The sequence below is a fragment of the Ewingella sp. AOP8-B2-18 genome (genome assembly GCF_052376015.1).
In the GTDB taxonomy this organism is placed as follows: Bacteria; Pseudomonadota; Gammaproteobacteria; order Enterobacterales; family Enterobacteriaceae; genus Ewingella; species Ewingella allii.
Map to the genome: position 1 here is coordinate 1 of NZ_JBQSVB010000014.1, position 81,255 is coordinate 81,255.

The following is an 81,255-nucleotide window of genomic DNA, read 5'->3' on the forward strand; positions in this document are numbered from 1 at the left end:
CAAACGTGCGGGAGAAATACGGCTCAATCGGCTGGCCCTCCTTGGCCATCCCCTCCGCCCAGGCCAGCACCGTGTCGGCCGTGAAGGTGACAAAGTTGCTTTTCAGGTCGTCCGGGGTTTCCTGCCCCTGCTCGATGGCGATATCCACCAAATCCAGGGCGGCGTCAAAGTCGCCCACGTCAAAGAGCCAAATCACGCACCAGGCTAAAACCTGGTTGCGCTGTACCTCGCCGCTGGCCAGGTACTTTTCAACCGTTGGCATCCAGCGCGGCAAATACTGATCGCGCTTGATGGCCACCTTTTGGGCCAGCGTCAGCCCGTGCAACGCCTCAACATCCTTTTGTAAGGCGGCCGCCATAACGTGCATGCTTTCGGAGCCATCCAGCGCCCGATGCTGCTTAAGCTTGGCCTCTGCGGCAATCCGTGCCGTATGGCGTTGCGCGGGTGACATCATGGTTATTCCCCTACTTTTTCGGCTGGCTCTACTACGGTGCCAATCGTCACCGCGCTTTCATCGATTGCCGCGTACAAATCCAGGTACTCAACCGCGTAACCTTCGTTACGGAGATACTTGTTTTCGTACTGCTTGCGGTCTTCGACAAACTCCGCCTTACGCTGGCGGGTGTTGCGCTGGGTGTAGATGTGCAAGTTATCCAGCGTGGTGACAACCATGCGCTTACCCGGCATAAATGGCGGGATAATGGCGCGGCGGCCCGCAATGGTGTCTTGCAACATTTGCGCGGCGATTTTTTCCGTTGGGCGGTCAGCTGCCTGATACAAGCGGTACTGTTCCGCCGCCACCAGGTCAGCACCGACCAACACCACCAGGCGCGGGTCATTGCGGAACTGCTGCGGAATCTTGGCATTAATCAAATCTGACGCCATGGCGTCCAGTGACTTGTAATCACCCTGCTGATCCAGCGTGACCGCATCGGTCATGATTTGCTTGCCGTCTTCCCACTTACGCACGATTTCATGCCAACCGATGTTTACATCTTCGCCGTTCGGGTTTTTCACGTAATCGGTGTTGTCCGCCACTTCCTTACCGTTGAACCCGATACGCAACATATCCAGCGCAAAAGCCTGGGTAGTGAAAGCCTGTACGCGTTGGAAGAATTCATCTTCATTGCCAGCGTTCGCCCAGATAGACAGCAAATCCCAACGCAGCGCGGCGCAAGAGTCGGTTTCTACCAGCTTGTAATCGTTACCGGATACGCCGACTTTGCGACGGAAACGCCCTTCGGCGATACGGCCGGTATGCAGACCGGAAGAACCTACGCTGACAACTTGGCCAGACAACTGATCAACGTCAGCAACGGTGATCCAATTCAGGAATTCAGAGCTTTCCAGCAGCGCATCGCGCAGCTGGGTTTCTTTCGGGTCAGACAGGGAGAAATAATTTTTCACCTCGTCTGCCTCAAGACCGTTGGCTTTAGCCAGGCCCGCCGCGAATTGCTTTAAATAAGCCCGCGCCTTTGCATTTAAAATCATTGGTTATTTGTCCTTAATCGCCATCGGCGGTTAATAATTTCCCTGGTCAAATTCTTATAAGAATTTAAATTCCGTTTTCGTGCCTTTCGGATTTTTTTCAGGCAAGCGCGTTGACTGTTTGCTAAAGTTTTTAACGATAGCCGGAAGGTTATCGCGCAGACGGGCAAACTCTTCCGTATCAACAACCTCTTTCACGGTTTCAACGTCGCTTTGAATATCATCAACGGTTGAATCTGTTTCATCCGTTTTAGTTTCAAGAGCAGACACGCGAGTTTCCAAAGCGGCTAATGCTTCTGCTAACGCCTGTAATTTATCGTCAGCTGGCGGCGTCTCTTCCTGCGGCTGTTCGTCTTCAATGCTGAAAAGACTGCGCCATTTAGGCTTTTTATTTAATTTCCCTGCCATGTTTATTTCCTTGATTTCGTTAATTAGCATCGGAGAACTATTACCAATAAAGTAATTACTTTTCCGCTTATTAAATCGCATTCGCGTTGTGCTAACGCTTGCGGGTTCATCTGTTACGCCTAACCCTTCGAGATAATACCGCCCAGTTCCGCGAAAGTTGCCATCAGGGGTTAATTCCACTGAAGAAAACAAAAGCTTTCCATTTCGGTTGGCATTAATTAAATCAGTCGATGGACAAAGGCGGGCATACAGCTTCACTAACCCATCCTCATCCTCAGCGTAATCTACCTCCAGAACTTCCCCCGCATTACCGGCGTAGCGCTCATGCTCTGGCCACAGTAATGCAGGATATAAATTCGTGTCATAGGTTTCCGCTGCGTCTATTAACATTTCCCTGGTTAATTCACGTTTATCAACTGTTGCCCCTTCGGTCGCGATACAGATCCAATTAGTCATTAATTGAGAGCCAGACATATCGGAATCTATCTCCTTGTTTCCGTGGAATGCAGTATCGCTAATTATTTTCACTCCCGCAGCAAGATAAATTCGGATATAGCCATTAGACGAACCACAGCCGATATTAAGTTAACGAAATAAAGAGTTACCCACCGCATAATTGACCTCAGTAGACACCAGACGATGCCAGTAGACATTAAGGGACTAATAAAAGTGGCTTATTACTCAGAGGATTTAATCGGCGTTGCGCGTTCGCTTTATTTAAAACGTGCCACGCCAAAAGAGATCGCCAAAGATTTAAACTTGCCAAATGCGCGCATCATTTACTATTGGGCGACAAAATGGAACTGGGCTGATTTACTTAGCCATGAATCCACAGAAGAAGCGATTGAGCGCCGCTATCAACTCCTAGTTGGGCGTGATGCCAAAACCGAGCTAGAAATAAAGGAAATGGATACCCTTATTTCCCATGCCGTAAAGCTGCGGGCGCAATCGAACAAACACAAAGAGAAATTGGCCGCTTCAAAATCTGATAATCAGAGTGAGCACCACGAACAAAACGACAACGGCGAACCTAAAAAGAAACGCAAGAATAAGAAAAACGATATCTCTGGCCTAACGAGAGATGATTTTGACGCTTTTGCAGAGGAGCATTTATTCGGGTATCAGAAACATTTACGCCTAAATATTGCCAAGCAGATCCGCAACATCCTCAAAAGCCGCCAGATTGGGGCCACCTGGTATTTTGCGTTTGAAGCCTTTGAAGATGCCGTGTTAACCGGCAAGCCTCAGATTTTCTTGTCTGCATCTAAAGCCCAGGCCGAAGTTTTCCGCTCTTATATCGTGAATATCGCCGAGCAGTATTTCGGCGTAGCGCTGACCGGGAACCCGATCCGCTTAAGCAACGGCGCGGAGCTGCGTTTTCTGTCTACCAACAAAAACACCGCTCAATCCTATAGCGGGCATTTGTACTGCGACGAATATTTTTGGGTGCCGAACTTCGCCGCATTAAACGAGGTGGCCAGCGCAATGGCCACACACGACCACTGGCGCACAACGTACTTTTCAACACCGAGCGCCAAAACACACCAGGCTTACCCGTTCTGGACTGGGGAAGAATGGAAGCGCGGCGACAAAAACAGGACGGCCGTTCAGTTCCCTACCTTTGATGAAATGCGCGACGGCGGCCGCAGCTGTCCAGACGGGCAATGGCGTTACGTCATTACGTTAGAGGACGCCGTAGCGGGCGGCTTTAACCTGGCCAGCATCGAGAAGCTGCGCAACCGCTATAACCGCGACACGTTCAACATGCTTTACATGTGCGTGTTCGTGGACAGCCAGGACAGCGTTTTTAGCTTTAGCGAGCTGGAGCGCTGCGGCGTCGATGTTGAGGATTGGGACGATCACGACGAAACGGCAGAGCGGCCATTCGGTGGCCGTGAAGTGTGGGGAGGCTTCGACCCGGCCCGCTCCGGGGACACATCAACTTTCGTCATTGTGGCGCCGCCCATTCACGCCGTAGAAGTATTTCGCGTGCTGCGCGTTCTGCACTGGAAAGGCATGAATTTCAGCTATCAGGCAGCGCAGATCAAAAAGCTGTTTGGCCAATACAACATGAGTTACATCGGCGTGGACGTTACCGGCATCGGGCGCGGCGTGTTTGAACTGATTGAACATTTTGCGCTACGTGAAGCGGTGGCCATTCACTACGGCATGGAAACCAAAACGCGCCTGGTACTGAAAATGATTGATGTGATTGGAGCCAAACGCCTGCAATGGAACAAAGACAACAAGGAAATCCCTGCGTCGTTCCTAGCCATCCGGCGAACGGCGACGGCCAGCGGCAACGCCATGACATTTAAAGCAGACCGCAGCGCGGAGACTGGCCACGCCGATGCCTTTTGGGCTATCGCGCACGCCGTCATCAACGAGCCGATCAACTTTGAGCACAAACGTAAATCTAATTGGAAAGTAAGGAAACAGGCAGCATGAGCAAGCGCAAAAAACAACACCAGCCCGCAAAGGTGCAAGCCGCATCGCCAGGAAGCGAAGCCAGCAGTAAGAAAATGAGCATTATCACGCTGGGCAAACCTGAGCCGATTTTAACCACCGGCACGAACTATAAAGACATTTGGTATGACAATGAATTTGACCATTACACCCAGCCTATTGACCGCCTAGCTCTGGCGCAGTTGAGCAACTTAAACAGCCAGCACGGCGGCGTGATTTACGCCCGCCATAATATGGTTGCCGCCGACTATTTAGGGGGCGGCCTAACCCATGAGCAGCTGCGCGGCGGCGCGTTTGATTACCTTTCTTTTGGTGACCTGGCCATTCTCAAGCTGCGCAACTGGTACGATCAAGTCATTGGCCTTGTTCCGCTGCCTTCGCTTTATTTGCGGGTGCGTAAAACAGGGGAATTTGTGGTGCTCCAGGATGGTGAACCACTGGTATACGAACCGGAAGACGTAATTTTTTTAAAGCAGTATGACCCGCAGCAGCAGGTTTATGGCTTGCCGGATTATATCAGCGGCATCCACTCCGCTTTATTAAACAGCGAGGCAACCATTTTCCGCCGCCGCTATTACCATAACGGGGCGCATACGGGCGGCATTATTTACACTAATGACCCCAATATGAGCGACGAAGTGGAGGAAGAAATTTCCGACCAACTGGAAAGCTCAAAGGGGATCGGTAATTTCTCTACTATTTTTGTGAATATTCCGGGCGGCACCGAAAAGGCCATTCAGTTTATTCCGGTGGGGGATATTGGCGCGAATGATGAATTTAACAACGTGAAAAACATCAGCGCCCAGGACGTTCTTAACGCGCATCGCTTCCCGGCTGGCCTGGCGGGAATTATCCCGGTCAACACTGGTGGTCTTCCAGACCCTGAGAAGTCCCGCGCCACATACCGAAAAGATGAGGTTATCCCGCTACAACGCATGATTATGAATGCCGTAAATAGCGATCCAGATATCCCACAACATTTACATTTGAATTTCGCGTTTGAAGATGAAAGCGGTGATGATAAATGAGGCGCAAAAAGCTAAACTATCCGGGTTATTATTCCCCCGGAGCAATCAATATGCGCGTAATGAAAGTGATATGCCCTGAATGCGGCGCTAATTCTGTGATCAAGAAGACAGCCCGCAAGCATCGCGAAATATCGGATATCTATTGCGCCTGTTCTGATTATGAGTGCGGCCATACCTTTGTTATGAATATGACCTTTTCGCACACCATCAGCCCCAGCGCTAAATCCCAGGGCAGTTTATTGAAAGGATTGGTTAACTCGCTAAAAGGCGATGACAAACAAATGCTTTTGTCCTTACTGCAACAAGCCTGAACCATTGCCCCCGTCTTGGGGGTTTTGTTTATCGTACTCATCTAACCTTTTGAGCAAATCAGCAGACAATTCCGCCACCCAATCTACGGCCCGCTTTTCATCCCCAGCGGCACACTTTCCCACTGATACGAGTCTGGTGATCATTTCAATTCGTTCTAAAGCCAAAGTTTCAAAAAACAAATCACGCATAGGTTTCCCCTCCCTTAGTGCAAATGACTGTATGCATGTACAGTACTAGATTGTTAGCAATTATGAAAGTGAAATGAAGATGCATTTACAAGTTCATGTTTCCTTTAAATACCTAACACACTGAAAGCATTATTTAATTCAAACTCGGAAGCGCGAGTTTTACGCACTTCCTGTTCATCACAGGCAGAGCAAAGCCCTTCATTATCAAAAGAAGATGTTTCAGGCGTCATTAAGTCCCCGCAGGAACGGCAATAGCGCCGCCGCGGCCGCAATCTCACTTCCCCATTACGCAAAATCATCTCGGTTTCATCATCCAGGCGCACGATATTGCCCCTCAGCAGCGCTTTGGCCATCTGATCGCCATCCTGGTGTTGGATACCAATGCCCTTTTTCAACTCGGTGATCGTACTTTGAGTACAGTTATTGACAGAACTCCAAGGGGCGGCGGGGCCGCCAGAAACAGCAGCAGCCGCTTCGCTGGCTGCCAACTTAGGAACAATCGCCCACTTAACCAAGCGGGTTTCTACTTCGGAACCACTACCAACGAGCGGGGAATAAATTCCCTGTACGCGCTGCACGTCTTCGGCGTACTCGTTACCGCACTCGGTGATTTCATACATAAGACGCACCACCAGATCGCAACGCTTCACCAGCGCGCCACCCTGTGCCTGAGTATATGCAGCCCAATCCCCCACATCCGCACTGGCCAGCACGGCATCCATCAGAGTGTTTTCTAATGTCTTGTCACCCATGCGGCGCAGCTCACGCCACACCGTCACCGGGGCACCGCCAATTTGCTGAAATTGACGGATACGCCAACGGCTGGCCCAAGCTGAAACTGACTTGGCCATGTCCTTCAGGTTTTCGCCGGTTTCGTCGTCGGCCTCTCCATCCAGTGCAAAGCCGTCGATGTTTTTAGAAATGTATTTGGCGATGTAGCCCGTTGCGCTGCCCTTCTCCGGGTCGATTGGCTCAACGTGAAAACGCGCCTTAAGCGCGTATGCAGATTGCAGTTCCTCGGAGTCTTCACGGCGGGAGTAATAACAGAGAATGTCACGCACCTGCTCTACGTCTGACGGCGGCATAAATAAAAGCATATGCCAGTGCGGCGTCCCATCGTGGTGCGGCTCTACGACACGAAAACCAAACACGCTGATACCCGCACGCGAAAACGCAGCGCGGGCCTTAGCCCATACGCCGCAGAGGTATTTTTGTGTTTGGCGCGGGCTGGCGCCGTTCCACTGAGAGACAAACCCGCCCTTGCTATGCACGGCGTGATACTTAGACGGGGCAGTAATGGTGTAGAACTCCCCCGCCATGCCCATTTCTGTGGCTAGGTCTTCAAATCCGCGCATACGCACCATCAGTTCACACCGGCGCTTTGCCGGGTTGGCATTGCTGGCGTCCACCATTTCGGCAAGGGATAGGCGTTCGCCGGTTTCCTCGTTTTGCAAATCATAGGATTTGAAGAATTCGCGGTTACGTTTCTTTTGCTCAATCCATTCGCCCTTAGTCGAACGGCTAACATAGGCAGATGCCGCCTTTTGAACCTGACCAACGGCGATGGCCATGTGCTCACGCTGTAGATCACGGCTGCGTTTCAGCTTCCCGCGCCACCACTCCGGGGCCATCATGCGCAGCAAGCCCGATTCGGCATGGCGCGGCGTGAAGGAATACCCCGCAGTGAATTGCTGCCAGTATGGTGGGTTGATGCCAGCCTGTTTAGTGAGTTTTCCCAAGTGCGTAAACGTCGCCAAGGTGCGGCGCTTCATGTCTTTTTCGCTTGCGGCTTCATTTGGGAAAGCCAGATTAATAAAGTCTGCGAAGGATTCGCCCATAAAATTGGCGATGCTATGAGCGAGGTTGCGCAATTCGTCACGGCCAAAGGTTGGCAGTTTTTCGAGATCGGCAACAAACGGGAAAGGCGTAACACCGGCCGTCTGAAATGAGGTTGCATATTGAGCGCAGACTTTGCGCAGACGTGGCAATACGCTCTTACCCACCGTGGTGCGTAAAAACGTATTGGCACGGCGGCGGCCCGTTGGGCCAGCCTCCAACAACTTGGAATAACGGTCGCCAAAATAGCGCGCCAAGAAATCTGGCATTCCTGCCAGATACTCAGCACGCCAATCATGATCAAGGCTATTTTGGTGCCATAGCTGACGTTCTGTGAGGCTAATATCATCCGGGGCACCAGGGGCAAACTGCTCTTTTTGCCACTGACGCACCGCATGATGCTGCCCATTCTGATGAACCTTAGTCACCCTAAAGCCTCATCAAACGCCGCTATAAACTCCGTTGCCGCTTGAGGAACGATGGCGTTTCCGTAGGCGCGCAATCGTCCCACTCTATTGGTAATCCCATTAGCCAACGGGAATGTGCCGGGTTCAACTGGCCGCCACTTTCCATCTCGGCAAAGGAGCCAATCAGCATCTCTCCAGATGAAGTTATTCTTACTGCCTGATGGGGTTGCAGATGCTCCCGAAATCCCACTGAATTCACCACCACGGTTGTTAAACTTTCCTGCGACCCCTTCTTGCCGTTGCTTCGATTCTGATACCCCAGCCTCGCTTCGTGTGCCATCGTCGTTGGCCAGCCCGCCAAGCAAGCAAAATCCTGTAGGTTCGATTGCCGCCCCGCAGCTTTCCTTTCCATTACTTTTTGCCAATCCTGATAGGCGTTTTTCACATTGCTGGCGTTCGGTGTCGGCCAGCTTGCTAACTTGCTTGACCCCGCCAATGTTTGAAGCCCCCGCGCTGTCTCCGGCTGAGGACTCACATTGCAGGTTGGTGTTGGCCAGCACGCCATTTTCGCCAGCTGCGGAAGACTGCTCCCTGTCATGTTGTTCGTTATTCCCACTCCACCCCTCTTTCCGTCCGACGCTGCGGGAGTGTTCCAAAAGCTGGGCGCCAAACCAGACTCGATCTCTTTTGTGCGGGGCACCGACGCTGCAAGCTGGCAATACTGCCGCCCCGCAGGCGTAACCTTGGTTTTCCAGCTCTGTGAATAAATCATCGAGCCAGTGTTTTCCAATCGCTGCCGCAACTTGCTCTCCAAAGAGAGTTGCAGGTTGGTGCTCTTTGATAAGCTTGAGCCAAACAGGGGCAAGGTGCCTTTCATCAAGTTGGCCGAGCTGCTTTCCAGCTGCGCTGAATGGCTGGCATGGACAGCTTCCTGTCCAAACAGGCTTATCGTCTGGCCATCCAGCTTTGCGGAGGGCAAGTGACCAAACTCCGACACCAGCGAAGAAATGACACTGAGTGAATCCTTTGAGGTCTTCTGGGCTAACATCAACAATGCTCCTTTCATCAACAATTCCCGGCGCGATATGCCCGGCTTTAATTAGGTTTCGCAGCCATTGGGCAGCGTAGGGGTCAAATTCGTTGTAATAGGCGGCCACTAGATCACCTCCTCTTCACGGTCGGGCATCCCTTCAACCAAAGGCCCATCAGCGTTAGGCGCTGGCGGTAAATACTCCGGGTTGGCCGGCACCAGCTTGGCGATGATTTCAGGCGCGGATTTTATGCTGTCTGCCGCTGCGCCAATTGAGCGCGGGGCGGTAATGCTGGTTAGATTGAACTCACAGAAAAGAGCGCGGGATTTGGGGGTGTCGCTGTTTGAAATAACAACCGGATAACTTCTATCGGCCAAACGACGCAGAATGACCTTAAGGTGCAGATGTTCATCCATTCCGAAATGGCCGGAGTGGTATGAAGAAAAATCTGCACTTTGACTTGCTGGCAGGTACGGCGGATCGCAATACACAACATCACCAGGACGAACCATTGCCAGTGCTTCGGCGAAGGAACAGCAAACAAACGTTGCTTTTTTGGCTTTCTCGGCGAAAGCGCGGATCTCAGCCTCTGGAAAATACGGCGCTTTATACTTCCCAAAAGGCACGTTAAAGCCGCCAGTTTGGTTGTAACGGCACAGGCCGTTATAGCAGTGGCGATTTAAATATAAGAACAGCACGCCGCGCCAATACCAGTCAGCACAAACGTTAAAATCTGCGCGGAGGTTGTAGTATTTTTCCGCGCTGTTACCCACTTCAAAATAACGCTTCGCATCCTCAATAAACTGGTCAACGTCCAGCGCTATGGCTTTATAGAGATAAATCAGATCGGGATTAATATCTGCAATGAGATACTTGTCATAATCGGTGTTCATCATCACAGCGCAAGAACCGGCGAACGGCTCAACCAGGCGTTGGCCAGCGGGCAGGTGACGCTTCAGCGTTTCAATAATGCGAACCTTCGAACCGGCCCATTTCAGAACAGTTCTCATATTGCAGCCCCACGGCCAGCGCGGCCCAATTGCTCAGACCCCTGGCGCATAAGCTCCACAATCTCGGCGGCGCTCAATCCTTCATTGGCAACATGCGTGGCAAGGCGATCTAGGTGGCCGGAATATTTCACCGCTGCATCGGCCATTGCCTCAGCGCGTGCGCCTTTAATCAATGTGACGGTTTGGTCACAACCAGGGGCGGTGGCATCAAAACCACTCCAAAGGGCTGGCATTTGGTTGCGGTCACAACGTTTCATTTGCATGGCAAAACTCCAAATTTAGGCAGCAAGAAACCCCGGCCACCTAGGGGGAGCCGTGGGAATTCTTAGCTGTGGGTTACTTAGTGAATGTGAGTAAGTGCAGTTTTTTGACGGGCAACAGGCGAGACATTCAACGAATGCAGCCCATGCAAAGGTTTGGCAGCATCCCACCAACGCGTGATCAATACAGTGATAGAGCCTTGTCCAAGAGAGTTGGCCATGTAGTACGTTGCCCGGATGGAGGCAAGAGCCTCATTCTGTTCTTTGCTGCTTTCAGCCTCGCGATAAACGCGACACCAGAAAGCGCAATTGACCGCAAACAACTGGTGCGGGTTATCAAGGTGCATCGAATCGTTAAACATGTAAGGCGATAGCGCCACCATTCCGTCAACGTCTTGGCACTTTTCCAAGAACATAGAGGCATAACTAGGTGCAACGTTCCAGGCGATGAAGTCTTCCTTAAGCCCTGCTTTCTCAACCATAATCATTTTCATACTGTCCTCAGTGCATTGAATTATTAACGTCTTGTTCAGCTTCTCGCGGTGCCACTCTGCAAGCCCCCGCGCCTTTGAAATCTTCCGGGGTAAAGAAGCGCGTATCTTGCTGCAACTGCCTTACCTTTAAGACCGCCCCCCACAAGGAAACCTTTTCCCCTTCACTCAAATCAGGCCAATCACATTCGATATGGCGTTGCTTAAGTCCGGCGAGGAAGCAGAGATAACGCCGCCCCTCTTCATCTAAATTGTTCCAGTAGTGCTGTACTCGGCTATCACAGCCAGAAATCATCTTGCGGGCCTGTGCTATCCATTTAGGTGTTGGTGTTTCCACGCTAACCCCCTTAATCCCATCAGGCGAAACCACCATGGGCGACGCTTTGGTTTTACAGCTGGCTTATTGCGGCCACTTAGAAACTGCACTTTGCTGGCGGCGGGTTGCCAGCGCTGACCGTTTGGCAACTCTAACCAGCCATGGCCATGGCTTGGCAGCTGGAGAGTCGGCGACTGCTTAACTAAAAATCGTGTGAATACTTGCATCGGATCACCTCAGTTCAGACCAGGCATCACACCAAACGCACCTAATACATCCATTGCGCTGGTTAATGCTGGGGCGGTGTGGAAACGCGATTCAACTGACACAACGAGCAAAGACAGATCGCGGATTGCCTGATTGGCTCGGTCTAAAATGGCGTTTCTACGTGTCTGCGTCATAGGCGCAGCTGATAGGGCTTCACCGGCGATAGCGCCGATTGCGGCCGTTGCACTGAGTGCATGAGTGGGTAAGTTGTCAGGCTTTGCTTCGTTCACCGGAACGGCTGGCAAACAATTAAGTTGGGCCAACAAGCCATCAAGCAGCGTTGAATCATCGGTGTAATCCGTGATGGTGATCAGCTCCACAATGGTTAAACGATGTGGCTGCATTGGATTCAGCTTGTTCCGTAATACCTGCGCAGTGATGCCCACAACACCGGCAATCTCAGTCAGATTGTGCGCCAAGGAGAAACGGCGGCACGCAGTATCAAAGCAGGGATGTATGGAGGTCTGATAATCAAACATTGTTCTAGCCCCTTCACGAACACACAATGTGCACTACGTTCACGTTAAGTTATTAAATTATCCGTGATTCCAAGAAAGCCAATCCACGTACACGCGTTCACCTGGCTTTTCTTTTGGTTTAATTCTTATTTTACCGACACTTACATAATAGCGACCGCGTCTTAGGGGGATTCCGGCGCGTTCACAAAAAGTTTTCAGTGGTAGCCAGCGCGACTCACTGGCGTTTGTATTAGCCTGCTGCATAGTGCAAAATCCTTCTTTTCGTGTAGTGGTTGCGCACTACTGTTAACTATTGTCTTTTATTGCCCCTCTTTGATTAACCAAAGGAGAACATGGCGAATAGTATGTTCTCGTTTGTAGATTGTCAACGGTGCATGTTCTACAAAGGTGAATTCAATGAATTTGGAAACAGGTGCACGCCCTGCGATTGAGAGAATTTGCGAGGCTTACGGGTTCACTTCCCGTCTTCAGCTTGCAAATCATTTGGGGATTAGTAACGGCTCATTAGGCAACAGGATCATTAGGGATAATTTCCCTGCTGATATTGTTCTCCGCTGCGCTCTTGAAACTGGTGCATCTATCCAATGGCTTTCATTTGGCGAGGGGAATAGCTTCAACCATGTAGAAAGTGACACAGTCAGACTCCCCGCCTTAAAGCTAGAAGCTGGCCTAATGGTCAAAATTTCTTCAATAATTTTCGACAAGGTGATGATTCCACGCTCCCCTGAATCAGTGAATGTAGTCAAAGATGGTTCTGTGATGTACCTGGTTGATTCCAGCATCAAAGATGTTAAAGACGGGAAATGGCTTATTGAGTTTAACGGAACCCATAGCGTCAGGGATTTAACACAACTCCCAGGCGACAAAATTCGCATTGATGCGGGTAAATACCCAATTGATAGCGACAAGAAAGACGTCAATATTTTGGGTAAGGTTGTAGCTACATTCTTGGTTAATGAGTAATGACGGTAAGAAAATTAGACACATTAGAATGGCTTTGTGACCTCCGCCCTAACGGGGTTGAGGGGAAGCGCATACGTAAGAAATTCGCCACCAAAGGGGAAGCACTTGCGTATGAAAAACATATTCTTGGAGAGATGGCAGATAAGCCGTGGCTTGGAGAAAAGGAAGATAATCGCAGGCTATCTGAGCTTATCGAACTTTGGTACAACCTTTACGGCAGAACACTGAATTCTTCTAAGCGCCTAAAAGCTAAATTGGATGCTATCTGTATTGGCCTAAACGATCCAATCGCAACAAATCTTACGGTGTCTGATTTCAGCACTTACCGCGAACAGCGACTCAAGGGTGAATTAGCTGATATTAACGGCCGCAAAATGGCAGTTAAGCCGCGCACTGTTAATCTTGAGCAAAGCAACCTTTCAGCAGTTTTCGGAAAATTAAAAGAACTTGGCCACTGGAATCACCCCCATCCATTAGACGGCATCAACCGATTTAAGATTGATGAGCAAGAATTAGCGTTCCTTTACCCAATCGAAATTAGACGGTTGCTTGATATATGCTCAAAATCACGTAACCCTTATTTAGAAATTATCGTTAAAATTTGCCTATCTACCGGCGCCCGCTGGGGTGAAGCCGAGTCTCTAAAGGGAAGCCAGGTAACGCCCAACCGTATAACATTCATAAAAACCAAGGGCAGGAAAAACCGGACGATCCCAATCTCACAAGAACTTTATGACGAGATACCTAAAAAGCGGGGGCCATTATTTAGTCCATGTCGAAAATCATTTGAAGGCGCAGTCAAGAGGGCTGGGATTGAACTTCCTGAGGGGCAATGCTCCCACGTTCTACGCCATACTTTTGCAAGCCAATTTATGATGAGCGGCGGGAGCATTATTGTATTACGCGACATCCTCGGTCACGTCGATATCAAGCAAACGATGGTTTACGCACACTTTGCGCCAAGCCATTTAGAAGACGCGATTACCAAGAACCCACTGACATTACTTAACGCAGACCGTGATCCACAAAATGTCCACCCAGAGCAATAACCAGTGTTAAACACTGTCACCGACTGCTACCCCGCGCCCAGTGTTTACGTGTATCTCACTGTTTTAAAAGGGTGGCGGTTATAGTGTAGTAATTTCGGACGGGGGTTCAAATCCCCCCAGCTCCACCAAAATTCTCCATCGGTGATTACCAGAGTCATCCGATGAAGTCCTAAGAGCCCGCACGGCGCAAGCCCTGCGGGCTTTTTTGTGCCCTCAATTTGTCCCACGAAGTCCGAAGCCAACTAATTAAATCCGAACCTTTTAGGCCCATTGATAGGCCTAACGAAAAGCTCTATTGTTTTCGTTGGGCCTAAACGCATGGAGACTCCCCATGGCTAGAAAAACCAAGCCGTTAACCGATACGGAAATCAAAGCCGCCAAACCTAAAGATGCCGATTACCAGCTATATGATGGTGACGGGCTTACTCTGTTAATCAAATCCAGTGGTAGTCAGCTCTGGCAATTCCGTTACTATCAACCTCTGACAAAACAGCGAACCAAGCAAAGCTTCGGAGCCTACGCTGCTGTCTCACTTTCCGATGCAGATACACTCTCCCCCGGAAACTGGTCATTTTTGCGCGCTGAGCAATAAACTGGCAATCCAACACAAGGGGCCGCATCAGCCTCAAGCGGTGTCTCTATAAGTTTGCTTGGGTAACGTCACCAGACCCAACTCGCTGTGCCACGCTGCCAAGCGAGAAGGTTGCTGCAATGCTAGAGCCAAAGTCTGATGCACTTCATGATGAGGTTCGCTATGCACCAGATCTGCCTGCCATTGCTGTACGTAGGACTGAATATCGGCCACGCTATGCCGCACTTGTGCATTTTGGAGCCGTCGCTGTTCTCTACGCCTAAGTACATCCTGATGCTTGGCATATTCAGCTTTAAACTCCCGCGTCCACCGAGTGCTCAGGTTGAGCAGCTCGTCGAGTTTGGTTGATTTGGACTGATCTGCAGGGGTAACGGAAGAACACTTCACAGCCAAATCCGCCAGCACATACTCTAGGTGTATCGCGCCATTGCCTGGGCGCAAGTATGGGTGAAACCAATCGGCAAAGCTGCCGTTGGAATGAACTGGCTTTTTACCCTTGTTTGGAGCCTCGTTGCAGGTGCTGCAAATTAAACAGAGATTGTCTGCACAAACGCTCAGTAGCGGAAATTTGCTCTCGAGGACCCAATGATCAACCTGAGGAGTGTCACCTAGCGGGCCTCCGCATAGCACACAAACCTCGCGCGCATCAGGATCTGGATTAAGGCGATGGGTATTGCGGAAGGCGAGCACGTAGTCAGCGTAATTCACACCACCAGCAGCCGTGGGGGTACCATTGGGCAGGTAAGACAAGCCACTCTCCAATCCCTTTTTATAAAAGGATTCAAATAGCTTTTTGAATGCGACCCAGTCCGACTCGTTTGCAAACGGGCGATTGTTCGGCCACGGCATTGGTAAAGGTTGAAATTGGGTTGCAAGCGCAGCGACTGTCTGTATCCAGGTGCTCAAATCCGTCTTCTGTGCAGGAGGCATTGCAGCAACGGTTTGTGCACGGCTCAAAAGTGTTTGACCTGCTTCTATACGCTGAAGAAAGTCCCACAACCAATTTGCCTCAATACTGCTGGCCAACACTGGTGGCTGCAAGCCTTGCAGGTTAATGTGGGCATCTGTGGTATCTGGATCACATAACCAAAGCGCAAAACGCTGCATCAACTGCTGACAGGCAACAAGCGCTGGCGAACAGGCAACTCGATGGATAGGTTTAAGCATTGCCACCCCGCCATATATTCAGCAAAGTACGCAATTCACTGCGATAAAATCCCGATCCCATTCTGGCGATCAGGCTTTCCAGATCGGCGATTTCTGCTGGTGTGCCGTTGGCTTGCCGCAGCTTTTCTTCAATGAACTCCTGGGCGCGTTTGCCAATGCTATCGTCAGCACCAAACACCGTCATCATCAGCGAGCTGGGATCAGTGGCGAACGTCGGTTCGTCCACGTTGCGTACGGTGGAGCCATCCGCCGTTTTTTGTACCATCACGATCTCGTTGTTGAACACATCCGAGAGCACGATGGCGGAGTGAGTGGAAATCAACACATCGTTACTGGTCTTGCCAATCGCATCGTCGATGATGTCAACAATCTCACGCTTCCATTTGTCATTGAAATGGGTTTCGGGCTCATCGAGTAGTAGTAAGGCGTCCTGCTGGCCTTCCAGCAGGTGGAACAGCGCCATGCGACCCAACACCATTTGCTCACCGTCTGAAAGCTCCTCGTAGCGCAGTATGCCAATGTCAACCGAGTTGGAGTCGGTACCTTCGTCAGGTGCGGGTGTTCGGCGCAAGCGCAACAGCACATCATCAAACATGCCTGCCTGATTCAGCTCCAACAAACGGGTGAAAAGCTCAAAGCTGCTCACGTCCTTGGCGCCGCCGAGTAACGCCCAAAGCGCTTCGCCCTGGCTGGTGCAGGTTTGCAACTCATCGCGGGCGGGTGACAAAAACGAGATGCCTTGTGCGTTGAAGGGGCCTTTGAAATCGAACCACAGGATACGACGAGGTTCCGCAGGATGCGGCTCTGCGATAACTTCACTGGCACACAACCACCAATCATGGGCAGTTTCACACAGTTTCTGATCCCATTGAGTCGCTTGTAAACGCGAACGGAATGCGATAGAAACCAAGTGGTGCCACCCCCCCCGCTCCAGCAGCTTTTGCAAAGAATTTTTGTTATCAGCTCGCCCTGACTGGTCTTTTGTTTCAACCAAGGCCTGTGGCAAAGCCACAGCCAGCAGCGCACATTTCAGCAATGTGGCGTCAAGCAAAACCGGGCGGCGGAAGCTATCCATCTCGCCAAGGTTTGCATTCTGTGGCTGCCGTTGGGTATTCCCCCCCGACTGCTGCACTGCTTGAAAGGCATTTTCCTGAGCGACGGTCCAGCCTGCGGGGCGTTCGTCACTTTGGGCATTATCATTGCTATCAAGTATACCTTCTGCGCGCTGATTGCGATTCCACACAGAACGCCAAGGGCGCAAATCTCCGGTGGTGTAGGCCAGAACGGCGGAAGGTAAGGCAATGCTGTGTGGTGTCACCGAACCTGTGGGCCATTCACCTTTGTGCACAAGAGGTCGAAATTCCGAAGGAATATCGCTGGATTCGGCTGAAAAATGCGCAAGCATTTGCTCAAATTGATCCGCTGTCAGGTTGTCTGAGAAGGAAAATTTGTCGGCAATCCACAGACTCGCGGACTGACGATCTCCGAGCCAATCCACGATCAATGTTCGCGCGTTAGGTGCGCCGCGTCTCCCAAGTTCATATACCAATTGCACAGGGAAAAGGGTTCGCTGTCCATCTGCTAATGCCAAGAAAACCTCGGCGACAGCCCGCAGAAGGTTGGACTTACCACTGCCATTCACACCGACGACAAAACGAATGGCACACTCGCGCGCCAGCGGCGAGCCGCTGGCGAAACACACCTTGATGTCAGAGATGGGCGGGTAGTTTTGCAGACGTAAGTAACGAAGACGCATTAGACAGACTCCAAATCAACTTGCCGCGCCTCTACCTTAAGCGCGCTGGCGATGTCTTCTTTCAGCTCATCGAGCGAGGCGTAATGCTTGCCCAAGTCCACCAGGTGAGTGAAGTCTTGTCCGTCTTCATCTTCAACGGCGAAAACTTGGAACATTCCGCTTGCTCCAGCGTGTGCAGAGGTCTCGTAGTCCAGCTGGACTTCAAAATGGTAGTGCTGCTGGTCAACACCGGACGTCAACGTTTTACGCAGAGTCTGCACATCTGCCATACGTGTGAACTCTTCCGGGCGTAAGGGGCGGAAGGCTTTAAGGTAATCCAGCTCACCGCTTTCCAGGTCTTGCTTGGGCAAGGTAATTTTGGCAATCAAGCCCAGTGAAGCCAATTGGCTCAAGGAGCGGCGGATGCGATTGCCGTGCGACTGGCCAAAGGCTTGTAAACGTTCCGTCACCGTTGAGTCATCGAAAAATCGAGATAAGACCTCCGGGTCTTCTATCAACAAGGGTTGGCCACTATCCTGGCAATAATCTGTGAATGCCGCCAACACTTGGCGCTGAAACTCACTGAGCTCGCTGAGCAACCAATGGCGCTCGGTGTGGGTGGTGGAATCGGTTTGCACCGAGGAAGTAACGACTACATTGGTACTTAACGTGATCTTAGTGCCTCGTTCGCGAAGCACGGTATCGCGCACATGAGAGGCCTCAGCGATTTCATCGGCATGATTCCCTCTCCAATCTGTGGTCAACTCGCCAGACATTGCTGCAATGCTTAATACATCACGCATTTCGGCTGCTATGTTTTCCGATTTGGAAATGAGTCTGCGAAGCTCCCGAACTTGTAACCAGATATCACGGAAACGGGCCTGTTCTTCAATGGAAGGTATCGGCAGCTGAATCTTTGTCAAATTCTCGCCGTTCAGGTTACTCTGACCAGCGGTTGTACGGATAGCGTTTCGCATCGCTGCACGGCCATAAGCGCTGTTTAAAAATGCACTTAGATATTCCGGCAACAAACGCGTTATGTCTGTTCGCAAGCGAATCAAGTACGACGCATAGACCATATCATATTTGGCAACATCTGCGGTGATGGGAGCCGATCTTCCAACATAGTCAGGATTGCCGTTAGAGCGAACAATCAATACATCCGAGGACGTTAAGCTCAGACGCTTTAGCTCAGCTTGCGTCAGATTGACATACTTCAAGTCGCCGGTATCAACTTCACCTCCCATGACATTCGGGATTCGAAGAACTGCCACTCCTGAGTCAGCCGTTGCGTCAGCTGAAATCGACGTACCATATCGGGTTTCAACGAAACGTCCAAGTTGTAACCACTCCGACTTGTCACGAGCGAGCACCAAGCGGTCAAGAGCCGACTTGATCATCAAATCAAGGTGCCGACTTCGCGATTGATAATCGTACGCTGCCTCCGCCTGTTGCAGTACATCGACAATGCGCTGTTGTTCGGGAAGTGTGGGAAGTGGGATTTTTACTCGTGAGAGAAAATCAGCTGGAACCCGTTGCAAGCCTCCTGTACCCACAAACGCGGATGCAGCCCGCTCTCGAAAAGCCTCCTGCCGGATAAAGCTGAAAATGTATTCGGGAAGAACAAAATTGTTCGAACGCAATACATGGAATTCTGTGGAACCAAAACCAAGACCATTATTCAGGTTCCGAGCTATGGCAGCTTTTCCGTTTTCCATGCAAGGCGTGACTTTAGCGAAAAGCACATCATGTTCACGAAAACTTGTGTAGCCTTTTGCCACCTCTGCGAACATGCGAGTTTCTGCTTTGTCTATTACGCCGCGATATTCATCAACAGCGGACATCGGTACAAAAGTTACGGTTGTATCATCCTCTGGTCTCTGATCTGCAAGGAGTCGAGGATTCAGTTCGCAAACATCGATTAGCCGAGCTTGCACCCAAGTTTCTGGCAACTTCATTCCCTCCCCTCCACCATCGCCAGCAATTTGTCCAAGCCCTTGATAATCTCCTGCTCGGTAGTTTTAAGCGCGCCGATCAATTCGGCCACGCTCTTGTCGCTCTTGAGTTGAGTGAAGTCGAATGGCTTGTACTGGCCCGCGGAGAGGTTCCAGTCCCGTGCCTCAATACAATCCGAGTCTAGCAAGCCATCTTTCAGTACACCTTTTTCGGCATAGAGCCCATCGGCCAGCATCGCCTCTACATAAGAAGGCCGCACTAATCCATCTGCATCGTGTGAGCCTACTAGCTGGCCATCTGCACTTTGCCACTCATCGTTGCACGCCCAAGCCCGCACGGGGACTACCCAATGCTTGGAAGCTTTGAGCTCAGTAGCTTGATCAATAGCTAGGCTACGTAGGGTTACGTCGAAACCATCAAGTTTGGCCACTTCGCGAGCGATACCTTCCATTGCAGCGTTCAGGTCGGCCACCGGCTCATGGGTGCTGAACTGCACAGTGGGCACTTGCATGACCGCCTGCTGGTAATAGGTCAAGCCGGCATTTAGCGCATCCTTGACCATACCTTTCCACAACAGTAGCGCTGGCCCATCTTCCGCTTCAAAAAAGCGTTGCACATCGCGTGTGGCGCGGTTGAATTCTTGCTGCGGTACTTTGATAGCTTTTTGCCATTCCACCAGCGCCTTGTCGCTGTCCATTGGTTTAGCAGCAGTGACCTTATCTTTCCATTTGGTCCACACAGGCTGGGTGGGAGCTGCGAAGAACTGGATCACCAAATCGTAGAGTGTCCGGCTGGCTTCGTTGCGCACCTGGTTTTCTGCTTCTTTAGGGTCAGCAGGGAGCTCGGGAAACAACTCATGTATGCCCCAAACCTGACCGTCCCACATACTGGTGTCGGGCAAGGCCGAGAAAGCTTCACCTGCGGGTGTGAGTTTGTCGGCAGTATCACGCAGTAGGGCCTGGCGCCAGCGTTCGGTGTGAAAACTAGGTTGCAGCAAGGTCTTTTCATGGTCTTGCGCGCCACTGCGACCGTGCTCGATCCAGGCTTTGAACTTGATGAGCGCATCCCATAGGTCGTTTTGTTGGCCCGGGCGTGGATTGCGCTTGGCATCTTTTGAGTAGCCGTCTTCCTCCACCTCATAGAACCAAACGTGTTCGGTCAGTGGCGCAGCATTGCTGGGCAGGCTTTGCTTATTGTCGCGCCGAGTGACTTTTCTGAAGATCAGGATCGAGGTCTTGACGCCGGTGTAGGGTTGAAAAACGCCGCCGGGAAGGGAAATTACCCCTTCCACCATATGCTCGACCAGCAGTTCTCGGCGTATACGCACGTGGGCATCGGTATTGCCGAACAAAACACCCTCGGGGATGATCACCGCACAGCGCCCGCCAATATCGAGTAAGTCGAGCATCAACCACAGAAAGAGCAGTTCACTTTTGTTGGTGATTGATTCATCCTTTTTCTTACCGCCACCGCCCACGCGCGGGAATAGTACGGTGTCAGGCTCCAGATCGCCGCTGTCGACTGTTCCGGTAAAGGGTGGGTTTGCCAGCACGAATTGGTAGCTGCCGGGCTCAAGCAGTTCTTTAAGCCGGGCTTTTCCTTCGCGTTTGCTAAGGGAGTCGCCCTGCAGCAAGTGCGGGTCGATCACATCATGCAGCACCAGGTTCATCCAGCCGATGCGGGCCATGGTACGGTCGTTATCGAGGCCGACAAAATAGGCGCCGTTGTGGATGGCGGCATATTGCTCTGGTGTAGCGGCGGCGCCATCGGTGCGATGCGGGGTGCCGTCCCATTCCAACACGAGATTGTCTTGCGCGGAGAATTTACGCATTAAGTACTGCTGAGTGCTAAACAGAAAACCACCTGTGCCGGCGGCGGGATCTATGACGCTTTGACCTGGCTTAGGGTCGAGTAGCTCAACCATGAAACGGATCAAATGTCGCGGTGTACGGAACTGGCCGTTCTTACCTGCCGTGGCTACTTCGCTAAGCAGGTACTCAAAGGTGTCGCCCATGATGTCTTGGGCGGCTGAGCCTTCACCCGCTCTGGCGAAGAGTTGATCGATGGCATCAATCGCGTCGCTCAGCACCTTGCCTTTGTTGGGGTCTAGCTGGAAGTAGGCATCAGCCATGCGGTTATTGAGGCTGGATAGCTCTGTACCGTCGGCGCTGGCGCTGCTGAAGTGTTTATCGAGCTCCCTTAACCACGGGAAAACCACGTCAATCAAATGGCCTGGATTGGTCTTTTCTTGACGGATGTAACTCCACTTACAGGATTCGTAACCTACATAAATGGAGGAAAAGCCTCGTTGTTGGCGCTTGAGATCGATGTCTTCCAAGCGTTTAAGGAAAAGCAGATAGGTGATTTGCTCAACTGCCACCAAGGGGTTGGTGAGGCCAGCTGCCCAAAAGCGGTTCCAAAGTTCGTCAACTTTTTTCTTGATATGAGGTGCAAGCATTCAGGGTGTCCTTGATAAATCAGGCTACGTCGTCCAACAGTTGGTTGGCGAGGTTAATAAGTTTGTCGATGTCCTGTGGCGGAAATAGCGTTTCCACTCGGCCCACGCGCGAGAGCGGTGGTTCGCCGAGTGCTGCACGGGTAATGCACCCGTGGCGCAGCACGGCGGCCTTTACAGCGCGTAGGAAGCTAAGTTGATTGGCACGCAAATAGCCGTGAGCGGCAATGAATGCTTCAAAAGCGGCATTGATGCGCTGCTCGCGGTTAGGCAGATGCGCACCTTCACAAAGTATGTGGCGTAAAAAATCAGCCAGCGATGCAGCTGGGGCTTCAAAAGCTTTGCGCAAGGTGTCTTCGGTAACGAACAGATCAGCTTGGTTCAATGTTTTGCTGACTTGGTCCATTTCCTCGTCATCCAGATGCTCGCCTTGTTTGAGTTTGGCTAATTCTGGCAGCTGGCCCGCCAGCCGGCGTACCAACGCTTCCACTTGCTCACGATAGCTTTCCGCGAAAGCTCCTTCTCCGGTAGGGCCATAAATTATCCAGCTACGTTGCGTAATGCTGTCCGGTAGATTGATTTCGACCGTGCGGCTTGGTATGGATGTGCGATAGCGCATCAAAGGTGAGAACACGGATTGCAGCGTCCCCAGACGTGCCGCATTTAGGTGCAGCCAAAAACCAGCAGATTGCACCCAAACTCGTTGTTCAGCCACACGCTGCACTTCGGGGATGTTGTCGGCTAAGCTGCTCACAGCCTCTTGGATGCGTTCCTGCACTTTGGTTTGTTCGAGAGCATCGCCCTTAAGACAGGCCACAGTAAGATGCTCACACCAGATGCGGAACTGCAATTCTTCCAAGCATACCAACAGTGCAAAGCGCATCAATGGCGCGATGGTCCTGGATAGATGCTCCAGTGCGCTTTGGCTTGGCTCTGGCCATTGCCGCGCCAGCATGTCGAGATCATCCCAATGCGGCCGCACGTTGATGCTGTGCCGAGGTAAAGCATCCAGCATGGCCAGCAAAGAGGCGATAGTTGTTTGTGTATCTTGCTGCTGGGAGTGCAGAAGCAGCCACTTTTCCAACCGCAGGCGGAACAGACGCACTGGCAGCGGCTCACTCGGATACTCCACTTCGCCATCGGGTTTGAGCTTGAAGTAGGCGAAGTTTTTCCAGTGATCAATGATCAGAAAATCCTTCTTGATTTCGCCTGTTGCCTTGTCGATATGTAGTCGTGTGCCACGCCCGATCATCTGCCAGAACTTGACCTTACTAAATACAGGCTTGGCAAAGACCAAATTTTGAATAGCTGGAACGTCCACTCCGGTATCAAGCATATCCACTGAGATGACCACACGCGGCATGGTACGGTATTTGAAATCGTCCAACGTGGCGTCAGCACGCTCCATGTGGCTGTCGATGATTTCGGCCATGCCCTGGCGTTGCAGCTCTGGATATAGGCGATTAAAGCCTTCGTAAAGCCTTTTGGCATGAGCGTGACTGACGGCGAAGATGATAGACTTGTGCGGCAGGCCGCGAACATCTTTGCGGCTTTTGTCCATAAACTCTTTCACCATGGCATCGTTGGTTCCTTGATTGATGATGCCTTTTTCGATGTCGCTGCCATCGAAATTGAGCTCATCAAGATCTACGCCTTGATCACGTGCCATTTGCTTCAAGGGCCCGGGTAGTGCGTCCCCCTGAATACCTTGAAGCTGAAAGTTGGTTTGTGCGTCAAGCACACGGTAATTCACTAGGTTTTGATCAGCGATGGCCTGTTCGTAACTGTAGTAATAGCTGGGAACACCGTCGCCACAATCGAATAGTTCAAATGTGTTATGGTCGATGTAATCGGTTGGGGTTGCGGTTAGCCCGAGCTGTATCGCATCAAAATGATCAAAAATAGTCTTGTACCGCTGGTAGATGGAGCGGTGACTTTCATCGGCTACGATCAGGTCGTAATAACCGACTGACAGGCGCGAATACACCTGCATCATGCTTGGGTAGGTGGAAAACTGGATGCGAGCCCCAGAGGTTTCGCCAGATTCGATGCGAGCCAAGCTTTCATTGGGCAAATATGATTTGAACTCCGACATAGCCTGACGCACCAATTCCCGTCGGTCTGCCAGGAACAACACTCGCTGCACGCGCTTGGAGCGCAGCAAGGTATCAACCAGGGCAATGGTCGTTCGCGTTTTGCCCGTACCAGTGGCCATCACCAATAGGAACTTGCGCTTGGCGGCATCTACGCCTTCAGTGACGCGACGAATAGCCTCGTTTTGATAGTCGCGTCCGGCTATGTCAGCATTGATAGTTACATTGCTCACGGGCTCGGCGAACTGATGCTGATGTCGTAGGCGCTCCAAATCATCTCGAGTATAAAAACCGGAGATCTTGCGAGGGGCGTAACGAGCACGATCCCAAAATTGAATTTCTTTGCCATTGGTGAGAAAAATAAACGGGTCGCTGCCAAATTGGGTTTTGATCGCATCCGCGTAATCTGCAGCCTGGCGCTTTCCTGCGAGTTCATCGCGAGATGATCGTTTAGCCTCGACTACAGCAATTGGTTTACCGTCTGAGCCGAGCAAAATGTAATCCGCATATTGGTAGTCCTTGTCGGTAATCTCGGGCTCCGCCGTTTTGAGCAGAAATTCCTCTATAAGGGTACGCCGACTTCGTGACCAGCCAGAACGAGAGAGCTGCGAATCAATAATCTCGGTGCGAGTCTGTGCTTCATCACGGTTTGAAGTCATTCTGTGCTACCTCCCTCAGCAGGCTCACCCGCCCCACCAGCCCGCACCCATTCGTCCACTTCAGAGAGCTGAAACTTCCACAGCCGGCCAATTTTATGGGCGGGCAGTCCCTGGCGTTCACGCCAGCGGTAGACAGTATCTTTGACAACACCCAAGTGTTGGGCAACGTCGAGGGCGGTGACCCAAGGTTCGGCGGTCATAACAGTGGCACCCTTCAAAAAAGACTTAGAGTCGTTTAAAGTAATTAATAGTCTACCCAATCAACCATTAAATAACTATGCAAAATTAGCGGGTAGCTGACGGCTCCCACTTCACTGGTGCGAACTGCGAACTCGAATTCTCGGCCTGTCGTTCGAGCAGCACGATGATCTAACCCATTCTCGATGGACACCTCGTAAGTTAGTAAAATCACTGACAGTGGTGGAGCATTAGCAAAGCCACTACAGGCCGACCTTTTTGTACCGCCGTCCGCTCAATCGGATGCGTTGATGGCAGTGATAGACTAGATCCAAACCAAGGAATTAGGCGCATAGGCTTTGCCAGTCAAGGCACGGGTTCACCTAATTGGATGATGCGACAAGAGCATTTGTGCCCCTGTTACACGACCCGCAGGGAGGACCTGCTGATTGCGAGGTAAAAGCCACAGAGGGTTGAGCTGTCGATTCAAAGCTCTCTGAAAAGGTAAATTTTGGTCGGGGAATTCTTTTCCAAACGAGGAACTAAAGCATCAGAGAGCATCATCTCTAGCAAGGAGCGATGACCTTCGGCCTTCTGGAAAGGAGGTGTGGCCCCTCCCCCACGACACCTAATCACTTCGTGCCATTCCAGCCCAAAACTCTCCATCCGTGATTACCAGAGACCGATGAAGTCCTAAGAACCCGTATGGCGCAAGCCCTGCGGGCTTTTTTGTGCCCTCATTTGTTCCGCGAAGTCCGAACTCAACTAATTAAATCCGAACCTTTTAGGCCCATTGATAGGCCAAACGAAAGGTTCTATTGTTTTCATTAGACCTAAACGCATGGAGACTCCCCATGGCAAGAAAAACCAAGCCGTTAACCGATACGGAAATCAAAGCCGCCAAACCTAAAGATGCCGATTACCAACTGTATGATGGTGATGGGCTTACTCTGCTAATCAAATCCAGCGGTAGTAAGCTCTGGCAATTCCGTTACTATCGGCCTCTGACCAAGCAGCGAACCAAACAGAGCTTCGGTGCCTACCCTGCCGTCTCGCTTTCTGATGCACGTAAACTTAGAGCCGAATCTAAAGTTTTATTGGCGAAAGACATTGATCCTCAGGAACATCAGAAAGAACTGGTGAGAAATTATCAAGAGACCAAAACCAACACTTTCCTGTTAGTTGCTGAGCGTTGGTGGAATGTGAAGAAAGCCAGCGTAACAGAGGACTATGCCGACGATATATGGCGCTCACTTGAGAGAGATGTTTTCCCAGCAATCGGTGATATCAGTGTCACTGAGATTAAGGCTCATACTCTGGTTAAAGCCCTTCAGCCGGTTCAGGCCAGAGGTGCATTAGAGACTGTTCGCCGTCTTTGTCAGCGTATTAACGAAGTCATGATTTATGCACAGAACACGGGCTTGATTGATGCGGTTCCCAGCGTAAACATCGGGAAAGCCTTCGAGAAACCGCAAAAGAAAAACATGCCAAGCATCCACCCAGATCAATTTCCACAGCTAATGCAGACTATGCGTACGGCAAGTATCAGCTTGTCCACAAGGTGCCTGCTCATGTGGCAACTCCTCACCATTACCCGCCCTGCTGAGGCTCGATGGGATGAGATCGATTTTGATGCCAACGAATGGAAAATTCCTGCAGCTCGAATGAAGATGAACCGGGACCATACGGTTCCACTATCCGATGAGGCTCTCTCTATTCTGGAAATGATGAAGTCACTCAGTGGTGGCCGAGAATTTATCTTTCCCAGTCGCATCAAACCAACCCAACCAATGAACAGCCAAACAGTGAATGCAGCACTCAAGCGTGCTGGTTTAGGAGGCGTACTCGTTTCTCACGGATTGCGTTCTATCGCCAGTACAGCACTCAATGAGGAAGGATTTCCGCCTGATGTTATTGAAGCAGCATTAGCCCATGTGGATAAGAATGAGGTACGTCTTGCTTACAACCGTACCGATTATCTTGAGCAGAGACGACCAATGATGCAGTGGTGGGCTGACTTTATTATGGCAGCAGATCGTGGGAGCATTATTAATGGGGGAATGAAAGGAATGCGGTTGATCGGATGACTTATATGAACTCAGATGAGCCTAGACTTTTGGGCTGATCTGGAGAATTATTATATTTCCATCCGGTATGTGTTTTGGTTTCAATGAGTCGATGCAGTGCAAAGCCAGAAGCGGGTCTCGTCGTTGAACTGACCCAGCACCTGCTGCGTGTTGCGCGATAAAAAGCACATCTCTGTTGAAGCCTTTCCACTTACATAACGGGGATACGATCACGTGCACTAGGATAAGCTGGAGTTATCGAGCTAAAAAAATGATATTTTCAATTTCAACATATAAAACTCCCCGGTTATGCAACTTTACTCGTATCGCATTGATCGTGCTTGATATAGTAATGGAAAGTTCTAATAGATTTGATCTATTCATTTAAAACCAGATTAGTCAAGGAAAATCTAATGACACTTTTATGCGATAAAGAATATCCCAATGGCATGTTAACGGATAACTTTATTAAAAAAGCATTGTCGCAATTATTTTGTGAAAATGCAGATGAGACCAAAGCTAAATATTCAACATATGAGTTATCTTTAGATGCTGGTTTTGAGCTCATCAAATATGACGACAAAGGTAATATTCAACGAAATGAAAAAGAAGAGTCGACTGGGAAAGTTTGCGCTAACCCGGGCGATACCATACTAGTCTACTCCAAAGAAGTTTTTTCTTTACCTAAAAATGTTTATGCTCGAGTAAATACTGTCGGGCAGATTTTTATGGCTGGATTTTCAGCTGAAAATACTTATGTTGATCCGGGATTTACAGGTCAGATATCTATCACGTTAATCAATAACTCCAACCGAACTTTAACAATGGATGAAGGGATTCCCCTTGCCAGGGTTGAGTTTATAAAATTATCAGATGAACCATCAATAACTCATAAAGGAAGGAGTGGTGTACGAGCGACAAAAGTTAAGCAAAGTATTGATAGGGAGTTAACCTCTGCTTTCGAAAAAGTTGAGTTAAAAGAATTATTCGATGAAATTAAAAATTCTATAGCAATTGATGCTATACAAAAAAAATCCGTTCGGACAGATATTGCATTGTCAAGGGCATATATGAAGCTGCTTTCTGATATTGATTCAATTAATAGCTTATTAAGAAAACAAGAAAAAAAGATCAAATATTGGTCTTGGCTGGCATCATTAGGCTTGGGCACTGCATCTGCGTTTTGGATAGATAAATTTGGATTAACGACTATTGTGGCTGGCTGGGTTAATAGCGACTCAAATCAACCTATGTGGTTGGTAGTAATTATCAACATTGTTTGTTCTATAATTGCTACTTACCTATATGAGAAAGTTTTGAGAAGATTTATTAAATGATTAAAATTACCCGCAAAAAACTCAGGGAATATTATCAACCTAGTAAAATAATGCTAGGCATTTTTTCCGATCTTGAATTAAATAGATTTAATATTATTACGTTATGCTTTACAACTACGTGCTCTTATAATCCACCGATGATATCGATATCAATAGAAGATAGGAATTATTCTTATCACTTAGCTGAGCAATCTAAGGAAGTGGTTTTAACTATTCCAGGAAAGTCGTTAGCCAATGAAGCCATGCAGTGCGGGTTTTATAGCGGTCGAGATGTCGATAAATTTTCGACGTGTGGATTTACAAAATTAGAGTTGCCTAATGTTGAGATACCTGGCATAGCTGAAGCCATTGCCAATATCGAAGTTAAAGTCATTAGTCGTATCAAAACAGGTGATCATATAACCTTGTTTTGTGAAGTGTTAGGTTATCACTTAAATAAGACAATAGTTGAAAAAAATTTAATATCTATCGGTCCAAATACGCTTGGATATGATTTATTAGTTAAGAAAGGAATGCATAGAATCGGTGTCGTAAATGGTGAGGATGATAAATACATCGATTTTTTTAACAATAAAACATGAATTTTAGTAGGTATATTTTGGGCATTAAAAAATGCCCAAAATATAACATCTTGTATTAAGTAACTTCGTAATTTTCAAACCAAGTAAAATTATCTCTACAGTAAATATCTAATCCAATCTTTTTTTAGCGTGGAAAAATTCGTTTTTACAACAATTTTTCTTGCATTCCCCAAACTATCCCAAAACCCACCCTTGCTCGATATAAGTCCCATCATTGATGAGTGGTGAGTTCGCTATGTAAGTATCCCTAATATCTACTATTCGTCAGTATCCCGCTTGACCATCGGATCTCAGATCGAGCATCTTGCTAGACTTTGTTAAGGAAGAAATCCAAACCATATACTTTGATCCAAGAACAAAAGCAGTAGGTGGAAATACTAGATCGTGCTACCAATCAAGGAATAGAGTGACCATTATTAACTTTCTGTTTGGCCGCTATAATTTTAAACTCCTTAGGATAACGCTTACCTCGCATGGGCACCTCTCTTTAAACCACTTTAAATGACTATTAGGTGTCTGTTGAACCAGCGGCGATTCAGTTGGTATCATTGAGAGTCAAAGAAGACAGCACTAAAAGTGCATTTTCCCTGATTTCAACTTTTCACTTATCCATAACTTAAACCGGACTTGTCAAATAGTTTCATAAATATAATAGGGAGCCGTAGCCCCCTATTATACTTCTATCTAGTTGTTTTTATTACGGACTCACTGTACTCGTTATAAAAATCATGTACACTTAACTTATGCGGTATAATAAACTCATGAATTTTCTCATCAGACAATTGATGAATATCAAACCCACGAAACTCTTTGAAAAAACTCCTCACATTGTTTTTTAATGTTCTCAAACTATTTTTCTTTATTATTCTTACTTCATGAGTAAAGTCCGCATGATAAGAAAGATGACGAGTATTAATTATCATAAACTTAAGACACTTCTCCCCTGGATAGAAATCATCGAACCACCCACAGTGGTTGTTCATTTGTCCCGCTTCATCTTTGTTTATTTCTTTTCTATCCTCATCAACTTCATTTTTGCATTCAAACATAATGTACTGATTATCAACATCAGCCCAAAGGTTATCAGGTCCTTTGCGTATTTCTTTATCTGGACGCTGGCATACGAAACCAATCATACCGCCTAAATCATCTAAAGCCTTCTCAAACTTCTCGGAATGGACTCCATAACTAAGATTTTCAAGGACACCATCAATATCAATCATCAAAGACTGATAGTCATCGTACGATGCCATCCATTCTTTGATTCTTTGAGTTCTGCTAGTGTTTATTTTTCCGATTTTTTTATATTCAATACCATCTCTTGGCTTGAGAAGTGAGTTGTTGTTTTGAAACGCAGATTTTTGATACTTGTTAGATTCAGCCTTACTTAAAGAATACATATATCTAGCTAAAAGTTGTAGGTACCACCCTTTTTCTCTAGGATCCTGAGCATGATGATCACAGATATCCTGTATTGTCCTGCAAGCTCTATCCACATCCCCTTTAACAAAGAGTTTTTCAGCTTTATTTTCAAGCAGAATTAGATCATACAACCCTTTATTATCGGCACTTTTTTTAATCTCACCCATTCTTTCAACATAAAATTGCTTCCATCCGTCATCACGAGTAGTACACTTATTTAATATATCAACAAGTATTTGAGAAGAGCTCAGATTTAGTCCAGCCAACTCTTCTTTTGCAAAAGAAACTATCTCATTCCCAATTTCAATTTGTTGTTTTGTTTGCTCTGAAAAATACTTTTTTGTTAACGGACTTTTAATAAATTGAACCAAATCACCGCCAACAAGAACAATAACACTATAGTCCTTCTGCCCTCTAACACTCCTTCCGAGACCTTGCTCCACTTTTTGAGCAATCTTAATATTGATTATGTCACTACTAGGCCTTACTTCTTCCTCATACCTTTCAGTCAATGTTTCAGAAAATGGTTTTGAATCGATTATTAATACCCGACAGGAATCATCAGGAAGATCGATTCCATCATATCTATTGGCGAAAACAATAGCCTCAGAATAGACCCCATTTTTTAACTTCTCGACATTACTAAACATGGTATCAGTAGTAGATACTACTGCACCAATCTTTTCAAATTGCTCGTTATTGTTAAAGCTCGGCGTTAGACAAACAGTTCCAAAAATTCTCTTATCGTAGGGCTTCAACAACCAATTTAGAATACGATCCCTTGTAAAATCATCATTAATCAATGACGGAATCAAAATCATTTTCTCGCCTGACCAAAGAAGAGTATCACTTTTCATAGGGTTCTTAACTGCATCGATATCAAAACCTAGCCCCTTGATAAAGAACGAGTCATCTTGAGTTGTAGCAGACATTAAAAATCTAAATTTTGCGTTACTAAAACTTCCAAATTTTTCGATTACAGATGTAAATGGTGATATCTCTAAATATTCACCAGAAAAGAAAGCCTGGCAACACTGTAATGAATCCTTAATAAGCGGCCATGCATATTTTACTTTTTTATCATCTACATAATCCAGTAGGATTTTTGCAACAGCATCTTTCTTTTCTATCCAAGTCCAGTAAGGCACTGCTAAAATGGTGCTCTGAGAAACACCATTTTCAATTTCTAAAAAAGAACCTTCTCCTTGATCGCGTAATTCATCAGAAAATAACCCAAGTATTTTTTTAAAAAGCGAATGATTCTTTCTTACCTTTATCATCATTGAGCTTTTTATTGAATCAATACAAGCCTGAGAATCATCTAAAATGATTGACCCAACATCTACGGATTTTGCACCAAGTCCAAATACAGTTCTTCCATTGAATAATTTTTGCACATATGTAATTAATATCTTTCTGCCAGAAAGAAAATCATCAGGTAATGCTCTCGTTTCATCAATAGAACAGTAGGGAATGCCAAATTTCCTAGCATCATCCATAACTTGATCTGCAAGATAAATGTTAGGGCAAACATAAACACAGGGCTGATTATATTCATTCAATTTTGACTGTAGAAGAAGTAATCCTATAAGAGTTTTTCCTTCGCCTGTATGTAACTTTATAATATTATCTTTTTTATCCTTATACATCCCCCACCATTTATTTAATATTTCCAACTGTGAGGGTCTTAAAGGTCCAGCAACGCTGCGCCTATCTAAAGATTCATAAATCTCGAGTGGGTTAATAACTGTGTTTCGTTCTTTTCTTTTTAGTCGCTGTGTGAAATCAATCATATCTACGTCCCTAAACTTTAAATTAGTCTTTTAAAATTAGTACTGAGATATGAGAGTCATAACTCAGCATATACAATGATAGACTAACCCATTAATTAAAATATAATCAAGGAACATAAAATAGAAGAGTGATCTAGAACCAAAATCCATCATACATTCAAAATATATAGTTACGTTAGGTTAGGTTATAATTTCAATGATTCTCAAAAAGTTATAACAAACCTGATGATATAACTTAAGCCAAATTGCAAGTCTTAAATTCTGTGAGCGATCCGCTAAGCTGGCTTGTTAAAAACTAACTTGCTAAAAGACCTGAAAACAGGCGAGATTTAAGAAAGGCAAAATGCTAATCTCACAGACGATGAGGCTCCTGCTGTAACCTCCACTCCCCTGCAAAAAACCTGACATTTTCTTTTAGGACCAACAATGGGACCAAAATGAAAATTGAACTGAAGATTATAAGCTATTAAACAACAAGTTACACAACCAATTCAGACTCCCCCACCCAAGGTATCGGTTATCACCAGATAAGGCCGTCACCGCAAAGAAAGCCGCAACCTGAAAGGGTTTGCGGCTTTTTTGTTATTTGCAGAACACCTTCGCCATACTCGCTACTCCGGCTGCATTTTCCTGTTCCATCCAAAAGTGTCGGCGCAGGGTGCTAACCATTGACGGATTTTGGGATTGCACGATAGTGCCTCGGGTTCGAGCAAGCGCGCTCCGAAATTGGCATGCCGCAGGAAGCGCACGTCCAGACATTGCTCCAGTTGCCCAGCCAGCAGGGGAAAATCCATAAGGCTGGATAGTCGGGGCCATTTGATCAATTTTCGGTAGCGCAGTTGCTCCGACTCTATGCGCAGGTCATCATTCGGGCGCCACTGAATATTGAACAGCTTGTCATGACGCGATAGGTCGACCAACCAGTTCCCGTTAGATGGGATGCGTAACTCAAGTTTCAGGCTTTCAGGCCGCAACTTGTTGCGCTTGTAAAACCAATGCTCAGGCGGTTCGTTGGTTAGGTCGATGGAACACCCGCTATATGGCACCTCGGCGACACCGAAGCTGGCAAACCATTCTGCGACTTCGGGGGGAGTAGAATGGTCGAACATATTTTGCATGCTCCTCAGAAAGCGTCATATAGCACAACAGCTTATGCTCATAGCAGCCGTAATACCCGTAAAAAACATCAAAATTTCCAGTGAGTTCTATATCAATGAACTGAGTCTCAATGAAGATTTTACAAATGGCGGCTCTTTAGTTTATAAAGCCTCCAACCAACGTCCGGGAATGCTATCCCACATGGGTCTATTAATTGCTCTAACCTTGGGTGAGGGGTGTGCCGAAACAACGATTTTAACGGGAAGGTGCTCTAATAGCGGTGAGGCCTTCTCGGCTTTACGGCCAACTAATACGACGGTTGAGAGATTGGGTAAAAGAGTTAAAAGATGAGCAAGCTCGGAAAGACCATTTTTGTTTTCGAGGGATGTCATCCTAATTGTACCGTTCCAGCCTGGGATTGTGTTCCACAGGACAGTACGTTGCCGTGGAATGCCGGCCTTGTTCATAAAATTAAATAAAGCCTCGGCTGTTGAATCATTATTATCTCGGGAAATAAAACCTGAACCACCAAACTTTGGTGAGGTTTTTGGACCAGGTTTTTCTAGCAAAAATAGAATATCCGCTAACTGCCCACCATCATGTGGGTCGAAATATGGGAACTCCCATCCCGGATATTTAATCTTTAGCCCTTCAACATACTTTGTGAGCTGTTCAATATGAGGCGCAAACAGCAATGATCTTTTGGCCTCAATAGCCTCGATAGAACGCAAGGAGCGTGGCGAGGAAAAGTTATCAAATCCCATATCACCCTAACCGTTAGTGCAAAGATATCGTCAAATAATACTGTAGCCAGTCATTTCAAAATAGCGATCCTCTGCGACCGCATCCAGTTTGAAAGTTTTTACTAACACTAAAATGCCGGCTCCATTGCCACCCCTATTGCTCCCATCCCCAACGCTATGTCATCCCCCTCCCCCACATCTCCCTAAGCAAATCCCTCTAAACTAACTGCACAGATAAATACTTCTGGGTTACGGCACACAACTTGCTTTAAATTCAATCAGTAGGTTTTACGTTCTACTACTTGTCTTATTCCAGGGGAAATATCGTGAAAAAATACAGTGCAGTGATGTTGGCGTTACTGGGTTCATTTAGTGCGATGAGCCACGCGGAAACCGTGCTTAAGTTTGGGGTGGACCCTTCTTTCCCGCCTTTTGAATCCAAAGCGGCTGACGGCACCTTGGTGGGTTTTGATATCGATTTGGGCAATGCCATCTGTAAGCAGGCCAACGCCAAGTGCGAATGGGTGGAAACAGCCTATGACAGCATCATTCCGGCGCTAAACGCCAAGAAGTTCGATGCCGTGCTGTCGGCCATGGCGATCACGCCAAAACGTAAGGCGCAGGTGAATTTCACCGACGTGCTGTACAACATTCCTAGCGTGTTAGTCGCCAAAAAAGGCAGCACGCTGGATGCCACCGCCGAAGCCTTGAAAGGCAAAATTATCGGCGTATCTCAGGGCACCACGCAGGAAACCTACGCCATGGCGGTATGGCAGGCGAAAGGCGTGCAGGTGGTCTCTTACCAGAATCAGGACGCGGTGAATTTGGATTTAGAATCCGGCCGCATTGACGCCACCTTCACCAACGCCGCGGCGGCGGAAACCGGCTTTTTGAAAACCAAGGCCGGAGCTGATTTTGCCTTTGTGGGTAAAACGGTATTAGACCCGCAGTACCTCGGTGAAGGGGCGGCCATTGCGCTGCGCAAAGACGATCAGGCGCATATGGATATCATCAACAAGGCGCTGGCCGGGATCCATGCCAACGGCGTTTATAAGCAGTTAGAGAAGAAATATTTCACCTTCGACGTGTTCAAAAACAACAAACCTTCTGCTTAACCCCTGCCCCCTGATCTCCTCCGCTGGCAGCGAAATTAAACGCGCTGTCAGCAGGTGGCAGATAAGTCAGTTATAACAGTTTTAACCGCGCCGGCGGCTTGAAGGAGAGCCATGCTTCTGCTGTTATAGGCGCAGGTTTTACTACTTACTGACGAAATGGAATGAGACATGACCCAGCTGAACCACTTTGGACAACCCGTCGGCGATGAACTGCCGGGCTGGCAGCCTCGCGAACTCCCGCAACGTATTCAACTGGATGGCCGTTTTTGCCATTTAGAGCCGCTGAGCGTGGAGCGCCACAGCAAAGAGCTATTTGAGGCCTGGCATGCCATCGACGATGGCCGCGACTGGACCTATCTCGCCGTTGAGCGCCCGGCGACGCAGGCCGAGTGCGACACTTTTATCGCCGCCAACGCCGCCAGTAAAGATCCGTTGTTTTACGCAGTGGTGGATAACGCCACGCAGCGCACCATTGGCAGCGTCGCGCTGATGCGCATCGACCCGGTCAACGGCGTGATTGAGATTGGCTGGGTGAACTGGTCGCCGCTGATGAAGCGCAGCAGCCACAGCACCGAAGCCATTTATCTGCTGCTGAAATACGTGTTTGACGGCCTGAATTATCGCCGCTGCGAGTGGAAATGCCATAGCCTGAACGCGCCCTCCAGCGCCGCCGCCAAGCGATTTGGTTTTGAATACGAAGGCACTTTCCGCCAGGCAGTCGTTACCAAGGGCCGCAACCGCGACACCCAGTGGTTCTCGATTTTGGACAGCGAATGGCCAGCGCGTAAGGCCGAATTAGAGCAGTGGCTGAGCGCCGACAACTACGACGCCGACGGCCAGCAGAAACAGCGTTTAGAAGCCTTCAGAAAATAGTCGTTTTAGCGTGAAGGCAGCAGCTGATCGATGTCTTGCCACGCATAAATCAGATTGTCGGAAAGCCACAGAGGGCCGGAATCGGTATAGCGTCCGGCCTCTTGGCCCCCTAGCGCCGTGTAGAAGTTAATGGCGGGTTGATTCCCCACCACCACGCCCAATCCGGCGGCGATAAAGCCATGTTTTTTCAGGCGCTGGGCGATTTCAGTTAACAAACAGCGGCCAATCCCCTGCCGTGCATACTGGGTATCGACATACAGCAGCTTAATCTCGGCCATCTCGCCAAACTGCGGATTGCTCGACTCAGACGCCAGTGTGAACCCCACCAGTCGCCCGTCAATCTCAGCCAGCAAAGCAAACTGCCTTGGGGCCGGGTTGGCGAATTTGTCCTGCCAGAAAGCCAGACGGCGGGCTTCATCCAGTGCGTCAAACGCCTCGGCCGGTGCTAATTCACGATAAGTTTCGCGCCATACGGCCACGTGCAGGCGAGCCAGTGCGGCCGCGTCGGATGCTCGTGCATCCCTGATAGCCAGAGTCGTCACAGGAAGATATCCTTTAGTTATTATTGGGTTTGGCTTTCGTCATCGAAAAGTCATCGCGCCAGTATAGACTGAGTCCCTCACTCAAGGAGACAACAATGCTCACCGGTTTCAATCATTTGACCCTCTCTTGCCGCGATCTTGAGAGAAGCGTGCCGTTTTACCGCGATCTGTTGGGCTTTAAGCTGGACGCCATCTGGGACAACGGCGCGTATCTGTCGCTACCCGGCCTGTGGCTCTGCCTGAGCAAGGAGCAGGTCAAACCGCCGACGCCGCACGAGGAATATACTCACTACGCGTTCAGCATTAGCAGTGAGCATATGGCTGCGTTCAGACAGAAGTTGCAGGAGGCTGGCGTGATTGAGTGGAAGCAGAACCGCAGTCAGGGCGACTCCTGCTATTTTCTTGACCCGGACGGCCATAAGCTGGAAGCCCACGACGGCAGCCTGCACCATCGGCTGGCCGCCTGTAGAAACCAGCCTTATGCCGGAATGACTATTTTCGACTAGCCGCGTGGCTTTTATGCTCTTGATCGAGCAAGGCTTTTTTGCGCTCAACGCCCCAACGGTAACCCGAAAGCTGGCCGTCGTTTTTCACCACCCGGTGACAAGGGATAGCCACCGCCAGCCAGTTAGCGGCGCAGGCTCCCGCCACCGCGCGAACGGCCTTCGGCGCGCCAATCTTCTCGGCGATTTGCGAATAGCTCGCCGTGCTGCCGAGCGGAATGTCGCGCAGCGCCTGCCAGACGCGCTGCTGGAAAGCCGTCCCACGGATATCCAGCGGCAGGTTCAGCCCGGTTTCCGGCGCATCGACAAAGCCGACGATGGTCGCGATCCGCTGTTCAAACTTAGCATCCGCCCCCTGTAGCACGGCGTGCGGGAAACGCTGCTGAAGCGACTGCACCAGCGCGTCCGGGTCATCCCCCAGCAAAATAGCGCAAATCCCCCGCGCGCTTTCAGCCACCAGAATATGGCCCAGAGAGCACTGGCCGACGGCGAACCACACTTCGACATTTCGCCCGCCGTCTTTGAAAGCTTTTGGCGTCATGCCTAAGGTCGCCGTGGCATTCTCATAAAACCGGCCATCGGAAGCATAGCCAGACTGGTAAATCGCATCCGTCACCCGCCCATCCTGCGACAGGTTCTGTTGCAGGCGTTTGCCGCGCAGGGCCTGCGCATACTCTTTGGGAGTCACGCCAGTATGGGCTTTAAACAGGCGATGGAAGTGGTAAGCGCTGATGCCGACGTCGCTCGCCAGCTGCTTCAGCGGATAAGGCTCGCTGGCCTGCTCTATCAGGCGACAGGCTTGGGCAATGCGCTCGGCGTGGAACTGCGCTAGCGAGATCATACCTTGGCGGCAGCGTTTGCAAGGACGATACCCGGCCTGCTCGGCGCTGGCGGCGTCGCCAAAGAATTGCACATTTTCAGGGTTTGGCTGGCGTGAGGCGCAAGACGGCGCGCAGTAGATGCCGGTGGTTTTCACCGCATAGACAAACTGGCCGTCGGCGGCGGCATCGCAGCTCACCACCGCCTGCCAGCGCGGATCGTTTTGCACATCATGTTTCGGATTGGCTGACATAACAGACCTCTCTTGTTAGGCGGAGTGAAGCGCATTCAGTGAGGCCAGTCTAGCGCCACGCGCTTTCTCCTCCCCTCCGACTCTTGCTTTTTCATTCTGCACGGGTCGAGGCTGCTCGTCATTATGTCTGTCATCCGACAGCCCTGATATCAGGGCTGTTGGGGTGAAGCTTACTGGCCTGCCGGGCGTTTTACCGCCATTTCTAAATTGCCAAAGTAGTGCGTTTTGATTTTCTCCCAGGTGCCGTCGGCGATGATTTTCGCCAGCCCTTGGTTGAGCAGGGCTTTTACCTTGTCATCGCCTTTGCGCAGGCCGTAGGCGGAGCCGATGCTGAACAGCTTGTCGTCACGCACTTCCGGGCCGGTCAGGGCGAAGTCTTTGCCTTCCGGCTTGTTGAGGAAGCCAAAGGTCACCGCCACGCCGGGGCTGAGCGAGGCATCAAGGCGGCCAGCAATCAGGTCCTGATAGATGGTGTCCTGATCGGCGTAAGCCACCACGTCTACCCCTTTCGGCAGCCAGAAAGTATTGGCATACATCTCCTGAATCGACCCTTGCTGCACCGCCACGCGCTTGCCTTTGAGAGACTCCGGCGTTGGCAGCAGCGGGCTGCCTTTTGGGGCCACCAGTTTGGTCGGGATGTGGAACACGAAGTCGCTGAAATCAATCACTTTACGGCGCTTTTCGGTCGCGCCCTGTGGCGAGATGAAATCGACCTTTTTCGCCATCAGCGAGGGGATCTCGGCATCGAAGCTGCTCACCACGTATTCGCATTTGACGTTAACCGCCTTGCAAATGGCGTTGGTGACGTCAATTTCAAAGCCGCTCGGGTTGCCGCTGGCATCACGGAACTGAAAAGGCGGGAAAGCCAGATCCGCGCCGACGCGCAGCGTCTCACCTTCGGCGTGCGCCATGCTGCTCATCATCAGGCCGAAAGCCGCCAAAACCAGTGTTTTTCTCATCATTATGTTCTCTCTTTCCCAAGGTTATCGCTGTGAATGCCACTGTGAAAACTCTTCGCGCACCGCGCTGAGCATCGCCGGGTCCTGATACAGGTCGACCGCGGTCATCGCCAGCGCCTTGGCGGCCTGTAGCATGGTTTGCAGCCCGGCCGGAGAGCCCGCGGCTTCGGCAAATTCCGGGGTATGCGGCAGCACATCGCCAATGCGCAGATAAGGGTGGATGGCCGCTGTGATCTGGCTAACGTTGCCGATATCAGAGGAACCAATGCCGCCGCTGAGTGGCGGTGGCACCACTTCCACACCCAGTATCTCCAGGTTCTGTTGGAAGAAACCGGCCAGCGTCTGATTGTTATTGCGCTCGGCGTAGGTCAGTCCTTCTTCGATTTCCAGCCGCGCGCCGCTCATGTCGGCCGCCCCTTGCGCGGCGGCAAACGCTTTCTGTTTGACGATAGCCAGCCCTTTGACGGTGTTGGCGCGCATCAGGAATTTCGCCTCGGCATAGGCCGGAACGATGTTGGTGGCGCTGCCGCCGTTGGTGATGATGCCGTGGACGCGGACGTCATCGGTGAACAGCTGGCGCAGGGCGTTAATGCCGACGAAAGTGTGAATCACCGCGTCCAGCGCGCTGATACCGTTTTGCGGCGCCGACGCCGCGTGGGCCGCCTTGCCGTAAAATTTAAAGGTGGCATCGACACAGGCCAAACCGCCGCGCGTCACCATGGTTTTATCTCGCGGGTGGAACATCATCGCGGCGTCCACGTGGTCGAAATAGCCCAGGTTTGCCAGAATAATTTTGCCGCCGCCCTCTTCTTCTGCGGGTGTACCAATCACTTCCAGCTTGCCGGTCAGGGCGTCGCCGCAGGCTTTTAAGGCCAGTGCGGCGGTGATTGACGCCGTGCCAATCAGGTTGTGGCCGCAGGCGTGGCCCAGACCTTCCAGCGCGTCATATTCGGCTAAAAGTGCAAGGGTCGGGCCGGGCCTGCCGCTGTCGAAAGTGGCGCGAAACGCCGTCGGCAGGTCGCCAATGCCCTCTTCAATGCTAAAACCAGCGGCGCGCAGCGGCGCAATCAGCGCGGCGGCGGACTTCACCTCTTCAAAGCTCAATTCAGGATTGGCATGCAGGTTTAGCGCCAGCAGCGTTACCTCATCCGAAAGCTGGTCAACCGCGCCAATCACGCGATTTTTATGTTCTGTTATGGTGCAAAAAGCCATGTTGTTTTCCCTGCCGTGGTGCAAAAAACCAAAAATTATTTTCGCCCGCCGCCATGGACATGCTTCTCAGAGCAGGACGAACACCCTCAGAAATAGGGCTTTTTGCCGAAAGCGTCCAATTGAGCCTTTTTATCTGTTGCGCTTATTAGCCAAAAATTATTTTATGGCTTAGGCATTTCATCAACAAACGGGGAACGGGGCGGCAATGAATGAAAAAGATTGGCTGATTCTTAGGGCGGTCTATCAACATAAAAATATCACCCGCGCCGCCGAGCAGCTTTACACCTCGCAGCCCGCGCTGAGTTATCGCCTGCGGCAAATTGAGCGCAAGTTGGCGATTCGGCTGTTCGCCGACGGGCAAAAGGGGCTGGTGTTTACCGCGCAGGGGGAGTATCTCGCCCAGCACGCCCTGAAGGTGCTGGCGGATTTGCAGCAGTTGAAAATCACCCTGCACAGCATGGAGCGCGGCCAGCAGGGGGAGATCACCCTCGGCGTCTCCAGCAACTACGCGGCTTATCGCCTGCCCGCCCTGCTCAAACAGTTTCAGCAAACCCATCCCGGCATTCGCGTTCACGTGATGAGTGGCTTTAGCGAACAGATCTTCCAAAAGCTGCTGCGAAACGAAATTGACATGGCGCTGGTGAAGGACGACTTTAGCTGGAAAGAGGGCAAACATTTGGTGGAGGAGGACGACTATTTTTTAGTGAACCGACAGGATTTCGACTTCTCTTTATTGCCGCAAATGCCGCAGATAAAAATCCACCACGGCGCGCACGTCACCCAACTGATTGAGCGTTGGTGGAATGCCAATTTCTCCCATGCGCCGAACATTGCGATGGAGGTCGATAAACTGGAGGTTTGTCTGGCGATGGTCGAGCACGGGCTGGGTTATGCCATTGTCGCCAGCTACTTACCTCTGGCCGAGCACCTTTATCGCCGCCCGATCACGGTCGATGGCAAAACGGTGAAGAACCGAACCTGGCTGCTTCACCGCCATAATTTGGACACCTCGCCGGTGATGCAGCCGTTTATCCATTTGATGCAAATGGCGCTGCACGACGAGGCGAGAAATTGAATCGCAGCAACTAAAATTTAGAGGGTGACGGTACCGTCAATCAGCGTGCAGGTATTGCCGCCAATCCAAGGTTCACCGTCGATGTACTCCACCGCCACGCAGCCTTCGCGCTGGCGAATGGTGCCCTGACGCACCTGATAGCGTTCGCCGGTTTGCGCTCCGTCCGGGAAGCCCTGAGACTTCAGCACCCGTGCCAGACAGGCGTTGGCGCTGCCAGTCACCGGGTCTTCAATCAGCACGCCCTGCTCGATAATCAAAGCACGCAGCTCATAATCCGCCGGGCCGTCCTGGTCATGCAGGCCGAAGATCGCCAAACCGTGCATCCCTGACTTATGTACGATCTCTTGCAAGGCCTCCGCGTCAAACTGCGCGGCGAGACAGGCTTTGGCACTCTCCATGCGCACCACCAGCCAACCCAACCCCATGCTGACCGCCACCGGCACGGCATCCTGCTGGCGTTTCGCCCCTTTTAAGGCTTTATCCAGCAGCGGCAGGTGCTCTGCCGCCAGTGCTGACAGGCTGGCAGGCGGCGCGCGGAAGGCCAAACCGCCCTCTTCCAGCATCTTGACCGGCACCAGCCCGACGCCGCACTCCTGAATCAAATGACCCGCGTTTTTTGGCTTCAATCCCGCCTCCAGCAGCGAGTGCGCCGTGCCCAAGGTCGGGTGGCCCGCGAACTGGAACTCCGTGTCCGGGGTGAAAATACGCACCCGATAATCCGCCGCCGGGTCGGTCGGTTTAAGCACAAAAGTGGTTTCCGAAAGATTGGTCCAGCGCGCCATGGCGCTCATTTGTTCATCACTCAGGTCGTCGGCGTCGAAGATAACAGCCAGCGGGTTGCCTTTGAGTGGAACAGCAGTAAATACATCGACTTGCTTAAAACGGCGTGTGCGGGTCATGAGAGATCCTGTCTAATTTCAGCGATTAAAAATCCACATTCAAAGCAGTGTTCTATGATTACTGCATCCGAAAGTCAAAAGAGACTTGTATGTCCACCATGCCATTTATGTCTAAAAACAGTGAAAAGAGTACAGCAGTTGACCTGATAGGGGTCGGGATTGGGCCTTTCAACCTGAGTCTGGCGGCGCTGGCAAAAGATTCCGGCAAAGTGACCAGCCATTTTTTCGATGCCAATGACGCCTTCCGCTGGCACCCCGGCATGTTACTGCCGACGGCCACCATGCAGACCTACGTGTTGCAGGATCTGGTGACCACCGTCGCGCCGCGCAGCGAATTCTCATTTATCAATTATCTGGTGGAGCAGAAGAAAATTTATCGCTTCCTCGCCACCGAGCAGCTGATCATCAGCCGCGATGAGTTCTCAGACTACCTTCAGTGGGCCTGCGATCGCATCGACAATCTGCATTTCTCCCAGCCAGTGGACGCCATCGACTTTGACGACGACGCCGAAGAGTTTGTGGTGCACACCCCGCAGGGCGATCATCGGGCGCGCAACATCTGTCTGGGCACCGGCCACGCGCCCTGGGTGCCGAAAAGCGCCCGCGCGGCGCTGGGCAAACAGTGTTTCCACGCCGCCGAGATTGAGCTGCGCGAGCATGATTTTACCGGCAAAAGAGTGATGATTGTTGGCGGCGGCCAGAGCGGCGCTGACATCGTGCTCAACGCCCTCGACGGCCACTGGGGCGAGTTCGCCGAGCTGAGCTGGCTGTCGCGCCGCCCGAACTTCCAGCCGCTGGATGAGTCGATTTTCACCAATGAGTATTTCACACCGGAATACGTGGATTACTTCTACACCCTGCCGGAAGAGATCCGCGAGCGGGAGATTCAAACCCAGAAACTGCCTTCCGACGGCATCAGCTACCACACGCTGGAAGCCATCTATAAGCAGCTTTACCACAAGTTTGACGTGCTGCATCAGCCGCGCAATGTGCGCCTGTTCCCACACCGCGCGCTGGACGCTATCCGCCAGCAGGCCGACGGCAGCTATCGCCTCCAGGCCTTGCACGGGCTGGAAAATGTCGAGGAGCATTTCGACGCTGACGTGGTGATTCTGGCTACTGGCTACCGCCCGGCCCTGCCGGACTACCTCGCGCCGCTGCTGGATCGCATTCCCTATGACCGCGAGCAGCACCTGCCGCTGCGGCCTAATTTCAACCTGCAATGGGAAGGCCCGGCCAACAACCGCATTTACGCGGTAAACGCCGGGATCCATAGCCACGGCAGCGCCGAAGGCCAGCTAACCCTCACCGCGTGGCGCTCGGCGAAGATCCTCAACCACCTGCTGGGCGAGGCGCATTACGACCTCAGCCCCGGCCCGTCGCTGGTGCAGTGGTGGAGCGGCAGCTAGTGCTGGCCTTTGGCTTTCAGCAAATCCACATAGGCCTGATCGATTAACTCCTGACGGTCTATGTGCAGCTTTTCCAGCAGATCTTCGGCAATGGCCACGCCCTGCTCTTGAGTCTCGTGGTCAGCCAACACCACTTCAAACTCCAGATAGTCGCCGAGATGCTTGACGCGATCCAAATGCAGCCGCGTCTGACCAATCATAAATAAAGTGCGCTGTTTGATAACCCGCCCGGCAGCGCCGTAGGCTAGCGTCAGGGTATGGCGCAGCCCGTCGGGATCGGCGGTTTCGGTCAGGGTGTAGAAACTGGTTTTTGGTCCGGCCTGATCCGGCCGCTGGTAGAAGATCAGCTCACCGCGATCCGCTGAGAAGGTGCGCAGCTTGAGGCGACCGTGCGGGCAAACAAAGAAAGTATCATCTTGATCAATCAGCGTCGGCAATCCCTCAGCCAGTAGGGCGAGCTTTTCATACATCGCTGAAAAATCATCAATTCTGGCTTTTATTTCAACATTTCTGGCCATGCCCTCTCCTTAAAAACAGTCCATAAAAGTTAGCTGTTTTACCCTATCATGATGAAACCACCGTGACATCCGCAGGGTTAATCGACGCAGCGCAAATTCTTGGTTTTCTCCTTAAGCTTTTCAGGTAATAACCAGATAAACTCGCACTATCGGGTGTCGCGCACCTTTCTCATTACGTCAGTCAAAGGCCGGAGGCCAGCGTCCAGAATGATATGGATTATGTTAGCTGCAGTTGTTGTCGTGTTTATCGTTGGCTATTGGTTCATGACCGCAGATACCCGTAAGGCGAATGACTCCCTTGCCAGCCTGCTAAAAATTAAGCCGGTTTATATCGATTCCATGCTGTTAGAAATGGGCAAGCGCCAGAGCCAAATGTTTACCCGCTCCATCAGCGGCGGCTATGCCGAAGAGATCCGCAAGGCGGCCTATGTGGTGTTTATCTACCACACCTTTATTAAAGACGCTTCGGAAGAAAACGTGATCAAATGGCGCGAAATTCTGATCCGCGCGCACCTGCCGCCGCAGCTCTCCAGCGAGCATGCCGAGCTGGCGCTGTTCTACTTCTCCGAGCTGGATATCGAACCGTTCGAGTTGGCGCAGTTCCGCCGTCAGTACAATGAAACCTATAATCAGATTCACTTAGTCTGAAGCCTGACGCTTGGTTAGTGCAGCGCGAAACGGCCCTTTGGGCCGTTTTTGTTTCCGACACCTAAAAGAGCAATCTCAGTCAGGATGACTCCTCCCGCCGCTGGCAAAGTGGTGTCTTGAAGAGAGGGAAAATGAATAACGATAAATTTGATGATTACGCCCGGCGCTTCGAGCAGGTAATTGATTTTATTGAACAGCATCTGGACAGCGCGCTGACGGTTGAACAGCTCAGCGAAGTGGCCTGCTTCTCACGGTTCCACTTTCACCGCCAGTTCAGTCAGTTCTGCGGGGTGAGCGTCAGCCGCTATATCACGCTGATGCGCCTCAAGCGCGCCTCGTACCGGCTGGTTCAGCAGTCGCCGGACAAGATTATTGATATTGCGTTAGATGCCGGTTTTGAAAATCCGGAGTCCTTTTCCCGCGCCTTCAAGCATACCTTTGGCCTGACCCCCAGCGAGTTCCGCAAGGCACCCGTATGGATGGACTGGCATAAACATTTTCAGTTTCCCGGCATGGAAACCCAGAAGAGGATGGAGAAGATGGACGTCAAAATTATTGAAGTTGAGCCGATACCGGTGGCGGCGCTGGAGCACCACGGCGATCCAATGCGGGTCAGCAACTCGGTGGCGACCTTTATTGAATGGCGCAAAGCCTCGGGGTTGTCGGATTACACGACGCAAGGCACCTACGGCGTGCCTTATAACGACCCGCTGGTCACGCCGGGCGAGGAGTTTCGCTTTGACATTTGTGGCGAACTCAACCCGCAGGCGCAGGGCAAAGTCCCGGCTAATTCTCAGGGAGTTATCAGTAAAACCCTGCCCGGCGGCCGCTGTGCCGTGGTGCGCCACGTGGGTTCTTACGATCGCATCAGTGAAACGGTCTACAATTTGTATCGCCAGTGGCTGCCGCAAAGTGGTGAAGAGCTGCGCGATTTCCCGGTTTATTTCCGCTATTTGCAGCTTGACCAAGAGTTGCCGGAGCACGCCCAGCAAACTGACATTCTGCTGCCGCTGAAATAGCCGTTCGCCCAATCATAGGCAAAAAAATAGCGCTGAATTTTCAGCGCTATTTTCTTTTCGACCGCCTTAGCGGAAGACGTTTTCGAGATAACTCGCCAAAATTTGGCGTGAGCTGAAACCGTGGCAGATGCCGTAATAGGCTTCGTTTTCACTGGCGACGTCCAGCGGGAAACGGGTGTAAACCTGACTACTGCGAAAAGAGGCCGTTGGCTCGGCGAAACGTTCACTGCGCTCTTTCAGCGCCGGATGTATCACCAGGGCAGTCCGACCAAACCGCGCTTCCCGGTTCACATACACGTAGTGCTCACCCCGGTGGTAACCGTAGGCTTTATCATCAACAAAATCGCGCTCAAAACCTGAATTTTCTAAAACGCGCGCCACTTCATCTGGCCGTAAATACATGGTTGCTCCTCGCTTCTTTAACCGCAGAGCGACCTTACCGTATTCATCCGCCTGAATAACCACTTTATCCCGAGATTTGGCCTCTTTAGGATTTATCTAAAGCCAATAAAGATAAATTCTCGGGGTTTAACGCTATGGTTTTTCGCCCTCAGACCGAAGGCGGAGCCGCTTTGGCATTGGCCCACAGCCGCAAGGTCATTAACCATGCCAATACCACCATGATTGCCGCCGCCAGATAGATAGACGAGGTGCCCGCGTGCGCGATCAGCAGGCCAGCAATCGGCCCGGTCAGCCCCAAGCCGAGGTCGAGAAACGCCGAATATGTCCCCAGCGCGGTGCCCTGATTCTGTGGCGGCACCTGCTTCACCGCCTCGACGCCGAGGGCCGGGAAGATAAGCGAGAAGCCGCAGCCGGTCAGCAATGCGCCCAGTTGCACGGTGATAGGGTCAGTGCCGAGCCAGATCATCAGCAGGCCCAAAGCTTCGAACAAGAAAGAGGCCAGCGCCACCCGCAGGCCGCCAAAACGGTTAATGGTGTTTGCAAGGATCAGGCGAATGCCCACAAAGCCCAAGCTGAACAGGGTCAGGGTGAAAGCCGCGCCGCTCCAGTTCTTCTCCGCATAGTAGAGAGTGATGAAGGTGGCGATCACCCCGAAGCCCACGGTACCGAAGCCGAGGCCCAAACCGTGCAACCACATGCGCCCCAGCACGGCTTTGAACGCAATCCTCTTACCCGTCGTAACAGAAATATCCTGCTTACGGCTCGCCAGCCAGAGGGCCAGCAGCACGGACAACACCAGCAGCACCGCGACGCCGGTCAGGCCAAAATGCGCATTGAGCATCACGCCCAGCGGCGCGCCCACCGCCATCGCGCCGTAGGTGGCGACGCCGTTCCATGAAATCACCCGCGCCGTGTGCATAGCTCCTACCGCGCCAATACCCCACAGGGTGGTGCCGGTGCTGGCAAAGCTTTCGCCCACGCCCAAGAACAGGCGGCCGACGCACAGCATCAGCAGGCTGACCAGCGGATATCCCGCCAGCAGCACCGCCAACATGTAGAACACGCCGCTGATACCACAGCAAGTCAGGCCAAACAGCACCACCTTTTTCGGCCCGAGCTGGTCGGCATAGCGCCCGGCGTGCGGGCGGCTGATGAGCGTTGCGAAGTACTGCACGCTGATAATTAGCCCAGCCAATACCGAGTTAAAACCCAGCGTGTTATGCACAAAGCCCGGCAGCACCGCCAGCGGCAAGCCGATGGTCAGATAGCAAACAAAGGTGAATGTCATGAATGACAAAATGCGTTTATTTAATTGCAGATTGGTGCGCAGCGTACTTACTGACATGGGAGAACCCGAACGGAGATCACAGATTGAATATTTATAGGATAAACAGGTTTGGCAGAAGTAGAAATCTAATTGCCGGGGAAAAATGTTATCTGCTGTAAAACCTTTCTCCACTTACAGAAAAGTCTGAGCCACGTCACGCTAAGCCGCGTGGGGACTGGTGCCGCTTCATAGTCAGAACCGCTAATATCGCCGAAAATCGCGGGTGATTCCCCTATGGATCCTTCCATCGCAGCATTTTGGACTATGCTTAAAGTACAGTTCAAACAAGGAGAGCCAAATGTTTAAGAAATCAGAAAAAGTAGAACGAGACATTAATGAGGATGTAACTCTGCTGGCCGATACCCTTGACGAGGTGCTGCAATCTTCGGGCGCTAAATCGAAAGATGAGCTGGAAAAAATTCGCGGCAAAGCCGAAGGCGTTTTACGCGATGCTCGTGCCCGCTTTAACGGCAACAGCAACATTAAGCAGCACGCGATTGACGCGGCTAACCAGGCGACCAACTACGTGAAAGATAATCCGTGGCACGGCGTCGGTGTCGGTGCCGCCGTAGGTATCGTGCTCGGTGTTTTACTGGGTCGCCGCTAAACGCCTCGGTAAGCAGAAGTAACCTGAGTAGTAAGTAGGACAGGTGCTAATTCCTGTGTCGGGTACCAGCACCTGAGCGGAAGTTGACCCCCTCATTATTCCGCTTAGAAGCGGGGCTAATTTAATATTGGCCCCGTTTTCTATTTCCCCGTCATACTTCAAATGGCTGATGCGTGGCTTCACTCAATCACCCGAATCACTGACACATGTCAGCTCATCGGGATTCCTTCGTTTGCCGCCTTCCATCCATTCGAATTATTTAGGGGAACCTCTCCGCGCTCTCAATCAAAATCGCCGCTAATTTATCGACCAGCTTGTCGGCCTGCTGTTGATTGAGAATATTGGGAAAGCCCATCAGTAAGCCATTTGGCCTTTGCGCATCGCCCTTCTTCCTCGGCTCCACTTGCCAATCTGACAGCGCCTGAATGGCCAGCCCCTGCGAGCGGGCGTGGCGCGCAATGGCAGCATCGTCGAAGCTGGCGGCCAAATTGGCGCACAGCTGGATCCCCCCGGCCTGTGGATTAACCCACAGCTGGTCGCGTGGAAAACGCGCCGCCAGCGCCTGAGTCAAAAAGGCCCGGCGCTCGACGTACAGCTGGCGCATACGCTTGAGATGGCGATAAAAATGGCCCTGCGCGATAAACTCAGCCACGCCGGTTTGCATCAGCCTCGGGCTGGCACAGCCGCGCAAATGGCAATAATCACTGACCTTATCCACCAGCTTTTCCGGCACCACCACATAGCCGAGGCGCAACGCGGGGAACATCACCTTGCTAAAGGTCCCGGCGTAAATCACCCGCCCCCGAGCATCGAGGCTTTTCAGCGACGGCAGCGGCTGGCCCTGATAGCGAAACTCACTGTCATAGTCGTCTTCGATTATCCACGCCTCACGGCTGGCGGCCCAGTCGAGCAGCGCCATGCGCCGCGACAGGCTGAGTGATACGCCCATTGGGCTTTGGTGCGCGGGGGTGACCACGGCAAATTTCGCCTGCGGGAAGTGCTGAACGGCGTGGTCGATGTCCATCCCCTCGCCGTCCACCGGGATGCCCATCGGCGTGGCACCCGCCGCGCGGAAAAAGGCCTGCGTCACCGGATAGCCGGGGTCCTCCAGCCAAACGCCGTCCTGCGGCTGCATTAGGCTACCTATGACTAAATCCAGCACCGCCGCGTAGCCCGAGCAGATGAAAACCTGCTCCGGTCGGCAAGAGAAGCCGCGCGACAACTGCAAGTAGGCCGCTACTTCATGGCGCAGAGCGGCATCGCCGTTGAGCGGCGCGTGGCCGAGATCCTCGATTCGCGTATGGCGAATTTGCCGCGCCACGATGCGCGACCAGATAGCGCGCGGGAAAGCGTCAAGCGCCGGCAGGCCAAGTTCCAGAGGAAAAGACCGGCTGTTGGGCAACATCGGGTTAACCGTAAAGCGCGGCGGCTCGGGGACGCGCTCCGGTAAGGAGGAAAGGGTCGGCAGCGACAGGCTGACGCGCGTCCCCGCCTGTCCGCGGCTCTGCAAAAAGCCTTCCGCCATCAGCAGGCCGTAGGCGTTATCCACCGTGGCGCGGGCGACGCCCAGCTCGCTCGCCAGGCTGCGCGCCGAGGGCACGCGCTCTCCGGCCTGTAGCTGATTCTGCATAATGGCCTGCTTAAAGCGCTGATAAATCTGCCGATAGAGTGGCGCGGAGAGCTGGGGATCGAGCTGGAAGGAAGCCGAAAACGCGGACATTCATGGCCCTATCAAAAAGTGATTTTATGGCTCTGTAGTATAGTCCATGCAGCGGCTAAAGTATCTCTTATCAACCCAAGAGGAGATCAACATGACCCAGCTTCGCCTGCCTTACTACCAACTGTCCGCCAGCGTGATGGAACCGATGAAAGCCGCCCTCGGCGCGCTGGAGAGAGGCCCGTTGGACAACATCATCATTGAGCTGGTGTTCCTGCGCGTATCGCAAATCAACGGCTGTGCCTACTGTCTGGATATGCACGCGAAGGCGCTGCGCAAGGCGGAATACCCACAGGGAAAATTGGATCAACTGGCGGGATGGCGTGTCAGCCACGCCTATTCCGAACAGGAGCGCGCGGCGCTGGCATGGGCAGAGAGCCTGACGCTGATTGCTACCACCGGCGCAGCGGATAGCGATTATGAGCCATTAAAGGCGCAATTTAGCGACGTTGAAATCTCTGAATTGACTTTTGCTATTGGTCTGATGAATGCGTTTAACCGTCTTGCGGTGGGGATGCGTCAATAAATGACCCGTTAATCTCTGCTTAAAAAATAATCTCACCCTCTTCAGCCCGCACCCAGCGGGCTTTGTCATTTTTGCAATAAGCAAAATTAAAATATCTACATATTGTATGGTTGATAATTTAAATCACCACATCTAGTATTCAATTCGTCGGGACGCGACTAAAGCACCGACACCCGCGCCCCCTAACTGCTGAAGCCATCGCCACAGCGACCGGGCAAAAATTGTCTCTGATTTCATTATGGATGGGAATACGAATCATGAGCATTATTATTTACAGCAAGCCAGACTGTGTCCAATGCAACGCCACCTACCGCGCTTTAGATAAGCAAGGCATTGCCTACCAAGTCATCGACTTAACGCAGGATGCGCAAGCACTGGGTCAGGTTCGCGCCATGGGTTATCAGCAAGTGCCGGTGATCGTGGCCGGTGACGATCACTGGTCTGGCTTCCGCCCAGACAAAATCAGCGAATTGCGCCAACTGCAAACTGCGTTCTGAGGCCAGGCGGATGAATCCGTTGGTCTATTTTTCCAGTAGTTCAGAGAACACTCATCGTTTCGTCGGCAGAACAGGCCTGCCGGCGATTCGAATTCCGATTGACCGCCAGCCAGAGAAGTTACGCGTCACTCAGCCCTACATTCTGGTGGTGCCGAGTTACGGCGGCGGCTCAGCCAAGGGCGCAGTGCCCACGCAGGTCATTCGTTTTCTGAACGACGAACACAATCGTTCACTTATCCGCGGCGTTATCGCCGCCGGAAACACTAATTTCGGCGCAGCGTATTGTATTGCCGGTGACATCATCGCCCAAAAGTGTCAGGTGCCTTACCTGTATCGCTTTGAATTACTGGGTACGCCGGAAGACGTTGCAAAGGTTACACAGGGAGTTACTGAATTTTGGCAACGACAGAAATGAGTCTTACCGAGGCAGACACCAGCAGCCCGGACTATCACGCTCTGAACGCGATGTTGAATCTGTTCGATGCCGAAGGCCGTATCCAATTCGACAAAGACAGGCTTGCGGCGCGCCAGTACTTCCTGCAGCACGTGAATCAAAACACGGTGTTTTTCCACAATTTGGCGGAAAAGCTGCGTTATCTGGTGGAAGAAGGTTATTACGAAGCGCAGGTGCTGGATCAGTACGCCTTCGAAGACATTAAGCGTTTGTTTAAACAGGCTTATGCCAAAAAATTCCGCTTCCAGACCTTTCTGGGGGCCTTCAAGTATTACACCAGCTACACGCTGAAAACCTTCGACGGCAAACGCTATCTTGAGCGTTACGAAGACCGCGTGTGCATGGTGGCGCTGACGCTGGCTCAGGGCGATGTCGCCCTCGCCGGGCACTTTGTGGATGAGATCATCTCTGGCCGCTTCCAGCCTGCCACGCCCACTTTCCTCAACTGCGGCAAAAAGCAGCGCGGCGAGCTGGTCTCCTGCTTCCTGCTGCGCATCGAAGACAACATGGAGTCGATTGGTCGCTCGGTGAACTCGGCGCTGCAACTGTCCAAACGCGGCGGCGGCGTGGCCTTTATGCTGACCAACATCCGTGAAGTCGGCGCGCCGATTAAACGCATTGAGAACCAGTCATCCGGCGTCATTCCTATTATGAAGATGCTGGAAGACGCCTTCTCCTACGCCAACCAGCTTGGCGCGCGTCAGGGCGCGGGCGCGGTGTATATCAACGCGCACCACCCGGACATCCTGCGTTTCCTTGATACCAAGCGCGAAAACGCCGACGAGAAGATCCGCATCAAAACCCTCTCTCTTGGCGTAGTGATCCCGGATATCACCTTTGAGCTGGCGAAGAACAATGAAGATATGTACCTGTTCTCGCCGTATCACGTGGAGAAGGTCTACGGCGTGCCGATGTCTGAAATCAGCATCACAGAGAAATACCGTGAAATGGTTAACGACAAGCGCATCCATAAAACCAAGATCAACGCCCGCGAGTTCTTCCAGATTCTGGCAGAGATTCAGTTTGAATCCGGTTACCCGTACATGATGTTTGAAGACACGGTGAACCGCGCGAACCCAATCAAAGGCCGCATCAACATGAGTAACCTCTGCTCGGAGATTTTGCAGGTCAACACGCCGACAATTTATGGCGAAGATCTCTCTTATCAGCAGGTGGGGAAAGATATCTCCTGTAACCTCGGCTCGCTGAATATCGCCTCGGCGATGGACTCGCCGGACTTCGGCAACACGGTAGAAATGGCTATTCGCGCGCTGACGGCGGTGTCCGACATGAGCAACATCCGCTCGGTGCCTTCTATCGATCAGGGCAATCAGGACTCCCACGCCATCGGCCTTGGGCAGATGAACCTGCACGGCTATCTGTGTCGCGAACGCATTTACTATGGTTCAGAAGCCGGTTTGGACTTCACCAATATCTATTTCTACAGCGTGGCTTATCACGCGGTGCGCGCCTCCAACCAGTTGGCAATTGAGCGCAACCAGCGTTTTAAAGGCTTCGAGGATTCGACCTACGCCAGCGGCAGCTACTTCGACAAATATGTCGATGAAGCCCAGGCCGACAAGTGGCAGCCGAAAACCGAGCGCGTGCGCGAGCTGTTTAGCGAGGCGGGAATTCACATCCCAACGACCCAAGACTGGGCAGCGCTGAAGGCCTCGGTGATGCAGCACGGGCTGTACAACCAGAACTTACAGGCGGTGCCGCCGACCGGATCTATTTCTTACATCAATAACTCGACCTCAAGCATTCACCCGATTGTTTCACGGGTGGAGATCCGCAAAGAGGGCAAGATTGGCCGCGTCTACTATCCGGCAGCGTTTATGACCAATGACAACCTTGATTACTATCAGGATGCCTATGAGATTGGGCCGGAAAAGATCATCGATACCTATGCCGAAGCCACGCAGCATGTGGATCAGGGGCTGTCGCTGACGCTGTTCTTCCGCGACACCGCCACCACGCGCGACATCAACAAAGCGCAGATTTACGCCTGGCGTAAAGGCATCAAAACCATCTATTACATCCGTCTGCGCCAGATGGCGCTGGCCGGGACTGAAGTTCAGGGTTGCGTGTCTTGCACACTGTGATCGATTGAAAGGACTTAAAAATGAGCGCAGTAAAACAATTATTAGTTCCGCAGCCAATTAGCAAAGCTATCAACTGGAACAAGATTCAGGATGATAAAGATTTGGAGGTGTGGAATCGCCTGACCTCCAACTTCTGGCTGCCGGAGAAGGTGCCGCTGTCCAATGACATTCCCTCTTGGGCCACGCTGAGTCCAAAAGAGAAGCAGCTGACTATCCGCGTGTTTACCGGCCTGACGCTGCTCGACACGGTGCAAAACGTGGTGGGCGCGCCGACCTTGATGAAAGACGCGGTCACACCACACGAAGAGGCGGTGTACTCCAATATCTGCTTTATGGAGGCGGTACACGCCCGCTCGTACAGCTCGATTTTCTCCACGCTGTGCGCCACCTCGGACGTAGACGAAGCTTATCGCTGGAGCGAAGAGAACGTCGCGCTGCAAAACAAAGCGGCGATCATTCTCTCCTACTATGACGGGCAAGATCCGCTGATGAAGAAAGTCGCCAGCGTGTTCCTCGAATCTTTCCTGTTCTACTCCGGCTTCTATCTGCCGATGTACTGGTCCAGCCGCGCCAAGCTGACCAACACCGCCGATCTGATCCGCCTGATCATTCGCGATGAAGCCGTGCACGGCTATTACATTGGTTATAAGTTCCAGAAGGCCTTGGCTTTGGAAAGCGAAGAGCGCCAGCGGCAGATCAAAGCGCAGGCGTTTGATCTGATTCAGGATCTGTACGACAACGAAATTCGCTATACCGAAGAGTTATATGACGACGTGGGCTGGAGCGAGGACGTGAAGAAGTTCCTGCACTACAACGCCAATAAGGCGCTGATGAATCTGGGTTATGAGGCTCTTTTCCCGGCCAGCATGGCGGATGTCAACCCGGCCATCTTGTCAGCCCTGTCGCCAAACGCCGATGAAAACCACGACTTCTTCTCCGGCTCCGGCTCGTCCTACGTGATTGGCACGGCGGTGAATACCGAAGACGAAGACTGGGACTTCTAACGCCGCAGTCTTAGCACCAACAGCACCAACCCCGCGATACACACCGTTGTTCCCAACAGTGGGAACAACGGAATTCCCCATAGATTGACGGTCGAATTCATCAAATACGGCGCGATGCCCAGCGCAAAGGCGGCGGTGACGATGGCTATCGCCAGCGTAATGGCCGCGCGTTCAAGCGAACGGCTCAGCTCATTGAGGTTTTTGATCTCCACCCCGGCGTGCAGCCTGCCGCTTTTCAGCCGCTGGGTGATCAGCCGCAGGGTTTGCGGCAGCTCCTCGCTGGCCTCCACGGCTTCAATCCCCAAGTTCACCAGACGCTGGCGCGTCGCCTCCGGCGAGAAGCGCTGCAGCATCATTTTTTCCAGCATCGGGCGCAGCGTGGCGACAATATCAAACTGCGGATCGAGCCGGTGCAAGACGCCGTCGGCGGTGATCAGCGCTTTGAACAGCAGCACCAGATCGGACGGCAGGATCAGCTGATGCTCGCGGGCCATCAGCAGGAAATCGGTTAACGCGCCGCCGAGGGTCATCGGGGCAGAAAGCTGCCGGTCAAAGAAGTTCTGCGCCGCCAGCTCTAGGTCCATCAAATCCACCGCGTCGGTGTCGGTCCAGGCCACCAGCGTGTTGACGATCCCTGCCGTGTCGCGCTCCACCAGCGCGTGCAGCAACAGCAGCAGCTGGTTGCGCCGCCGCTCGGAGAGGCTGCCGACCATGCCGAAATCGATAAAACCGACTTTATCCCCCGCCAGCGCCATCAGGTTCCCCGGATGGGGATCGGCATGGTAGAGGCGCAGATCCAGCACCATTTTCATAAAGGCGATGGCCCCGCGCCGCGCCAGCAGCGGGCGATCAAAGCCTGCGGCGATCAAATCGGCCTGATTAGAAGGCGAAACGCCGGGCAAATATTGCTGCACCAGCAGGCGCGGGGAAGAGAATTGGGTGTAAATTTTGGGAATGACGATCTCCGGCCGATCGCGGAAATAGTCGCCGATCTGCCGACAGTTGTAGCCTTCGTGGCTGAGATCTAATTCGTGGTTGAGGGCAATCTCCAGCGTCCTGACAATCTGCTGCGGGCGGAAACGCGCCATCATCGGGCTTTGCTCGGCGGCGGTATCCGCCAGATAGTCCAGCAGGCGCAGGTCGGCCCGAATGGTTTTCTCCAGCTCAGGCCGCAGAACTTTAACCACCACCTCTTCCCCACTGTGCAGCCGGGCGCGGTAGATTTGCGCCATGGAGGCCGCCGCCAAAGGTTCTAAATCAAACTGGGCGAAAACCTGCTGCGGGTCGCCGCCTAAGTCGCGGCTCACCTGATCGCGAATAGCTTCCCACGGCAGAAACTGCGCCTGACTGTGCAACTTGTCCAGCTCGTCAATCCAACGCTGGTCGAGCAGGTCGGAGCGCGTCGCCAGTATCTGCCCGAACTTCACAAAGGTCGGTCCGAGGGCCTCCAGCGCGGCGCGCAGCCTCTGCGGCATAGTCTGGATATCAGCCTCATCATTGGCGGCCAGGCGCGATTTCACCAGCCCGCCCAAGCCCACGATAGCCAGTAAATCCTGCAAACCGTAGCGAATTAAGACCTCGGTGATCTGCTTGAGTCTGGCGCGGTCACGCACCGTCACGTACATCATTTTCAACATATACAGCTCCGTCCCTGAAGTGTGGTTGCGGCAAATTTCATACTCTCAGTGTAGCGCACCGCGTGGCATAAACGGCGGAATGCTAAAACGAAAAAGGCCCGGTGATTAACCGGGCCTTGGTGACGCACAAGGAGCAATCAGGCGAAGAATTTCGCCAAAACCAGCAGGCCAACCGACACGTTGATCGCGCCACCGATGCGGGTGGCGATTTGCGCGAAGGGCATCAGCGCCATGCGGTTACCCGAGGTCAGGATAGCCACGTCGCCGGTGCCGCCCTGCCCGCTCTGGCAGCAAGAAACAATAGCCACGTCGATAGGGTGCATGCCGATTTTCTTGCCGACAAAATAGCCTGTGCCGACCAGCGCGCAGACCGTGGTCACAATCACGCACAGGTTCGAAATGGTGAAGGCGTTAACCAGCTCCTGCCAAGGGGTGATAGCCACGCCCACCGCGAACAGCACCGGGTAAGTCACCGCCGTGCGGAAGAATTTGTACACCGTCATCGACCCTTGTTGAATGGTCGGTGACACGCCGTTCAGCAGTTTCACCACCACCGCCGCGAACAGCATGCCGACCGGCGCAGGCAGGCCAATCAGGCGCTGCCCCAGCATCCCCACCATGTACAGCAGCACCGCCAGCAGCGCGCCGCAGGCCAACGCGTTGACGTCAGGCTTGCCTTTGAACTCTTCCAACCCGTGACCAATCAGGCCGTTTTTCGCTGGCATCAGCTGGCCTTCGCCAGTCAGGTGCGGGTAGCGTTTACCGATTTGGTTCAGCACGCCCGCCAGCACGATAGCGGTCAAACCACCCAGCATCACGATAGGCAGAATGCGGCCCAGCGCCACGCCCTGCTCCATGTGCAGAATGGTCGCATAACCCATCGACAGCGGGATGGCACCTTCGCCCACGCCACCGGCCATGATCGGCAGAATGAGGAAGAAGAAGGTCTGGAACGGCGGCAGGCCAAGCGCCATGCCCATCGCCAGCCCGGCCACCATGCCGACGATTTCGCCACACAGCATTGGGATGAAGATCCGCAGGAAGCCCTGAATCAGCACCTGACGGTTCATGCTCATGATGCTGCCGACAATAATGCAGCAGATGTAGAGATAGAGAATGTTGGTGGATTTATAGAATTTGACCGTCGAGTCGACCACCACGTCCGGCAGCAGGCCGTAGTGCACCAGCGCGGAAGGAATAAAGGTGGCGCAGATTGCCGCTGCGCCCAGCTTGCCGATGATAGGCAGGCGTTTGCCGAACTCGCCGCAGGCAAAGCCGAAGAAGGCCAGCGTCGCCACCATCACCACGATATCGCTCGGCAGTTTGCCATTCAGGCAATCAAGCAGAATCAGCACGCCCGCCAGTAGGAAGAAAGGCAGCGGAATGATCCCTATCTTGTAGTTATCCAAGATATGCCACCAGCGCTCCTTGGCAGAAACGGCCGGGGTTTCCTTCTTTTTCACAACAACGTAGGAATCATCAGTGGTGCTCATAATACTTTCCTCATGCTTTAAAACTTCATTAGTAATGAGGATAAAAAATAGCGACCCCGCATCGTTGTGAGGCTGTTCAAATTAAAATCGCTGATTTAAAGGTTGTAATGGTTTTAATGGCGTTAATGTTACTTAGGCTGCAAAGCTTATCAGCTTTGTAGTAAATCGCGCCTTTAGCCTTTTTATTATTGTGGCTATTAAGCCCCGCGGCGCACGGCAGTTGCGTATTTCCTCACAACACCGCGCGATGGGAATGACGCCGCTGAAAACGCCATGTTAGGCTTATTCTCTGTTTACTTGGTGGCTGCCAGAATGCGATTACGATTCACCTTTCAAATAAAGCTCTTTCTCTCTCTGGTGGGTTTTTCCTGCGTGCTTTTGGCGGTACTCGGGCTACTTTTATTCCGCACCGTGGATGAACAACTGCATAAAGATTTGGGCAGCCGCGCCAAAGTGCAGGCTTCTCAAATCGCCCTGATGCCCGGCCTGGCTGAGCGCGTCGAGGCCGAAGACAGCGCGGGAGTGGCAAAACTGGTCGCGCCGCTGCGGGCGAAAAGCGATGCCAGTTATATCGTAATTGGCGATGTGCATGCCGACCACCTGTACCATTCGCAGTCGCCGGAACGCCTCGGTAAACCACTGGTTGGCGGGGATAACGCCGAAGTGCTCGAGGGAAAAACCATTATTACCGTGCGTCAGGGCGGCATCGGAATCTCTTTACGCAGTAAAGCGCCAATCGTAGACGCCAATAATAAAGTCATCGGCATTGTCTCCGTCGGATACCTGATTTCATACATTGATGACGTCACGGTGAAATTGCTGGCGCAGACCGCCCTGTCCGGCATTCTGCTATTAGCCCTGCTGTTTCTTTTCTCATGGTTATTCAGTAAGAATCTCAAGAAACAGATGTTCTGGCTGGAGCCAAAAGAGATTGCGCTATTAGTTCGCCAACAGAAGGCGCTGCTGGAAGCCATTTATGAAGGGGTGATCGCCATTGATCACCAGCAGCGGATCTTGTCTATCAACCACGCCGCCCGCGAGCTGCTGGACATCCACCAGCCGGAAGACCTGTTGGTCGGCCAGCACATCCGCGACATCATCCACACCGGCGCGGAGTTCTTCACCGGCGACCGCGAAACGCCCAACAGCCACGATGAGGTGACGCGTTTTAATCAGCGGCAGGTGATCGTCAACCGGGTGCGCATTGAGCTAGGCCCGTCATCGGAGATCGGCTGGGTGGTCAGTTTCCGCGATAAAAACGACATCAACACCCTCAGCAGCCAGCTCAGTCAGGTGAAACGCTATGCTGACAACCTGCGTATCATGCGCCACGAGCAGCTTAACTGGACGGCGACGCTGGCCGGCCTGTTGCAGATGAAACGCTATGACGAGGCAATGGGCTACATTCAGGCGCAGTCCGAAGGGGCGCAGGCAGTGCTGGATTTTGTTTCAGAGCGCTTTGCCTCGCCGACGATTTGCGGTTTATTGTTAGGGAAATACTCCAGCGCGCGGGAAAAAGGCATTGAACTGACCTTCGACCCCGCATGCCAGCTTCAGCGTATGCCCGCCGCGTTGAGCGAGTCGGAGCTGATGTCGATTATCGGCAATCTGATCGATAACGCGGTAGACGCCACGCTGGCCGCGCCGGGGCCGCATCAGCCGGTAGAGTTCTACCTGACTGACCGCAATGACGAGCTGCTGATTGAAGTGGCGGATCAGGGCGCGGGGTTGTCGGCGGAGATCCGTCCGCGTATTTTCGAACAGGGCGCAACCACCAAGCCGCTCTCCTCGGCTGACCAAACCGGCGGGGAGCACGGCATCGGGCTATATGTGGTCGCCAGCTATGTGCATCAGGCGCAGGGCATGATTGAGATTTCAGACAATCAGCCGCGGGGTACGGTGTTCTCACTGTTTATTCCCAATCCGAAACCGCCGGGCAGCAACAGCTAAAATTTGACAGACTGGAACAGCGCTAAGTGCACTATTTTAATAAGAAAATCATGACCTACCCTACTTTATGTAGCATGTCAGGAAACACGATGAACAAAAGTAGTTTCAACAACGGGGGCAGTATCAATAACGGCAGCGCGCTGGACGTGGTGATTGTCGAAGACGAGCCTTATCTGGCCGGCCTGCACCGTGACTTTATTGAGCAAAACTTCAATCTGCGAGTGGTGAGCATCGCCGCCACGCTGGCGCAGGCCAGAACTCAGCTGCAACTCTACCGGCCACGGCTGGTGCTGCTGGACAACTATCTGCCGGACGGCCAAGGCATTGAGCTTATCGACAGCGCGCTGCTGAAAAGCCTCGACTGCTCGGTGATTTTCATCACCGCCGCCAGCGACATGAATACCTGCAGTCAGGCGATGCGCTATGGCGCGTTTGACTACATCATCAAGCCGGTCTCTTTCCAGCGCCTGCGCAATTCGCTCGAGCGCTTTTTGCAGTTTGTGCATCAGTTGCGCAATGTGAAGGTGCTCGACCAACAGGCCCTCGACAGGCTATATAACCTGCCCGCCACCGATATGCCCACAACCCCTGCGACCAAAGGCATTGAGCCGAATACGCTGGAGCTGGTTCGCCGGGTGTTTATCGCCGAGCCGGACCGCAATTGGTCAGTTGATCAGGTGGTGGAACAGGTGGGAATTAGCAAAACCACCGGGCGGCGATATCTGGAATATTGTGTGGAAATTGGCTTTATCGCGGTGGAAATGCAGTATGGAAATATTGGCCACCCGCGACGGCTCTACCGGCTGATATTCCGCGAAGATCAGGCCCCTGTTCATGACTAAATTATCCGGCTCAAGGGCCGGATAATTTTTGCGTCTCACTGACACAATTTCGTTACATTTCGACAGATTCTCCACCGACATCCGTGGATTATTCCCAGCCGACACATTTTTTCTTCAGCAGATTTCCACCTCTTCTCAGCCTGTTAGCGAAATGACTATTTCACCCAAATGACAAAACCCCTTGAAATATCTCTATCTTGCGCTAACAGAATATTATCCTGTACATAAACCACAAAAACAATACAACAATTAAACCTATAAAAATCAATAAATTGAATCCAATATAATAATTATCTCAGCATGCGGAAATAGTCAAAAAAACCTGTGATTTCATTGCACTAATTCATGCAGAAAACAGCTGATAATTGACGTGAAATAACAAAAAACCCCAACAAAATTTCGCGCCAAATTAGCCACAGGGGAGTGCACCGAGGAATATTATTCAGAAAGATTGAGACTTGTCTCAGACTCTCATTGTGGTAGGGTGTAAACCGTTCGATATTTCCGTACTTTGCGTACTAAGTAGATTCTATAGATTTCAAACACAACTAGACCCATTTATAGCCGATGGCTATTTCTTTCCAAGGAATGCACATTGCATGACAATTAAAATCGAAGTAAAGAACCTGTATAAGGTATTTGGCGAGCACCCTGAGCGCGCATTTAAGCTGATAGATTCCGGCAAGAGTAAAGAAGAAATATTTGAGAAAACCGGGCTGTCATTGGGTGTCAAAAACGCCAGTCTGGCCATTGAAGAAGGCGAGATTTTCGTCATCATGGGATTATCCGGCTCCGGTAAATCCACTATGGTACGCCTTCTCAATCGTCTGATAGAACCCACCCGCGGTGAAGTGCTGATTGACGGCGAAGACATCGCCAAGATCTCCGAATCCAAACTGCGCCAGGTTCGCCGCAGCAAAATCAGTATGGTTTTCCAATCCTTCGCCCTAATGCCCCATCTGACCGTGTTGAACAACACTGCCTTTGGTATGGAGCTGGCTGGCGTGCCAACCGAGGAGCGCAACCAAAAAGCCCTCGAGTCTCTGCGTCAGGTTGGTCTGGAAAATTACGCTAACTCTTATCCCGATGAGCTGTCCGGCGGTATGCGTCAACGCGTTGGCCTGGCCCGCGCCATGGCGAATAACCCCGACATTCTGCTGATGGATGAGGCCTTCTCCGCGCTCGATCCCCTGATCCGTACCGAGATGCAAGATGAGCTGGTGAAGCTGCAATCCCAGCATCAGCGCACCATCGTGTTTATTTCCCATGACCTCGACGAAGCCATGCGTATTGGCGACCGTATTGCCATTATGCAGGGCGGCGAAGTGGTGCAGGTCGGCACGCCGGAAGAGATTTTGAATAATCCGGCCAATGACTATGTGCGCACCTTCTTCCGCGGCGTGGACATCAGTCAGGTGTTTAGCGCCAAAGATATCGCCCGCCGTCGCGGGACATTAATTCGTAAAACCCCCGGTTTTGGTCCGAGGGCAGCCCTCAAGCTGCTGGAAGATGCAGACCGCGAATATGGTTATGTGCTGGAACGTGGTGAACGCTTTATCGGCGTTGTGTCGATTGACTCACTGAAAACCGCGCTAAAAGCCAATCTTTCACTGGAGTCCGCCCTGCTGGAGTTCCCGGCACCGGTGCAGGCAGACATGCCGCTCAGTGAACTGATTTCTCACGTTGCCGCCGCGCCGTACGCCGTGCCGGTGGTCAATGAGAGCAATAACTATATCGGTATTATTTCCAAAGCCATGCTACTTCGTGCTCTGGACAAAGAAGGGGGTAACGAATAATGAAGCATTCAATTCATAACGATAGCATCGTCCAACACGCGCAGGCAGCCACTCAAGAACTCGATCCGTCCGTCGATCCGTGGAGTGCGGACAACGCCAGCGGTGGTCATGTTGACGCCGCGCAGTCAGCCACCTCGGCACCTGCCGATGCGGGCAGCAGCGACCCTTGGGGCGGCGCATCCGGCGGCAGCGATGCCGCAACCACGACAGCCCACAGCGCACCGGATGCCACCCATCAGGCGGCGACGCAGGCCAACGACTGGCTGAACGTCGCCCCGGCGCAGCATGACCAGTTCAACATTCTCGACCCGTTTCACACCACGCTCATTCCTCTCGATCGTTGGGTTACAGAGGGGATTGACTGGCTGGTGACTAATTTCCGCCCGGTTTTTCAGGGCATTCGCGTGCCGGTCGACTTCGTGCTCAGTGGATTCCAACACGGCCTTGAGTCACTCCCGGCCCCTATCGCCATGCTTATTTTTGCTCTGATTGCCTGGCAGATGGCGGGGTTAGGCATGGGTGTCGCCACGCTGGTTTCTCTGGTGGTGATTGGCGCTATCGGCGCGTGGTCACAGGCCATGGTGACTTTGGCGCTGGTGCTGACCTCGCTGTTCTTCTGCGTGTTGATAGGACTTCCGCTCGGTATCTGGCTGGCTCGCAGCCAGCGCGCGGCGAAAATCATTCGCCCCCTGCTTGATGCGATGCAGACCACCCCAGCGTTCGTCTACTTGGTGCCGATCGTCATGCTGTTTGGTATCGGTAACGTGCCGGGCGTCGTCGTGACCATCATCTTCGCCCTGCCGCCTATCGTGCGTCTGACCATCCTCGGGATTAATCAGGTGCCGGAAGATTTGATTGAAGCTTCGCAGTCCTTCGGCGCAAGCCCAAGCCAGATGCTGTTCAAAGTGCAGTTGCCGCTGGCGATGCCGACCATCATGGCCGGTATTAACCAGACGCTGATGCTGGCGCTGTCGATGGTGGTTATCGCCTCGATGATCGCCGTAGGCGGTCTGGGTCAGATGGTGCTGCGCGGCATCGGCCGTCTGGATATGGGTCTGGCGTCGGTGGGTGGCGCAGGTATCGTTATCCTCGCCATTATCCTCGACCGCCTGACGCAGTCGATGGGGCAAGATACCCGCAGCAAGGGTGGCCATCGCTGGTTTACCCGTGGTCCAATTGGCTTATTGACCAAGCCTTTCGCCAAAAAAGCCTAACAGCTCGCTGTTCATCCCGGCGGTTCGCCGCCGGGAGACATAAAAGTTGTACCACTACGCGTTAACGCACCTTCGCCTCATAAAACGCAGTCCACTCTTAAATTATTTAATAAAAGAATAAGGGTTCACTATGCGCACGACACACATCAGAGCGATTGCTCTCTCCGTATTACTGGCGGCACCTGCCGCTTTCGCCGCCGACCTGCCGGGTAAAGGCGTGGTGGTGAAGCCGCTGCAAAGCACGCTTCCAGAAGAATCATTCCAAACCGAACTGGTGAATCGTGCCCTGCAAAAGCTGGGTTATGACGTGCAGCCGACGGGTGAGGTGGATTACAACGTCGCCTACACCGCCATCGCCAGCGGCGACTCTACCTACATGGCGGTGAACTGGGACCCAATGCAGGTCGATATGTATGACGGCGCGGGCGGCGACAAGAAGTTCTACCGTCAGGGCACCTTCATCAGCGGCGCGGCGCAGGGTTATTTGATCGACAAAAAAACCGCCGATCAATACCACATCACTAGCCTCGATCAGTTGAAAGATCCCAAGCTCGCCAAGCTATTTGACGCCAATGGCGATGGCAAGGCCGACCTCGCAGGCTGCGATCCGGGTTGGGAGTGCGGCAACGTGATTAGCACCCAGCTCAAGGCTTACGGCCTCGACAGCACGGTGCAGCAGAATCAGGGCAACTATTCGGCCATCATCGCCGACACTCTGACGCGCTTCAAAAGCGGCAAGCCGGTGCTCTATTACACCTGGACGCCGTATTGGGTGAGCAACGAGATGAAACCGGGCAAAGACGTAGTCTGGCTGACGGTGCCATTTTCGGCGAATCCGGGTTCGAACAAAGATTTGGACACCAAGCTGCCTAACGGCAAGAACTACGGTTTCCCGGTCAACAATGAACATATCGTGGCCAACAAACAGTGGGCCGAAGCTAACCCGGCCGCCGCTAAGCTGTTCGCCATCATCAAACTGCCTCTGGCTGACGTGAATGCGCAAAACCTGCGGATGCACGAAGGCGAATCCTCAACGGCAGACATTCAGCAGCATGTGGATGGCTGGATCAAAGCTCATCAGGCCACTTTCGACGGCTGGATTGCCGAAGCTGCCGCTGCAGCTAAAAAATCCTAATTCGCACAGCAGTAATAACAATGACGATAAATCGACCATAAACAGGACATTCTTCTATGCGTAAATCAACTCTCTGGGCGGCCGCCGCCCTGACCACGCTGGCTTCAGCCTCCACTTTCGCCGCCGACCTGCCGGGTAAAGGCGTCACCGTCACCCCGATTCAGAGCACCATCAGTGAAGAGACCTTCCAGACCCTGCTGGTCAGCAAGGCGCTGGAAAAACTGGGTTACGACGTTCAGCCAATTCGCGAAGTGGATTACAACGTGGGTTACACCACCATTGCCGCCGGTGATGCCACTTTCACCGCCGTTAACTGGTCGCCGCTGCATGATGAAATGTACAAAGCCGCCGGTGGCGACAAGACCTTCTACCGCCAAGGGACCTATGTCAACGGCGCCGCGCAGGGTTATCTGATCGACAAGAAAACTGCCGAGAAGTACCACATCACCAATATCGAACAGCTGAAAGATCCCAAAATCGCCAAGCTGTTTGACACCAATGGTGACGGCAAGGCCGACCTGACGGGCTGTACGCCGGGCTGGGGCTGTGAGGCCGCGCTGAATGAACAGCTGAAAGCCTACGGTTTGGAAAAAACCGTCAATCACAATCAGGGTAACTACTCGGCGATGATCGCCGACACCATCACCCGTTATAAAGAAGGTAAACCTATCTTCTATTACACCTGGACGCCGTACTGGGTCAGTGACGTGTTAGTGCCGGGTAAAGACGTGCTGTGGATGCAGGTGCCGTTCTCCGTGGTTCCGGGAGAGAAAGACGCCGACACCGCGCTGCCGAATGGCAAAAACTACGGTTTCAAAGTCAGCACTATGCACATCGTCGCGAACAAGAAATGGGCCGAAGCTAACCCAGCCGCCGCCAAACTGTTCGCCATCATGCAGTTGCCTCTGAAAGACATCAACGCGCAGAACTCGGCGATGCACGCAGGCCAAAGTTCTGAAGCCGATATCAACAACCAGACCGACGGCTGGATCAAAGCTCACCAGGCCACCTTTGATGGCTGGGTAAAAGAGGCGGCTGCGGCAGCTAAGTCTTAAGAGTCTTAAACACAAACCTAAAGCGGAGAATCATCTCCGCTTTTTTTTATGCCGCTTGGATGGGTGTGTATTCGTGTGTATAATCTCCTTAGTTCAGGAGAACCTATGAAATCAACGGAATTGATAAAAGCACTCTTAGCTGCCGGATGTGAATTAAAGCGTCACAGAGGCGGGAGTCACCAAATCTGGTGGTCACCCATAACCAATAAAACGTTTCCAGTCCCTCATCCTAAAAACGACTTGCCCATTGGGACGCTGAAATCTATCTGTAAAATGGCAGGCATATGATGCAACTCTTGGAGGTTGAACATGTTTTTCTCAGTCGGTCTTGAAATACCAAAAGACGATCAGACTGCCTTCGGCATGATCGTTCCGGCGTTTTCTGCTTATAACTATGGCTGTTTCTCCGCCGCAGATACGCCACAAGAGATCGCGCCAATGGTACGCGAAGCCATTTTGATGACTCTCGAAGATATGGCGATCGGCGAAAAGTACGCGGTTGAAGATATTGTCGATGCCGGGCATCTGGTTTATGCCGCAGACCCTGAATATGCAGATTTTGATACGTGGTTTTTGATTGATATTGATTTGTCTGAGTTCGAAGGCAAGGCACATCGTATCAATATTTCTTTGCCGGATTTGTTACTCAAACGCATTGATAACAAAGTCAAAGAGCACCCTTCTTATCGCGACCGCAGCCACTTTATCGCCACTGCGGCACGTAAAGAGTTATTGGTTTAGAGGGGTTTCGTCTCCTCCTCCTCTGCAAACGCCAAAAAGCGTTCGGCGGCGGTGGAGAGGCTGTTTTGCCAGACGCACAACACCTGTCGACGCGGGGCGTTTTCGATAGGAACCGAGATCAGGTCTTTGGCGTGTTGGGCGTGAGAAAGCGGCACAATGCCCGCCGCCAGCGAGCGGCGAACGATGCTCTCCAGCCACTCGATGTGGTCGATTTCAAAGCTGACGTGGCGCGTTATTCCGGCTTCGCTGAAGGCGCTGTCGGTCTGCCGCCTGGCCCCGGCTCCGGCATAAAAATCCACCAGCGGCACCTGGGCCAGCTGGCTAAGCGTGAGCTGCGGGCAAGTGGCGAAGGGATGTGTCGGGCTGAGCAGCGCCACCAGGGGTTCGTCGGCCAGCAGGCGGTTGGGCAAACGGAGCGCGGCGCTGTCTCCCGGCCATAAACCGACAAAAGCCACGTCGGTGCGCAGCTGTTGCACGTCTTCCAGCAGCTTCTCGCTCATCGCGACATACATGCGGATATTCACCCGCGGGTAGCGCTCGGTAAAACTCGCCAGTTGGCCAATAACATCTATCGCGTTAAGCGTTGAAATAATGCCTACGGTGAGAGTGCCGCTCACTTCGCCTTTCAAGGCGTCCATGGTATCCAGCAGGTGGGTTTGCGCGGCGAGCAACTGCTCCGCTGGCCCGATAAAAGCTCGCCCCGCCGCGGTCAATCTCACTTGCCGCGAAGTGCGTTCAAACAGCACGCAGCCTAGCTCCTCTTCCAATTTGGCTATCTGGTGGCTAAGGGCCGACTGCACGGTATGGCAGCGCTGGGCTGCGCGGGTGAAATTCTGTTCTTGCGCCACCGCAAGGGCAAAACGGATCTGTTTGAGGTTCATCGATTCATCGCGAAATGAGATAGTTAAGATGAAAATTATACATTGGTTTACTATTTAAAGCTGGGTGATACTCGCCCTCGCTCAATATGGCGCAACGCCGCGAATGGGCCAAAACCTGCTTCCCTCTCTAATAATGAAAATAAAATGACTAATTCAACCAAGCACTCCCCTCTCACGCCGGGGCTGATCGTTCTTATGGCGATAGCCACGGGCCTGGCGGTCGCCAGTAACTACTATCCGCAACCCCTGCTGGAGACCATCGCACGCGCCTTTGGTCTGTCAGTCAATCAGGCCGGTTTTATCGTCACCATTGCCCAGCTCGGCTATGCCTTTGGCCTGATGTTTATCGTCCCGCTGGGGGATATGTTCGAGCGCCGCAAACTGATCGTGGTGATGACCGCCCTCTCCGCCGTCGGGTTGTTTATCACCGCCATGGCCCCGACGCTGACCATTATGCTGATTGGTACCGCGCTGACCGGGCTGTTCTCGGTGGTGGCGCAGATTTTGGTGCCACTGGCCGCCACCCTGGCTGAACCGGCGAAACGCGGCAAAGTGGTCGGATTGATTATGTCCGGCCTGCTGCTGGGTATCCTGCTGGCGCGAACCGTGGCGGGCGCGCTGGCGCAGCTCGGCGGCTGGCGTACCGTCTACTGGGTGGCCAGCGCCCTGATGCTGATTTTGGCAGTGATCCTTTGGCGTCGTCTGCCGACCCACAAACAGCACACCGACCTGAACTACGGCCAGCTGTTGAAATCCATTTTTAGCCTGTTCTTCAAAACGCCGGTGCTGCGTACCCGCGCGTTAATCGGCCTGTGCTCCTTCGCCAACTTCAGCATTTTGTGGACCTCCATGGCCTTCCTGCTGGCGGGCCCGGCCTATGGCTATTCCGAAGGAGTGATTGGGCTGTTCGGGCTGGTCGGCGCGGCGGGCGCACTGGCGGCGACCCGCGCCGGGCAGCTGGCAGATAAAGGCAAGGCGCAGTTGACCACCACTTACGGTTTGATTCTTATCTTGCTGTCATGGGCGGCTATCGCCTACGGCCAGCACTCGGTGGTCTCGTTGATTATCGGCATTATCGTGCTGGATTTGGCAGCGCAGGGTGTGCACATCACCAACCAGAGCGTGATTTATAAGTCGATGCCGGAAGCGCGTAACCGCCTCACCGCAGGTTACATGACCACCTATTTCATCGGCGGCGCGATAGGTTCTGTTTTGTCTGCTTCGGCCTATGAGTGGGCCGGATGGTATGGCGTTTCCGCCGCTGGCGTGGTGATGAGTACCCTAAACCTGCTGGTCTGGTGGTCAGGTTACAAGTACAAAATGGCCTGAGACCCAGACGGGCTAAGCCTTGATAAAAACTGACAAACGGGGGCAATCATCACGCCCCCTGATTAGCATGCAAATAATAATGATGGAAATTTATTTTACTCCGAGGGTGTTATCACTACAGACAGTCTGGTAATGTTTGCCCTATAAATTATTCATGAACGATATACATCGTTGACGCCGCACCGACTGTCCTATGCAAACCCACAGAGTCTTAAAGACGACACTTACCCCGCATGAATCTATGTTCAAGCTGGGAATGGTTGACGGTCCGCCCATCACTATTGGTCATCTCCCTTTCGCATTCCTTTTTGGCTTTGGCGTCTTATTGATGCCCGCTAACTCGCGCCTTTTGGCACTGTTTTCATCGGGCAGGCGTTTAATTTCTGGCTTCTGGCAGGCAGAAAAACATTCGTTGGCTGAGGCGCCATTTGGCCAGCGAAACGTATTACCTTTCGAATAATTCACCGGAGTTATGAATCACACTTATTGCTAAAGCTTTGGTGATTCCTGACATTGATATTACTAATTACGATCGTTACTATGTCAACCGTAACTAATGAGGCTTCTCATATGGACAGCTCGTTCGCGCCAATTGAAAACATGTTAAATATCCGCGCCAAGAAACAGAAAGATTTCCCTTATCAGGAAATTTTGCTGACTCGGTTGTCGATGCACATGCAAAGTAAATTGTTAGAAAATCGCAATAAGATGCTGAAAGCACAGGGTATTAATGAAACGCTGTTTATGGCGCTTCTGACTCTGGATGCTCAGGAGAGCCACAGCATTCAGCCTTCAGAGCTGAGTTCCGCACTGGGTTCTTCGCGTACCAACGCCACCCGTATTGCCGATGAACTGGAGAAGCGCGGCTGGATTGAGCGCCGTGAGAGCGATAATGACCGTCGATGCCTGCATTTGCATTTAACGACGGATGGCGAAGCTTTCATCCAGAAGGTGTTACCGCCTCAACATAAGTGCCTGCATTTCCTTTGGTCGACTCTTGATGCTGATGAACAAAAGCAGTTGGAAATCCTGACTCGCAAATTGTTAACCCGCCTCGATCAGATGGATGTCACCGCGACACAATTTTTCTAATTTCTGTTCAGGTAAACCACACATGTCACTCCAAGCCAGCTGGAGACTCACGCCGCTGTTCGCCGTTCTGTTATTGGCGGGCTGCGCCTCCAGCGATAACCTCGCTCCGCAGTCAACCTTGCTGGATACCCAGCAGTTGAAACTGGCACAACCGAAAGTCAGTTCAATGGCGATCAGTCCGCAATGGTGGCGCAGTCTTAACGACCCGCAACTTGATGCCCTGATGACAACGACATTGCAAAATTCGCCGTCACTGCGTCAGGCCGCGGCTCGGGTCCGCGAAGCGCAAAGCATCCTTGGAGGAGCCCACGCGGCGCAGACCCCGAATATTGATGCTACGGCTTCCCGGCGTCGCGAACGTATTTCAAAAAATACCATCCCGCCTTTCCTGACCAGCTACCCGTCGGCGCCTATTTATGACACCAGTAACGCGCTCGGGCTGAACTTCAACTATGAGCTGGACTGGTGGGGCAAGTTCCAAAATCAGGTCAATGCTGCCAAAGCGCAGGTTGACTCCGCGCGCGCCGAGCAGGCTCAGGCCGCGCTGAATCTGACCAGCTCCGTCGCCTCTGCTTACTATCAGTTGCAGGCGAATCTGGCGGTGCAGAAAGTCTTGAAACAGGAAGTCGACAACAATCAGCGTCTGGCAGATTTACGTAAAGCGCAGTATCAGGCAGGGATCTACGGCGTGGACGTGCCGCAGCAGATTCAGGCTCAGGCCGACAGCGCCAAGCAGCAGCTGATTGAGTCGCAATCCCAGATTGATCAACTGAAACACCAGTTGGCGGCCCTTGCGGGGCAAGGTCCTGACGCGATGAACAATCTGCGCGAAGTGCCGCTTCCTGCCGACGATGCTATCTCGCCGAAGGGTGAATTGACGCTCGACTTACTGGGTAAACGCCCGGATATCGCCGCGCAGCGCTCGCTGGTTGAGTCCTATTTGCAGACCGTCAAAGCCACCAAGAAAGAGTTCTACCCGAGCCTGACCATCAGCGCCTTCGCCGGATTGAACACCACTGATTTTGGCGGCACGCACCCGAACCTGTTAGAGGCGGCGAGCAAGGCGTGGAACATCACACCGGCCCTCTCCCTGCCTATCTTCCACGGCGGCGAGTTGCGTTCCCAGTTAGCCGGAGACTCCGCGCGCTACGACGAGGCCGTTGAGTCTTACAACCAGACCATCCTGACCGCCGTCCAGCAAACTGCCGATGCCATGACCGTGGCGCAAAGCAGCGCGGCTCAGTTGCAACAAGCCTCTTCCGCCGTGAAGTCGATTGAAGATGTCTATCGGGTGGCAGATGCGCGTTATAAAGCCGGGGTGATTGGCCGCGATGAGCTACTCACCGGCCAGTCCGCTTTGTTGCAGCAGCAACAGACGCAGTTGAATGCCAGCAGTAATTTGTTGCAGGCGAAAATCAGTCTAATTCGCGAGCTCGGCGGCGGCTATCAGGCCCCGGCAGCGGAAAAAAACCAATAATAAAAACCTAAGCGTGGATGGAGAAAACCATGAGCGATAATGCGGGCATTCAGTCAACGCCTCCGCAGGAGCCGGTTGCGACTAAGCAGCCACACAACAAAAAGAAATCACGCAAAATTGCCTTGCTGTTCTTAACGGGGGTATTTGTCATCATCGCCATCGCCTATCTGATTTACTGGCTGCTGGTGCTGCGTCATTTCCAAAGTACCGATGACGCCTACGTCGCCGGTAATCAGGTGCAGATCATGGCTCAGGTGTCGGGCAGCGTGACCGACGTGAACTTTGATAGCACCGACTACGTCAAGAAAGGCGATACGCTGGTTGTCCTCGACCCAACCGACGCCCAACAGGCTTTCGAGCGCGCCAAAACCGCGCTGGCCAATAGCGTGCGCCAAACGCACCAGTCAATCATCAATGGCCGTCAATATCAGGCTAACGTGGCGTTGCGCCAGACCCAGCTGAAACAGGCTGAAGCTGACCTGAAACGCCGCGTGGTGCTGGGAAACGTGGATGCGATTGGCCGCGAAGAGCTGCAACATGCCCATGATGCCGTCGACACCGCCAAAGCCCAGCTCGACGTGGCCGTGCAGCAGTACAACGCCAATCAGGCGATGATCCTCAATACCCCGGTTGATAAACAGCCGCAGGTATTACAGGCCGCCGCGCAGGTTCGCGATGCCTGGCTATCCCTGCAACGTACTAAGGTGGTCAGCCCAATCGACGGTCTGGTTTCACGCCGTACGGTACAGGTAGGTCAGCAAATCACCCCAGGAACCGCGCTGATGGCAGTAGTTCCCGCCAATCACGTGTGGGTGGATGCTAACTTCAAAGAGACTCAGTTGGCGAACATGCGTATCGGCCAATCCGCTACCGTGGTCAGCGATATGTACGGCGACGACGTGACCTATAAAGGCAAAGTGGTCGGGATGGATATGGGTACCGGCGGCGCGTTCTCCCTGCTGCCTGCTCAGAACGCCACCGGTAACTGGATCAAAGTGGTTCAGCGCCTACCTGTGCGTATTCAGCTCGACGACGAACAAGTGGCGAAGCACCCGCTGCGCATTGGCTTGTCCACGCTGGTGACGGTCGATACTCAAGACCTGAATGGCCTGGTGCTGGCTGATAAAGTGCGTACCGAACCTCTGTATCAGACCACCGCGCTAACGCTGGATCTGGCACCGGTTAACGCCATTATTGCTGATGTGATCAACGCCAATGCTGGCTAACGGCTTCGGAGGCCAACGTGGATAAGAAACCACTAGTCGGCGCGCCGTTAGCCTGGATGACGGTGGCGCTGTCGATGGCCACGTTTATGCAGGTGCTGGACTCCACCATCGCCAACGTGGCTATTCCGACCATTGCCGGCAACCTCGGCGCCTCGAACTCGCAGGGCACCTGGGTTATCACCTCGTTCGGGGTGGCTAACGCCATCTCGATCCCCATTACTGGCTGGCTGGCGAAACGCATCGGCGAGGTCAAACTGTTCCTGTGGTCTACGGTGCTGTTTGCCTTCGCATCTTGGCTGTGCGGCATGTCCAACAGTCTGGAAATGTTGATCTTCTTCCGTGTGGTGCAGGGCGTGGTGGCAGGTCCACTGATCCCGCTATCGCAAAGTCTATTGCTGAATAACTATCCTCCGGCCAAGCGAAGTACCGCCTTAGCGCTATGGTCGATGACGGTGATCGTGGCGCCCATTTGCGGCCCGATCCTCGGCGGTTATATCAGTGATAACTACCACTGGGGTTGGATCTTCTTTATCAACGTGCCGATCGGTATCGCCGTGGTGGCCTTGACGCTGAAAACCCTTAAAGGGCGCGAAACGGCAACGCAGATCCGGCCGATCGACAGCGTCGGGCTAGTGCTGCTGGTGCTGGGGATCGGCTGCTTGCAGGTGATGCTCGACCGGGGCAAAGAGCTGGACTGGTTTAACTCCACGGAAATTATCGTGCTGGCCGCCGTGGCGGTGGTGGCGCTCTGCTTCCTGGTGGTCTGGGAGTTGACCGACGACCACCCGATAGTCGACCTGTCGCTGTTCAAGTCGCGAAACTTCACCATCGGCGTGCTCTGTATCAGTCTGGCTTACATGCTCTACTTCGGCGCAATTGTTCTGCTGCCGCAGCTACTGCAAGAGGTCTATGGGTATACCGCGACCTGGGCGGGCCTGGCGTCAGCGCCGGTGGGGATATTGCCAGTAGTGATGTCGCCGATCATTGGCCGCTTCGCCCACAGGCTGGACATGCGTAAGCTGATCACCTTCAGCTTTATCATGTACGCGGTGTGCTTCTACTGGCGTGCTTACACCTTCGAGCCGGGCATGGACTTTGGCGCTTCGGCGTGGCCGCAGTTTATTCAGGGCTTCGCCGTCGGCTGCTTCTTTATGCCGCTGACCACCATTATTCTGTCCGGCCTGCCGCCAGAACGCATGGCGGCGGCATCCAGCTTGTCGAACTTTATTCGTACGCTGGCCGGCTCGATTGGTACCTCGGTCACCACCACCATGTGGGCTAATCGCGAGTCGCTGCACCACGCGCACCTGACTGAAAACATCACGCCGTTCAACCCAGAGGCGCAGCAGACCTATCAGCAGTTAGAAGGGATGGGAATGAGCCACCAGCAGGCGTCGGGTTGGATTGCGCGGGAGATAACCAATCAGGGGCTGATCATCTCGGCTAATGAAATTTTCTGGCTATCCGGCGGAGCCTTCTTGATATTGTTGGTCTTAATCTGGTTTGCCCGACCTCCGTTTGGCGGTGCGGGTGGCAGCAAGGACGGCGGCGGTGCGCACTAAACCGCTGACTGAACAGGCTTTTCGCCAAACAAAAAGGACGCCCTGAGGCGTCCTTTTTTCATGCTTACAGCTGCGGGATCTGGCGGGGATTAACCCTGATTCTGACGCCACCAGTCGGCCAACAAGATGCCGGTCGCGACAGATACGTTCAGACTTTCCACTTTACCGGTACCACCGATAGAGATGTTGATGTCACCCTGCTGCCAGGCGCTGTCGGACAGGCCGTCGCTCTCTTCCCCCAGAACCAACACAATTTTGGCTGGCAGTTCGGCTTTGCCGAGCGCAGTGCCTTTGTGGCTGGAGGTGGTCACGATGGTGTAACCCGCTTTACGGAAGCTGGCCAGCACGTCGAGGAAGTTGTCAGCACTGATGGCTTTAACGTGTTCCGCGCCGCCTTCGGCAGTTCGCACCGCAGCACCAGACTCCAGCAGAGCCGGGTCTTGAACCAGCAAACCTTTCACACCGAAGTGCGCGCAGCTACGCATAATGCCGCCAAGGTTGTGCGGATTACCGACGTTTTCCAGCGCCAGTACGCAATCTTTCGCCGGAGCCGTTTGCAGATAAGTGTCTGCATCCAAGCCCTGACGCTTTTTGATCAGGAAGCAAACGCCGCCGTGGTGCTCGGTGCCAGAAGCTTTCGCCAGCTCGTCATCTTCGACCACGTGGTAGGCTTTGCGATTCGCCGCCATCCAGCGCAGCGCTTCGCGGAAACGTGGCGTCACAGACTGCACGAACCAGGCGCGAACAATGGAGTCAGGACGGCTAGCGAACAGCGCCTGACAGGCGTTTTCGCCGTAGACACGGGTCTCTTCCTGACGCTGACGACGCAGCTGCTCTGGGTCGATAAAGCTTTTGCCGCTGATTCCGCCGTGATCCGGAGCTGACTCATCGTCTGGCGCGCGGGAAACGGTTTTCCACGGAGAAGAATACGGGCCGTCATCGTCACGCGTGGAACGCGCAGGACGAGGTGCATCACGACCTGTACGCTGCGGGCGAGCATCGCCACGACGTGCGTCAGGACCGCGTGAATCACCACGGTTATCGCTGCTACGACGCTCATTGCGGCGGGCATCGTCTGGACGGGATCCTTGGCGAGGTTTATCGCCTGGACGTCCTTTATTGTTGGAAGGACGTTTATCGTTATTGCGGTTATCGCCGTCGTCGTCACTGCGGACGTACATCACTTTGACTTTGCCGTTTTTGCCACTGAATGAATCGTTCATTTCTCTCTCCACCTACGCGCAGGGCGCGAAGATTACCTGATCTCTGTGTGCTAAGCCACTTGCTTTGGACCAAAAGCTTAAAACTATCGTATTCATTGAATAAACCACGTTGTTCGCTCGCCCGCATCTCTCCATACTTACAACAAATAAGTAACATATCAGCCCCGCGGTTACCGCTAACAGGTTCGGGTTGATCCGATCCCATTTGAGCAATACAGAGGCTATTTTATGAATACGATTTGTCCATCATGTCAGGCCACTAATCGCCTGCCAGAGGATCGTATCAATGACGGCGCTAAGTGTGGCCGATGCGGCCATGCCCTATTTTCCGGCAGCGTGGTTCATGCAACTGCCAGTACGCTGGATAAATACCTGCAAGATGATCTGCCGGTGGTTATCGACTTCTGGGCCCCGTGGTGCGGCCCGTGCGTGAGCTTTGCGCCGATCTTCGAAGACGTCGCGCAGGAACGTGCCGGTAAAATCCGCTTCATTAAAGTCAATACTGAAGCCGAGCCGGAGCTGAGTGCGCGTTTTCGCATCCGCAGCATTCCTACCATTATGGTATTCAATGAGGGCAAAATGGTCGACTCTCTGGGCGGTGCCATGCCCAAGACGCCTTTCAACAATTGGCTGAATGAATCATTGTAACGCATAAGTCAGAATTAAGCCCTGACCAATGGCCTGCTTGATGCGGGCCATTGGTTTTTATGCTGACAAGAACCTACCACTTGCGGGCAACGGCGATTAGAATAGCCGGTTTTCCACCCGCGGAATGCTTATGTCAGACAATGCCGTTCTTCGCCTGCGTGCGCAGCGTTTAGCTCAATCTACTCGTCCCTTTCTGGCGCGCGGCTCGCGGGCTATTCGCTGCCAGTCCTGCCTGCTGCCGAAACGCAATTGCATCTGCGCCACGCGGGAGATTCATCAGGCCACCAGCCGCTTCTGCTTGGTGATGTTCGACACCGAACCCATGAAGCCGAGCAATACCGGGCGGCTGATCGCTGACGTGCTGCCTGATACCCAAGCCTTTATGTGGTCGCGCACTGAAACCGATCCGGCTTTACTGGAAGCCATTGCTGACCCAATGCGTCAGGCTTACGTAGTGTTCCCGGCCTCTTTCGCCCAGCCTCCGCGCCAGGTCTTTACTGAAATTCCGGCAGACAGCAAGCCGCCGCTGTTTATCATGCTCGATGGCACCTGGACCGAAGCCCGCAAGATGTTCCGCAAAAGCCCTTATCTGGATAACCTGCCGGTGTTCTCGCTCGATGTGAGTGCTAGCTCCGACTACATCCTGCGCGAAGCCTCGCGCCCGGAACTGCACTGCACGGTAGAAGTGGCAGCCGCAGCACTTGAAAAAGCCGGAGATCTGGCCGCCTCGGCTGGCCTTTCGCGCCACTTTACCCACTTCCGCACCCAATATTTAGCCGGAAAACCTCATCATCCGGTGCACCAACTCACAGCAAAAGAACCGGAAAGCTTCTAGAATCAAAAGCATCACGGATTTGAGGAAAGAGAATGAGCCAGCGTGGACTAGAAGCCTTACTAAGACCTAAATCCATTGCGGTATTAGGGGCGAGCGACAAGCCGGGCCGCGCCGGATATCTGATGATGCGCAATCTGCTGGGTGGCGGTTTTAACGGGCCAGTCCTACCAGTCACGCCGGCTTACCGCGCGGTGTGCGGCGTGCTGGCTTATGTCGATGTCGCCAGCCTGCCGATCACACCCGATTTAGCCATTCTCTGTACCCGCGCCGAGCGCAACCTCGCGCTGCTTGAGCAATTGGGCGAGCGCGGCTGCAAGACGGTGATCATCCTCTCTTCCCACTCCCAGCAATTTACCGAACTCAAAGCCTGTGCACAGCGCTACGCCATGCGCCTGCTCGGGCCGAATAGCCTTGGGATACTCGCGCCGTGGCAAAGGCTCAATGCCAGCTTCTCGCCGGTGCCGATCCTGCCCGGCAAACTGGCATTTATCTCTCAGTCCGCCGCCGTGGCTAACACGATCCTCGACTGGGCGCAGCAGCGCTCGGTGGGCTTCTCCTACTTTATTTCCCTTGGCGACAGCCTCGATATTGATGTCGACGACCTGCTGGATTTCTTAGCCCGAGACAGTAAAACCAGCGCCATTTTGCTCTATCTGGAGCACGTCAGCGACGCTCGTCGCTTCCTGTCGGCTTCACGTAGTGCCTCGCGCAACAAGCCGATTCTGGTGATCAAAAGCGGCCGCAGCACGCAGGCGCAGAAGCTACTCAATTGCCCGCTCAGTCTGGACGTGGCGTATGACGCCGCCATTCAGCGCGCGGGCTTGCTGCGCGTGCAGGACACCCACGAGCTGTTCTCTGCCGTAGAGACCTTAAGCCACATGCACCCGCTGCGAGGTGAGCGCTTGCTTATTGTCAGTAATGGAGCCGCTCCGGCGGCCATGGCCCTCGACCAGCTACTGGCGCGCAATGGCAAACTGGCGGCTCTCGGCGAAGAGACTCAGGCCGCACTTCGCGCCGCGTTGCCGCAGAGCATTGCCATATCCAACCCTTTAGATCTGCATGATGACGCCACGCCCGAGCGTTATCAGTCAGTGCTTACTTCGCTACTAGACAGCAATGACTATGACGCCCTGCTGGTTATCCACGCGCCAAGCGCCGCCGCGCACGGTACGGTGACGGCTGAGCGGCTAATTGCCACTTTGAAAGGCCATTCGCGCGGCAAGCGCGTGACCCTGCTGACCAACTGGTGCGGCGAATACTCGTCACAAGAGGCGCGCAGACTATTCACTGAGGCGGGGATCCCGACTTATCGCACTCCAGAAGGCACGGTCACGGCCTTTATGCACATGGTGGAATACCGCCGCAACCAAAAGCAGCTGAAGGAGACGCCTTCCCTGCCCATTGGGTTGCAGCAAAACACTGATGAGGCACACAGGTTAATCACTCAGGCGCTGGCCGAGGGGGCAACCCAGCTGGATACCCATGAAGTTCGCACTATTCTCCACGCCTATGGCATGGAGGTGCTGCCAACCTGGATTGCCAGCGACAGCGCCGAGGCCGTGCATATTGCCGGGCAAGTGGGTTACCCGGTAGCGCTGAAGCTGCGCTCGCCCGATATTCCGCATAACTCTGAAGTTCAGGGGGTTATGCTCTATTTACGTACCGCGAGCGAAGTCGAGCAGGCCGCTAACGCCATTTTTGATCGCGCCAAACAGGTTTTCCCACAGGCCAGAATTCACGGTTTGTTAGTGCAAACTATGGCCAACCGCCCCGGCTCGCAAGAATTGCGAATCGTGGTTGAGCAAGACGCAGTGTTCGGCCCGCTGATTATGCTTGGTGAAGGCGGCAGTGAATGGCGGCCCGAAAAGCAGGCCGCGGTGGCACTTCCTCCTCTCAATCAGGCGCTGGCGCGCTATTTGGTGCTGCAAGCAGTGAAAGGCGGCAAAGTGCGGGCGCACAATGTCTCACGCCCGCTGGACATTCCCGCGCTCAGCCAGCTGTTGGTCAAAGTCTCCAACCTGATTGTTGACTGCCCGCAGATCACCCGTCTGGAGATCCACCCGCTGCTAGCTTCCGGCGATGAACTGAATCTGCTGGATGTCACGCTCCAACTTAGCGACGTCAGCGATATCGGGCCATCCAGACTGGCTATTCGCCCTTACCCTCAAGAGCTGGAAGAGCCGGTCACGCTGAAAGATGGCTCAGGCTGCCTCTTCCGCCCCATCCTTCCTGAAGATGAGCCGCTGCTGAAAGCCTTTATCCTTAAGGTGACTAAAGAGGATCTCTACTATCGCTACTTCAGTGAGATCAACGAGTTTACCCACGAGGATTTAGCCAACATGACCCAAATCGACTACGATCGCGAGATGGCTTTCGTGGCGGTAAGAGATTTTGATGAAAAATCTGAAATCATTGGCGTGACGCGCGCAGTGTCCGATCCCGACAATATTGATGCTGAATTCTCGGTGCTGGTTCGTTCAGATCTCAAGGGACTTGGCCTTGGCAGACGCCTGCTCGAAAAGATGATCATTTACACCACAGAGCACGGAATACAGCGTCTGACAGGTATCACGATGCCGAATAATCAGGGTATGGTGGCACTGGCGAGGAAGCTTGGGTTTGAGGTGGATATCCAATTGCAGGATGGCATCGTTAATCTCACGCTAGCCCTCAATTCTAGCCATAACCTCGCCGCTGAAGGCCATAAATAGGCAAAACATACGCACAATGGGGATTACTAATGGTATTATCGACCGATTGTGCGGTGTACATGTTCTGTCTGTACCGCTATCGCTATTACCTAAAGAGAGAAGAAGCGCACTGTGATGTTGTCAAAATTTAAACGTAATAAACATCAACAACACCTTGCTCAACTGCCAAAACTCCCCCAAACGGTTGACGCTGTACAGACGCTGTACTGCCCAACGGATTTCCGCACAACGCTGCTCGAGGCTATCGCCAAAGCAACTCAACGGATTTATCTGGCCGCGCTGTATCTCGAAAATGATGACGGTGGTCGGGATGTTCTGTCAGCACTCTATGCTGCAAAACAACTAAGGCCTGAGCTAGAAATTTGTATCTTGGTCGACTGGCACCGCGCCCAGCGTGGTCGTATTGGCGATGCCGCGTCCAATACCAATGCCGACTGGTATTGCAGCATGGCGCAGCAGCATCCTGACGTTCTGGTGCCGATTTATGGCGTCCCGGTTAACACTCGCGAAGCTCTTGGGGTTCTTCATCTCAAAGGCTTTGTTGTGGATAACCGAGTCATCTACAGCGGCGCCAGTCTCAACGACGTCTACCTGCACCGTCACGCCAAATACCGCTATGACCGCTACCATCTGATCACCAATGCTGCATTGGCCGATTCCATGGTCGACTTTATGAAGAAGTCGATTCTCTCTGCCAGCGCGGTGCAACGCCTTGATCGCCAGGATCGCCCAAAAAGCATTGAGATTAAAAACGAAACTCGCCAGTTCAGGCAGTCGCTAAAAGACAGCAGCTATCACTTTACCGGTACTGCGGGTAATGATGAGCTGACGGTGACGCCTATGGTGGGTTTGGGTAAGCAAAACTCGCTTAATCGCACCATTCACCATCTTATGGCCAGCGCCGAGCAAAAGCTCATTCTCTGCACCCCTTATTTTAATATGCCTGCCCTGCTCGCTCGTAACATCGTCGCCCTGCTGCGCCGGGGTAAACAAGTCGAGATTATCGTCGGCGACAAAACGGCAAACGACTTCTATATCCCGCAGGATCAGCCATTTAAAATCATCGGCGCGCTGCCTTATTTGTATGAAATCAACCTGCGCCGATTCCTCAGCCGCTTACAGCGCTTTGTCGACAGCGGCCAGCTGATTATTCGTCTTTGGAAAGATGGCGAAAACAGCTACCACTTAAAAGGAATGTGGGTTGACGATCGCTGGCAACTGATCACCGGTAACAACCTCAACCCGCGCGCCTGGCGTCTGGACTTAGAAAACGCCATTCTGATCCACGACCCGCATCGCGAAATGGTGGTGCAGCGCTCTAAAGAGCTGGATGAGATCCGCGAACATACGCAGATCGTTTCTCATTATATGGAATTGGAAAGCATTCCTAACTACCCAATCAAAGTTCGTAAGCTTATTAGGCGTTTACGCCGAATTCGAATCGACAGATTAATTAGCCGAATTTTGTGATCCGCTATACTAGAAGCCTGATCGATGTGATCAGGCTTTTTTTATGTCAGGAATATCAGTCATGAAGCTCTTGCTCTCACGCTTACCTACTGTAGCCCTTCTCATCCCTATTATACTCTCCTCCGGATGTAGCCATTACGCCAATGACAATTGGACAGGCAAGGACAAAGCTCAGCATTTTATGAGTTCGGCAATCTTAGCCGCTGCGGGCACATCTTATGGTGAACGTCAGGGGTGGAATGATGCTAAAAGCCGGTCTTTCGGGCTGCTATTTTCGGTCGGATTAGGTGCAGGGAAAGAGCTTTATGACAGCCGAGAAGCGGGTACAGGGTGGAGTTGGAAGGATTTTGCCTGGGATATTGCCGGGGCAGCTGCAGGCTATGGGGCTTATCAGGCGATTCATAATTAGAATTGATTCTGCCAGCTATCAATCTAATATCACTATATTTCAGTAAGATAGAAAACGTCGGTCAGTTTGTGATCCACTGGCTTAACAATCGCGCGCTGTGATCACTAAGCCATGACGCAAGAAGCCCCCCGGCTCGCCAGAGCAGGGGGGCTTTTTTGTTTTGCACTTTGCCA

Annotated in this window: 75 protein-coding genes and 1 pseudogene; 42 read left to right on the plus strand and 34 right to left on the minus strand. The window is 52.5% G+C overall.

What is annotated here, in order from left to right; genetic code table 11:
* The 3 genes from gpM to ACT3RR_RS20220 all read right to left on the minus strand — a co-directional run.
* Positions 1 to 454 (minus strand): phage terminase small subunit (gene gpM, locus ACT3RR_RS20210; protein ID WP_496200996.1); only part of this gene is annotated, 454 nt, incomplete at its 3' end.
* Positions 455 to 456: 2 nt separating this feature from the next.
* Positions 457 to 1,491: a phage major capsid protein, P2 family gene (locus ACT3RR_RS20215; protein ID WP_496200997.1), complete on the minus strand. Its 1,035-nt coding sequence runs from the start codon at positions 1,489 to 1,491 to the stop codon at positions 457 to 459.
* A gap of 54 nt (positions 1,492 to 1,545) precedes the next feature.
* A complete protein-coding gene (locus ACT3RR_RS20220; protein WP_496200998.1) occupies positions 1,546 to 2,370 on the minus strand; it encodes a GPO family capsid scaffolding protein in 825 nt (274 codons plus the stop codon).
* A gap of 195 nt (positions 2,371 to 2,565) precedes the next feature.
* Between ACT3RR_RS20220 and ACT3RR_RS20225 the strand changes: the two genes are divergently transcribed.
* From ACT3RR_RS20225 to ACT3RR_RS20235, 3 genes are read left to right on the plus strand one after another with little or no spacing between them, the layout of a single operon-like run.
* Complete coding sequence (locus ACT3RR_RS20225; protein ID WP_496200999.1) at positions 2,566 to 4,344, plus strand: terminase large subunit domain-containing protein; 1,779 nt, start codon at positions 2,566 to 2,568, stop codon at positions 4,342 to 4,344.
* Positions 4,341 to 5,390, plus strand: coding sequence for a phage portal protein (locus ACT3RR_RS20230; RefSeq protein ID WP_486033683.1), 1,050 nt, complete (start codon positions 4,341 to 4,343; stop codon positions 5,388 to 5,390). Before ACT3RR_RS20225 ends, ACT3RR_RS20230 begins: the two co-directional genes overlap by 4 nt.
* Positions 5,387 to 5,701 carry an ogr/Delta-like zinc finger family protein gene (locus ACT3RR_RS20235; protein WP_496201000.1) on the plus strand — a complete coding sequence of 105 codons (315 nt, stop codon included), beginning with the start codon at positions 5,387 to 5,389 and terminating at the stop codon, positions 5,699 to 5,701. Before ACT3RR_RS20230 ends, ACT3RR_RS20235 begins: the two co-directional genes overlap by 4 nt.
* Here the strand turns inward: ACT3RR_RS20235 and ACT3RR_RS20240 are convergent.
* The 9 genes from ACT3RR_RS20240 to ACT3RR_RS20280 form a co-directional block, all read right to left on the minus strand.
* Entirely contained in the window at positions 5,684 to 5,890 is a 207-nt protein-coding gene (locus tag ACT3RR_RS20240) for a hypothetical protein (RefSeq protein ID WP_496201001.1), read from the minus strand. The two genes, ACT3RR_RS20235 and ACT3RR_RS20240, sit on opposite strands and share 18 nt — an antisense overlap.
* A 104-nt stretch (positions 5,891 to 5,994) precedes the next feature.
* Positions 5,995 to 8,154, minus strand: coding sequence for a replication endonuclease (locus ACT3RR_RS20245; protein WP_496201002.1), 2,160 nt, complete (start codon positions 8,152 to 8,154; stop codon positions 5,995 to 5,997).
* The gene (locus tag ACT3RR_RS20250; RefSeq protein ID WP_496201003.1) at positions 8,151 to 9,290 is read right to left on the minus strand and encodes a DNA cytosine methyltransferase; all 1,140 of its coding nucleotides are present in this window, start codon (positions 9,288 to 9,290) and stop codon (positions 8,151 to 8,153) included. Before ACT3RR_RS20250 ends, ACT3RR_RS20245 begins: the two co-directional genes overlap by 4 nt.
* A complete protein-coding gene (locus tag ACT3RR_RS20255; RefSeq protein WP_496201004.1) occupies positions 9,290 to 10,174 on the minus strand; it encodes a Dam family site-specific DNA-(adenine-N6)-methyltransferase in 885 nt (294 codons plus the stop codon). The genes ACT3RR_RS20250 and ACT3RR_RS20255 overlap by 1 nt, the downstream gene beginning before the upstream one ends.
* The gene (locus ACT3RR_RS20260) at positions 10,171 to 10,437 is read right to left on the minus strand and encodes a DUF2732 family protein (RefSeq protein ID WP_496201005.1); all 267 of its coding nucleotides are present in this window, start codon (positions 10,435 to 10,437) and stop codon (positions 10,171 to 10,173) included. Before ACT3RR_RS20260 ends, ACT3RR_RS20255 begins: the two co-directional genes overlap by 4 nt.
* Before the next feature lie 77 nt (positions 10,438 to 10,514).
* Positions 10,515 to 10,928, minus strand: a complete 414-nt coding sequence (locus ACT3RR_RS20265; RefSeq protein ID WP_496201006.1) for a hypothetical protein — start codon at positions 10,926 to 10,928, stop codon at positions 10,515 to 10,517.
* Positions 10,929 to 10,935: 7 nt separating this feature from the next.
* Entirely contained in the window at positions 10,936 to 11,262 is a 327-nt protein-coding gene (locus ACT3RR_RS20270; protein WP_496201007.1) for a hypothetical protein, read from the minus strand.
* Positions 11,235 to 11,468, minus strand: coding sequence for a phage filamentation protein Fil family protein (locus tag ACT3RR_RS20275; RefSeq protein WP_128124403.1), 234 nt, complete (start codon positions 11,466 to 11,468; stop codon positions 11,235 to 11,237). The genes ACT3RR_RS20270 and ACT3RR_RS20275 overlap by 28 nt, the downstream gene beginning before the upstream one ends.
* 9 nt (positions 11,469 to 11,477) lie before the next feature.
* Entirely contained in the window at positions 11,478 to 11,987 is a 510-nt protein-coding gene (locus tag ACT3RR_RS20280) for a phage regulatory CII family protein (protein WP_496201008.1), read from the minus strand.
* A 396-nt stretch (positions 11,988 to 12,383) separates the two neighbouring features.
* Here ACT3RR_RS20280 and ACT3RR_RS20285 point away from each other — a divergent pair, with 396 nt between their 5' ends.
* The 3 genes and pseudogenes from ACT3RR_RS20285 to ACT3RR_RS20295 all read left to right on the plus strand — a co-directional run.
* Entirely contained in the window at positions 12,384 to 12,950 is a 567-nt protein-coding gene (locus tag ACT3RR_RS20285; protein WP_496201009.1) for a phage repressor protein CI, read from the plus strand.
* On the plus strand, positions 12,950 to 13,999 hold the full coding sequence (locus ACT3RR_RS20290) for a site-specific integrase (protein ID WP_496201010.1): 1,050 nt from the start codon (positions 12,950 to 12,952) through the stop codon (positions 13,997 to 13,999). The genes ACT3RR_RS20285 and ACT3RR_RS20290 overlap by 1 nt, the downstream gene beginning before the upstream one ends.
* A gap of 331 nt (positions 14,000 to 14,330) precedes the next feature.
* Positions 14,331 to 14,552, plus strand: a pseudogene (locus ACT3RR_RS20295) (integrase arm-type DNA-binding domain-containing protein); the annotation flags it as partial.
* 72 nt (positions 14,553 to 14,624) lie between these two features.
* On the opposite strand, the gene ACT3RR_RS20300 reads toward ACT3RR_RS20295, so the two are convergent.
* The 6 genes from ACT3RR_RS20300 to ACT3RR_RS20325 are packed head-to-tail and all read right to left on the minus strand — an operon-like array spanning position 14,625 to position 24,856.
* A complete protein-coding gene (locus ACT3RR_RS20300; RefSeq protein ID WP_496201011.1) occupies positions 14,625 to 15,758 on the minus strand; it encodes a hypothetical protein in 1,134 nt (377 codons plus the stop codon).
* A complete protein-coding gene (locus ACT3RR_RS20305; protein WP_496201012.1) occupies positions 15,751 to 17,514 on the minus strand; it encodes an AAA family ATPase in 1,764 nt (587 codons plus the stop codon). Before ACT3RR_RS20305 ends, ACT3RR_RS20300 begins: the two co-directional genes overlap by 8 nt.
* Positions 17,514 to 19,451 carry a restriction endonuclease subunit S gene (locus ACT3RR_RS20310; protein ID WP_496201013.1) on the minus strand — a complete coding sequence of 646 codons (1,938 nt, stop codon included), beginning with the start codon at positions 19,449 to 19,451 and terminating at the stop codon, positions 17,514 to 17,516. The genes ACT3RR_RS20305 and ACT3RR_RS20310 overlap by 1 nt, the downstream gene beginning before the upstream one ends.
* The gene (locus tag ACT3RR_RS20315; protein ID WP_496201014.1) at positions 19,448 to 21,907 is read right to left on the minus strand and encodes a type I restriction-modification system subunit M; all 2,460 of its coding nucleotides are present in this window, start codon (positions 21,905 to 21,907) and stop codon (positions 19,448 to 19,450) included. Before ACT3RR_RS20315 ends, ACT3RR_RS20310 begins: the two co-directional genes overlap by 4 nt.
* 19 nt (positions 21,908 to 21,926) lie before the next feature.
* A complete protein-coding gene (locus ACT3RR_RS20320; protein ID WP_496201015.1) occupies positions 21,927 to 24,656 on the minus strand; it encodes a type I restriction endonuclease subunit R in 2,730 nt (909 codons plus the stop codon).
* Positions 24,653 to 24,856, minus strand: coding sequence for a helix-turn-helix domain-containing protein (locus ACT3RR_RS20325; protein ID WP_049034488.1), 204 nt, complete (start codon positions 24,854 to 24,856; stop codon positions 24,653 to 24,655). The genes ACT3RR_RS20320 and ACT3RR_RS20325 overlap by 4 nt, the downstream gene beginning before the upstream one ends.
* Positions 24,857 to 25,185: 329 nt before the next feature.
* Here ACT3RR_RS20325 and ACT3RR_RS20330 point away from each other — a divergent pair, with 329 nt between their 5' ends.
* From ACT3RR_RS20330 to ACT3RR_RS20345, 4 genes are all read left to right on the plus strand, one after another.
* The gene (locus ACT3RR_RS20330; RefSeq protein WP_496201036.1) at positions 25,186 to 25,293 is read left to right on the plus strand and encodes a DUF4113 domain-containing protein; all 108 of its coding nucleotides are present in this window, start codon (positions 25,186 to 25,188) and stop codon (positions 25,291 to 25,293) included.
* A 394-nt stretch (positions 25,294 to 25,687) separates the two neighbouring features.
* A complete protein-coding gene (locus ACT3RR_RS20335; protein ID WP_496201016.1) occupies positions 25,688 to 26,920 on the plus strand; it encodes an integrase in 1,233 nt (410 codons plus the stop codon).
* Positions 26,921 to 27,312: 392 nt separating this feature from the next.
* Positions 27,313 to 28,236, plus strand: coding sequence for a dCTP deaminase domain-containing protein (locus tag ACT3RR_RS20340; RefSeq protein ID WP_496201017.1), 924 nt, complete (start codon positions 27,313 to 27,315; stop codon positions 28,234 to 28,236).
* A complete protein-coding gene (locus ACT3RR_RS20345) occupies positions 28,233 to 28,817 on the plus strand; it encodes a flavin reductase family protein (protein WP_496201018.1) in 585 nt (194 codons plus the stop codon). The genes ACT3RR_RS20340 and ACT3RR_RS20345 overlap by 4 nt, the downstream gene beginning before the upstream one ends.
* 680 nt (positions 28,818 to 29,497) lie before the next feature.
* On the opposite strand, the gene ACT3RR_RS20350 is transcribed toward ACT3RR_RS20345, so the two are convergent.
* The 3 genes from ACT3RR_RS20350 to ACT3RR_RS20360 form a co-directional block, all read right to left on the minus strand.
* Entirely contained in the window at positions 29,498 to 32,032 is a 2,535-nt protein-coding gene (locus ACT3RR_RS20350; protein ID WP_496201019.1) for a DEAD/DEAH box helicase family protein, read from the minus strand.
* Positions 32,033 to 32,643: 611 nt separating this feature from the next.
* A complete protein-coding gene (locus tag ACT3RR_RS20355) occupies positions 32,644 to 33,141 on the minus strand; it encodes a hypothetical protein (RefSeq protein ID WP_496201020.1) in 498 nt (165 codons plus the stop codon).
* Positions 33,142 to 33,291: 150 nt separating this feature from the next.
* Positions 33,292 to 33,894, minus strand: coding sequence for a uracil-DNA glycosylase (locus ACT3RR_RS20360; RefSeq protein WP_496201021.1), 603 nt, complete (start codon positions 33,892 to 33,894; stop codon positions 33,292 to 33,294).
* 305 nt (positions 33,895 to 34,199) lie between these two features.
* On the opposite strand from ACT3RR_RS20360, the gene ACT3RR_RS20365 reads away from it, so the two are divergent.
* Both ACT3RR_RS20365 and ACT3RR_RS20370 read left to right on the plus strand, forming a co-directional pair.
* Positions 34,200 to 34,988 (plus strand): ABC transporter substrate-binding protein, encoded by a 789-nt coding sequence (locus ACT3RR_RS20365; RefSeq protein WP_485903489.1) that lies wholly within the window; start codon positions 34,200 to 34,202, stop codon positions 34,986 to 34,988.
* 168 nt (positions 34,989 to 35,156) lie between these two features.
* Entirely contained in the window at positions 35,157 to 35,861 is a 705-nt protein-coding gene (locus ACT3RR_RS20370; protein ID WP_353503193.1) for a GNAT family N-acetyltransferase, read from the plus strand.
* Positions 35,862 to 35,866: 5 nt separating this feature from the next.
* Here ACT3RR_RS20370 and ACT3RR_RS20375 read toward each other — a convergent pair whose 3' ends face one another.
* Positions 35,867 to 36,403 (minus strand): GNAT family N-acetyltransferase, encoded by a 537-nt coding sequence (locus ACT3RR_RS20375; RefSeq protein ID WP_353503194.1) that lies wholly within the window; start codon positions 36,401 to 36,403, stop codon positions 35,867 to 35,869.
* Positions 36,404 to 36,498: 95 nt separating this feature from the next.
* Between ACT3RR_RS20375 and fos the strand changes: the two genes are divergently transcribed.
* Positions 36,499 to 36,909: a fosfomycin resistance glutathione transferase gene (fos, locus tag ACT3RR_RS20380; protein ID WP_496201022.1), complete on the plus strand. Its 411-nt coding sequence runs from the start codon at positions 36,499 to 36,501 to the stop codon at positions 36,907 to 36,909.
* On the opposite strand, the gene ada is transcribed toward fos, so the two are convergent.
* The 3 genes from ada to ACT3RR_RS20395 all read right to left on the minus strand — a co-directional run bounded on the left by ada (position 36,896) and on the right by ACT3RR_RS20395 (position 40,149).
* A complete protein-coding gene (gene ada / locus ACT3RR_RS20385; RefSeq protein ID WP_496201023.1) occupies positions 36,896 to 37,978 on the minus strand; it encodes a bifunctional DNA-binding transcriptional regulator/O6-methylguanine-DNA methyltransferase Ada in 1,083 nt (360 codons plus the stop codon). The two genes, fos and ada, sit on opposite strands and share 14 nt — an antisense overlap.
* Before the next feature lie 170 nt (positions 37,979 to 38,148).
* On the minus strand, positions 38,149 to 38,940 hold the full coding sequence (locus ACT3RR_RS20390) for a transporter substrate-binding domain-containing protein (protein ID WP_485903482.1): 792 nt from the start codon (positions 38,938 to 38,940) through the stop codon (positions 38,149 to 38,151).
* A 21-nt stretch (positions 38,941 to 38,961) separates the two neighbouring features.
* Positions 38,962 to 40,149: a M20 family metallopeptidase gene (locus ACT3RR_RS20395; RefSeq protein WP_496201024.1), complete on the minus strand. Its 1,188-nt coding sequence runs from the start codon at positions 40,147 to 40,149 to the stop codon at positions 38,962 to 38,964.
* Between the two features lie 205 nt (positions 40,150 to 40,354).
* Here ACT3RR_RS20395 and ACT3RR_RS20400 point away from each other — a divergent pair, with 205 nt between their 5' ends.
* Positions 40,355 to 41,224: a LysR family transcriptional regulator gene (locus ACT3RR_RS20400; protein ID WP_485903479.1), complete on the plus strand. Its 870-nt coding sequence runs from the start codon at positions 40,355 to 40,357 to the stop codon at positions 41,222 to 41,224.
* Positions 41,225 to 41,241: 17 nt separating this feature from the next.
* On the opposite strand, the gene ACT3RR_RS20405 is transcribed toward ACT3RR_RS20400, so the two are convergent.
* A complete protein-coding gene (locus ACT3RR_RS20405) occupies positions 41,242 to 42,123 on the minus strand; it encodes a PhzF family phenazine biosynthesis protein (RefSeq protein ID WP_485903477.1) in 882 nt (293 codons plus the stop codon).
* 89 nt (positions 42,124 to 42,212) lie between these two features.
* Here ACT3RR_RS20405 and ACT3RR_RS20410 point away from each other — a divergent pair, with 89 nt between their 5' ends.
* The gene (locus ACT3RR_RS20410) at positions 42,213 to 43,532 is read left to right on the plus strand and encodes a lysine N(6)-hydroxylase/L-ornithine N(5)-oxygenase family protein (RefSeq protein ID WP_496201025.1); all 1,320 of its coding nucleotides are present in this window, start codon (positions 42,213 to 42,215) and stop codon (positions 43,530 to 43,532) included.
* On the opposite strand, the gene ACT3RR_RS20415 is transcribed toward ACT3RR_RS20410, so the two are convergent.
* A complete protein-coding gene (locus ACT3RR_RS20415; RefSeq protein WP_496201026.1) occupies positions 43,529 to 44,050 on the minus strand; it encodes a class IV adenylate cyclase in 522 nt (173 codons plus the stop codon). The two genes, ACT3RR_RS20410 and ACT3RR_RS20415, sit on opposite strands and share 4 nt — an antisense overlap.
* A 207-nt stretch (positions 44,051 to 44,257) precedes the next feature.
* On the opposite strand from ACT3RR_RS20415, the gene ACT3RR_RS20420 reads away from it, so the two are divergent.
* Complete coding sequence (locus ACT3RR_RS20420) at positions 44,258 to 44,698, plus strand: DUF1198 domain-containing protein (protein ID WP_034792620.1); 441 nt, start codon at positions 44,258 to 44,260, stop codon at positions 44,696 to 44,698.
* 131 nt (positions 44,699 to 44,829) lie between these two features.
* The gene (locus ACT3RR_RS20425) at positions 44,830 to 45,717 is read left to right on the plus strand and encodes an AraC family transcriptional regulator (RefSeq protein ID WP_496201027.1); all 888 of its coding nucleotides are present in this window, start codon (positions 44,830 to 44,832) and stop codon (positions 45,715 to 45,717) included.
* Positions 45,718 to 45,783: 66 nt separating this feature from the next.
* Here the strand turns inward: ACT3RR_RS20425 and ACT3RR_RS20430 are convergent, their stop codons facing one another.
* Both ACT3RR_RS20430 and ACT3RR_RS20435 read right to left on the minus strand, forming a co-directional pair.
* Entirely contained in the window at positions 45,784 to 46,119 is a 336-nt protein-coding gene (locus tag ACT3RR_RS20430; protein WP_034792632.1) for a DUF2002 family protein, read from the minus strand.
* 148 nt (positions 46,120 to 46,267) lie between these two features.
* Positions 46,268 to 47,464: an MFS transporter gene (locus ACT3RR_RS20435; protein WP_496201028.1), complete on the minus strand. Its 1,197-nt coding sequence runs from the start codon at positions 47,462 to 47,464 to the stop codon at positions 46,268 to 46,270.
* Positions 47,465 to 47,744: 280 nt separating this feature from the next.
* Between ACT3RR_RS20435 and ACT3RR_RS20440 the strand changes: the two genes are divergently transcribed.
* On the plus strand, positions 47,745 to 48,053 hold the full coding sequence (locus ACT3RR_RS20440; RefSeq protein WP_034792638.1) for a DUF883 family protein: 309 nt from the start codon (positions 47,745 to 47,747) through the stop codon (positions 48,051 to 48,053).
* A gap of 259 nt (positions 48,054 to 48,312) precedes the next feature.
* Here the strand turns inward: ACT3RR_RS20440 and pdxR are convergent, their stop codons facing one another.
* A complete protein-coding gene (gene pdxR, locus ACT3RR_RS20445) occupies positions 48,313 to 49,773 on the minus strand; it encodes a MocR-like pyridoxine biosynthesis transcription factor PdxR (RefSeq protein WP_496201029.1) in 1,461 nt (486 codons plus the stop codon).
* A 91-nt stretch (positions 49,774 to 49,864) separates the two neighbouring features.
* On the opposite strand from pdxR, the gene ACT3RR_RS20450 reads away from it, so the two are divergent.
* The 5 genes from ACT3RR_RS20450 to nrdF all read left to right on the plus strand — a co-directional run bounded on the left by ACT3RR_RS20450 (position 49,865) and on the right by nrdF (position 54,356).
* Positions 49,865 to 50,296, plus strand: coding sequence for a carboxymuconolactone decarboxylase family protein (locus tag ACT3RR_RS20450; RefSeq protein ID WP_496201030.1), 432 nt, complete (start codon positions 49,865 to 49,867; stop codon positions 50,294 to 50,296).
* Between the two features lie 257 nt (positions 50,297 to 50,553).
* Complete coding sequence (gene nrdH / locus ACT3RR_RS20455; RefSeq protein ID WP_100937547.1) at positions 50,554 to 50,793, plus strand: glutaredoxin-like protein NrdH; 240 nt, start codon at positions 50,554 to 50,556, stop codon at positions 50,791 to 50,793.
* Between the two features lie 10 nt (positions 50,794 to 50,803).
* Positions 50,804 to 51,208 carry a class Ib ribonucleoside-diphosphate reductase assembly flavoprotein NrdI gene (gene nrdI / locus ACT3RR_RS20460; RefSeq protein WP_034792650.1) on the plus strand — a complete coding sequence of 135 codons (405 nt, stop codon included), beginning with the start codon at positions 50,804 to 50,806 and terminating at the stop codon, positions 51,206 to 51,208.
* A complete protein-coding gene (gene nrdE, locus ACT3RR_RS20465; protein ID WP_496201031.1) occupies positions 51,190 to 53,352 on the plus strand; it encodes a class 1b ribonucleoside-diphosphate reductase subunit alpha in 2,163 nt (720 codons plus the stop codon). The genes nrdI and nrdE overlap by 19 nt, the downstream gene beginning before the upstream one ends.
* 20 nt (positions 53,353 to 53,372) lie before the next feature.
* Positions 53,373 to 54,356 (plus strand): class 1b ribonucleoside-diphosphate reductase subunit beta, encoded by a 984-nt coding sequence (gene nrdF / locus ACT3RR_RS20470; protein ID WP_034792655.1) that lies wholly within the window; start codon positions 53,373 to 53,375, stop codon positions 54,354 to 54,356.
* Here the strand turns inward: nrdF and ACT3RR_RS20475 are convergent.
* Together ACT3RR_RS20475 and ACT3RR_RS20480 are read right to left on the minus strand one after the other, a co-directional pair.
* A complete protein-coding gene (locus ACT3RR_RS20475; protein WP_496201032.1) occupies positions 54,353 to 55,993 on the minus strand; it encodes an ABC1 kinase family protein in 1,641 nt (546 codons plus the stop codon). The two genes, nrdF and ACT3RR_RS20475, sit on opposite strands and share 4 nt — an antisense overlap.
* A 137-nt stretch (positions 55,994 to 56,130) precedes the next feature.
* Positions 56,131 to 57,486: a 2-hydroxycarboxylate transporter family protein gene (locus ACT3RR_RS20480; protein ID WP_396131205.1), complete on the minus strand. Its 1,356-nt coding sequence runs from the start codon at positions 57,484 to 57,486 to the stop codon at positions 56,131 to 56,133.
* 312 nt (positions 57,487 to 57,798) lie between these two features.
* Here ACT3RR_RS20480 and ACT3RR_RS20485 point away from each other — a divergent pair, with 312 nt between their 5' ends.
* The 8 genes from ACT3RR_RS20485 to ACT3RR_RS20520 all read left to right on the plus strand — a co-directional run bounded on the left by ACT3RR_RS20485 (position 57,799) and on the right by ACT3RR_RS20520 (position 66,219).
* Positions 57,799 to 59,436, plus strand: a complete 1,638-nt coding sequence (locus tag ACT3RR_RS20485) for an ATP-binding protein (RefSeq protein WP_034792739.1) — start codon at positions 57,799 to 57,801, stop codon at positions 59,434 to 59,436.
* A gap of 122 nt (positions 59,437 to 59,558) precedes the next feature.
* Positions 59,559 to 60,278, plus strand: coding sequence for a response regulator (locus tag ACT3RR_RS20490; RefSeq protein WP_496201037.1), 720 nt, complete (start codon positions 59,559 to 59,561; stop codon positions 60,276 to 60,278).
* A gap of 599 nt (positions 60,279 to 60,877) precedes the next feature.
* The gene (gene proV / locus ACT3RR_RS20495; protein WP_185689337.1) at positions 60,878 to 62,074 is read left to right on the plus strand and encodes a glycine betaine/L-proline ABC transporter ATP-binding protein ProV; all 1,197 of its coding nucleotides are present in this window, start codon (positions 60,878 to 60,880) and stop codon (positions 62,072 to 62,074) included.
* Positions 62,074 to 63,288, plus strand: coding sequence for a glycine betaine/L-proline ABC transporter permease ProW (proW, locus tag ACT3RR_RS20500; RefSeq protein WP_396131207.1), 1,215 nt, complete (start codon positions 62,074 to 62,076; stop codon positions 63,286 to 63,288). The genes proV and proW overlap by 1 nt, the downstream gene beginning before the upstream one ends.
* 130 nt (positions 63,289 to 63,418) lie before the next feature.
* The gene (proX, locus tag ACT3RR_RS20505) at positions 63,419 to 64,423 is read left to right on the plus strand and encodes a glycine betaine/L-proline ABC transporter substrate-binding protein ProX (RefSeq protein WP_496201033.1); all 1,005 of its coding nucleotides are present in this window, start codon (positions 63,419 to 63,421) and stop codon (positions 64,421 to 64,423) included.
* A gap of 56 nt (positions 64,424 to 64,479) precedes the next feature.
* Positions 64,480 to 65,478, plus strand: a complete 999-nt coding sequence (proX, locus tag ACT3RR_RS20510; protein WP_486031374.1) for a glycine betaine/L-proline ABC transporter substrate-binding protein ProX — start codon at positions 64,480 to 64,482, stop codon at positions 65,476 to 65,478.
* A 105-nt stretch (positions 65,479 to 65,583) separates the two neighbouring features.
* Positions 65,584 to 65,766, plus strand: a complete 183-nt coding sequence (locus ACT3RR_RS20515) for a type II toxin-antitoxin system HicA family toxin (protein ID WP_100937555.1) — start codon at positions 65,584 to 65,586, stop codon at positions 65,764 to 65,766.
* A gap of 21 nt (positions 65,767 to 65,787) precedes the next feature.
* Positions 65,788 to 66,219, plus strand: a complete 432-nt coding sequence (locus ACT3RR_RS20520; RefSeq protein WP_100937556.1) for a type II toxin-antitoxin system HicB family antitoxin — start codon at positions 65,788 to 65,790, stop codon at positions 66,217 to 66,219.
* On the opposite strand, the gene ACT3RR_RS20525 is transcribed toward ACT3RR_RS20520, so the two are convergent.
* Complete coding sequence (locus tag ACT3RR_RS20525) at positions 66,216 to 67,100, minus strand: LysR family transcriptional regulator (protein WP_486031376.1); 885 nt, start codon at positions 67,098 to 67,100, stop codon at positions 66,216 to 66,218. The genes ACT3RR_RS20520 and ACT3RR_RS20525 overlap by 4 nt on opposite strands.
* A 144-nt stretch (positions 67,101 to 67,244) precedes the next feature.
* On the opposite strand from ACT3RR_RS20525, the gene ACT3RR_RS20530 reads away from it, so the two are divergent.
* The 6 genes from ACT3RR_RS20530 (at position 67,245) to emrB (ending at position 73,786) form a co-directional block, all read left to right on the plus strand.
* Positions 67,245 to 68,429 carry an MFS transporter gene (locus tag ACT3RR_RS20530; RefSeq protein ID WP_353503216.1) on the plus strand — a complete coding sequence of 395 codons (1,185 nt, stop codon included), beginning with the start codon at positions 67,245 to 67,247 and terminating at the stop codon, positions 68,427 to 68,429.
* A 241-nt stretch (positions 68,430 to 68,670) separates the two neighbouring features.
* Positions 68,671 to 68,889 (plus strand): hypothetical protein, encoded by a 219-nt coding sequence (locus ACT3RR_RS20535; RefSeq protein WP_353503217.1) that lies wholly within the window; start codon positions 68,671 to 68,673, stop codon positions 68,887 to 68,889.
* Positions 68,890 to 68,999: 110 nt separating this feature from the next.
* Entirely contained in the window at positions 69,000 to 69,521 is a 522-nt protein-coding gene (gene mprA / locus ACT3RR_RS20540; RefSeq protein WP_034792674.1) for a transcriptional repressor MprA, read from the plus strand.
* Between the two features lie 22 nt (positions 69,522 to 69,543).
* Positions 69,544 to 70,998: an efflux transporter outer membrane subunit gene (locus ACT3RR_RS20545; RefSeq protein WP_353503218.1), complete on the plus strand. Its 1,455-nt coding sequence runs from the start codon at positions 69,544 to 69,546 to the stop codon at positions 70,996 to 70,998.
* Positions 70,999 to 71,027: 29 nt separating this feature from the next.
* A complete protein-coding gene (gene emrA / locus ACT3RR_RS20550) occupies positions 71,028 to 72,224 on the plus strand; it encodes a multidrug efflux MFS transporter periplasmic adaptor subunit EmrA (RefSeq protein ID WP_353503219.1) in 1,197 nt (398 codons plus the stop codon).
* 17 nt (positions 72,225 to 72,241) lie between these two features.
* Entirely contained in the window at positions 72,242 to 73,786 is a 1,545-nt protein-coding gene (gene emrB / locus ACT3RR_RS20555) for a multidrug efflux MFS transporter permease subunit EmrB (RefSeq protein ID WP_353503220.1), read from the plus strand.
* Between the two features lie 89 nt (positions 73,787 to 73,875).
* On the opposite strand, the gene ACT3RR_RS20560 is transcribed toward emrB, so the two are convergent.
* Entirely contained in the window at positions 73,876 to 75,009 is a 1,134-nt protein-coding gene (locus ACT3RR_RS20560; RefSeq protein ID WP_353503221.1) for a tRNA/rRNA methyltransferase, read from the minus strand.
* Positions 75,010 to 75,237: 228 nt separating this feature from the next.
* Between ACT3RR_RS20560 and trxC the strand changes: the two genes are divergently transcribed.
* The 5 genes from trxC to ACT3RR_RS20585 all read left to right on the plus strand — a co-directional run bounded on the left by trxC (position 75,238) and on the right by ACT3RR_RS20585 (position 81,082).
* A complete protein-coding gene (gene trxC, locus ACT3RR_RS20565) occupies positions 75,238 to 75,657 on the plus strand; it encodes a thioredoxin TrxC (RefSeq protein ID WP_034792689.1) in 420 nt (139 codons plus the stop codon).
* 130 nt (positions 75,658 to 75,787) lie between these two features.
* Positions 75,788 to 76,492, plus strand: a complete 705-nt coding sequence (locus tag ACT3RR_RS20570; RefSeq protein ID WP_353503222.1) for a tRNA-uridine aminocarboxypropyltransferase — start codon at positions 75,788 to 75,790, stop codon at positions 76,490 to 76,492.
* 32 nt (positions 76,493 to 76,524) lie between these two features.
* Positions 76,525 to 79,203 (plus strand): bifunctional acetate--CoA ligase family protein/GNAT family N-acetyltransferase, encoded by a 2,679-nt coding sequence (locus ACT3RR_RS20575; protein ID WP_496201034.1) that lies wholly within the window; start codon positions 76,525 to 76,527, stop codon positions 79,201 to 79,203.
* A gap of 114 nt (positions 79,204 to 79,317) precedes the next feature.
* Positions 79,318 to 80,673: a CDP-diacylglycerol--serine O-phosphatidyltransferase gene (gene pssA, locus ACT3RR_RS20580; RefSeq protein ID WP_485903617.1), complete on the plus strand. Its 1,356-nt coding sequence runs from the start codon at positions 79,318 to 79,320 to the stop codon at positions 80,671 to 80,673.
* Between the two features lie 61 nt (positions 80,674 to 80,734).
* Complete coding sequence (locus tag ACT3RR_RS20585; protein ID WP_496201035.1) at positions 80,735 to 81,082, plus strand: YfiM family lipoprotein; 348 nt, start codon at positions 80,735 to 80,737, stop codon at positions 81,080 to 81,082.
* Positions 81,083 to 81,255 lie beyond the last annotated feature (173 nt).

Excerpts from the sequence above, each read along its gene's own strand:
- ACT3RR_RS20405 (WP_485903477.1), bottom strand. The coding sequence starts at position 42,123 with ATGACCCGCACACGCCGTTTTAAGCAAGTCGATGTATTTACTGCTGTT.
- proW (WP_396131207.1), top strand. The coding sequence starts at position 62,074 with ATGAAGCATTCAATTCATAACGATAGCATCGTCCAACACGCGCAGGCA.
- ACT3RR_RS20485 (WP_034792739.1), top strand. The coding sequence starts at position 57,799 with ATGCGATTACGATTCACCTTTCAAATAAAGCTCTTTCTCTCTCTGGTG.
- ACT3RR_RS20395 (WP_496201024.1), bottom strand. The coding sequence starts at position 40,149 with ATGGCTTTTTGCACCATAACAGAACATAAAAATCGCGTGATTGGCGCG.
- pssA (WP_485903617.1), top strand. The coding sequence starts at position 79,318 with ATGTTGTCAAAATTTAAACGTAATAAACATCAACAACACCTTGCTCAA.
- ACT3RR_RS20480 (WP_396131205.1), bottom strand. The coding sequence starts at position 57,486 with ATGAGCACCACTGATGATTCCTACGTTGTTGTGAAAAAGAAGGAAACC.
- ACT3RR_RS20575 (WP_496201034.1), top strand. The coding sequence starts at position 76,525 with ATGAGCCAGCGTGGACTAGAAGCCTTACTAAGACCTAAATCCATTGCG.
- trxC (WP_034792689.1), top strand. The coding sequence starts at position 75,238 with ATGAATACGATTTGTCCATCATGTCAGGCCACTAATCGCCTGCCAGAG.
- ACT3RR_RS20275 (WP_128124403.1), bottom strand. The coding sequence starts at position 11,468 with ATGCAAGTATTCACACGATTTTTAGTTAAGCAGTCGCCGACTCTCCAG.
- ACT3RR_RS20220 (WP_496200998.1), bottom strand. The coding sequence starts at position 2,370 with ATGTCTGGCTCTCAATTAATGACTAATTGGATCTGTATCGCGACCGAA.
- nrdF (WP_034792655.1), top strand. The coding sequence starts at position 53,373 with ATGAGCGCAGTAAAACAATTATTAGTTCCGCAGCCAATTAGCAAAGCT.
- ACT3RR_RS20570 (WP_353503222.1), top strand. The coding sequence starts at position 75,788 with ATGTCAGACAATGCCGTTCTTCGCCTGCGTGCGCAGCGTTTAGCTCAA.
- ACT3RR_RS20545 (WP_353503218.1), top strand. The coding sequence starts at position 69,544 with ATGTCACTCCAAGCCAGCTGGAGACTCACGCCGCTGTTCGCCGTTCTG.
- ACT3RR_RS20285 (WP_496201009.1), top strand. The coding sequence starts at position 12,384 with ATGAATTTGGAAACAGGTGCACGCCCTGCGATTGAGAGAATTTGCGAG.
- proX (WP_486031374.1), top strand. The coding sequence starts at position 64,480 with ATGCGTAAATCAACTCTCTGGGCGGCCGCCGCCCTGACCACGCTGGCT.
- fos (WP_496201022.1), top strand. The coding sequence starts at position 36,499 with ATGCTCACCGGTTTCAATCATTTGACCCTCTCTTGCCGCGATCTTGAG.
- ACT3RR_RS20235 (WP_496201000.1), top strand. The coding sequence starts at position 5,387 with ATGAGGCGCAAAAAGCTAAACTATCCGGGTTATTATTCCCCCGGAGCA.
- proX (WP_496201033.1), top strand. The coding sequence starts at position 63,419 with ATGCGCACGACACACATCAGAGCGATTGCTCTCTCCGTATTACTGGCG.
- ACT3RR_RS20430 (WP_034792632.1), bottom strand. The coding sequence starts at position 46,119 with ATGTATTTACGGCCAGATGAAGTGGCGCGCGTTTTAGAAAATTCAGGT.
- ACT3RR_RS20435 (WP_496201028.1), bottom strand. The coding sequence starts at position 47,464 with ATGTCAGTAAGTACGCTGCGCACCAATCTGCAATTAAATAAACGCATT.
- ACT3RR_RS20215 (WP_496200997.1), bottom strand. The coding sequence starts at position 1,491 with ATGATTTTAAATGCAAAGGCGCGGGCTTATTTAAAGCAATTCGCGGCG.
- ACT3RR_RS20280 (WP_496201008.1), bottom strand. The coding sequence starts at position 11,987 with ATGTTTGATTATCAGACCTCCATACATCCCTGCTTTGATACTGCGTGC.
- nrdH (WP_100937547.1), top strand. The coding sequence starts at position 50,554 with ATGAGCATTATTATTTACAGCAAGCCAGACTGTGTCCAATGCAACGCC.
- ACT3RR_RS20400 (WP_485903479.1), top strand. The coding sequence starts at position 40,355 with ATGAATGAAAAAGATTGGCTGATTCTTAGGGCGGTCTATCAACATAAA.
- ACT3RR_RS20525 (WP_486031376.1), bottom strand. The coding sequence starts at position 67,100 with ATGAACCTCAAACAGATCCGTTTTGCCCTTGCGGTGGCGCAAGAACAG.
- ACT3RR_RS20530 (WP_353503216.1), top strand. The coding sequence starts at position 67,245 with ATGACTAATTCAACCAAGCACTCCCCTCTCACGCCGGGGCTGATCGTT.
- ACT3RR_RS20305 (WP_496201012.1), bottom strand. The coding sequence starts at position 17,514 with ATGCGTCTTCGTTACTTACGTCTGCAAAACTACCCGCCCATCTCTGAC.
- ACT3RR_RS20535 (WP_353503217.1), top strand. The coding sequence starts at position 68,671 with ATGTTCAAGCTGGGAATGGTTGACGGTCCGCCCATCACTATTGGTCAT.
- pdxR (WP_496201029.1), bottom strand. The coding sequence starts at position 49,773 with ATGTCCGCGTTTTCGGCTTCCTTCCAGCTCGATCCCCAGCTCTCCGCG.
- ACT3RR_RS20310 (WP_496201013.1), bottom strand. The coding sequence starts at position 19,451 with ATGAAGTTGCCAGAAACTTGGGTGCAAGCTCGGCTAATCGATGTTTGC.
- ACT3RR_RS20230 (WP_486033683.1), top strand. The coding sequence starts at position 4,341 with ATGAGCAAGCGCAAAAAACAACACCAGCCCGCAAAGGTGCAAGCCGCA.
- ACT3RR_RS20255 (WP_496201004.1), bottom strand. The coding sequence starts at position 10,174 with ATGAGAACTGTTCTGAAATGGGCCGGTTCGAAGGTTCGCATTATTGAA.
- ACT3RR_RS20265 (WP_496201006.1), bottom strand. The coding sequence starts at position 10,928 with ATGAAAATGATTATGGTTGAGAAAGCAGGGCTTAAGGAAGACTTCATC.
- ACT3RR_RS20325 (WP_049034488.1), bottom strand. The coding sequence starts at position 24,856 with ATGACCGCCGAACCTTGGGTCACCGCCCTCGACGTTGCCCAACACTTG.
- ACT3RR_RS20560 (WP_353503221.1), bottom strand. The coding sequence starts at position 75,009 with ATGAACGATTCATTCAGTGGCAAAAACGGCAAAGTCAAAGTGATGTAC.
- ACT3RR_RS20520 (WP_100937556.1), top strand. The coding sequence starts at position 65,788 with ATGTTTTTCTCAGTCGGTCTTGAAATACCAAAAGACGATCAGACTGCC.
- ACT3RR_RS20475 (WP_496201032.1), bottom strand. The coding sequence starts at position 55,993 with ATGTTGAAAATGATGTACGTGACGGTGCGTGACCGCGCCAGACTCAAG.
- ACT3RR_RS20335 (WP_496201016.1), top strand. The coding sequence starts at position 25,688 with ATGGCAAGAAAAACCAAGCCGTTAACCGATACGGAAATCAAAGCCGCC.
- ACT3RR_RS20420 (WP_034792620.1), top strand. The coding sequence starts at position 44,258 with ATGATATGGATTATGTTAGCTGCAGTTGTTGTCGTGTTTATCGTTGGC.
- mprA (WP_034792674.1), top strand. The coding sequence starts at position 69,000 with ATGGACAGCTCGTTCGCGCCAATTGAAAACATGTTAAATATCCGCGCC.
- emrA (WP_353503219.1), top strand. The coding sequence starts at position 71,028 with ATGAGCGATAATGCGGGCATTCAGTCAACGCCTCCGCAGGAGCCGGTT.
- ACT3RR_RS20260 (WP_496201005.1), bottom strand. The coding sequence starts at position 10,437 with ATGCAAATGAAACGTTGTGACCGCAACCAAATGCCAGCCCTTTGGAGT.
- ACT3RR_RS20290 (WP_496201010.1), top strand. The coding sequence starts at position 12,950 with ATGACGGTAAGAAAATTAGACACATTAGAATGGCTTTGTGACCTCCGC.
- ACT3RR_RS20390 (WP_485903482.1), bottom strand. The coding sequence starts at position 38,940 with ATGATGAGAAAAACACTGGTTTTGGCGGCTTTCGGCCTGATGATGAGC.
- proV (WP_185689337.1), top strand. The coding sequence starts at position 60,878 with ATGACAATTAAAATCGAAGTAAAGAACCTGTATAAGGTATTTGGCGAG.
- ACT3RR_RS20410 (WP_496201025.1), top strand. The coding sequence starts at position 42,213 with ATGTCCACCATGCCATTTATGTCTAAAAACAGTGAAAAGAGTACAGCA.
- ACT3RR_RS20585 (WP_496201035.1), top strand. The coding sequence starts at position 80,735 with ATGAAGCTCTTGCTCTCACGCTTACCTACTGTAGCCCTTCTCATCCCT.
- ACT3RR_RS20425 (WP_496201027.1), top strand. The coding sequence starts at position 44,830 with ATGAATAACGATAAATTTGATGATTACGCCCGGCGCTTCGAGCAGGTA.
- ACT3RR_RS20350 (WP_496201019.1), bottom strand. The coding sequence starts at position 32,032 with ATGATTGATTTCACACAGCGACTAAAAAGAAAAGAACGAAACACAGTT.
- ACT3RR_RS20370 (WP_353503193.1), top strand. The coding sequence starts at position 35,157 with ATGACCCAGCTGAACCACTTTGGACAACCCGTCGGCGATGAACTGCCG.
- ACT3RR_RS20340 (WP_496201017.1), top strand. The coding sequence starts at position 27,313 with ATGACACTTTTATGCGATAAAGAATATCCCAATGGCATGTTAACGGAT.
- ACT3RR_RS20450 (WP_496201030.1), top strand. The coding sequence starts at position 49,865 with ATGACCCAGCTTCGCCTGCCTTACTACCAACTGTCCGCCAGCGTGATG.
- nrdI (WP_034792650.1), top strand. The coding sequence starts at position 50,804 with ATGAATCCGTTGGTCTATTTTTCCAGTAGTTCAGAGAACACTCATCGT.
- ada (WP_496201023.1), bottom strand. The coding sequence starts at position 37,978 with ATGTCAGCCAATCCGAAACATGATGTGCAAAACGATCCGCGCTGGCAG.
- ACT3RR_RS20300 (WP_496201011.1), bottom strand. The coding sequence starts at position 15,758 with ATGCTTAAACCTATCCATCGAGTTGCCTGTTCGCCAGCGCTTGTTGCC.
- ACT3RR_RS20315 (WP_496201014.1), bottom strand. The coding sequence starts at position 21,907 with ATGCTTGCACCTCATATCAAGAAAAAAGTTGACGAACTTTGGAACCGC.
- ACT3RR_RS20240 (WP_496201001.1), bottom strand. The coding sequence starts at position 5,890 with ATGCGTGATTTGTTTTTTGAAACTTTGGCTTTAGAACGAATTGAAATG.
- ACT3RR_RS20515 (WP_100937555.1), top strand. The coding sequence starts at position 65,584 with ATGAAATCAACGGAATTGATAAAAGCACTCTTAGCTGCCGGATGTGAA.
- ACT3RR_RS20440 (WP_034792638.1), top strand. The coding sequence starts at position 47,745 with ATGTTTAAGAAATCAGAAAAAGTAGAACGAGACATTAATGAGGATGTA.
- ACT3RR_RS20345 (WP_496201018.1), top strand. The coding sequence starts at position 28,233 with ATGATTAAAATTACCCGCAAAAAACTCAGGGAATATTATCAACCTAGT.
- ACT3RR_RS20360 (WP_496201021.1), bottom strand. The coding sequence starts at position 33,894 with ATGGGATTTGATAACTTTTCCTCGCCACGCTCCTTGCGTTCTATCGAG.
- ACT3RR_RS20355 (WP_496201020.1), bottom strand. The coding sequence starts at position 33,141 with ATGTTCGACCATTCTACTCCCCCCGAAGTCGCAGAATGGTTTGCCAGC.
- ACT3RR_RS20415 (WP_496201026.1), bottom strand. The coding sequence starts at position 44,050 with ATGGCCAGAAATGTTGAAATAAAAGCCAGAATTGATGATTTTTCAGCG.
- ACT3RR_RS20320 (WP_496201015.1), bottom strand. The coding sequence starts at position 24,656 with ATGACTTCAAACCGTGATGAAGCACAGACTCGCACCGAGATTATTGAT.